Origin of the sequence: Flavobacterium akiainvivens (genome assembly GCF_001278115.1) — a bacterium.
Taxonomy (GTDB): Bacteria; Bacteroidota; Bacteroidia; order Flavobacteriales; family Flavobacteriaceae; genus Flavobacterium; species Flavobacterium akiainvivens.
In genome coordinates this window covers 1,291,236-1,406,578 of sequence record NZ_LIYD01000005.1, presented here as the reverse complement: position 1 = coordinate 1,406,578, position 115,343 = coordinate 1,291,236, and the positions used below count along the sequence as shown (strand labels likewise).

At 45.0% G+C, this 115,343-nt stretch carries 72 protein-coding genes and 1 tRNA gene (2 of these 73 cut by a window edge); 55 read left to right on the top strand and 18 right to left on the bottom strand.

All coding sequences use genetic code 11. The features are described from left to right. On the bottom strand, nt 1-355 hold the 5' portion of the coding sequence (locus AM279_RS06210) for a ring-cleaving dioxygenase (RefSeq protein WP_054406880.1). 581 nt of this gene lie to the left of the window's left edge; the window shows 355 of its 936 coding nt (coding positions 1-355); the start codon lies at nt 353-355; its stop codon lies off the left edge, out of view. A 204-nt stretch (nt 356-559) separates the two neighbouring features. Here AM279_RS06210 and AM279_RS06205 point away from each other — a divergent pair, with 204 nt between their 5' ends. The 3 genes from AM279_RS06205 to AM279_RS06195 all read left to right on the top strand — a co-directional run bounded on the left by AM279_RS06205 (nt 560) and on the right by AM279_RS06195 (nt 1,371). Next, complete coding sequence (locus AM279_RS06205) at nt 560-808, top strand: hypothetical protein (RefSeq protein ID WP_054406879.1); 249 nt, start codon at nt 560-562, stop codon at nt 806-808. A gap of 81 nt (nt 809-889) precedes the next feature. After that, a complete protein-coding gene (locus AM279_RS06200) occupies nt 890-1,096 on the top strand; it encodes a hypothetical protein (protein ID WP_054406878.1) in 207 nt (68 codons plus the stop codon). Between the two features lie 20 nt (nt 1,097-1,116). Further along, nucleotides 1,117-1,371, top strand: coding sequence for a hypothetical protein (locus AM279_RS06195; protein WP_054406877.1), 255 nt, complete (start codon nt 1,117-1,119; stop codon nt 1,369-1,371). A gap of 107 nt (nt 1,372-1,478) precedes the next feature. Here the strand turns inward: AM279_RS06195 and AM279_RS06190 are convergent, their stop codons facing one another. The 4 genes from AM279_RS06190 to AM279_RS06175 all read right to left on the bottom strand — a co-directional run bounded on the left by AM279_RS06190 (nt 1,479) and on the right by AM279_RS06175 (nt 16,970). After that, nucleotides 1,479-8,480, bottom strand: coding sequence for a YDG domain-containing protein (locus AM279_RS06190; protein WP_054406876.1), 7,002 nt, complete (start codon nt 8,478-8,480; stop codon nt 1,479-1,481). 460 nt (nt 8,481-8,940) lie between these two features. Next, a complete protein-coding gene (gene xylA, locus AM279_RS06185; RefSeq protein ID WP_054406875.1) occupies nt 8,941-10,263 on the bottom strand; it encodes a xylose isomerase in 1,323 nt (440 codons plus the stop codon). A gap of 18 nt (nt 10,264-10,281) precedes the next feature. Further along, entirely contained in the window at nt 10,282-11,814 is a 1,533-nt protein-coding gene (locus AM279_RS06180) for a xylulokinase (protein ID WP_316948649.1), read from the bottom strand. A gap of 314 nt (nt 11,815-12,128) precedes the next feature. After that, nucleotides 12,129-16,970, bottom strand: coding sequence for a RecQ family ATP-dependent DNA helicase (locus tag AM279_RS06175; RefSeq protein WP_054406874.1), 4,842 nt, complete (start codon nt 16,968-16,970; stop codon nt 12,129-12,131). Between the two features lie 616 nt (nt 16,971-17,586). On the opposite strand from AM279_RS06175, the gene AM279_RS06170 reads away from it, so the two are divergent. The 7 genes from AM279_RS06170 to AM279_RS06140 all read left to right on the top strand — a co-directional run bounded on the left by AM279_RS06170 (nt 17,587) and on the right by AM279_RS06140 (nt 26,849). Then, the gene (locus tag AM279_RS06170) at nt 17,587-18,681 is read left to right on the top strand and encodes a sensor histidine kinase (RefSeq protein ID WP_054406873.1); all 1,095 of its coding nucleotides are present in this window, start codon (nt 17,587-17,589) and stop codon (nt 18,679-18,681) included. Nucleotides 18,682-18,684: 3 nt separating this feature from the next. Beyond that, nucleotides 18,685-19,434: a LytR/AlgR family response regulator transcription factor gene (locus tag AM279_RS06165; RefSeq protein ID WP_054406872.1), complete on the top strand. Its 750-nt coding sequence runs from the start codon at nt 18,685-18,687 to the stop codon at nt 19,432-19,434. Nucleotides 19,435-19,587: 153 nt separating this feature from the next. Continuing rightward, complete coding sequence (locus AM279_RS06160; RefSeq protein WP_054406871.1) at nt 19,588-20,721, top strand: efflux RND transporter periplasmic adaptor subunit; 1,134 nt, start codon at nt 19,588-19,590, stop codon at nt 20,719-20,721. Between the two features lie 30 nt (nt 20,722-20,751). Further along, the gene (locus tag AM279_RS06155) at nt 20,752-23,907 is read left to right on the top strand and encodes an efflux RND transporter permease subunit (RefSeq protein WP_054406870.1); all 3,156 of its coding nucleotides are present in this window, start codon (nt 20,752-20,754) and stop codon (nt 23,905-23,907) included. Further along, nucleotides 23,907-25,313, top strand: coding sequence for an efflux transporter outer membrane subunit (locus tag AM279_RS06150; RefSeq protein WP_054406869.1), 1,407 nt, complete (start codon nt 23,907-23,909; stop codon nt 25,311-25,313). The genes AM279_RS06155 and AM279_RS06150 overlap by 1 nt, the downstream gene beginning before the upstream one ends. 61 nt (nt 25,314-25,374) lie before the next feature. Then, nucleotides 25,375-25,752, top strand: coding sequence for a hypothetical protein (locus AM279_RS06145; protein WP_143090336.1), 378 nt, complete (start codon nt 25,375-25,377; stop codon nt 25,750-25,752). Between the two features lie 11 nt (nt 25,753-25,763). Further along, the gene (locus AM279_RS06140; protein ID WP_054406867.1) at nt 25,764-26,849 is read left to right on the top strand and encodes an adenylate/guanylate cyclase domain-containing protein; all 1,086 of its coding nucleotides are present in this window, start codon (nt 25,764-25,766) and stop codon (nt 26,847-26,849) included. A gap of 140 nt (nt 26,850-26,989) precedes the next feature. On the opposite strand, the gene AM279_RS06135 is transcribed toward AM279_RS06140, so the two are convergent. The 5 genes from AM279_RS06135 to AM279_RS06115 all read right to left on the bottom strand — a co-directional run bounded on the left by AM279_RS06135 (nt 26,990) and on the right by AM279_RS06115 (nt 29,855). Beyond that, a tRNA-Val gene (locus AM279_RS06135) sits at nt 26,990-27,064 on the bottom strand. 87 nt (nt 27,065-27,151) lie between these two features. Next, nucleotides 27,152-27,529 (bottom strand): DUF4258 domain-containing protein, encoded by a 378-nt coding sequence (locus AM279_RS06130; RefSeq protein WP_054406866.1) that lies wholly within the window; start codon nt 27,527-27,529, stop codon nt 27,152-27,154. Nucleotides 27,530-27,564: 35 nt separating this feature from the next. Then, nucleotides 27,565-28,389: a sulfite exporter TauE/SafE family protein gene (locus tag AM279_RS06125; RefSeq protein ID WP_054406865.1), complete on the bottom strand. Its 825-nt coding sequence runs from the start codon at nt 28,387-28,389 to the stop codon at nt 27,565-27,567. A gap of 153 nt (nt 28,390-28,542) precedes the next feature. Continuing rightward, nucleotides 28,543-29,106: a pseudouridine synthase gene (locus tag AM279_RS06120; protein ID WP_054406864.1), complete on the bottom strand. Its 564-nt coding sequence runs from the start codon at nt 29,104-29,106 to the stop codon at nt 28,543-28,545. Next, nucleotides 29,106-29,855, bottom strand: a complete 750-nt coding sequence (locus AM279_RS06115) for a hypothetical protein (RefSeq protein WP_054406863.1) — start codon at nt 29,853-29,855, stop codon at nt 29,106-29,108. Before AM279_RS06115 ends, AM279_RS06120 begins: the two co-directional genes overlap by 1 nt. Nucleotides 29,856-29,963: 108 nt before the next feature. Between AM279_RS06115 and AM279_RS06110 the strand changes: the two genes are divergently transcribed. Beyond that, nucleotides 29,964-30,425 carry an SRPBCC domain-containing protein gene (locus AM279_RS06110; RefSeq protein ID WP_054406862.1) on the top strand — a complete coding sequence of 154 codons (462 nt, stop codon included), beginning with the start codon at nt 29,964-29,966 and terminating at the stop codon, nt 30,423-30,425. 394 nt (nt 30,426-30,819) lie between these two features. On the opposite strand, the gene AM279_RS06105 is transcribed toward AM279_RS06110, so the two are convergent. Both AM279_RS06105 and AM279_RS06100 read right to left on the bottom strand, forming a co-directional pair. Next, nucleotides 30,820-32,739, bottom strand: a complete 1,920-nt coding sequence (locus AM279_RS06105) for a glycoside hydrolase family 97 protein (protein ID WP_054406861.1) — start codon at nt 32,737-32,739, stop codon at nt 30,820-30,822. A gap of 332 nt (nt 32,740-33,071) precedes the next feature. Beyond that, nucleotides 33,072-34,118, bottom strand: a complete 1,047-nt coding sequence (locus AM279_RS06100) for a GntR family transcriptional regulator (RefSeq protein ID WP_054406860.1) — start codon at nt 34,116-34,118, stop codon at nt 33,072-33,074. Nucleotides 34,119-34,378: 260 nt separating this feature from the next. On the opposite strand from AM279_RS06100, the gene AM279_RS06095 reads away from it, so the two are divergent. The 9 genes from AM279_RS06095 to AM279_RS06055 all read left to right on the top strand — a co-directional run bounded on the left by AM279_RS06095 (nt 34,379) and on the right by AM279_RS06055 (nt 46,260). Next, the gene (locus AM279_RS06095) at nt 34,379-35,563 is read left to right on the top strand and encodes a DUF4861 family protein (RefSeq protein ID WP_054406859.1); all 1,185 of its coding nucleotides are present in this window, start codon (nt 34,379-34,381) and stop codon (nt 35,561-35,563) included. A 33-nt stretch (nt 35,564-35,596) separates the two neighbouring features. Next, nucleotides 35,597-36,433 (top strand): 5-dehydro-4-deoxy-D-glucuronate isomerase, encoded by an 837-nt coding sequence (kduI, locus tag AM279_RS06090; protein ID WP_054406858.1) that lies wholly within the window; start codon nt 35,597-35,599, stop codon nt 36,431-36,433. A gap of 65 nt (nt 36,434-36,498) precedes the next feature. Beyond that, the gene (locus tag AM279_RS06085; RefSeq protein ID WP_236688502.1) at nt 36,499-39,009 is read left to right on the top strand and encodes an alpha-L-arabinofuranosidase C-terminal domain-containing protein; all 2,511 of its coding nucleotides are present in this window, start codon (nt 36,499-36,501) and stop codon (nt 39,007-39,009) included. A 4-nt stretch (nt 39,010-39,013) separates the two neighbouring features. After that, complete coding sequence (locus AM279_RS06080; protein ID WP_054406856.1) at nt 39,014-40,945, top strand: family 43 glycosylhydrolase; 1,932 nt, start codon at nt 39,014-39,016, stop codon at nt 40,943-40,945. A gap of 20 nt (nt 40,946-40,965) precedes the next feature. Beyond that, on the top strand, nt 40,966-41,748 hold the full coding sequence (locus tag AM279_RS06075; protein WP_054406855.1) for a gluconate 5-dehydrogenase: 783 nt from the start codon (nt 40,966-40,968) through the stop codon (nt 41,746-41,748). Between the two features lie 3 nt (nt 41,749-41,751). Then, the gene (uxaC, locus tag AM279_RS06070; RefSeq protein WP_054406854.1) at nt 41,752-43,152 is read left to right on the top strand and encodes a glucuronate isomerase; all 1,401 of its coding nucleotides are present in this window, start codon (nt 41,752-41,754) and stop codon (nt 43,150-43,152) included. 4 nt (nt 43,153-43,156) lie between these two features. Beyond that, nucleotides 43,157-44,164: a sugar kinase gene (locus AM279_RS06065; RefSeq protein ID WP_054410162.1), complete on the top strand. Its 1,008-nt coding sequence runs from the start codon at nt 43,157-43,159 to the stop codon at nt 44,162-44,164. 39 nt (nt 44,165-44,203) lie between these two features. After that, nucleotides 44,204-44,869 carry a bifunctional 4-hydroxy-2-oxoglutarate aldolase/2-dehydro-3-deoxy-phosphogluconate aldolase gene (locus AM279_RS06060; protein ID WP_054406853.1) on the top strand — a complete coding sequence of 222 codons (666 nt, stop codon included), beginning with the start codon at nt 44,204-44,206 and terminating at the stop codon, nt 44,867-44,869. A gap of 11 nt (nt 44,870-44,880) precedes the next feature. Further along, a complete protein-coding gene (locus AM279_RS06055) occupies nt 44,881-46,260 on the top strand; it encodes an MFS transporter (protein WP_054406852.1) in 1,380 nt (459 codons plus the stop codon). A gap of 424 nt (nt 46,261-46,684) precedes the next feature. Here the strand turns inward: AM279_RS06055 and AM279_RS06050 are convergent, their stop codons facing one another. Both AM279_RS06050 and AM279_RS06045 read right to left on the bottom strand, forming a co-directional pair. Beyond that, nucleotides 46,685-48,676 (bottom strand): RagB/SusD family nutrient uptake outer membrane protein, encoded by a 1,992-nt coding sequence (locus tag AM279_RS06050; RefSeq protein ID WP_236688501.1) that lies wholly within the window; start codon nt 48,674-48,676, stop codon nt 46,685-46,687. 25 nt (nt 48,677-48,701) lie between these two features. Next, nucleotides 48,702-51,782, bottom strand: coding sequence for a SusC/RagA family TonB-linked outer membrane protein (locus tag AM279_RS06045; protein ID WP_054406850.1), 3,081 nt, complete (start codon nt 51,780-51,782; stop codon nt 48,702-48,704). A gap of 406 nt (nt 51,783-52,188) precedes the next feature. Between AM279_RS06045 and AM279_RS06040 the strand changes: the two genes are divergently transcribed. The 6 genes from AM279_RS06040 to AM279_RS06015 are packed head-to-tail and all read left to right on the top strand — an operon-like array spanning nt 52,189 to nt 62,091. Next, nucleotides 52,189-53,487 (top strand): rhamnogalacturonidase, encoded by a 1,299-nt coding sequence (locus AM279_RS06040; RefSeq protein WP_054406849.1) that lies wholly within the window; start codon nt 52,189-52,191, stop codon nt 53,485-53,487. A 20-nt stretch (nt 53,488-53,507) separates the two neighbouring features. Then, nucleotides 53,508-55,640 carry a hypothetical protein gene (locus AM279_RS06035; RefSeq protein ID WP_054406848.1) on the top strand — a complete coding sequence of 711 codons (2,133 nt, stop codon included), beginning with the start codon at nt 53,508-53,510 and terminating at the stop codon, nt 55,638-55,640. A gap of 2 nt (nt 55,641-55,642) precedes the next feature. Further along, entirely contained in the window at nt 55,643-56,797 is a 1,155-nt protein-coding gene (locus AM279_RS06030; protein ID WP_054406847.1) for a glycoside hydrolase family 88/105 protein, read from the top strand. Nucleotides 56,798-56,804: 7 nt separating this feature from the next. Further along, nucleotides 56,805-58,463, top strand: a complete 1,659-nt coding sequence (locus tag AM279_RS06025) for a glycoside hydrolase family 28 protein (protein ID WP_054406846.1) — start codon at nt 56,805-56,807, stop codon at nt 58,461-58,463. Between the two features lies 1 nt (nt 58,464). After that, complete coding sequence (locus AM279_RS06020; RefSeq protein WP_054406845.1) at nt 58,465-59,991, top strand: rhamnogalacturonidase; 1,527 nt, start codon at nt 58,465-58,467, stop codon at nt 59,989-59,991. Nucleotides 59,992-60,015: 24 nt separating this feature from the next. Next, entirely contained in the window at nt 60,016-62,091 is a 2,076-nt protein-coding gene (locus AM279_RS06015) for a beta-galactosidase (RefSeq protein WP_054406844.1), read from the top strand. Between the two features lie 199 nt (nt 62,092-62,290). Here the strand turns inward: AM279_RS06015 and AM279_RS06010 are convergent, their stop codons facing one another. Then, nucleotides 62,291-64,804: a glycosyl hydrolase 115 family protein gene (locus AM279_RS06010; RefSeq protein ID WP_054406843.1), complete on the bottom strand. Its 2,514-nt coding sequence runs from the start codon at nt 64,802-64,804 to the stop codon at nt 62,291-62,293. Nucleotides 64,805-64,993: 189 nt separating this feature from the next. Here AM279_RS06010 and AM279_RS06005 point away from each other — a divergent pair, with 189 nt between their 5' ends. The 20 genes from AM279_RS06005 to AM279_RS05910 all read left to right on the top strand — a co-directional run bounded on the left by AM279_RS06005 (nt 64,994) and on the right by AM279_RS05910 (nt 96,478). Next, nucleotides 64,994-67,855, top strand: a complete 2,862-nt coding sequence (locus AM279_RS06005; RefSeq protein ID WP_054406842.1) for a glycoside hydrolase family 2 protein — start codon at nt 64,994-64,996, stop codon at nt 67,853-67,855. A gap of 190 nt (nt 67,856-68,045) precedes the next feature. Further along, on the top strand, nt 68,046-69,407 hold the full coding sequence (locus AM279_RS06000) for a glycoside hydrolase family 88/105 protein (RefSeq protein WP_054406841.1): 1,362 nt from the start codon (nt 68,046-68,048) through the stop codon (nt 69,405-69,407). A 4-nt stretch (nt 69,408-69,411) separates the two neighbouring features. Further along, nucleotides 69,412-70,740, top strand: a complete 1,329-nt coding sequence (locus tag AM279_RS05995) for a rhamnogalacturonan acetylesterase (protein WP_054406840.1) — start codon at nt 69,412-69,414, stop codon at nt 70,738-70,740. Nucleotides 70,741-70,765: 25 nt separating this feature from the next. Further along, the gene (locus AM279_RS05990) at nt 70,766-73,537 is read left to right on the top strand and encodes a glycosyl hydrolase (RefSeq protein WP_054410160.1); all 2,772 of its coding nucleotides are present in this window, start codon (nt 70,766-70,768) and stop codon (nt 73,535-73,537) included. Beyond that, the gene (locus AM279_RS05985; protein WP_054406839.1) at nt 73,537-74,928 is read left to right on the top strand and encodes a family 43 glycosylhydrolase; all 1,392 of its coding nucleotides are present in this window, start codon (nt 73,537-73,539) and stop codon (nt 74,926-74,928) included. The genes AM279_RS05990 and AM279_RS05985 overlap by 1 nt, the downstream gene beginning before the upstream one ends. 30 nt (nt 74,929-74,958) lie before the next feature. Then, nucleotides 74,959-77,673 carry a glycoside hydrolase family 78 protein gene (locus tag AM279_RS05980; protein WP_054410158.1) on the top strand — a complete coding sequence of 905 codons (2,715 nt, stop codon included), beginning with the start codon at nt 74,959-74,961 and terminating at the stop codon, nt 77,671-77,673. Between the two features lie 6 nt (nt 77,674-77,679). Beyond that, entirely contained in the window at nt 77,680-78,522 is an 843-nt protein-coding gene (locus AM279_RS05975; protein WP_054406838.1) for a lacto-N-biose phosphorylase central domain-containing protein, read from the top strand. A 2-nt stretch (nt 78,523-78,524) separates the two neighbouring features. Then, entirely contained in the window at nt 78,525-80,018 is a 1,494-nt protein-coding gene (locus AM279_RS05970; protein ID WP_054410156.1) for a tagaturonate reductase, read from the top strand. Then, a complete protein-coding gene (locus AM279_RS05965) occupies nt 80,018-81,655 on the top strand; it encodes a UxaA family hydrolase (RefSeq protein WP_054406837.1) in 1,638 nt (545 codons plus the stop codon). Before AM279_RS05970 ends, AM279_RS05965 begins: the two co-directional genes overlap by 1 nt. Nucleotides 81,656-81,682: 27 nt before the next feature. Continuing rightward, complete coding sequence (locus AM279_RS05960) at nt 81,683-83,587, top strand: rhamnogalacturonan lyase (protein ID WP_082344188.1); 1,905 nt, start codon at nt 81,683-81,685, stop codon at nt 83,585-83,587. Continuing rightward, entirely contained in the window at nt 83,587-84,351 is a 765-nt protein-coding gene (locus AM279_RS05955) for a rhamnogalacturonan acetylesterase (protein ID WP_054406836.1), read from the top strand. Before AM279_RS05960 ends, AM279_RS05955 begins: the two co-directional genes overlap by 1 nt. A 78-nt stretch (nt 84,352-84,429) precedes the next feature. Then, nucleotides 84,430-85,857 carry an alpha-d-galacturonidase gene (locus tag AM279_RS05950; protein WP_054406835.1) on the top strand — a complete coding sequence of 476 codons (1,428 nt, stop codon included), beginning with the start codon at nt 84,430-84,432 and terminating at the stop codon, nt 85,855-85,857. 26 nt (nt 85,858-85,883) lie between these two features. Further along, nucleotides 85,884-87,038 carry a glycoside hydrolase family 88/105 protein gene (locus AM279_RS05945; protein ID WP_054406834.1) on the top strand — a complete coding sequence of 385 codons (1,155 nt, stop codon included), beginning with the start codon at nt 85,884-85,886 and terminating at the stop codon, nt 87,036-87,038. Between the two features lie 389 nt (nt 87,039-87,427). Then, nucleotides 87,428-88,516: an L-rhamnose/proton symporter RhaT gene (rhaT, locus tag AM279_RS05940; protein WP_054406833.1), complete on the top strand. Its 1,089-nt coding sequence runs from the start codon at nt 87,428-87,430 to the stop codon at nt 88,514-88,516. Nucleotides 88,517-88,589: 73 nt separating this feature from the next. Further along, nucleotides 88,590-88,904 (top strand): L-rhamnose mutarotase, encoded by a 315-nt coding sequence (gene rhaM / locus AM279_RS05935; RefSeq protein ID WP_054406832.1) that lies wholly within the window; start codon nt 88,590-88,592, stop codon nt 88,902-88,904. Between the two features lie 148 nt (nt 88,905-89,052). Beyond that, the gene (locus AM279_RS05930) at nt 89,053-91,149 is read left to right on the top strand and encodes a bifunctional rhamnulose-1-phosphate aldolase/short-chain dehydrogenase (protein ID WP_054406831.1); all 2,097 of its coding nucleotides are present in this window, start codon (nt 89,053-89,055) and stop codon (nt 91,147-91,149) included. A 182-nt stretch (nt 91,150-91,331) separates the two neighbouring features. Next, nucleotides 91,332-92,612 (top strand): sugar isomerase, encoded by a 1,281-nt coding sequence (locus AM279_RS05925; RefSeq protein ID WP_054406830.1) that lies wholly within the window; start codon nt 91,332-91,334, stop codon nt 92,610-92,612. A 242-nt stretch (nt 92,613-92,854) separates the two neighbouring features. Beyond that, nucleotides 92,855-94,228 (top strand): FGGY-family carbohydrate kinase, encoded by a 1,374-nt coding sequence (locus AM279_RS05920; RefSeq protein WP_054406829.1) that lies wholly within the window; start codon nt 92,855-92,857, stop codon nt 94,226-94,228. 36 nt (nt 94,229-94,264) lie between these two features. Further along, complete coding sequence (locus AM279_RS05915) at nt 94,265-95,413, top strand: alpha-hydroxy acid oxidase (protein WP_054406828.1); 1,149 nt, start codon at nt 94,265-94,267, stop codon at nt 95,411-95,413. 69 nt (nt 95,414-95,482) lie between these two features. Next, nucleotides 95,483-96,478, top strand: coding sequence for a glycoside hydrolase family 43 protein (locus tag AM279_RS05910; protein ID WP_054406827.1), 996 nt, complete (start codon nt 95,483-95,485; stop codon nt 96,476-96,478). A 97-nt stretch (nt 96,479-96,575) separates the two neighbouring features. On the opposite strand, the gene AM279_RS05905 is transcribed toward AM279_RS05910, so the two are convergent. The 3 genes from AM279_RS05905 to AM279_RS05895 all read right to left on the bottom strand — a co-directional run bounded on the left by AM279_RS05905 (nt 96,576) and on the right by AM279_RS05895 (nt 99,849). Continuing rightward, nucleotides 96,576-96,989: a hypothetical protein gene (locus tag AM279_RS05905; RefSeq protein ID WP_054406826.1), complete on the bottom strand. Its 414-nt coding sequence runs from the start codon at nt 96,987-96,989 to the stop codon at nt 96,576-96,578. Between the two features lie 30 nt (nt 96,990-97,019). Next, nucleotides 97,020-97,208, bottom strand: a complete 189-nt coding sequence (locus AM279_RS05900; RefSeq protein ID WP_054406825.1) for a type II toxin-antitoxin system HicA family toxin — start codon at nt 97,206-97,208, stop codon at nt 97,020-97,022. A gap of 199 nt (nt 97,209-97,407) precedes the next feature. Beyond that, nucleotides 97,408-99,849: a glycoside hydrolase family 3 C-terminal domain-containing protein gene (locus tag AM279_RS05895; protein WP_054406824.1), complete on the bottom strand. Its 2,442-nt coding sequence runs from the start codon at nt 99,847-99,849 to the stop codon at nt 97,408-97,410. Between the two features lie 469 nt (nt 99,850-100,318). Between AM279_RS05895 and AM279_RS05890 the strand changes: the two genes are divergently transcribed. The 9 genes from AM279_RS05890 to AM279_RS05850 all read left to right on the top strand — a co-directional run. Beyond that, nucleotides 100,319-101,377: a LacI family DNA-binding transcriptional regulator gene (locus AM279_RS05890; RefSeq protein WP_054406823.1), complete on the top strand. Its 1,059-nt coding sequence runs from the start codon at nt 100,319-100,321 to the stop codon at nt 101,375-101,377. 321 nt (nt 101,378-101,698) lie between these two features. Then, a complete protein-coding gene (locus tag AM279_RS05885; RefSeq protein ID WP_082344187.1) occupies nt 101,699-104,872 on the top strand; it encodes a SusC/RagA family TonB-linked outer membrane protein in 3,174 nt (1,057 codons plus the stop codon). Between the two features lie 27 nt (nt 104,873-104,899). Further along, on the top strand, nt 104,900-106,429 hold the full coding sequence (locus AM279_RS05880; RefSeq protein ID WP_054406822.1) for a SusD/RagB family nutrient-binding outer membrane lipoprotein: 1,530 nt from the start codon (nt 104,900-104,902) through the stop codon (nt 106,427-106,429). 58 nt (nt 106,430-106,487) lie between these two features. Beyond that, a complete protein-coding gene (locus tag AM279_RS05875) occupies nt 106,488-107,807 on the top strand; it encodes a gluconate:H+ symporter (RefSeq protein WP_054406821.1) in 1,320 nt (439 codons plus the stop codon). A 20-nt stretch (nt 107,808-107,827) separates the two neighbouring features. Beyond that, the gene (locus tag AM279_RS05870) at nt 107,828-110,488 is read left to right on the top strand and encodes a glycosyl hydrolase 2 galactose-binding domain-containing protein (RefSeq protein WP_236688500.1); all 2,661 of its coding nucleotides are present in this window, start codon (nt 107,828-107,830) and stop codon (nt 110,486-110,488) included. Nucleotides 110,489-110,529: 41 nt separating this feature from the next. After that, nucleotides 110,530-111,705 (top strand): mannonate dehydratase, encoded by a 1,176-nt coding sequence (gene uxuA, locus AM279_RS05865; protein ID WP_201782571.1) that lies wholly within the window; start codon nt 110,530-110,532, stop codon nt 111,703-111,705. Further along, complete coding sequence (locus AM279_RS05860) at nt 111,683-112,687, top strand: sugar kinase (RefSeq protein ID WP_236688499.1); 1,005 nt, start codon at nt 111,683-111,685, stop codon at nt 112,685-112,687. Before uxuA ends, AM279_RS05860 begins: the two co-directional genes overlap by 23 nt. Beyond that, the gene (locus AM279_RS05855) at nt 112,680-113,342 is read left to right on the top strand and encodes a bifunctional 4-hydroxy-2-oxoglutarate aldolase/2-dehydro-3-deoxy-phosphogluconate aldolase (protein WP_054406817.1); all 663 of its coding nucleotides are present in this window, start codon (nt 112,680-112,682) and stop codon (nt 113,340-113,342) included. The genes AM279_RS05860 and AM279_RS05855 overlap by 8 nt, the downstream gene beginning before the upstream one ends. A gap of 74 nt (nt 113,343-113,416) precedes the next feature. Next, nucleotides 113,417-115,343 carry the 5' portion of a glycoside hydrolase family 97 protein gene (locus AM279_RS05850; protein ID WP_054406816.1) on the top strand. It continues 59 nt past the right edge of the window, so the window shows 1,927 of its 1,986 coding nt (coding positions 1-1,927); it begins with the start codon at nt 113,417-113,419; its stop codon lies off the right edge, out of view.

The following is a 115,343-nucleotide window of genomic DNA, read 5'->3' as shown; positions in this document are numbered from 1 at the left end:
TAAGGTAGCGCTGGCCAAATTTTTCGGCAGGCTTGTTATAGATTACGTTGTATTTTTCAAAGCGTTCTATCCAGGCCTCAAGGCTGCCTTTTGGTACAGAGTAGCCAATTTCGGTTGCCATACCGCTGCCCCTGCGGCCTTGTGGTATGCCTTCGCCCCAAGGGAAAAAGGTAAGTATGGTACCGGCGCTGCCTACTTCGTCTCCAAAGTAAAAGTGGTAAGTGCCCGGGTCGTCAAAATTCACGGTTTTTTTAATAAAGCGTAAGCCTAAAATGTTGCTGTAAAAGTTGAAGTTGCGTTTGGCATCGCCTGCTATGGCAGTTATGTGGTGGATGCCTAAAATTCTATTTTTCATGGTGTTGTTGTTTTTAAAATTTGATATTGTAAAATTACTACACAATGGCACCCTGTTTCATTGAACTAAGACAAGATAGTATATTGAACCAGTTCAAGAAAAACGGGTACGGTTTTATGCTTTTTTTGGCTTCGATTTAATAAAACTATAATACTATGCCGCTTTTTTGCTACGTAACTTTGAGTAAACCAAATATTTAAAGCCATGAAGACCATAAACTCTGCCATATATCTTGCAGCCATTTTTGTATTGGGGTTAGCCCTGTCGTGCAGCGGCGGAAGCAGCGCAACCAATACTGATTACCTAACCACGCCGGTTTCGGCAGCGGGGCCCCAGACGTCGAGCGATATGAATATTTCTCCGGCTAACTCATCGGTATCGGACCCTATGTATGATGGGAACGACTCTATAAAGCGGGCTGACTCGCTTAAGCTGAATAAGCCTAATAATTAGTTTATGTATTTTTTAGTAAACCTATGGCAAAATTTTAATATTCAGGGACTTACTTTTGAAAGATAACAAATAGCCAACATTATGAAAAAGTTACTTTATACCACACTTTTTGCCCTTGGCCTTACAGTGGCCTCCTGCGGCAGCAATAAAACCGAGAATGAGGCTGAAGCTGACAGCATAGCTACCGATACGGTTGCCGATGCCCCTATGCCCATAAGTACTGATGTTACAGGCACAACAACCGATACTGTGCCAAATGATACTGTTTCACCACCGCCTGCTCCATAACGGGCTTAAAACAATAACCTATGAAAAAGACCATAAACACTATTAAGGTGGCTACTGCTGCGTTTGCATTGGTACTGAGCCTTGCTTCCTGTAAAGGGGAGGGGAAAGCCGGAAGCGGTAACGACACCATTAGCAATACTACCGATACTGTACCTGAAGAAGGTATGTCATCAAGGCCGCTGGGCGATACTATTGTTCAAAAAGACGGAGATACTATAATATCTACCAAAGCAGATGCGCCAAACCAAAACCCAACAGGGGAACAGGTTCCGTAAATATTTGGGAATATAAAAGCAGCCTGAAAAGACTGCTTGCTTATAATAACAAATGCCCCACGCAGCGCGTGGGGCATTTTAGTTAACTTTTATTTTAGGGGCAAAAATTAGTATACTATCTTTTTAGAAACGGTACCGTTTACGGTTTGTATTTCTGCTATTATTACCTGTTGCGCCACAGCAAGGTTGCTTACCGATGTTTGGGTAGCATTGATGCCGTTTTGCTCATACAGCTTCCTGCCGCGGATGTCATACAGGGTAACGCCTGTCATTTCAACCGAACCTGAAGTAATGTTTATGGCCCCGTTTTGCTGGTACACCAGTACCATGTTGGCAAGTTCAGGCTGGTTAGTGCCCAGTTCACCATCGGTTTGGTACAGTACCTCAAACCTTGTATCAAAGCTGCCTGCACCGCTTATAAAGGTGTAAGCGCCATCCTGCAGGTTGTGTACCGTGCCCAGCAGGTTGTCTTTTACAAAGATGTCCTGCCCTTGTGCAAACTGGCCGTCTACGTGGTCAAGTGTCAGGGTGTATTCACCCGCCGTGGTAATGTTAAAGCCCATTGGCACCACATCGGTCACTTCAAATGCCGGCCTGGCCTGTATGGCAAGGTTGTCCTCAGCTTCTTTAGAGTATAAGGCTATAGGGCCATCTGAAATAGCGCGGGCATCATAACCATAATCAAGGCCTGTGGTAGCCTGTGGCATGTAGCTTACCAGCGACTGGCTGAATACATCGGCGCCGGTAAGGTTTATCCACCACCTTGATACGGCAGGGGCATCGTTATTGTTTTGTGTCCTGAAGAACGGCTGGCCTATTGCCGGAACACCACGCCTCATGCTGTTGGTAAAGTTTACTTTTGAAGTTGCGCTAATACCATCCTTAAGTTTTACAAGGAAGCCCTGTGCCGGAGAAATGATCCAGTTTTCATTAAAGTTGGTGCTTCCGGTTGTATTGCCTCCATAATAATAAGCACCACCGTTTTCAATATTACCACCTGCAGCACTGTTAGCGGTAAAGCCTGCCATAGAAAGGTGGGCGTAGCTGGTAGCAAGGGCGTTGTTTTTCTTCCTCCAGAAGTAAATACCTTCACCGGCTTCAAGCACGCCGCTGTTTTGGGTAAAGAAGTCTACCACGCTTATTGGCGATGCATACGGGTTGGCCACAGCTATGTAATGGTTTACAAGGTTGCCTGCCTCAGCACCCACGGTACCGTTGTTTAGCGTACCTGTAAACACGCCGTGGTCTACATAAGTAGCATCTCCGGTGTTGTAACCTGTAACGTCCGGCAGGTTATTAGGCATACGGATAAGGTAGCCTGTTGCCGGTGCAAAGTTAATGGCAGCAGGATCCGGTACGGCAAGGTAGTTTTCTTCGCCATTGGTGTTTAGCCCATAGGTATAGAAACGGTTAACGGCTGTATCATCGCTAAAGGCAAACAGGTTCTGGCCTGCAACAGGTGAGCCCCAAAGGGTGTAATCAAGCCTGTATAGCGGGTTGCTGTCGCGGTTTACTGTTACCTGGCCAGTGTTGCTTACCTCGTTTACCTGTACAAGGGCTGCATTGTTTGCAATTACAAACTTATCGGCTGCAGCCTGGTTTATTACTTTATTCTTAACGGTAATTGTTTTGCCAGTAGTAACTGTAATTACAGGGTTTTCTGAAGCAATTGTAAAGTCATTATTTACGATAAGGCCATCAGAAAGTACTTTTCCGCCTGTACCTGAAATTTTTACATTTTGGTAGTTGGCACCTGCAATGTTGCCTACTGTTACATCTGTACTATTATTAGTATACTCAACCGTGCTGTTTGGCTGGAAGTCTTTAGTAGTATAGTTGGCCGGGAACTGTGCAGAACCACCCACTACATTTACCGTAGCACCTGTAGCAATTGTAAAGGTTCCGCCCTGTGCACTGCGGTTAAGGTTAAGGCTGTTAAGGTTAAGGGTACCTGCGCTAACAGCTACATCGCCCGATGGTGTAATAGTACCGTTAAGCGTTACATTAGCATTGGTAGTAATATTACGTGCCTTTGTAATAGTAGCAGGGAATGGTGTAGTGGTTATACCGTTAAAGATATAGTTTGTAGCATCGTTAAAGGTTTTTGATGAAGATGTTACAGAACCGCCTATACCTGCTGTATTGGCTGTAGCTATAGTTGAATTTGTAGCTGATGTAAATGTACCCGAGCCTGAAAGTTTGTAAACATCGGTATCAAAAGTACCTCCGGTTTCAATGGTAAATGTATTGTTGGCCGCTGTCTGGAAATCATTATTGGCTAACTTTACATAAGCACCACTCTTAATATTAAATACCAGGTTAGTATTAGCTGTTGAGGCAATATCAATAGTCTGCGTAGTTACATCTGTCAATCCGTTTCCTGTGCCTGTAAAGTTGATAGTGTTATTTACCGAACCGGCTGACGAAAGTTGATTGGTAACGGCAGCTCCACTTGCAATAGTTAGGTCTCCTTTTAAGTTAATTACAGAAGTTACAGTAGCCGAATTGGTAGCTTGTGGAATAATATTACCCTCATTAACAATCAAATCTCCATCAATTTTGAATGTTAGGGAAGCATTTGCAGTTGAAGCTGTTGTACCCCTAAAGGTTCCGGTTCCATTTTTAATAACATTTCCATTAACCGTAAATGTTTTTGCGCCTCCCTGCGACTGTATGTTAATTGAGCCGGTTGAGGTAGGGTTAACTATAAAATTACCACCTATAGTAAAGTCTGAAGCATTAAGGCCGATGTTACGAATTGTAGCATTAGTTATTGTTAAGTTACCATGAGTTAACTTAATTGAACCACTTGTATTAGGGAAAGCATAAGTATAGTTTCCAGCCAGAGTGGTTGGTGCTATTACAAGGTTACCAAATTTTGCACCTGTAGCAGAGTTGTTTGTAATATCTGTAAGTGTAAATAATTCGTTGTCATTATTAGCAGCTAAGAACGTAAATGTTGAGTTTCCTGCAAATGACTCAATACCCCTCCATAAGAAGTTAGTCATATTTGAAGATGTAGCATTTACCACTACTTCAGCATTATCTTCAACTGTAAAAGTGGCAGAAGTGCTGCTTAAATTAAACAGAGAACTGTTAATGTTTAATTTACCACCGTCTTTTACTAAAAGCGAAGAGCTTATAGGGTAAGTACTTGTAACAGTTAATTCTCCACCAGATAGTATTGTAAGATTAGTGGCACCTGTTGTAGCACCTGTTACAGCACCTTTAATGAACACAGTTTGTGCGGCGCTTGGTGTACCATTAACACCTACTGCACTCCAGCCACCCTGACCAGGTGTAGTACCTGTACAAGGAGAGTTAACAACGGTATTACATTTACACCATGAGCTGGCATTTGTATAAGCTCCGCCTGTAGAAAGGAAAGAGTTGTAAGGGTATATTACGTTAGCCACCGTTACCTGTACCGTATTGTTAGCAGTACCGGTAGTGCTTGCAAGGTAGTTTGTACCTTCGGCCTGGCTGATGTTTAAGGTAGCAGTACCGGCTGCAAGACCTGTAAGAGTATTGCCTGATACTGTAAATATTGAGTTGTTAGAGCTACCGTATGTATAAGCTCCGTTAGATGGCGCGTTTACATTAGTTGAAGTAATAGTAAACGGTGTGTTTAAGCTTGTGGTTATGGCGTTTACCGTAAAGCCCGGGTGTGCTGCTTTGTTAATAGATGCAGTAACAGGGGTTTGTTCTGATGAAATGCTGTAATTAGCTGCGGTAGTACCGCCAAGTGTAAGGTTAACGGTTTTGTTAGTACCGGCATCGGCGTTTGTAAATGCACCGGTTACAGTAAGCACCTCGCTGTTTACGGTGTTGTTTACCGTGTAGCCCGGGGTAATGGTAGCAGTTACTGTACCGTCGTAGGTTTTATCCTGGGCAGTAGCCGTAATAGTTACCGGCCTTGCTGTAATGTTAGCCGAACTTACAGGTTGTGTAAGTGTATAGTTAGCATTGGCAGGTGTAATGGTAAAGCCTGTAATGGTAACGTTTATGTTATTGCCCACTGTTGTAGTTGCAAAAGTACCGGCTGGGGTTCCGCTAAGGGCAACCTCGCTGTTTACTACACCATTAAGTACATAAGTACCTGTTATGGCAGCTGTATTAGTAGCATCATACACTTTGTTTGAAGCGCTGGCTCCTGTTACAGTAAGTGCCTTTGGTGTAACGGTAAGGGTTTGCGTTTTTTCGGGTGCGGCATTCCAGTTGGTATCGCCGGCCTGGCTTGCAGTTATGGTAGTTGTACCTACGCCTACAATAGTTATGGTAGCGCCGTTTGTAGTGGCTACAGCTTGGTTAGAACTTGTATACGTAACACCAAGGTTTGATGTAGCAGTAAGTGAAGGCGTGTAGCTGCCTGTACCGTAAACTTTAGTATCAGTAGTGGCGAAAGAGCCTAACGTTTGTGATGCCTTGCTACGGGTGTATACAAGGGTTTTGGTATCTGAACCATAGTTGTTTGTAGCCGTTATAGAAATGTTATACGGGGTTTCTGAAGCGGCAAACGTTGCAGGGAATGATATAGTGCCCGATGAGGCGGTAAACGTAGCGCCCGCAGGTACGTTTGAAGCTGAGAAAGTAACAGGTGCTGTACCTGTAGATGTAATGGTATAGGTATCTGCCGTGTTATATACAGAGCTGTCAGTAGTAGCGCTGGTTATAACCGGTATAATTATGCCTGTACCGCCCGCGGCCAATGCTTTTTCTGTTGCGCCGGCTGCGTTTAGGGTAACGGCTTCGGTGTGCGGGCCTGTTGCAGCAGGGCTGTACTTAACATATACAGTTTGTGTAGTTCCGGTAGCAGGGTTGGCAAAAGCAACCGAGTTACTAAACGTGGTGTTATCTAAACTTACCTGGAAAGGTGCAACGGTTGCGGCGGTAATGTTACCGCTTATGCCTGTACCGGCACTAACGGTAAAGCTTTGCACGCTGCTGCTGCCCACGTTTACATAGCCATAGTCAAGAAAATCAGGGGTAAGGGTGCCAATGGCTATTATGCCTGTACCACCTGCGGCAATGGTTTTTTCTGTTGCGCCGGTTGCGTTTACTATAACGGCTTCAGTATGAGGGCCGCTTGTAACCGGGCTGTATTTTACATATACGGTTTGTGTTACACCGGTGGCAGGGTTAGCAAATGCTACCGAGCTGCTAAACGTAACACCATCTAAACTTACTTGGAAAGGTGCAATGGTAGAGGCGGTAATGTTGCCGCTTATACCTGTGCCGTGGCCTACTGTAAATGTTTGTGTGCTTGTGCTGCCTACGGCAACGTTGCCATAATCAAGCATATCTGTAGAAACAGTACCAATGGCTGCCGAAGCTATACCTGTACCACCCACAATTACGTTTTGAGTTGTTGCGCCTGTTGTGCTTACTGCAACGCCTTCGGTGTGAGGGCCTTCAGTAAGGGGGCTGTATTTTACATATACCGTTTGTGTTGCGCCGGTAGCAGGGTTGGCAAAGCTTACTGAGTTGCTGAATGTAGTATTATCTAAACTTACCTGAAAAGGGGCTATAGTTGCTGCGGTTATGTTGCCAGTAATGCCGGTTCCGTGGCCTACGGTAAAGCTTAATGTGCTGTTTGTGTCGATGTTTACGTTTCCGTAATCAAGATGGTCCGGAGCAATGGTGCCAATAGTTGTTACACCTGTACCGCCTGCTGCCAGTTGCTTGGGCGTTGCGCCTGTAGATGTAAGCGTAACGGCTTCGGTATGGGGGCCGCTTGCAGTAGGGCTGTACCTAACATAAAGGGTTTGTGTGGTTCCGGTGGCAGGGTTGGCAAAACTTACCGAGTTGCCAAAGGTGCTGCCGTCTAAGCTTATCTGGAAAGGTGCTGTGGTTGTAGCCGTAATGTTACCGGTAATGCCGGTACCATGGCCCACAGTAAAGGTTTGTGTGCTTGTGGTGCCTACTGCTACGTTGCCATAATCAAGCATATCTGTAGAAAGGGTACCAATTGATGATATACCCGTACCGCCTACAATTACGGTTTTAGATACACTGCCCACACTAACAGTAACACCATCAGTATGCTGGCCTGCTGCTGCCGGGCTGTATTTTACGTATATAGTCCTTGGCGAGCCGCTGGCAGGGTTTGCAAAGCTTACCGAGCTGCTGAATGTTGTATTATCTAAACTTACCTGGAAAGGCGCTGTAGTTGCGGCTGTAATGTTGCCGGTTATGCCTGTGCCCTGTGCCACGGTAAATGTTTTAGTATCGGTACTGCCTACGGCAATATTGCCATAGTCAAGATGGTCTGGTGTAACAGTGCCAATGGCTACTGAAGGTAAAACACTTGAATATTCTATATCATCAATATATGTGAGTGCAGTGGCAGTAGAACTCTCGTTAAAAAATATAAAAGAATCAATCACAGCATTATTTACTAAAGCAGCTTTTGCTACATCATCTCCTACCAAAACGCCATTTATCCAAAAATCCCATTTGTTTTGTGCTATTGAATAAGTAGAGCCATTTCTTGTGTAAGTTTTGGCAGTCGTACTATTGGTATTATTAAAATATATTTCAATATCAGCTTTTACGTCTTTTTGTATTAAACCTGTGGTACTTGTTAATGTTGATTGTACCCAGGTTGATGCAGTGCTGCCTGTTTGTACCTGTGTGGTAATATTGTTTGAACCCCATGTCCATTTAACCGCTCCGAAAGTTACACCTGCTGCTGTATTATCGTAAGAGTTGTTGTCACTGTAAAATGAGCCGTTACCAAATGCAAAAACTGTATTACCTGAAGTTGCATTAGCTAAAACGACAGAGAATTTTATATATCCCTGGCTGTCACCGGCATAGTCATATATACTAACTTTTGATAATGAGGCTGAAGTTGTAGGCCTTATCCTTAGTTCCGCACCAGTTCCTAATGAGGATAATCCGGGATTATCAAGATAGATAGCAGATCCACCTGCAGCAGTACTGTTTCTAACCCTTGCTGTACCACCATCAGTAGATGGGGCAGGGAGGAAAGTGGTGTTTGCTGTACTTGCTGTTGTCCAGCTTGAACTTGGAGCGGTTCCAAAATCATAAGTCCAGGTTTGCCCCCAGCTCAGCTGAGCTGAAAAAACAAACAGAAATAAGGTCAAAAATCTGTTGATCCTGCCTTGTGTTAAGGGAGTGTTAACTAAACAGCTCCGAGATGTTAAAATTTGTAAAATTTTTCTCATAAAACAGCATTAAATCGTAGTTAGTCGTATTTTTTGGGACTTTATCGGGCAAATGTAGAATTATTCTGTTATAAAAATATATTATTTGAGTTATGTGTGTGATTTTTTACATTTTCTTAACATTAGGTGTAAAACGTTGATTTTAAAATAAAAAACCCTCTGCAATTTGTTAAAACTGCAAAGGGAGGGCCATTAAAACCACACCTTACTATAATCAAAATGGCCGTTTTTTTGTTTTTGGCAAGGCTGTAATTGTCATTTTCAGTCAGGTATACATACGAAGCTGTATTTGTTTTGGATTTATTTAGAAACGGGCATAAAAAAACCGGCTTAAAGCATTTGCTTTAAGCCGGTTACGTTTTGTAAGAAAATATTTATCTTAGTAAGCGTTGGCAATAATTTGCTCAAACAGCTCCTGCTTGCCGCTGTATGGCGTTGGTTCGCCTGATTTGCGTGCAATTTCGTTAAGGTTTTCAATAGTTAGCTGGCCTTTTTCAAACGCAGCACCGTTTCCACCATCAAAAGAGGCATAACGCTCTGTGCGCAGGCTGGTGTACTTAGTGTTTGTAAGAATATGCTCAGCAGCTATAAGTCCGCGTGCAAATACGTCCATACCGCTTATGTGTGCTACAAACTTATCTTCAATATCTATTGAGTTGCGGCGCACTTTAGCATCAAAGTTTACACCACCGCCCTGCAGGCCACCCGCCTGAAGGAATACAAGCATGGCCTGTGTAACTTCATAAATATCGATAGGGAACTGGTCTGTATCCCATCCGTTCTGGTAGTCGCCACGGTTAGCGTCTACACTGCCCAGCATGCCGGCATTGGCAGCCACCTGAAGCTCGTGCTCAAAGGTATGGCTGGCAAGGGTAGCGTGGTTTACTTCTATGTTTAGTTTAAAGTCGTCTTTAAGGCCATACTGGTTAAGGAAGCCTACACAGGTAGCAGCATCAAAATCATACTGGTGCTTCATTGGCTCCATAGGCTTAGGCTCAATAAAGAACGTACCTTTAAAGCCTTCTTTGCGTGCATAATCGCGGCACATGGCAAGGAACATGGCAAGGTGCTCCTGCTCGCGCTTCATATCTGTATTCAGCAGGCTCATGTAGCCTTCGCGGCCACCCCAGAAAACATAACCATCGCCGTTAAGGGCAATAGTAGCATCCATGGCAATTTTAGCCTGCGCGCCTGCATAAGCCACAACATCAAAGTTAGGGTTTGTGCTGGCACCGTTCATGTAGCGCTTGTTGCTAAACAGGTTGCTGGTACCCCAAAGTAGCTTAATACCGGTTTCTTTCTGCTTTTCTTTAGCATACTCTACCATAGCCTGCACACGCTCTTCAAACTCGGCAAGGGTTGGCGCTTCGTCTACCAAATCCACATCGTGGAAACAGTAGTATGGTATGCCCAGTTTTTCCATAAACTCAAAACCGGCGTCCATTTTGTCTTTAGCGCGGGCAACGGCGTTTTCTTTGCTGTCCCACGCATGGGTTTCGGTACCCGGGCCAAAAGGGTCGCTACCGGTGTTGCATAGTGTGTGCCACCATGCCATGGCAAACTTAAAGTGCTCTTTAAGGGTTTTACCGGCTACAACGCGGTTTTCGTCATACCATTTAAAGGCAAGCGGGTTATCGCTTTCACGGCCCTCAAATTTTATCTTGTCTACACTCTTAAAGTAAGCTTGTTTTGTAGTGCTCATAGTAGAATAGTATTTTGGTTACAGATTATTTTTCCAGTTTTGATAAATTTCGGCATACAGCTTAGTAAGCTCCGGGGTAGGGGTTATGGTTTGCAGGCGCTCCAGGTTGGCAAAGGCTTCCTGTGCCGTTTTAAAGTAGCCAAAACCATAGGCCGCACCACGTGCAGCGCCCTCTGCACCACCGGTGTTGTACAGCTCCAGGGTGGTTTGGGTGGTGTTTACAAATATTTCGCGGAACACCGGGCTCAAAAACAGGTTGGCATTACCGGCCTTAACCAGTGTGCCGCCTGCATTGATATCTTTCATAATGTCAAACCCGTAGTTCATAGCAAACACAATGCCCTCGCAGGCAGCGCGTACCAGCTCTGGCGACTGGTGAATGTTGAAGTTTAGGTTTTGTATGCCGCTAAAGGCAGGCTTGTTGCCAAAGATGCGCTCTACACCATTGCCAAACGGATAGAAACGCAGGCCTTTGCTGCCGGGTTCGGCTTTTGCGGCCTCGGCGTTAAGCAACTCATAAGATATGGGCGCGCTACTACCCAGTGAAAGGGTTTTGCGCAGCCACTGGTACAGTATGCCACTACCGTTTATACACAACAATACGCCGTTGCTGTGCTGCTCCGGGGTGTTGTTAACGTGCAGGAAGGTGTTTACACGGTTATCGGCATCAAAAGCGTTAGCCTGCGTAACCGAATAAATTACGGCTGATGTACCTGCCGTGGTGGCTATTTCGCCCGGGTTTAGCACGCTAAGCGAAAGGGCGTTATTGGGCTGGTCTCCGGCGCGGTAGGTAACCTCTGTACCTTCGGCAAGGCCAAGCTCGGCCGCAATAGCAGTGCTGATAACCGCCTGGTGGCCAAAGGTGGGTACTACTTCCGGAATAAAATCATGGGTAATTTGCATAGCATCAAGTACCTCGGTAGCAGGGCGGGCCTCTTTAAAGTTCCACAATGCCGCCTCAGAAAGCCCCGATGCAGTGGTTTGCGCCCTGCCGGTAAGCATGGCGGCTATATAATCGCCGGGCAGCATCATGTAGCGTGCTCGGGCATAGGTATCGGGTTCGTTATCTTTAACCCACTTTAGCTTGGCTGCGGTAAAGTTGCCCGGGCTGCCCAAAAGGGTTTGCTGGCACGCTTCGGTACCCATTTGCTGGTAAATGGCATCGCCGGTTTCGGCAGCGCGGCTGTCGCACCATATAATAGAGGGGCGCACAGGGTTAAGGTTTTCATCAGTCAGTACCAGGCCGTGCATTTGGTAGGCTATGCCAATACCTTTTATAGCTTTGACATCAACCCCCTTTGCAGGAAGTGCCTTAATACCATCTTTAATATATTCCCACCATTTTTCAGGTTCCTGTTCTGCCCAGCCGAAATACGGGGCATTAATAGCCATTTCGTTCTCCGGAACGGTAAGCGAGCACGCAATTTGGCCGGTAACGGCATTAAAAACAGATAGTTTTATAGATGAACTGCCTAAATCGATACCAAGGAATAACATATAAGCCTGAAAATTAGAGTAATGGTGTTTATTTATAGTAAAATTTCCTGCCAAAGCTATTATTTTAAATTCAATAAACCTAATCTTATGGTCAGAATTACCATAATTAATAGTCTAATGAACCATAAGAGTATTTTTGGCGAAAATTTTCGTGAAATTCACCTGATGGTTTTGGTTGAAACCGGATGGAATTTTTGATTGGGGAAGAGGCGAGCCGTTTTTAATATTTCACACCGCAAATCCAAAGTCCGAAAGTGAAATATTAAGCACTTTTTGACCCGAAATTTCAGAATTTTCGTGCCTTAAAAAAACCTGCCGGAATTTTACGGCAGGTTTTTTTGTAGGTTTTATTTGAGTAAAAAAACGGTTTAATTTACGGCTTTTTCGAAGTAGAGTTCAGGCAGTATTATTCTTATTTCCTGGGCAGAACCTTCTTTAAGCCAATACAATATGAAATTAACCCTCACACTTTTTAATTCGTAATGTTTTGATTTCATTTCTTCAATCTTTTCAAGAAAACTCTTTGAGAACTTCAATACGGACTGCCCGTTAGCATTAAGGCATTCATCTGCGTTAATACGCAGGTTATCACCACTTAACAACTGTGAAATTAGATGCTGCTTGTTGTTAAAATAGTCCAGCCACACGTCTTTTAGCGTTGTGTGTACCGCAATTTTATCAGGTGCAGGGTAATGCTCTAAGTTGTCAATACGCTCAAGATTTTCGGCACTTAAATGATTAAGATAGTTTCCATTTAAGTGTATATTTAAATTGACCTTAGCCCGGGTAATTGCCACATATAATTGCCGTTTGGTTTCATCTGAAGCCGGGTTAATGTTCTCAAGCAAAAGAAACACGTTATCAAACTCTTTCCCTTTTGCTTTGTGAATGGTAGATACAAAAATAGTGTCGCCATTGTGGTTGTAGAAATCCTCCAGTTTAGACTCCCGTATTAAAACTTCTAAATCTGATTTATACTTTTTATACGGATTTGTTGCTTCAAAATCCTTAATGATATTCAGGCAAATTTCCAATTTATTGCTGTTGCGAAATACAGTATTCAGCTCCCGTTTAGCATTATCCCAAACCTCATCGGTTATGGTATAAACATCAGCACCCACATCTATTTTATTCAATAAAAACCGGACTTCAACAAGATTGTACAAATTAAAGCTGTCATTAGATTGTATCAGTTTTGCCTGAATTCCGTTCTTTAAAAGTAGCCCTGTAACTTTTATGGCTTCTTCGTTAGTTTTTGTAATTATACAGGTAGTCCCGGAAAGGTATGAAGTAGCTATATTGGTTACAAGCGGGGTTATAAGATTATTACTTTGATACCTAACAACCTTTATTTTTCCATTATCAGATTGATTAGCAACAATTGGTGTTTCTTTTAGGCGGTGCTGAATTTGCTGCACAAATTGATTTGAGAATGCTACCAGATTGCTTTTACTACGATAATTTTCAACTAATTCATGCTTCACCGCCTTATTTTCATATATAAACTGCTCAAGATATTTAGCGCTCGCACCCCTGAACTCGTAGATATTCTGGTCGTCATCACCTACTGCAATAACCCTCATTTCTTCATTTTGTTCCATCAATGCTGTTATTAAAGCGAACTCTTCTGCATTCATATCCTGGGCCTCATCAATCACTAAAACAGTCTTAGTAATTTTACTTGCTTCAACATCACCATTCTTAATCCTCTCAACCGTGGTATTTAAAATATTAGCCGATTTTTCTAAAGTGCCTACTTTACCCAGCAAATCGAAACAATAGGAATGGAAGGTTTTAATTTCAATAAAGTTGGCCGCATTACCAATCAGCTTTAAAAGGCGTTTTTTAAATTCAGTAGCTGCCGCCCTGGAGAATGTAAGCATCAATAACTGCTCGTGCTTTACATCTTCCATCAGTAGTAAGGAAGCCAGCTTGTGAACTAATACTTTTGTTTTTCCACTGCCCGGACCGGCAGCCACAACTATATGTGGTGTTTCCTTATCGTTAATGATTTTCAATTGGGTAGGGGAGAGTTCACCAAAAAGTTGCCTGAATTTTGCAGGCGTTATGTTCCGCTTTATCTCATTTTGCCTGCTGCCCCTGAAATACTTGTTTAAGAAAGAACTGTAATTCAATTGGAAATAATCTTCCACAAACTGAAGCGCATTCCTGTAATCGGTAATCATTCGTTGGGCATATTCGCCCACAATATGTATTTGCTGCACCTTGCTTTCATAAAACTGGTTAAGTTTTTGATAATCGTCTTTAGTATAGCGTTTTTTATTGTCCTGTTCAGTTCGCTCAATAGTTAAGCGGTTATACACCACAAGAAAGCCTCCTTCTATCTTTATCGCCTCAATCCGAGACAGGTAGAACAAAGTATCCTCAACATCATCAATGTTTATTTCTTTTTTAAAAAGGCTAAAGCTATTATCATAGGCAGCCTTTACTTCATGTACTGAAAACTCCACCAAAACCTCATCTTTTCCTCCCTGGTTTTTGGAAGTTTCGTTAAGGGTTTTGTCGTAAAAGAACTCAACAATAAATGTTGCAAGCTCGTGGCGTTTTTCCAGTTTTTCTTTTAGTTGTGCTTTGTTTTGAAGGCAGAGTAATGCAATATGGTTTTTAGAAAATTCTAAGTTTTTTCTTTTAATCCAGTTTTTAATAGACCAAAAGTTAAGTATGGTTTTAATCCTGTTGACATTTACGCCATCACAACCATGTTTCTCAGCCGCCTCATTTAATTCTTTAAGATGAAAATTACTTTCGTCTTCTTTAAAAACCGGTAGTAGAAAGTTTTCAATTTTGCTGTAGGCTTCTACAATGGCAAGAGAACGGTTTTTATTATCTGTTTTCTTTATAAACGCAGTCAAATCCTTTGCATCTGCCAGAATGTTTTCTTCGCGCAACAGGTTTACAACATTAATAACTTCTCCTGTTACAATCCCCAAATGTTCACTAATATAGTCTACCCTTGATTCGGCAACGTCAGTGCTATTCTCTTTTCTGCTTTTACTGGAGAACAACTTCTTTATAATACGTACACCTTGTTCTTTCTGCTTTTCTTCAAATTTTTCAGAAGCATTTATTTTATCAATGGCTTCCTGCGCATTTTTAGATAAAATACTGTTGGCAAATACCCTCGGCATATTTTGCCCGCGTTTTAAGTATCCGGCATCTTCAAGGGCAGCTATAGCTGTAGTAACACGTGTTTCTATTTCAACCACATTATCATCCCAACCGGCCTTACGGGCAATCTCCAAGGCAGAATTAGATACTTTTGACCGGAATCTTGTAATATCCTTTATAGCCTTCCAAACCTGTTGTATTTCTTTTATAGAAAGTTTTGTTTGGTTCAGCAGAATAAAGTGCTTACTAAGGTCTTCTTCATTAAATAACACAAAACAATCAGCCGAAATATTTTCATCCCTGCCTGCGCGCCCTGCTTCCTGTACATAGTTTTCAAGTGAATCAGAGATTTCATAATGAATGACCAGCCCCACATCTTTCTTGTCTACGCCCATACCAAATGCAGAAGTAGCAACCATAATTTGCGTTTCGCCATTTAAAAAGGCATCCTGGTTCTCAGTCTTTTCCTGTTTATCCATTTTGCCGTGGTAGGGCCTTGCACTAAAGCCATCTTTTACTAACTGTTCCGCAAGCAAATAGGCTTTTCGGGTTCGGGATACATATATTATGGTGGGGCAGTTTTTCACCTCAATTAAATCCCGGACGGTTATATATTTGTCATCATTTTGCTTTTCAAAAACCTCATACTTAAGATTGGTTCTTGATGCTTTAGACGTAAACACTTCAAGATCAAGCGACAATTTTTCACTGAAGTAATAACAGATATCCTCAATTACCTTTTGTTTGGCCGTAGCAGTAAAGCACGACACAGGTATACCGTCTTCAAGGTTTTTCTTTTCCTGAATAAGTTTTATAAAATCGCCAATGTACAGATAGTCAACCCTAAAATCCTGTCCCCATGATGAAAAACAATGCGCCTCATCAATTACAAAACGGGCAACCTTACGGCCAAGGATAAGCTTTTCGATAGACTTTGAGCGTAGCGATTCCGGAGAAATATACAGGATAGAAGCAGAACCGTCTTCTATCCGTTCAAAAGATTTGGCTCTTTCAATAGGGTCTAATAACCCGTTAATAGTAACCGCCTCGGTTATTCCGTTCTTTTCGAGGTTATCCACCTGGTCTTTCATCAATGACTGAAGCGGAGAAATAACAACGGTTAGCCCTTTAGAATTTTCGGCGCTCATAAGTGCCGGTACCTGAAAAGTAATTGACTTTCCTCCTCCTGTAGGGAAAACAGCCAACACAGACTTGCAGTTTACTGCAGCCTTAACAGCCTTCTCCTGGAGCGGTTGTCCACCGTAAGTGCGGTATGAATTAAAGCCAAAGAATTTTTTTAGCCCTTTATATATGTCCAGAGCGCTATTGCAATAAGTGCAACCGGTTACACAAGGCTTGCTCCGTAGTAATAACATTATGCGCTCTACTTCGGGATAATTTTTTAGCACCCAGGCAGGCGTAATGGAATGAACCTTTTTATGGGTTATAAATGAGTTGATTAATGACAGGCAGTACGCTAATTCTATAGGATGTTCAGATATAATTTTAGGTAAGTCTGCCTGGCTACAAATAGTATCGCCAAACTTTAACCTGATTAATGATTCGGCATCATAGCTTGCATTCCTGTAATTTACAAACCTGAAAAAAGCCCCAAACTCTTTTGTATGAACTAAAAGCAGGTAAAAAATTTCTTTTAGCTTTTCATCTGTTTGATAAAAAGCTGCAACCTCATCATTAAATAAATCCCTTGCTTTTATAGAATCGTTTAAAGGGTTGTTGGTATCTTCGGTCTGTAGTTTATCATCTTTTAACAGCGCATGATACGGCTTTGTTGGAAACAATAGTGGAGACAGGTATAAAGTATCGATAATGTTTGAAGGATCAATGCCGGCATCATAAACAGCGTTCCCTACATATTTAATATCATGATTTAAAATGTTGTGACCGCACACATATTCACTGCCTCTCAGAAATTGGGTAAAATCTCCTAATGAGGGTTTATGAAAATGATTCCCGTCAGCCTTAATTGCACCTATGTCGAGGATTTTACCTTTATTTGATTCAATTTCAGTGTCTATAAATGTAATTGAACGGGTATTGTTTTGACCATTTATTAGCATTAAACTCAAGAAGATTATGGTTTGGTTTTACTATCAGGCCATAAATATTTAACAGCGAGGATGATAGGGTGCTAATTTAGGGTTTAATTTCTAAATTTGAAATATCTGTTAAAACAAGCTTCAAGAATTGGTACTCTCGAATAATTCAATTGTATTATTTAAGAATATTTTTGGAAGATCAAAATACAAGACAAAGAGGGCAAGTTATTTACAATCTCAAAAAGCATTGGAGAGAAAAAAACACCAGATTGCTAATAGGGTTTCGAATGACTGTTTAACTTCGGTTAAATACCTAAGTAGCATTTTTAGGCTGTTTATTTCAAACAGTTTAAAAATTCCTCTTGAAAAATCGAGCCATTTTAAGAATGATGCAGCTAAGTTAACTGTTCAATAATATAATATCTCTGCCAATCGGTAAACTTCGAAATATTTAGATAGACAGTTTACATTTTTATCAAAACTATCCAGGCAATATTTTGTACGCTTTAGTAAAGGATATTTACACTTTAGTTCATTAAACCATTAGCCAAAATTTTATTTTTTTTTAATTTGTAGATAATTAATCTTGGTAAGATTCAATTTTTCATTTTAAAATATTGTTGCTATAAATAATCTTATGATTGACGATGTAAATAAATATGTAGTAAAAAAATGGAGGCGTGTACTTTTTACACTATTGTCTCTGTTGCTGTATTATTTTATTTCGTTTTTGTTACATCCCACTTCACGTTATTGGCAGGTATTTTTTACACAGTCTATCCCCGAAATGCTTTTTGATATAAGCCTTACCCTTTTATTTTGCATTACAATATCGTGGTTTAGTATTATGATTAACACCAGGCTTAACAAACTGTTGCCATGGACCGAGAAAACATTTAAAAGGGCAATTGCGCAAAGCCTGTTGCAAATTACAGGAGTACTTGTTGTAATTTTTTTTCAGGTTATGATTGGTTCGCTTTTTTATGATACTGATTGCGAATCAGACCCGCTATGTAATTTTCAGGATGTGTGGAGCTGGATAACGGGCAGTATAGTTATAGGCCTTGTAATAAGCAGTATTAATACAGGTAGTTATGTTATTGAGAGCTGGAAAAAAGCTGCGTTTGAGGCCGCTGAAGAAAAGTTGAAGGCCGCCGATATGAAACGGGCGATTACCGAAGCAGAACTCAATGCCCTGAAATTGCAGATAGACCCGCATTTTGTATTCAATAATCTTAGTGTCCTGTCTGAACTGATACTGAAGGACCAGCAGCTGGGGTATGAGTTTTCAGAGAATTTTTCCAAGGTGTACCGCTACCTGCTTGTAAACTCTAAAAAAGACCTCACTGTACTTTCTGAAGAACTTAAATTTGTACAGGCATATATTTTCCTGCTGCAAAACAGGATAGGAGAGGGGGTATCATTTACGGTTGACATAAAAAATAATGCCCTGCTGCACAGCCTGCCACCACTTACCCTGCAACTACTTATAGAAAACGCCCTTAAACACAACCAGACTACCAAGGCTAACCCGCTTAAAATAAACGTGTATAGTAAAAGCGCAACCGAACTGGTTGTAGAAAATACCACAATACCCATACACGGCGATGTAAATTCATCGGGCACCGGTTTAAAGAATATTATAGGGCGGTATACGCTTTTAGGGCTACAGCCCCCACTTATTGTAAAAACAGATAAGATGTTTAAGGTAGTAATCACCCTAAAGCCATAAACAATGAATATTGTAATAATAGAAGACGAAAAACCGAATGCCGACAGGCTTACAAGGCTTATTATGGCTTTAAAACCCGATGCTGTTATTGTTGAGGTGTTAGAGAGTATTGCCGATAGTGTTGCCTGGCTTTCGGCTAACCCTATGCCCGGGCTGGTAATGATGGATGTAAGGCTTAGCGATGGCCTTAGTTTTGAGATATTTTCGAAAGTAAAAATTACCTGCCCCATAATTTTTACCACAGCCTATGATGAATATGCCGTAAGGGCCTTTAAGTTTAACAGTATAGATTACCTTCTTAAACCCATAGAACAGGATGAACTTGCAATATCCTTTTCTAAACTGAATAATACTGTAGAAGGTGACTTAAGTAAAAAACTTGAAAGCCTTTTGAGCTTTGTGTCTACAAAAGATTACCGTAGCCGTTTTTTACTGCCTTACAGAGATGGGTTTAAAACACTTTTAGTTTCTGATGTTAAGTACTTTTATTTAGAGCATAAAATTACACGTGCAAAGCTGCACAACGGTACAGAAGAGGTAATAGCCTTAAATATGGATGAGCTTGAGAGCCAGCTCGACCCAAAGTTATTTTTCAGGGCAAACCGCCAGTATATTATTCACATAGATGCCATAGACCAGATTTATAATCATTTTAACTCTAAACTGGTAGTGCTTATAAAAAACAACCCCGGCCTTGAAATTATAGTAAGCCGGGAAAAGGCCGCCCTCTTAAAATCATGGATTGATTATTAGTCGCCGGGTTTTAAAATTAAGGTTATGACTATTTTTTGAGTTTGCCAATTTTACGTTTCAAATACCAAAAAATACACTTCGGTTAAATATCTTTCCAACCTGCTTTTTTACACTGTTATTTTGCTGTATAAAACTATTAATCAGTAAATAACAATGAAATTTTCCCTAAGCTATTGCACTTTTAAAGCAGCATTGTTTTTGTTGGCAGCAGCCTCATTTGTCTCTTGCGGGCAAAGTGGTGGCGATGCCGCGCAGCAAATGCCAAAGCCTGAAGTAGACTTTTTAACCGTACAATCGGGTACCGGTGAGGTTGATAAAAAATATCCGGGCATTATAGAAGGCAGCGTTAATGTAGATATAAAAGCGCAGGTATCGGGCTATCTTGAAGCCATTTATATAAAAGAGGGCGATTATGTACAAAAAGGCCAGTCGCTGTTTAAAATTAAAGGCGATGTATATGAAGAGCAGGTGCACAACAGTGAGGCTGCCTACAAAAATGCCGAGGCTAACCTTGCCAATGCCCGCCTTGAGGTAGAAAAAATAAAGCCGCTTGTAGAAGGTAAGGTTTTTTCGCCCATGCAGCTAAAAACGGCCGAAGCGAACCTTGAGGCTGCAAAAGCACAACTTGCTCAGGCAAAAGCTTCTTTGGGTTCATCGCGCCTTAATGCCGATTTCTCACTTATTAAAGCCCCGGTAAGTGGCTACATAAGCCGAATCCCTAACCGGATAGGCAACCTGGTAACACCTACTGATGCCGCACCGCTTACAACACTATCGGATATTAACACTGTATTTGTCTACTTCTCATTAAGTGAAGCTGATTACCTGGCCTATCAAAAAGATACAGCCCAGAACAAAGGTGTAGAGCTTATCCTTGCCGATGGTAGCATTTATGAACATAAAGGTACGGTAGAGGTAGCCAGTGGTAATATAGACCGTACTACCGGAAGTATTTCTTTAAAGGCCATTTTCCCGAACCCTAAAAAATACCTGCGTTCGGGTGGTTCGGCAAGGGTAATACTTAACGGAAGCCTTTCATCTGTAGTAAGTATACCTATGGCCAGCGTAAAAGACATACAGGACAAGTTTTTTGTGTTTACCCTAAATGGCGGTAAAGTAGCCATGACACCTATAGAAATTGCCGGTAGCGCAGATAACAATTATTTTGTAGGCAAAGGCCTCAAATCAGGCGATAAAGTGGCGCTTAATAATATAGATGCCCTTGCCGATGGTATGGAGGTTACTGCAAAAGAAGGCGCGGCCCAGGCACCTGTAGCCAAAAAATAATCCCACAAGATTTACTAATAAAACATATCTATGTTAAAGAATATAATAGACAGGCCTGTACTGGCCACAGTAATATCTACTGTACTGGTTATACTGGGTATCCTTGGTTTAACAAGGCTATCGGTAACCAGGTTTCCGGACATTTCGCCGCCTACGGTTATGGTTAGCGGCTCATATCCGGGTGGTAACAGCGAAACGGTTATACGTTCAGTAGTAACGCCACTCGAAGAGCAGATAAATGGTGTAGAGAATATGCAATACATAAAATCTACAGCCAGTAACGATGGTTCGTTTTCTATTAGCGTAATATTTAAACAGGGTGTAGACCCTGACCAAGCCGCGGTAAACGTGCAAAACCGTGTGCAGCAGGCCACGCCAAAGTTGCCGCAGGAGGTTGTACGTATGGGGCTTACCACCAGTAAGCAGCAAAACAGTATGATTGTTATCTTCAACCTGTACACCGAAGATAATGAGAAGTATGACGAGCTTTTCCTGCAAAATTATGCCAATATAAACCTTGTTCCGCAAATAAAGCGCGTGCCGGGCGTAGGGCAGGCGCAGATTTTTGGTGCTAAAGACTACTCAATGCGCATTTGGCTCGACCCAAGAAAAATGGCCAATGCCGGACTTGTGCCGTCAGACATTACCAATGCCATTGCCGACCAAAGCCTTGAATCGGCTCCCGGCAAGTTGGGCGAGGAGTCTGATGCCGCGCTGGAATATGTAATCCGCTACAAAGGTAAAAAGAACAAGCCCGAACAGTATTCAGATATTGTAGTTAAGAATGATGGAAGTAACCTGCTGCGCCTTAAAGATGTAGCCCGTGTAGAATTTGGTTCTATATCGTATAGCGGCGATAACAAATCGAACGGAAAAAATGCCGTTACCATAGCTATACTGCAAACATCAGGTTCTAATGCAAATGATATAGAAATTGGTGTAAACCAGGAAATTGAAAGGCTTTCAAAATCTTTCCCTCCGGGTATTAAATATACGGGTGTAATGAGCACCAAAGAACGCCTTGACGAAGCTACAGGCCAGGTAAAATCTACCCTTATTGAAGCGTTTTTACTTGTATTTATTGTTGTGTACCTGTTCCTTCAGGACTGGCGTTCTACCATAATCCCGGCTATTGCTGTACCGGTTGCTATTGTGGGTACGTTTTTCTTCCTGCTTGTATTTGGGTTTACCATCAACATACTTACACTGTTTGCATTGGTACTCGCTATTGGTATCGTAGTAGATGATGCCATTGTTGTGGTAGAAGCCGTACACAGTAAAATGGAGGAAGATGCGGGCCTTACGCCAAAAGAAGCCACCCACAGTGCCATGTCAGAAATCACGGGGGCAGTAATATCCATAACTCTTGTAATGTCGGCTGTGTTTATCCCAATTGGTTTTATGACGGGTTCATCGGGTATATTCTACAAACAGTTTGCCTATACGCTTGCCATAGCCATTGTAATTTCAGCGGTGAATGCGCTTACGCTAACACCTGCGCTTTGTGCCATTTTGCTTAAAAATACCCATGCTCACGGGCATGACAATAGTCATACTAAAACAAGCTTTAAACAGCGTTTCTTTACCGGATTCAATTCCTCATTCAACAACCTTACGGGCAGGTATATAAACGGTGTACGTTTCCTTATAAACAGGAAATGGATAGCCACTGGTTTTGTTTTGGGCATTACAGCGCTTGCGGTGTTCAGTATGGCGTCTACGCCAAAAAGCTTTGTACCGCTGGAAGATGACGGCTTTATGATTTATAGCCTTTCTATGCCGCCGGGCACCGCGCTTGACAGGACTACACAGGTTGTAAAAAAAATACAACAACAACTTGAGGGTGTGGAGGCCATAGATAACAATACCAGCATTACAGGTTTCAACATTTTGAGCAATAGTGCCAGCCCAGCTTATGCTATGGGCTTTATAAAACTGAAGCCAAAGAAAGAGCGCGGCGCAGTAAAAGATATTGAACAAATATTAGGCATAGTGAGCGGTAAACTGGCTACCATTAAAGAAGGCCAGATTATGGCGCTGCGCATGCCCCCTGTAGAGGGTTTTGGTGTAACCAGCGGTGCAGAGATTGTATTGCAGGACAGGACATCTAAAGACCCGGCTGTACTAAAAGCAATGGCAGACAGGGTTATAGGGCAAATTATGCAGCAGCCTGGTGTGCAGTATGCCTACACCACCTTCAGGGCAGATTACCCGCAGCTGGAACTTGAGGTAGATGAAGACAAGGCCAAACAAATGGGGGTGAGCATACGCGAATTGCTAAACAACATACAAACCTATTTTGCCGGAGACCAGTCGTCAGACTTTACACGCTTTGGCAAATTTTATAGGGTAAATGTGAAGGCCGATGGTGTTTTCAGGACCGATGAAGATGCCTTTAACGAAATTTTTGTGCGCAATGCCGATATGCAAATGGTTCCGGTACGCTCTTTAGTTACGCTTAAAAAAGTATACGGGCCGGAATCTGTAAACCGTTACAACCTGTACAACTCGGTTAGTATTACCGCAGTGGCCCTGCCGGGTTACAGCAGTGGCGATATTATGGAAAGCATTGAAACAGTTATGAATAATCTCCCATCTGACTATAGTTATGAGTGGACAGGGCTTAGCCTTGAAGAAAAAGCTGCCGGCAACCAGACTGTAGCCATCTTTGGCCTTTGCCTGTTATTTGTGTTCTTCTTGCTGGCAGCGCAGTATGAAAGCTACCTGTTGCCACTTGCTGTACTGCTTAGTATACCAACAGGAGTGTTAGGTGCCTTTTTAGGTATAAAAGCAGTAGTCTTAGATAATAACATATACGTTCAGGTGGGATTGATTATGCTTGTGGGGCTATTGGCTAAAAATGCCATACTTATTGTAGAGTTTGCCGTACAGCGAAGAAAATCAGGACTGTCACTTATAGACTCAGCTATTGATGGCGCACGTTCAAGGTTAAGGCCTATTATCATGACCTCGCTGGCCTTTATAGTAGGTATGTTGCCGCTAATGTTTGCATCGGGTGGTACGGCAATAGGTAACAGATCCATAAGTGTAAGTGCCGCCGTGGGTATGTTTAGCGGTGTAGTACTGGGCATATTTGTTATCCCTATACTGTACATACTGTTCCAGTACCTCCAGGAGAAAATATCCGGACAGCCTAAAACGGTTAATTCAACAATACAAGAATAATGAAAGCAACATATTATATAGCATTTGCTCTTACAACAATAAGCCTGTCATCTTGTGTGGTAGGTAAAAAATACCAGCGGGAGGAACTGAATGCTCCCGCTGCTTTCAGGGAAGATTTTAGGCTTACCGGAGACAGTATTGCAATGCCGTGGAAGGAGTTTTATAAAGACACTAAATTACAGGAGCTTATAGATAAAGCCCTGACAAAAAACTTTGAGGTAGCTACAGCGCTTAAAACTATGGAGCAGCTGGACCTGAACTATAAACAGGCTAAGTTGTCTATATTACCTTCGTTAGACCTAAATGTTAGTGCTAACAGGCAATATTTATCTAAAACATCACTTAACGGTTCTTTAAGCGAGCAGTTTACAGGGCAGGAATATCTTGACGATTATAATGCCAGCCTTTCACTTTCGTGGGAGGCAGATGTGTGGGGCAAGGCGGCTTTGCGCAAACGCGATACCCGTGCAGCCTATTTTGCCCAGAAAGAAAACCTTCAGGCATTAAAAACCAGGATTATTGTACAGGTGGCACAGGCATACTACAACCTGCTGGGTTTAGACGAGCAGCTTAAAATAGCCGAAAAAAATATTGAGCTTACAGACAGCACCTTAAAAATGATGCGCCTGCAATACAATTCGGGCACTATAAGCTCGCTTGCGTTAGACCAGACTGAGGCACAAAAGAAAACTGCCGAACTACTGTTGCCACAGGCTAAAGCCAGCATTGCAGTGCAGGAAAATGCATTACAGATTTTGTGCGGTGCATTTCCCGACAGGGTAGAGAGGGCCGGAAGCCTTGACAGTAATACCATAGAGGCTAAATTTCCGGCAGGGGTACCAGCCTCATTACTAAGCCGCAGGCCCGATGTAAAAGCTTCAGAATACCTTGTAATGTCGGCTGCGGCAAAGGCAGGGCTGGCTAAAGCGGCTATGTATCCGTCGTTAACTCTAACGCCATCTGTGGGGGCTAATACTTTTGAGTTTGAAAAATGGTTTGATTTTCCGGGGTCTATAACTAAAACCATTGCTGCCGGGTTAGTACAGCCGTTATTCAGGAAAAAGGAACTGAGTACCGCTTATAAAGTAGCGCAAATAGAGCAGGAAAAAGCGGTTATAGCCTTTAAACAATCATACACCACTGCTGTGGGCGAGGTTTCAGATGCCATGTCTAAACTAAAATATGCACAGGAAAGGCAGGGGCTGGTTGTACAAAAAACGGCTTCGCTTGATAAAGCGGTTAAAGATGCTAATTTATTGTATGGTAATGGTATGGCTGATTATCTTGAAGTAATTACAGCACAAAACAGTGCCCTGCAAAACGACCTTGAAGCTATAAATATTAAGCTTGAACAGGTTAATGCCATGATAGAGTTATATCGCGCCCTTGGTGGGGGTGTAGATTAGTTGTTGTTTATTATTCCCGTTCCTGATAAATATTTTCGGGAACGGGATTTACATGAATTATATGGTTAACGATACAAACCGCGAAAAGATTAAAGATGCTTTTGAAATATCTTTAACCTATCCATTTCTGGATGTTTTCATAGTAAGAGAAGCAAAATTAAATAGCGCTTTACAGTCTTTTTTAAAAAGTAAAGAATTAAAGTTAACACATTTTACTAAAGAGCTTGATATACATTTAAAAACGTCGGAGATAAAGAACGCCAGTGCTAAAGACATTTTAATTCAGCTTTTCTTTGTAACCCAATTACCTCCATCTACATTTTTGCAGAATGAATATTTAAAGCTTCAAGACGATAGGCATCCGGGTTTTGAAAACCATTATAGAACATTTTTAAGAGGTTTTATATTAGATACACTACTCAAATACCAAATTTTTTAAACTACCGGCAATTGATAGAAAACAAACATTTTTTTTACATAAAAGAGTTTTTACTGTCTGTAGGGCTTTGGGTTAGCGGATATGTATTTTATGTAATAATGACGTATAGCGTAATAGAGAGTGAGTATCTTTTGTCTTTTGGCATAGATAAAAACAGTTATAATATCTGGCTGTTTAGCCTTGCAATGTTAACCGGCCTTTTTATAGGCATAGTAGTAAACCTTTTACAGCTTTTTGTTTATAAGTATATATTATTAAACAAATCAATGTTGTTTTCGCTATTTGTACATGTTGTGGTTTTTATCTGTGTGTGTATTTTTTCAATTTATATTATTGGAGACAGCTTTTTGGGTAAATATTTTGAAGAGCATCATCTAATACCCGGAAGTGATAATTCTGCGGGTTGGGTATCGTCCTTTATATTGTATTCTGTTGTTTTACATGTTATCATCGATTTTTTTCTGATGTTCAGGAAAAAAGTAGGCAAAAGCTTTTTTAAGCAAATTTTTAATGGGCTTTACATTAACCCAATAGAAGAGTACAGGATTTTTATGTTTTTAGACATGACATCATCTACAATATTGGCAGAGCGATCTGGACACATATTATACAGCCGGCTTATTCAGGATTGTTTTGCAGACCTTAATGATGTAATGCTAAACCATGATGCAGAAGTGTACCAATATGTGGGCGATGAAGCCGTAATTACCTGGAAAGTAGATGAAAAATTTGACCGTCAAAACTGTTTGAAGCTCTACTTTGATTTTAGCGCCGTGTTAATAAATAAAAAAGAATACTATTTAAAGAATTATGGTGTGGTTCCGCAATTTAAGGCATCTATAAATGAGGGAAAAGTTGTTGTGGCAGAGATGGGCCTTACCAAAACAGAAATAGCATATCATGGCGAAGCTTTACATATTTGCTCAAGGGTTTTAGATTTATGCAACAGTCTTAAGGCTGAGTTACTTGTAACAGGATTTTTTTTTAAAAGCCTAAATTCTTTACATAATTATAAGTATACACTAATAAAAAATATAGATTTACGTGGTATAGAAAATAGTACTGATTTGTACAAGATACATTACAGGAATTCTTGAAAAAATAATTTCTGTTATTTTTATTAGTCAATACACACTAAATCAGTACGATAATTGCGTAGGGTCTCAATCCCGTTTTAGTTTCGTATACTTGAATAAAACAACGCCATTGGATTTCAATGGCGTTGTTTGTCTTTCTGTGGGCGATGAGGGATTCGAACCCCCGACCCTCTCGGTGTAAACGAGATGCTCTGAACCAACTGAGCTAATCGCCCTATTTTGCAATGCAGTGGTTAATTCCGTATTGCGAGTGCAAAGATAGCACAGTTTTTTATATTTGCAAGGCTTTTGTTATAAAAAAATTATGGTTTGGTTATATCTTCCAGTACCGCCTTGTGCTCGTAGTTTGTAATATTGATTATAATGTCTTCATTATTAAAGTTCCGGCCTTCTATAATGTATGTTTTGCCACCACCTTTATGGGGTGTATTACTTTTGCCAAAATCTACATCGCCATACTGCAGGCTCTTTTTAATATCGTCTTTAGTGGCTATTTTTTGGTCAATTTTGCCAAGGGCTTCCTTAGAATAGGTAATTCCTTTACTGCGGATGTTTTTTAAAACCCTGCAATTGGGCAGGTAGCAAAATTCCTGCCCGCGTTTGTTAAAGATCATTGCAACTAAAAAACCTCCCATGCAAAGGCCAAAAAGATAGTAAGCAAGACGGTGCTTAAATTTCATTTCAAAAAAATTTTGGCAAAGGTAAGCAATAATACTTAATGGGTATTAAAAAGTATGCGTATGCCCACCAAAACCATACATGCACTAAGCACCTGAAGTATAACGCTGCTTTTAAGCCTGTGTGAAAAAAATGCTCCAAGCTGTGCACCCGGCACAACACCCAGCGAAAGATAGAGTACCATATTAAGCGTGTCGGTTTGCTCATAAGTGCCCATAACGGCGTGTGTAACCACTGTAACCGTTGCCATTATGGCCAGTATAAAATGTGAGGTAGCCGTAGCCACATGCACGGGGAATTTAAGCCAGTTAACCATAGCGGGTACATGAATAATACCTCCGCCAATGCCCAGCAGGGGAGAAATATAGCCCACAATAAGGCTTATAAGGTTGCCTGTTGTGTTGTTGTAACAATACGTATAGGTAGTGCCGCTGCGGTCGGTTAGGGTGTGGCTGGTGTGGCCCTTTCCGGGAACAAACAGTGCAAGCTGCCTTTGTGATATGCTATTTTTATAAAAGAGGTATACTGCGAGCAATACCAGCATGATTCCGAAGATGATATTAAAAACCCCTTGTGGAATGTACTTTACCGTTAGCGCACCCAGTATAGACCCGGGTATGGTAAACAATGCAAATACAACCCCCGCCTTATAATCTATCCTGCCGGAACGGGCATAAGCCATAGTGCCCGATATGGCGTTTACACTTACCACCGCCATAGAAATGGCAACGGTAACTTCCGGGCCAAGATCCGGGTAAAAAATAAGCAGGAACGGAACCAGTATAAAACCGCCGCCTGCGCCAATGAGCGTGCCGAAAGAGCCTATTATAAAGCCTATGAGTATTAGGGTTATTACTTCCAATCAGATGGTTTTTTAGCGTGAGAACTTTTACAAACTTCTTAAATATTATAAGAATTTCATAGTGTTTGCTGAAATATTTTTCCTGAAACTATCTGATAATGAGTAATATGGTAAGAATATAGATTTGGTAGACTAATTTAGAAACCAGCGCATTTACACGTCAAAACCATCAACTTCGTGCACCTGGCCAGGCTGTAAATTATTTAAAAAAGTATTGCCTACACGCACCCTTACCAGCCTTAGTGTGGGGAAACCTACTGCTGATGTCATTTTGCGCACCTGGCGGAACTTGCCTTCGGTAACGGTAATGCTAATCCATGAGGTGGGGCCATGGCGCTCATCGCGAATTTTTTTGCTGCGCTGGGGCAGGTCAGGGGCAGGTATAGCTGTTGCTTTGCAGGGCAGGGTAGTATATTTTGTCCCTTTAAAGCCTATCTCCACGCCGTTTTGAAGCTGTTCTATAGCCAGGGGAGTTACAAGGCCGTCTACCTGGGCATAATATTCTTTTTCTACCTTTTTGCTGCGCACAATTTCGCTCATCATGCCATCGGTAGTAAGCAGCAGCAGGCCCTCGCTGTCTTCGTCAAGGCGGCCTATGGCCATTGTGCCTTCAGGAAAATCATGCAATTCGCCTAACAGCTTTTTGTTGCGCTTAAGGTTGTAGGTAAACTGGCTCAGGTAGCCCCAGGGCTTGTAAATTATAAAATGGCGGTGCATTAATGGTCTTCTTTTTTATCCAGGTGCCAGGTGGCATCAACCTGCTTTAACAGTTCTAAAAGCCCGCTTTCGTGGGCGGCGCCATACAGTATGGCAATTTTGTTGTGCTTATCGGCTATAATGGCATCGGCAAGGTTTTTATTACGGTGCCTTAAAATTAAATCGTTGGCCTGAGAGCGCTTTTCACGCCCGCAGTCATACTTATCCTCAAGCGGGGTGGTATAATCGCACACGTCGAGCTGTATGGTGCCGTACTGCTTTTCATATTGCTTTATCAGTACGTTTAACGGAACATCTACAATGCGCCCGCTAAGAGTGTCAACCCCCAGCTTGCTGTATACAGGCTGGTTTATAAGCTCTTTTTTATTGCTGAATTTCCGGCCCATGAGCCTGCCGTTTATGGTATCGAGGTAGCCGCCCTTGCCCAGTGTAACCCCCATAAGCCTGCGTACCTTTAGCTTAAGCGTATCCCGCTGTTGCGGTGTGAGGCTGTCGGTTACGCGCACGCTTTCCATATACACGGTATAGCCTTGTTTTTGCAGCGAGTCTACCCGTCGGGCTACATTGGCATAAAACTCCTTTGGGCCTATGTGCTTCATGGGAATATAGGCTATTGACTTAGTGCCGTTAGTGTACACACTCATGGGCGACTCTTTTTTGTTGATGCCCAAAACACTAAGTGCCAACGACATGCACGAGGTGGTAAGCAGGGCAAAGCACGCTATTAATAACAGGTTGCGAAATTTCATGGCTATTGGTTAACTGATGCTAAGATAGCATAACTTATTGCCAAAACAAAAGCGGGTTAGGGCAGGGTTTGCTATATTTGGTACAACCAACTTCAAAAAAAACAGCGTATGAGCAACAACCTTTTAACCGCAACGGCTTCCATACAGGTTTTAAAACCTGTGGCCGAAGTATTTGAAATGATACAAAACCCGCAAAAGGGCATGGTTAACTTCTGGATAAACAAGAGTAGCGGCCCGTTTACTGAGGGGGCGATGCTGCAATGGGGTTTCCCGGAGTTTGATGAACAATTCCCCGTAAGGGTAGGGAAGGTGATTGATGATGAGCTTATCACTTTTTACTGGGAAGCTGAGAATGGCAAGGAGCATGAGGTGAAAATGGCCTTTGCCGATTACAAGGGGAGTACCGTGGTAACCATTACCGAAAGCGGCGAACCCAATACACCCGAGGGGCTTAAATGGGCCATAGGTAATACCGAAGGCTGGGCTAACTTTTGCGCCTGCCTTAAAGCCTGGGCTGAGCATGGCATTAATTTGAGGAAAGGCGCTTTTGATTATCGATTTGAGGGGTAATTTTCAGTCGACATTTTTAATAGATGGAACGCGGATGACACGGATTAGGCGGATTTACACGGATTTTAAATTTTAGATATTGAGGTTTAATTACCGAAATTGATTGCCTACGGCAAAGGGGCACGTTACAATTTGATATCTACCGAAATTGATTGCTTACGGCAAAGGGGGCAATGCTACAACTTCATTACATACCCAAATTAATTGCCTACGGCAAAAGCGGGTGGAGTAATATATACTATGCGGTATTTATTTGCCGTTAGGCAATGAATTTTGGTAGCAAATGATAGTATGGGGTGTTTTCCCGTTAGGGAATACATTTCGGTAAAGGATAAAAATAAAAGCCGGTGCAATCAACGTGAGTGCACCGGCTTTTTAATTATGTATCAAAAACTTACTTTATAAACTGTATGATAAAGCCGCCTTTTGGCGCCATGCTGTGCTTAAAGCCTGAAGCAATAGTATGGGTTTCTACCTTAAAGCCCATAAGCGGGTCGGCCCCTTCAGATATTATAAGGTATTTAGAATAGCCTTTGCCGTATTTTGCAAGGTCTATACTAACCTCATTTGCAGCGTTTGTGCCATTTATGCCCACAATGTAAGACAGGTTGCCTTTTTGGCGTGCCAGTACCAGTGCTTTGCCGGGTTCGGCAACAATGCATTCGGTTTTATCCCAGGTGGCAGGCAGGTCTTTCAGCAGGGTTTTTACTTCCGCCGGAAGCGACTCAAATACCTCTTTAGAATCGGCAAAGTGTATAATGCCCGATGTATAGGTCATGGCCGTTGCCAGCTCGTGTATGGCGGTGTTAAGGCGTGGGTACAGCCTCATGGTAAGGGCAAGCGGCGTGTAGTCTGCCGGGCCGGCTACGTTGCGTGTAAACGGCAGTATGGTGTTTTGTGATGCAGCCAGTTCCGGGAAACGCGGCTCATAAAAATAGCTTTCGGTACCTAAAATACCCTCGGCCGTAACAAAGTTAGGCCAGGTGCGGTGCCAGCCGCGCGGCATGGTGGTGCCGTGCAGGTTAACCAGCAGGTGCTCTTTTGCAGCGTCTTCAAAAACCTGTGGCAGAGTGGCCAAAACCTCCTGCCTGTCTGAACACCAAAAGTCTATCTTAACCCCCTTAACGCCCATAGCGGCAAGTTCCTTAAACCTTTTTTGCCTCCTTACAGGGTCATAATATTCAGATGAATAGCCCCATACCAGTGGCTGAATGCCTTTGGCAAGTGCATGGTCTATAATTTTGCCCTCCTGGTTGGCTTTTTCCCAACCGGCATCAAACAGGGTATACTTAAAGCCAAAAGCGGCAGAAACATCTGTAAACTCCTTGTATATCTCCGGCGAATGGTCGTCAGGGTGCGACCACCACGACCATGCTGCCTTGCCTGATTCAATCCACGAAGTATCTTCAATTTTAGAAGCAGGGGCAAGGTCGGTTATCAGGGTAGACAGCAGGATATCCCCGGCGTTGTCTCCCACTACAATAACCCTCCACGGCATTGTCCACGGCAGGTTAGCCTCGGGGTAGGCAATTTGCTTTTCGGGCAGGGGTAGCGTAAACTTCTCATCAGCCTCGGCAAACGCAATTTTGTAGGTGCCGCCTTTGCTGTCGGGGCTCAGGTGGCTGCCGGGAAACGTACCCTCACCGCCTGATTCGGCAATAAGCACCCAGCTCTTGCTGTCGTTAACGTTAAACAGTGCAGGCATACACCAACCCACAGAAGCATTGCGCGCACCACTTATAGGGGCGCCCGGCTTGGTATTTACATAAAAATCTTCATAACCGGGGGTGTAGTCTCCGGCCTTGTTGTAGGGCTGTAGCCATCCGCTGGCGTTTTCAGCAATATGGAAACCGGTGGTTTCGGCTTTTAGTGTCCTCTTGCCGGTGCCTTCCGGAAAACGGTAGCGGAACGCCACGCCTTCTTCGGTAGCCACCAGGTCGAGTATTACGGTAGCGCCTTCGGCATTTTTAAAGGTAATGCTCTTAGTTGTAAGGATGTGGTCGGCCGTTTTGTTGTTGGCCACCTTAAGCTCATAGGTTTCGCGACGCTCTTCGGTTTTAGAAACATCGGCCACGGTAAGGCCCGTCAGGAAATTGAGGTCGGCACACTCAAGGCCCAGGGGAGAGTCTAAAATAACCGTGTTGTTTTTTCGGGTAACGTTGTAATGAAGCTGGCCGGCATCATTAAGGGTAAGTGTGATTTTGTTTAATCCGTCTTTAGATTTTACCGAAAGGGCATCGCGTTCGGCTGAGCAGCCGGTGAGCAAAATCCCCAGCGATAAAACCGCTGTGTGTAGCAGGATGTTTTTTTTCATGATTGTTTTTAGAATGAGATTTGTGTTTGGTTGTACTATACTATTCTATTTTTTTACGAAGATATACATTTTTTTTAAATGTCGTAAAAATAGGAGCGATAAAGTAGTAAGTCAAAAAAATAGGGGAGGAAAAAATGAATAAATGAACAATTTTATATTATCCATTTTTTGAAAGAGGTAAAGCAATCACAAATTTGATATTTCACACCGTGAAAACAAACTCCAAAAGTGAAATATTAAGCACTTTTTGGCCTTAAATTTCAGAATTTTCATGCAAAAAAAAAACCTGGCGGAATTTTGCGGCAGGTTTTTTTTGTACGTTTTATATTACTCTATAATGAGTTTCGCTCAATATATTTAAAGACGTTTTTAACGTGTTCTTTCTTGTTTTTCATAACCATATACGCAGCAGATTCGCCCATGGCTACAAAATCAGTACTGATAACGGTAATGCCAAGTAGCTCTTTTAGAGGCGTTTCGTTGTAAGAAATGATGCCAATATCAGTGCCCAGCTGTAGTTTGTTGTTCCTAACCTGGCGCATAAGGTTAACGAGGTCGCGCTCCTGGATGGTAATATATACGTCTCGGCCTTCAAACTCCATATCGTCATAAATTTCCTCAAGTATCTCAAAATCAATGTTAAACTCAGAGCAAAACTTCTGAAAACCGTGCACAATGCGGCGCGGGTAGGGGTTAACGGCCTTAGTGGGATACACTAAAATTACCTTGTCATAGCGCTGTATTTTCTCCAGTCCTTCCTTAAGGGCGCTGTAAATATCGTTCTTAAAATCCTGATATATAGTACCATAGTCGCCACGTATGCCGGGTTTTGTGTTGTCCATCATAATCAGCTTGTCCTTGGGTATCTGCTCTATAACGCTGATAACCTTATCGGTATAGCTTACATGGGTAGAGTTTTCATCCCTAAAGTGTGACATGATAACATAGTAGTCATAAGCGCCTATGTTTCGTTCTAATGCATTGATAAACAGTGTTTCATCGCAGTGATACAGGTACATTTCCACATGGCCCGATGCGCCAATGGCGTTAACAAAGCTGTCGTAAATAAGCATTTTGTAGGTACTTGCCTTATTTACAAGGAAGAAGATATTGAGCTTATCTACCTTTTCGGTACGGGTTATGTAGTAGCCTTTTCCTTTAACGGAAACTATTGTTTTCCTGTCCCTCAGTATCTTATAGGCTTTTTCAACGGTATCGCGGGAGAGGTAGCACATTTCGCTAAGCTCGTTAATAGAGGGTATTTTCTCGCCTACTTTTATATTGCCCTTAGCAATATCGCCCAGAATAGAATCAACAATCTGCTTATACTTAGGTATACGGGAGTTTTCATTGATATTTAATTCAAACGTTTGCGTCATGGCTCAAAAAATTTTGTTAAAATGTAAATGTATTAAAATATTGGTAGACAGGTGCTATTTTTCCGGGCTTTTTTAGCAGGACACTACAGGACATTACACGATATGCTAACCCCTATTTTTGGAAATTACAAGTGTGCGGTAACGTTACAAACAAATAATGCCGGTTTTTCGTACAAAGCAGAAAAATGGCTTATTTTAGCGGATAGTATAATTAAAAGCCTAAGCTTTTTAGCTGTAAAAAGGCTCACAAAATAACACTAATGAAGATAGTAAATAACAGGCAATTTGCTGTGGCTGTTGCTCTTATGGCAGCAATGCCGCTTTTTGCCCAGAAATCATTAAACGTAACTGTTAAAAACACCCTGGGTTTTGAACGTAATGAGGTTGTAGCTATTAAGTATAAGGATTTGGCAGAAGTGCTTAAAGGCCGCCAGGAGCAGGAAATAGGTGTAAAAAATAAGTCGACTGGTAAATGGCAAACCCTGCAATGGGTTGATTATGATGGAGATGGAAAAAATGATGAACTGCTGTTTATGGCAGTTATAAAAGCCAATGCCTCAACAGAATATATAATTGAAAATGCCGATGGTAACAAAGCGCCTGAGAGTAATATTGTGGCATATTCCCGCTTTGTACCTGAACGTACAGATGATTATACCTGGGAAAATGATAAAGTAGCTTTTCGTACTTACGGGCCTGATGCCCAGCAGCGTACTGAACAAAAACGTGAAAACGGCACCCTGAGCAGCGGTATAGACATCTGGCTGAAACGAACGCCTGAGTCTGTTATAAACAGTTGGTATAAAGGCTACCAGACAGACCCAATGTATTATCATAAAGACCGAGGAGAGGGGTATGACCCGTATCATGTTGGGGCAAGCCGTGGCACAGGCGGCACAGGTGTTTGGGAAAAAGACAGCCTATTGGTTTCCAAGAACTTTATAAGCTATAAAACCATTGCACAAGGCCCGCTGCGTACTGTATTTGAGCTACAATATGCGCCTTACAGTGGCTATGATGTAAAGGAGACCAAGCGCATTTCGCTTGACCTGGGCAGTAATTTTTCAAAGTTTGAAGTACGCTACAAGTCAGTAAACGTGTTGCCAAACTATGCAGTGGGCATTACACTGCACGATAATAAAGGCAAAACCGTGATAAGTACCAATAAGGGGATTTTTGCCCATCATGAAGCCATTGATGGTCTCTATGTGGGTGAAGGCCTGGTATTTCCGGCGGGAATAGTAGAAAAAGCCTTTGATAATAAGAGTAAAACCAAAGACCAGAGCAACCTGATAGTGCTTACTAAGCCATCTGGTGAGGTAACTTACTATGCCGGTTTTGCCTGGGAAAAGGGTGGTCAGGCTAAAAATGCGGCTGAATGGGAAGCCCTGCTTAAAAAACAGGCCGAGATAATAGCAAGCCCGCTTGCCGTAACTATCAAATAATTAAGATAATAACCAAACACTACAAACATAAAAATGACTAAGTCTGAATTTCGCTACGCGCACCACCCTGAAGATGTAAAATACTACACTACCGAAGAGCTACGCGAGCATTTCCTTATACCCACTGTTTTTGAAGAAGATACCATTAGTTTAGTATATACCATGTATGACCGCTACATTGTGGGTGGCGCCATGCCGGTAACCAAACCTCTTGTGCTGGAAACTATTGATGAACTTAAGGCAGAATACTTTTTAGAACGCCGTGAGCTGGGCATAGTTAACGTGGGCGGTAAAGGCCGCGTTACGGTAGACGGTACTGTGTACGAGCTTAATAAAAAAGAAGCCCTGTATGTGGGCAAAGGAAATAAAGAAGTAATTTTTGAGGCCGTAGATGGCGAACAACCTTATTTCTATATCAATTCGGCGCCGGCGCACCATGCTTACCCTAACAAGAAAGTAGGCAAGGAAGATGCCGAGGTTATTGAACTTGGCGACCAGAAAACGGCTAACCGCCGTACACTTAATAAGCTTATTGTTAACAGTATAGTGCCTACCTGTCAGTTGCAAATGGGCTTGACAGAGCTTCATGAAGGCAATGTATGGAACACCATGCCATCGCACACGCACACCCGCAGGATGGAGGCTTATTTTTATTTTGATCTTGCTAAAGGCCAGACTGTAAGCCACTTTATGGGCCAGCCCGATGAAACCCGCCATATTTTTATGCAGGGCCACCAGGCAGTTATAAGTCCTGAATGGAGCATTCACTCAGGGTGCGGTACCAGCAATTACTCATTTATTTGGGGTATGGCAGGCGAAAACCTTGACTATGGCGATATGGACGGTGTGCCTACCGATGAGCTTAAATAATCACGGTAAGCAGTATAGTCATGAACCAAACCAAACCGACCATCTGTAAAATAATATTTTGCCTGTTGGCAATAGTATTTTTTGTGCCGTTTGCTAAAGCAGGAGATCCTAGAAAAGTGTACCTGCTGGCTTATAGTACAGAGAAAGATAAAGGCCACAACGGGCTGCATTTTGCATGGAGCCAGGACAAGCTGAACTGGAATGCCATTGGGCCTGAATATCCGTTCCTTAAGTGCGATTACGGTGCCTGGGGCAGCCAGAAACGCATGCTGGAGCCTTTTCTTTTTAAAGATACCAAAGGTGTTTTTCACTGCCTTTGGACGGTAAACGAGCAGGATAATGTACTGGCGCATGCAGAGAGTACCGACCTGGTTAACTGGGGTCGCCAAAGCTATGTGCCTGTAATGAAAACAGCCGGGCTTAACCCTGATATTGCAGCTACAGTAAGGCAAATTGAGGTTTCGGGTAGTGGCACTTATACTGTAAACTGGCTCAACGATTTAGCATCAGGTGTGGTGTTTACTGCAACTACTCCTGATTTTAAAAACTATTCTGAAACGCAGGTTGGCCTTGTTGAAAAAAGAAAAGACATTCGCCAAAGGTTTACCATTTCAGGCGAAACCGTAGAAGGTACTGTTACCGAGGTAGACTGGAGTATGGTTGATAACCTTATAAAAAATATGGAGGTTGCCAAATTCAGGCAAAAGCAAAACAGCGCATCACCTGAAACCGATAAAGCCCTGTTTGCAGGTCTAAAGCCCTTAACTGCAGAGATTACCATTAATGCAACCCAAAAGAAACCCATAAGCGATGTGTTGATGGGCGTATTTTTTGAAGATATAAACTATGCGGCTGATGGTGGCCTGTATGCCGAACTTATCCAGAACAACAGCTTTGAATACAGCCCTGCCGATAAAAAGGGCCGTGACGACAGTTGGAATGCCCGTAGCTTTTGGAATGGCAATTTTACCGTTGATACCCTTAACGGCATACACTCTAATAATCCGCATTATGCCGTACTTAAAAACGGCAGCATTACCAATACCGGTTTTGATGGAATACCCGTAATTACAGGCGATAAGTATGATTTTAGCATTTTTGCCAAAGGCGCTGCCTGTACTGTAAAACTTGTAGATGCTAACGGTACCGTATTGGCGCAGGCAACGATAAAGCCAGGAAAAACCTGGAAGAAACATTCGGCGGTATTAAAGCCTTCTAAAACAGTGGCCGATGCCCGCCTTGAAATAAGTACAAGTGGCGAGGTAGCGGTAGATATGGTATCGCTCTTCCCGCAAAAAACATTTAAGGGCAGGAAAAATGGATTGCGTGCTGATCTTGCCCAAACCGTAGCCGACCTTCACCCTAAGTTTGTGCGTTTCCCGGGCGGTTGTGTGGCGCATGGCGACGGTATAGACAATATTTACAGATGGAAAAACACAGTTGGACCGCTTGAAAACCGTAAGTCAGACCGCAATATATGGCACTACCACCAAAGCATGGGGCTGGGTTATTTTGAATACTTTCAGTTTTGCGAAGATATTGGTGCAGAGCCCGTTCCGGTGCTGGCTGCCGGTGTGCCATGCCAAAACTCGTCAACCGGCGGAGCGGGGCAGCAGTTTGGCATCCCTATGGAGCACATGGATGAATATGTGCAGGATGTGCTCGACCTGATTGAATATGCAAATGGCAGCGCTTCAACCAAATGGGGTAAAGTGCGTGCCGAGGCTGGGCATCCTAAGCCGTTCAACCTTAAATACATTGGCATAGGTAACGAAGACCTGATAACCGATGTGTTTGAAGAGCGCTATACCATGATAGTTGAGGCCGTACGTAAAAAATACCCGGATATTATTATCATTGGCACAGTAGGGCCGTTTTTTCAAGGCACTGATTATGTAGAGGGATGGGCTATTGCCGATAAGCTACAATTACCTCTGGTAGACGAGCATTATTATGAGCAGCCGGGCTGGTTTATTAACAACCAATCGTTTTATGATGCTTACAGCCGCAAGGCTACAAAAGTATACTTGGGCGAATATGCATCGCGTGGTAACACATTTTATAATGCATTGGCCGAAGCCATTTACCTTACCGGTATTGAACGCAATGGCGATGTGGTAAGCATGGCATCTTATGCGCCGCTTTTAGCCCGTGAAGGGCACACACAATGGAACCCAGACCTGATTTACTTTAATGGTACAGAGGTAAAACCTACGGTAAACTACTTTGTCCAGAAGCTGTATGGCGAAAACCCCGGCGATGAATACCTTCAAAGCGTTGTATCACTTTCTGAAAATAATGATGAAGCCGTAAAACGAGTGGGCATCTCGGCTACGACCGATACTGCTACGGAAGATGTAATTATAAAACTGGTTAATATACTGCCGGTTACGGTTACACCGGCCATAGAACTTCAGGATATAAAAACTAAAGGTAACGCGGTATATACAACACTTACTGATGTTCCCGAGGGTAAAACAGGCAGGCCTGTAACTATACAGTTGCCGGTTCAGGAAGCGCTTAAAAAAGCCTTGCCGCCGTATTCATTTACCATAATCAGGATAAAAACCAGGTAAACCAATGAAAAAACTACAATCTATACTGCTTTCAGCCTTGTTCTCGCTATCGTTTGCGCATGCACAGCAAGCTCCGGAGGCAGTACCTGATAAAGACCTTAAAGCCTATCTGTTTGTGTACTTTGGGGGTAAAGACTCCAAAGGTAATCATGAGGCCGTTCGTTATGCTATAAGCCCTGATGGCTATCATTATTATACACTGAATAATAACAATGAAGTGCTGGACAGCAAGAATATAAGCACTACAGGCGGCGTGCGAGACCCGCACATACTGCGTGGCCCTGATGGAAAAACATTCTATATGGCGTGTACCGATATGGTAGCAGCAAACGGCTGGGACAGTAACCGTGCTATGGTGCTGCTTAAGAGTACCGACCTGGTTAACTGGACCAGTAGCGTGGTAAACATACAAACCACCTATCCTAAAAACCAGGATTTAAAGCGTGTATGGGCACCTCAGACTATTTATGATGCCAAAGCAAGTAAGTTTATGGTGTATTTCAGTATGAAGCACGGCAACGGACCCGATATTATTTATTATGCTTATGCCAATAAAGATTTTACAGCCCTTGAGGCAGCACCAAAGCCCCTTTTTATCCCAAAAGATGGCAAGGCCTGTATAGATGGCGATATTATTGAAAGAGATGGTGTTTTTAACCTGTTTTACAAAACCGAGACTGATACGCCTGGGATTAAAGTCGCCACTACTACCGATTTAACATCGGGCAAATGGAAAGAGTTTCCGGATTATTTACAGCAAACGCCCGATGCCGTAGAAGGTGCAGGTGTGTTTAAGCTGAGCCATAGCGATGAGTACATCCTGATGTATGATGTGTATAAAAGTGGCAAATATCAGTTTACCAAAAGTACCTGCCTGCAGCATTTTAAGGCTATTGATAATGAAGTAACCATGGATTTTCATCCACGCCACGGTACCATTTTACCCATTACGCGCAGCGAACTCAACGGGCTTATTGCCAAATGGGGCAAGCCGGCCAATTATTCTGAAATTGACCAAAACCCTGTACTTGAAGGCTTTTATGCCGACCCCGAAATATTATACAGCAACAAAACAGGCAAGTATTACATATACCCAACCAGCGATGGTTTTGACAACTGGGGCGGGTACTATTTCAAGGTGTTTTCGTCAGACAACCTTACCAACTGGAAAGACGAAGGCGTTATCCTCGACCTGAAAAAAGATGTGAGCTGGGCACACCAAAACGCCTGGGCACCCTGTATAGTTGAGAAGAAAATAAAAGGGCAGTACAAATACTTCTACTATTTTACCGCCAATAAGCAGATAGGTGTAGCGGTGTCTGATAACCCCACGGGGCCGTTTACAGATAGCGGTAAGGCACTGATAAACTTTAAGCCTGAAGGTATAACCAAAGGACAGGAAATAGACCCCGATGTGTTTATCGACCCAAAATCGGGTAAAACGTACCTGTATTGGGGCAACAGCTATATGGCTGTAGCCGAGCTAAACGATGATATGGTCTCGCTTAAACAGCACACCCAAAAAACAATTAGTATTGATAAAACCTTCCGGGAAGGCACTTATGTGATTTACCGCAAAGGCACATACTACTTTATGTGGAGCGAAGACGATACCCGAAGCCCTAACTATAAAGTACGCTACGGCACGGCTAAATCGCCACTTGGGCCAATTACAATACCTGAAAATAACATTGTAATTCAGGCAGATAAACAACAGGGTATTTACGGTACAGGCCACCACTCGGTAGTGCAGGTGCCGGGCAAAGATGAGTGGTATATTGTGTACCACCGCTTTCCGTACCCTAACAGGCAGGATATAGGGCCTTCAGCCGGTTACCACCGCGAGATATGTATAGACAGGATGGAGTTTGACAAACAAGGCAATATTATAGAAGTAAAACCTACTTTAAAAGGCATTTCGCTGCCTAAGAAGTAGTAAATCATAAACCCAATAAAATGGAATTATTCAGTTTAAAAGGAAAAAGGGCGGTTATAACCGGTGGCACACACGGGCTGGGCATGGCTATGGCCGAAGGGCTTGCAAAAGCAGGTGCTGAGTTAATTATTACCGGTACAACCCCGCAAAAGCTTGAAGAAGCGCTGGAGTATTACAAAAGCTTTGGCTTTGCTGCCAGTGGCTATATTTTTGATGTTACCGATGAAACCGCCGCTATAGATAATGTAGCCCGAATGGAGGAGGAGCATGGCCCTATTGATATTTTGGTTAACAACGCAGGCATTATAAAGCGCGTGCTGGCGGTAGATATGCCTATTGAGGACTTTCGACGTGTGATAGAAGTGGACCTTGTAGGTGCTTTCATTATGAGCCGTCAGGTAGCAAAACGCATGATTGAGCGCCGCAGTGGCAAAATCATAAACATTTGTTCTATGATGAGCGAACTGGGGCGCACAAACGTTTCAGCCTATGCATCTGCCAAGGGCGGGCTTAAAATGCTTACCAAAAACCTTGCGACTGAATGGGCTCCCTACAACATCCAGGTAAACGGCATTGGCCCCGGCTATTTTGCCACCAGCCAGACAGAACCCATCCGCGTAGACGGAAACCCTTTTAATGAATTTATTATAAGCCGCACACCTGCCGGTAAATGGGGCGACCCCGAAGACCTTGCCGGTACTGCAGTGTTCCTGTCATCTAAGGCCAGCGATTTTGTAAACGGCCAGATTATTTATGTAGACGGCGGCATACTGGCCACCATTGGCAAACCCTCAAACGAATAAACCATGGCAAAACCTTTTATAACCGAAACCTTCTTACTGCAAAACAAATTTGCTGAAGAGCTATATTTTAAATATGCTGAAAAGCAGCCTATTATAGACTACCACAACCACCTGCCACCTGCCGAGATTGCAGCCGACAGGAAGTTTGAAAACATATCGCAGCTGTGGATTTCGGGCGACCACTACAAGTGGCGCGCTATGCGTACGCTGGGCATTAACGAAAAATACATAACCGGTAATGCGCCAGATGAGGAAAAGTTTGCCGCGTGGGCCAAAACAGTGCCACATACGCTGCGTAACCCATTGTTCCACTGGACACAATTGGAGCTAAAGCGCTATTTTGATGTAGACGATTACCTTAACGAAGCCTCAGCTAAAGATATTTATGCGAATATCAACAGCAAACTACAACAGTCGGGATATAGCGTTCAGGGGCTTCTTACTAAAATGAATGTAGAAATGCTGTGTACAACAGAAGACCCCATTGATACCTTAGAACATCATAAAACGCTGGGCAATGGCAATTTTGGTACTAAAGTAAATACGGCGTTCAGGCCTGATAAGGCGGTACTGATTGAAAACGATACGTATAACGATTACCTGGCCCAGCTTGAAAAGGCTTCAGGCACAGTAATCAATACTTATAATGATTTAAAAGATGCGTTGCTGAAACGCCTGGATTTCTTCCATGAAAATGGATGCAGGATAAGCGACCTGGGCTTTAACCAGTTGCCTTTTGAAACCTTTACAGATGCAGAAGTTACTGCCATTTTTGAAAAAAGGCGTCACGGTGGTGCACTAACCGTAGTTGAGGCCGATAAGTTTAAAACAGCGTTGTTACTGTTTTTATGTGAAGAGTATGCCACACGCGGCTGGGTGCAGCAGTTTCACCTTGGAGCCATGCGTAACAATAATGCCCGTATGCACCGCATACTGGGGCCTGACACCGGTTGGGACAGCATAGGCGACTATATGCAGGCTACTACATTAAGCCGTTTTCTTGATGCGCTGGATAGTAAAGACAAGTTAGCCAAAACCATTTTATACAATCTTAACCCGGCCGATAATGAGCTTTTTGCTACCATGGTGGGTAATTTTAACGATGGTTCGCATCGTGGCAAGGTACAATATGGTTCGGGCTGGTGGTTTTTAGACCAAAAGGATGGCATGATTAAGCAGCTTAATGCGCTTAGCAATATGGGGCTGCTAAGCTGTTTTGTGGGTATGCTTACCGATTCACGCAGCTTTATGTCATTCCCAAGGCACGAGTATTTCAGGCGTGTATTGTGCAACCTGTTAGGCCAGGAAATGCAAACCGGCGAACTGCCGCAGGATATAGAATGGGTGGGCAATATGGTAGCCGATATTTGCTACCGTAATGCCAGTCAATATTTTGAATATTAAGTATATGGGTAAGGTAGTAACCTTTGGCGAGGTTATCATGAGGCTTTCGCCACCGGGATATAATAAAATGAAACAGAGTCACTCGCTGGAGTTTTTCTTTGGCGGAACAGAGATGAACGTGGCGGCATCGCTGGCGCAGTTTGGTCTCAACGTGCAGCATATAAGTAATGTTAGTGATGATTTTGTGGGCCAGGCTGCCCTTGCCTGTATGCAGGGTTATGGCATAGACATTTCGCACATTAAAAAAGTAAATCATCCCCTGGGGCTTTACTTTATGGAGGTAGGCTCCGGCCTGCGTGCCAGCCAGATAACCTACAACAGGCTTCACGGGGCTTTTGCAAATATAAAACCGGAGCAGGTTGACTGGGAAACAATACTGGATGGCTGCACACTGCTGCACTGGACAGGTATTTCCCCCGCAATAAGCGAAGGCGCTTACCAAACGCTGAAACAGGGTTTGGAATTGGCTTTAAGTAAAGGCATTACTATTACGGCCGACCCGGCTTACCGCAGTAACCTGTGGCAATATGGCCGTAACGGGCATGAGGTACTGGCTGAATTGTGCAGGCTCAGTACTGTTTTTATTGGTGGCGTTAATGAAGTGAATGAAATACTCGGCACACAGTTTACCCAGGATGAAGAAGGCTTTAAAGCCGCTGCCCAAAAGCTGATACAGGATATGCCCAACATTGCTAAAGTATACGATAAGGTGCGTACAGGCCTGAGCGCTACACACCAAAAAATATTTGCACAGGCGTGGGATGGCAAAACATATTTTAAAACCTCGGAAATTGAAATTACCGATGTGGTAGACCGTATTGGTACCGGCGATGCCTATGCAGCAGGGCTTGTTTATGGCCTTGAAACAGGTATGGCCGTAGCCGAAACAATTGCCTTTGCTAATGCTGCCTGTGCACTAAAACATACTATAGCAGGCGATGTAAACCTGACTTCTGTGGCTGAAATAAGTGAGGTGGCCCAAGGAAATGTAAGCGGAAGACTCAAGAGGTAGTTTAAAAAATTTGAACAAAATTTCAATCGATATAGTAAAATGAAAGAAAAAAAAGACATTGTTGCTGCTATTAAAAAACAAGGTGTATTACCGCTTTATTTTAATGCTGATGAACGTGTAAGCATAGAAATACTCCGTGCACTTTACCGTGCCGGTATAAGGGCCATTGAGTATACAAACAGGGGGGCAGCTGCTTTTAGCAACTTTAAAGCGCTGCTGGCAGTGCGTAATACTGAAATGACTGATTTATATCTGGGTATAGGTACCCTTAAAAAAATTGAGGAGGCTAAAGAATATGCAGCAGCCGGCGCTGATTTTTTTATAAGTCCGGGTTATGTACCTGAAATTGCCGTTTTTGCTAAAGAGCACAATTTGCTATATGCCCCCGGCTGTATGACACCCACCGAGATTATTGAAGCCGAAAACAATGGTGTAACGTTTATAAAACTGTTTCCGGGCAATGTATTGGGGCCTGGTTTTATGAATAGTATAGGCAGTGTATTCCCTAATCTTGATTTTATGCCTACAGGTGGGGTTGAACCTACCCATGAAAGTGTAAAAGCATGGTTTAATGCCGGGGTTTGCGCTGTAGGTATGGGAAGTAATCTTGTTACCAAAGATTTTTTACAAAATAATGACTACAAAGGTATTGAGGCAAAGACAGCAGAAGTATTACAGCTCATAAAAGAATTTATTAACCCTTAAAACACGGTATTATGGGGCAAAATTATATTAAATCGGTTGGGCGCTACAGGTGGACAATTTGTGCACTGCTTTTTGTTGCCACAACCATTAATTACCTGGATCGCCAGGTGTTGAGCTTACTGGCGCCCACACTGTCTAAAGAATTTGGATGGAGCGAAACCGACTATGCTAACATTACGGCAATCTTTCAGTTTGTATATGCACTTTCAATGCTTTTTGCAGGCCGTTTTATAGATAAGATAGGCACCAAGTGGGGCTATGGTATTGCCATAATTATATGGAGTTTAGGAGCCATTTTACATGCCGCTTCTGTACCTGTTGGCGAAGGGGCTACAGCTGTTTTACAGGCTTTTGGCATTGTGGCAGTGCCGTCTATAGCCGGTTTTATGATAAGCCGTGCCGTATTAGGTTTTGGCGAAGCAGGCAACTTTCCTGCTGCTATAAAAGCAACGGCCGAATATTTTCCTAAAAAAGAGCGTGCCCTTGCAACCGGTATTTTTAACTCTGGGGCTAATGTTGGGGCTATACTGGCGCCTATTACAGTGCCACTAATTGCTGAAATTTGGGGCTGGGGTATGGCTTTTATACTGGTGGGGGCAGCAGGCTTTCTATGGTTGTTTTTCTGGGTTATTTTTTATGAAAAACCTCAAAAGCAAAAATGGCTCTCTGAAGCCGAACTGGCTTATATTAATAGTGACAATGCTGTTGAGCAGGCTGTCGAACCTGTTCATGAACCTGCCGAAACGAAGGTTTCCTGGTTCAGGCTTTTGGGTTACAGGCAAACATGGGCTTTTGTAACCGGTAAGTTTATGACCGATGGTGTGTGGTGGTTTTTCCTTTTCTGGCTGCCAAAATACTTATCGGCACAATACGGGCTTGAGTCTACCCAAATGCAGTTTCCGCTGGCGGTGCTGTACACCATGACCATGTTTGGCAGTATAGGTGGGGGCTGGTTCCCTATGTATTTTATAAACAAAGGCTACCAGGCTTATGATGGGCGTATGCGCGCCATGATGATTATAGCCTTATTTCCGTTGATTGTACTACTTGCACAGCCACTTGGCAGTATAAGCTTTTGGATGCCGGTACTGCTAATAGGCATAGGTGCCAGTGCACACCAGGCCTGGAGCGCCAATATTTTTACTACCGTTAGCGATATGTTTCCTAAAAAGGCCATAGGCAGTGTTACCGGCATAGGCGGTATGGCCGGGGGTATAGGCGGTGTGGTAATAACTAAATCAGGTGGTGCCCTGTTTGACCATTATAAGGCACTGGGCAGCCTTGAAACGGGTTATACCATAATGTTTAGCTTTTGTGCAGTATCTTATATTATAGCCTGGTTTATTATGAAAACATTAGTGCCAAAATATAAACCTATTACCGATTTGTAAACCAATACTTCAGGAACAAATTGAAAAGCCCACCTGCTTATGGCAAGGTGGGCTTTGTGTTTATAGATATTCAGGATTTAAACAATTATGTATATCAGGATTTGCTGAATGACGGATTATGTTGATTTAATGATATAAATAGTGTTTGTAGTTTGGATAAAATCAGTTTGTAACGGGTATATGTATTAATATTTTTAGGCTCATTAAATATATTCAGCAATTAGAATTACTGTAATTATATTGCCTGTCATGATATTCAGCAAAGCGAAAACCTGTTGCAACTACAAACTTGTAAACGGTTTTCTTCTAATCTTATTTACAAACGTATATAAAAAACAATACACAGGCATTGCCTGTGTATTGCGTGTAAAATAAAACAAACCCAAATTTATTAAACTTAACCCTAATAAATTTTATTTTAATATTAGTAACCAGGATTTTGCATAGCCTGTTTTTGTTCCGGTGTTAGTGGGCTTCCATTGCTAAAGTTAAGGTCAAGGAAAGATTGCGGAATAGGCCTCAGGTTATGGTGGTCCTGTATAAATGGCGCTGCCGAAGCATTATAAGCCCTTGTGCGCGATACAAGTGTTTTAGTCCTGGCAAGGTCTTCCCAACGGTGATATTCGCCACAAAGCTCCCTTGTGCGCTCGTTTAGCAGGAAGCACAGCATCCTGTTATATTCGCCTGATATGCCAAGGGTACTAATGATGTCTTCATCTTCCTGCGGCAATGTTCCTGTGCTTGAAACCGTTAAGGTTGTTGCAGCAGTAGTTTCGGCAATGTGGGTAGACTCATAGTATGAGTTCTCGGTCATAAACGAGTTGTTGTTAGGGTCTGGTGCAAAAGCAGATACTGTATAAGCCGCACCACCATCAGTATAATAACTGCGGTCTTCACCGGCCTTAAAGGCAGCACGCTCCCTAACGGCATTAATGTAGGTTAGTGCATTAGCATAAGAGCCAGAGCCCATTGCTGCCAGCCTTATCTCGGCTTCGGCTGCCATAAGGTATGTATCTGCCGAACGGGCCAGTATTTCATCACGGAAACCACGTGTTTCGTTTATGTTAAGGCGTGAACCATCAAAATGCTTAGAAAGAGACGGCCAGCGTGGCTCAGCCAGTAGCGTTTCTCCGCCGGTTGAGTGGGCTACATAAACACTTGGTATTGTTTTAGTGGTGGTAACAGGGTTGCCTTCAGCATCTTCATACGTACGGGTGTTAAGTATACCCGGATCGTTATTATACTTTCTTTGTGCGAAAGTGTTATCACTCTTATGGTTTATGATGTACAAAATACCAAGGTCGCCATTGATATAAGTGCTTCCAGAGGCGTTGTTAACACGGTGCTTGGTGCGGAAACTTTTCCATATACGCGAGTCATTTACAAGGTCATACGCTTCATACACAAAATAAGTAGGGGCAAGCCTGCTGTATGGGCGCATACCGGTAAGGTCCCTTTTCATCATAGGAAGGTCATCATATTTAGAAGTAAACATCATGTGGTTGATGTTTATAGAAGACGATGAAAGGTTGCTGGTAAACTGTGCCGAAAGTATAATTTCAGACAGGTTTTCGCTGGCATCGTCAGGAGCTGTAAAATCCCAAAGGTCCTGGTAATTTGTAGCAAGCGGGTGGGCTGCAATAACCTCGTCGCACAGTTGTTTACATTGTGTAAGGTCTGCCTGTTTAGTACCGCTGTTCCATGAATCGTTAATTTCGCTGGCGCGTGAAAGCAGGGTTTTGGCAAGATAGTGCTTAGCCGCATCTTTTGTTAACCTTGCCGGTGCACCACCCGCGGGAAGCAAATTGATAGCCTCTTGAAAATCAGCAACAATCTGGTCATATACTTCTTGTGCTGTGGCACGTACAAACTCATTTTCTACTGTTGAAGATGGTACTAATTTTAGTGGCACACCACCATATTGCCTAACAAGGCGTAGGTAGGTAAACGCCCTGAAAAAGTGCCCTTCGCCCATAGCTACTTCTTTAACAGCCGGGTTTTGAGAATCTATAGCAGTAGCATACTGTATAATCAGGTTAGCAATGTTTATACCGGCATAAGCATAGTTAAACTGCCAGTCAGAACCTACAGTATTTGAGTTAATGATAGGTATTATAGACTGAAAGTTAGCATTATACCTGTTCCAAGTGCCGTTAGAGTCGTCTCCGCCTATCGTAAACTCATCTGTACCATAGTTTGTGGTGGTATACTGAAGCTCATTTGCAAACGGCTGAGCCAGTATGCGCTGGTAGCCACCTATAGCAAGTGATATTATACCTTCTTCGGTTTGGTAGTAATCATTGTTCCTTGCTGTTGTAAGTGTTTCATCAAGAAAATCATCATGGCAGGATTGTACAGTACCCATAGCCAGTACTATAGCCGCAAGCCTTATACTTATATATCGTGTTTTATTCATTTTCATCATAACTAATTTTTAAGCATTATAAGTCAAAGTTAATACCGGTTACAAAAGCCCTGTTAAAGTACTGGGCGTTTACATCAAGGTCTACCCAGTCTACTTTAGAATAGATTGTACCTACGTTTTGAGCCTGTACATATATCCTCAGGCCGCTTATTTTAAGCCTGTCGGTAACTGTTTTAGGGAATGTGTAGCCAAGAGATATGTTCCTGATTTTTATAAATGAGCCATCTTTGTAACCAAGAGATTCAAAGTAAGGGTCTGCAGTACCGGCTGTAAACTCCGGCCTTTGCCAGTCAGAATTTGTATTGGTTTCGGTATAGTAGTTAATTTGCCTTTGATTAAAGCGGCCACCCTGCCACTCACCACCGGTGCTGTATTTGTAGCCAAGCCTTCCGTAAAGGAAGATATCAAGGTCAAAGTTGCCCAGTTTAAAGCTGTTTGTAAGGCCCACTACATATTTAGGCATTGTGCTGCCTATTACCTTACGGTCGTTATTTGCATCAATTTTATAGTCGCCGTTAAGGTCAGCAGGCCTGGTTTGTCCTGCTTCAAAAGTGTGGCCGTTTGCATTAAACAGTGCCATTTCTTCAGCATCTTCAGGTTTCCAGATACCGGCCGACTCATAGCCATAAATTACACCCAGAGACTGGCCTACAAACCAGTTGTTTGTAAGGTTTTCTTCTACGCCATTTGCAAGCTCTGTAATTTCATTTTTTTGTAGCTGGCCGTTAAAGGTAGACGTCCACATAAATTTGCCTGTATCTATATTTACAGTATTAAGGCTAAGTTCTATACCGTTACTTTTTGTTGCGCCTACGTTAGCCCATGTATCAGGATATCCGTTAACAGGGTTAATTTGCTGTAGCATTAACAGGTCGGTAGTTTTAGAAGTATACACGTCAAGTGCACCGTTAATTCTTGAATTAAGTACGCTAAAGTCTACACCTAGGTTGTACTGTGTTGTTTTTTCCCAGGTTAGGTCCTGGTTTGCAAGTGTTGCCGGTGCTGTACCTGCGGTAAGCGCCGAACCATCGGGATAAAAGATAGACGTAAGGCCGCCTTTTGTTGCGTAGTTGCTAATGGCTGAGTTACCTACCACACCCGCACCTACACGAAGCTTAAGCTGGTTAAGCCATGTGGCTTCTGAAAGGAAATCTTCGCTTGACATAACCCAGTGTGCCTGTGCACTTGGGAAGAACGACCACTTGTTGCCTTCAGCAAGCTGTGAAGCACCGTCATAACGGCCGGCAACAGTAAGTGAATATTTGTCATCATACGTATAGCTGGCTTTACCAAGGTAAGAAAGCAGCTGGTTTTCTGTTAACGATGCACCCCATGAAGCAAGGGTTACGTTAGCAGAGTTAAGGGCATCCCAAAGCTGGTCTGAATACGGAATGTTGTTGGCAGCAAGGCTGTTAGATTCTGCACGGTACTTGGTTTCAGTCTGGCCGAATACAAAATCAAGGTTGCTTTTACCCAATTGCTTGTTGTAGAATAAAAGGTGCTCCAGTGTGTAAGACATAACCTGGTCCCTGTATACCGATGCATAGCTTGAACCGCTGCGGATAACCGATTCTCCGTCAAGGTACATACCATTTCGGTTGAAAGACAGGTCAGGACCAAAGTTAACCCTGTACTTAAGCCCGTCTAACGCCGACCAAATACCGCCAAAGTTTACCTGGCCGTAGAAGCTACCAAAGATACGGCTGTTAACACGGTCGTCTTTAGAGTATTTAGTTTCATCAATTACAGAACGAACGGCATCATCTCCACCCGGGAAAAGAATCCTTTCGCCGTTTTCATCATAAGGAACAGCATAAGAGTATACTGCCTTTGCCGACTCATAAAGGCCGTTTGTGTTTACAAGGCCACTGCGGCCTGCTGTAGACTGGCCAAAGTTTATTAAAGAGTAGCTTGCGTTTAGCGTTGCACCAAATGAGAACCAGTCAGTAGGGTTAATATCTACCGTTACTTTACCGGTATAGCGCTTAAACTGCTGGCCTACAACGGTACCTTTATTATCAAGGTAACCAAATGAACCAAAAGCCCTTGCTTTTTCGGTACCACCACCCACATTAAGAGAGTATTGGTTGGTTATACCCGTTTGGGTTACATAGTCTGTCCAGTCACGAGATACTACTTTAGATCCATCCCATGTGCCACCTTCCCAGCCGCGCTCTATATTAGCCCATGCAGAAGGGTCTTGCGAACCTAAGAAAATAGCATAGTCATTATCATAGTTAGGTTGGTCGCCACGCGGGTATACTGTAGGGTCCTGGTAGTAACGCGCCCAACGCCTGAAGGTAATATAGTCGCTTGCATTCATCATAGGTGCAAGGTCATGTATTTTTTCTATTGTGGTAGAGTAGTTTAAGCTGATTGTAAACTTACCTGCTTTACCTTTTTTAGTAGTTACCATAACCACACCGTTTGCACCCCTTGAACCATAAATAGCTGTGGATGAAGCATCTTTAAGGATATCGATAGACTCAATATCAAGCGGGTTGATGTTTTCTATACCACCCGAAATAAGCGGGATACCATCTACTACATAAAGAGGTGTATTAGAGGCACTCAGTGAACGTGTACCACGAATGGTAATAGCACCCAGTGTACCCGGGCGCTGGCTTGATGTAATGTCTACACCCGCCGCTTTACCCTGAATGGCTTCAAGCGCGTTATTTACCGGCCTTGATTTAAGTTCTTTAGAGCTAACACTTACAATAGCACCGGTTACATTAGATCTTTTTCGCTGGCCGTAACCTACAACAACTACTTCGTCAAGCTGTTCGGTATCAGATGCCAGGGTTACATTATAGTTTGCCTCGTCTGTTACTGTAATTTCCTGGGTAGTAAGCCCAACAAAAGATATTTGTAAAACATCGCCGGATGTGGCTTCAATAGAAAATTTACCGTCTGCATCGGCCATGGTGCTCTTGTTAGTACCTTTTACCACAACGCTGGCCCCGGCTACGGCCTCGTTATTAGCATCAAGTACTGTACCCTGTACAATGTTGCCCTGTGCAAACACCACAGAAGGGAGGAGCACTACAAGCAGCAGCAGTAATTTTAAAAACAAGTGACTCGTAGTTTTTTTCATAAATACATAATTTTTTGCTGTTTAATTTTCATATTTCACAGTAAAATTAGTCTTTGCATATAGCCAGTTATCCTGTACTATCCTGCCATCTTAAAAAATTATCCTGCTTTAAATAAAACGTTATAGTTAATTTTTGAATTAAGAAATCAATAAAAGTTCAGTAAATACTAAGCTTTTGCAATATAACGTTTTCGTGATTTAAATGTTAAGTAAAGTGTAAATGCTGCTTTAAAATTTCTTTAACATTTTTTCAGATGCAGATTAAAAAGTGTTTTTTACACACAAATCCTTATGATTGCTTCGTTTTGAGTAATTGTGAGGCAAGAAAGTACAGGACACCCCATCATACTTTGATTTCTATATTTGTAAGTCATGGCTTTTAAATACAGCTGATATTCAACTAATAATGAAAAAAGCAATACTATTTATATTACTGTTACAATTTACTGTGCTTGCTGCGCAGGACAAATTTCCTGATGGAACAGCTGTGCCGGATTGGTTCAGGAAAACAGATGCCGTAAACCTTACATCTCTCGGCAAGCAATACAAGGTTACTGATTATGGTGTGGGGAGTGACAGTACTCTTTTGCAAACCCAAAAGCTGCAGGCAGTTATTGATAAAGCAGCCCAGGATGGCGGAGTGGTAGTACTGCCTAAAGGTACTTATCTTACAGGGGCATTATTCTTTAAACCCAGAACCCATTTGTATCTTGAAGAAGGTGCAGTGCTTAAAGGCAGTGATGATATAAGCGATTTCCCGGTTGTAATGACAAGGATAGAAGGCGAAACCTGCAAGTATTTCCCGGCGCTTATAAATGCCGATAGTGTAGACGGGTTTACCATTTCGGGCAAGGGTACTATAGATGGTAATGGCCTGCGCTACTGGAAAGCCTTCTGGCTGCGCCGTGAGTGGAATCCTAAATGCACCAATAAAGACGAAATGCGTCCGCGCCTTATTTATGTGTCTAACAGCAAAAACATACAGGTATCGGGCTTAAAACTTAAGAATTCTCCGTTTTGGACTACACACTTCTATAAATGCGAATATGTAAAGCTGTTCAATCTTACTATAACATCGCCCAAAGCGCCTGTAAAAGCCCCAAGTACCGATGCGGTAGACCTTGACGTGTGTAGTAACGTACTGATTAAAAACTGCTATATGTCGGTTAATGATGATGCCGTGGCGCTAAAGGGTGGCAAAGGCCCTCAATCTGACAAAGACCCCAACAATGGCGAGAACCGTAATATTATTATAGAAGACAATACCTACGGTTTCTGCCACAGTGCACTTACCTGTGGAAGCGAGTCTATACACAATTACAATATAATATTCAGGCGCTGCACGCTGCACGAAGCCCAGAAAACCCTGCACCTTAAAATGCGCCCTGATACCCCACAACGCTATGAATATATTACTGTTGAAGATATTACCGGAGATGCCGGAAGTTTAGTGAGTATTAAGCCCTGGACACAGTTTTTTGACCTCAAAGGCGAAAAAGATATTAAGTTATCGTATGCCAGTACTATTGTAATGAAAAACATTAAGCTGCAATGCAGCACCGGTTTTGATATAGAAAAATCTGAACAGTATATATTATCAGATTTCACATTTCAGGATATCGAACTTAAATCGGCTAAAGGCGCCATAGAAAATACAGCAGCCATTAAAGATGCAGTGCTTAAAAATGTAAACGTTAAGCCATAGCCAAAACAAACATCCAATCGATGATTAAAATTTCCTTTATAAAATATAGTGCAGTTATTGGTTTTGCCTTGCTATCGTGTAATGCTGTGGGGCAGGCCATAAACCGAAAGGTACTTACTGAACGCAACAATCCGCATATCACGCAATTTGATTCGCTGGCATCATTATCAGTGGGCAACGGCAATTTTGCCTATACCGTAGATGCCACCGGCCTGCAAACCTTCCCTGAGTTGTATGCAAAGGGTGTACCGCTGGGCACGCAGTCGCAATGGGGGTGGCACAGCTTTCCTAATACAGAACATTGCAAACATGAGGAAGCACTTAAAAATTACAATTTCCGCGGTAAGGAAGAGCCGTATTCAGTTCAGTTTAAAGAGCCAGGCCGCCAGCAGGATGCTGCTAATTACTTAAGAGCCAACGCGCACAGGCTGCACCTGGGCTATGTTGGGCTTGAACTTACTAAAAAAGACGGCAGTAAGGTTAATCCACAAGATATTAAAGATATAAACCAAACCCTGAATCTTTGGGATGGGCTGATTAGCAGCAATTACATTATTGAAGGCAATCCCGTAGCAGTACAAACCGCGGTACATCCTGATAAAGACCAGATTGCGGTAGCTCTGAGTTCAGCACTCATTAAAACCGGGCAGCTAAAAATCAACTTCCGGTTTCCATATCCTACCGGAAACCATACCGATGACGCTACCAACTGGTCTAAACCCGGTAAACATAAAACGGAGGTTGTACGCCAGGACGGTCATTCCTTTGTGTTGAAACGCACGCTTGATGATACTGTTTATTATGTAACCGTGCAGTATACCGGTAAGGCAAAATTATCTCAAAAAGAACCGCATTACTTTATCCTTTCCCCGCAAAGCGCTGATTTTTCGTTTACGTGCACTTTTACCGAAAAAACAGTAAAAGATAAAGAAGATGCTCAATCAACCCTTAAAGCTTCAGCAACATACTGGAACAGTTTTTGGAAAAATGGTGCAGCTATAGACTTCTCTAAATGTACCAACCCCCGTGCTAAAGAGCTGGAACGCCGCGTAGTGCTTTCGCAATACCTCATGGCTATACAGAGTGCAGGTAAGTACCCGCCACAGGAAACCGGGCTAACGTACAACAGCTGGTTTGGAAAATTCCATCTTGAAATGCACTGGTGGCATGCCGTTCACTTTGCGTTGTGGAACCGTACCGATTTGCTGGAGCGCAGCATGGACTGGTATTCACAAGCCTATCCGGTAGCTAAAGAAATTGCACAACGGCAGGGTTTTAAAGGTATCCGCTGGATGAAAATGACCGATCCATCGGCACAGGAGGCACCTTCGGGGGTAGGGTCGTTCCTTATCTGGCAGCAGCCGCATTTTATTTATATGTCAGAGCTTATTTACCGCAATAATCCTGATAAGAAAGTACTCGAAAAATACAACAGCCTGGTTCAGGAAACGGCAGCATTTATGGCTTCGTTTGCTGATTATGACAAGGCTAAAGACCGCTATATACTACAGGGCATTATAGCTGCACAGGAAACCCTTAGGGCATCAGAAACCGTTAACCCACCCTTTGAGTTATCGTACTGGCATTATGCCCTTACAACGGCTCAAAAATGGCGCGAACGTATGGGGCAGACACGCAAGCCTGAATGGGATGTGATTATTGCAAAATTATCTCAGCTTACGGCTAAAGACGGCCTGTACCTGGCATCGGAAGACGCGGTTACTAACTATACTGATGTACGCTTTACGTCAGACCACCCTGCTGTTTTGGGGGCTGTGGGCATACTGCCGCAAACCCGCCTTTTGCAGCCTGAAATTATGAAAAATACGCTTAACTGGATTTGGGATAACTGGAACTGGGATGAAACCTGGGGCTGGGATTACCCCATGGTAGCTATGAATGCTGCCCGCCTTGGCGAACCTGAAAAGGCCGTGGGTGCACTATTGATGGATAAACGCACAAATACCTACCTTGTTAACGGCCATAACTATCAGGATGAACGCCTGCGCGTATACCTGCCGGGCAACGGAGGCCTGCTAACGGCTGTGGCAATGATGTGTGCCGGTTGGGATGGAAGTACAGGTACAAACCCGGGTTTTCCTCAGGATGGCACCTGGAATGTAGTGTGGGAAGGACTAAAACCAATGCCTTAATTATGAAGAAACACATATATATTCTTGTCATACTATTGGCAACATTTTCTGCCTCAGCGCAAAAGACGGCTATACAGTTTGCCGATTCAGAGATGAAACGTTTTCCGCAGGCATGGCAGATTGACCACGGCAGCAGGCTGTATTTTGGCTATTCGCAGGGGCTGGGCTGCCTGTCTATGCTTAAGGTATGGAAGCAAACCAATAACCCTAAATACCTGGATTATGTTGTAAAATGGGCTGATACAGTTATTAACTATAAAGGCGACATACACCTGTACAAGCCTGAAACCTACAATATTGATTACATAAACTCCGGCAAGGTGCTGTTTGATGTGTACAAACAAACGGGTAACGAAAAATACAGGCTGGCTATGGACAGGCTGGTGGAGCAAATGAAAAACCACCCCCGTACGCTGGAGGGAGGCTACTGGCACAAGCTTATTTACCAGCACCAGATATGGCTCGATGGGCTGTATATGGGGGCACCATTCCTGGCACAATATGCGGTAACTTTTAATAAGCCAGAACTTATAGACGATGTTGTAAATCAGTTTCTTATCTGCGCTAAGCATACGTATGATGCCAAAACCGGGTTGTATTACCACGCCTGGGACGAGAGCAAGTCGCAAAAATGGGCAAACCCGGCCACAGGTCAGTCGCCCAATTTTTGGGGCAGGAGTATAGGCTGGTGGTATATGGCGCTGGTAGACGTGCTGGACTACATCCCCAATGAACACCCTAAACGGCAGGAACTTATAAAAATAATACAGGGCCTCGCGGCAAGCCTTGAAAAATACCAGGATAAAACCGGCCTTTGGTACCAGGTGGTAGATAAGGGCACACAATCAGGCAATTACCTCGAGGCTTCGGCTTCCTCTATGTTTATGTACGGTTATGCAAAAGCAGTAAACAAAGGCTATATAGATGCCAGATACAAAAAAGTGGCCGAAAAGGCATATAACGGCTTGATGGATAACCTGATAGTGAAAAATGCTGACGATACACTCACGCTCACAAAATGCTGTGCCGTAGCCGGTTTGGGCGGTTCGCCATACCGCGATGGCAGCTTTGAATATTATGTAAACGAACGCATTCGCGATAACGATGCCAAGGCAACGGCCCCTTTTATTATGGGCTGCCTTGAGCTGGGAAAATAAATTAGATATGAAAAAATTACTGTTGTTACTTGCTTGTTTTACAGTCTGTTTAGGGTTCTCCCAAACAGATTATAGTTACCTGTACAAAAACCTGCCGTTTAAAATGCCGGAGCTAACACAGCCGGTTTTCCCTGATTATCAGGTTAACCTGAAAGATTTTGGCGGCGTGGGCGATGGCGTAACCCTTAATACACAGCCGTTTGCTAAAGCCATTGAGGCACTTAAGGCTAAAGGCGGCGGCAAACTTATAGTGCCGCCCGGGGTGTGGTTTACAGGCCCCATAGTGCTTAAAAGTAACATAAACCTGCACCTTGAGGCCGGTGCTGTTATCCTTTTTTCACCGGATAAAGACCTGTATCCCATCATAAAAACCTCGTTTGAGGGGTTAGACAGCCGCCGCTGCCAGTCGCCCATCTGGGCTAAGGGGCAAACCAATATAGCCATAACAGGCAATGGAGCCATAGACGGCAACGGCCAGTATTGGAGGCCTTTAAAGAAGGACAAGGTGTCAGATAAGTTTTGGAAACAGGCTACGTCTAACGGCGGTGTGTTTAAGCGTGCCGATTACTGGATGCCCTCAAAACAGTATTTCAGGGGCGATTCGCTTAGCGATATGAACGTACCGCGCAACCTTACCACAGATGCCGAATGGGCCTCTATACGCGACTTTCTGCGCCCGGTAATGGTTAGCCTCCAGGAGTGTAAAAACGTGTACCTACAGGGCGTTATTTTCCAGAATTCGCCTGCCTGGAACATACACCCACTAATGTGCGAAAATGTTATTATAGACGGTATTAAGGCGCGCAACCCGGCCTATGCCCAAAACGGCGATGCCCTTGATTTAGAGTCGTGTAAAAACGCAATTATAGTAAACAGCACCTTTGATGCCGGTGATGACGGTATTTGTATAAAGTCAGGTAAGGATGAAGACGGCCGCCGCCGCGCTATGGCTTGTGAGAACGTAATTGTAAACAACTGCACGGTGTTTAAAGGGCATGGCGGCTTTGTGGTAGGCAGCGAAATGTCCGGAGGGGTGCGCAATATCTCGGTGTCAAACTGCCAGTTTCTGGGTACTGATGTGGGCCTGCGCTTTAAGAGCAAACGGGGCAGGGGCGGCGTAGTTGAAAACATCTATATATCTGATATCAGCATGTTTGACATTACCACCGAACCCTTTTTATTCGACCTGTATTATGGGGGGAAATCAGCGGTTGAAACCCTTGAGGATGGCGATGTTACCCCTAAAACCGAAGTTTTGCCAAAGGTTGACGAAACCACGCCGGTATTCCGCAACATATATGTAAAAAACCTGGTGTGCAGTGGTGCCAATAAGGCGATGTTCTTTAACGGTCTTCCCGAAAAAAATATAGAAAATATTAATATTGAGAGTATTACGGTACACTCAAAGCTTGGGGCCGAACTGGTGGAATCTGAAAAAATAACGCTTAAAAACGTTACTGTTTTTGCACAGCAGGGCCCTGCGCTTATCCTTAAAAATGTAAAGAATGTATTGGTAACCGGTTTTAAATCAGGAGATAATGCTACTGTTTTTGAAGTGTCGGGCACTAAGTCGTCCAATATAAGTTTACAGTCGGCTTATGGTAAAGAAAAGCTGAAAGTAGGGCAGGAGGTTAACAATAAGGCAGTTACACTTAAAAAACAATAGTATGAGAGCCTTATACGTACTGCTATTGGTTTCATTTACAGTTTTTTCATTTCCAAATACACACTTTAATGTACGGGATTTTGGGGCCAAAGGCGATGGCAAAACCCTTGATACAGAGGCTGTAAACGCAGCCATTAGTAAAGCTTCCCAGGCAGGCGGTGGTACGGTCTATTTCCCTGCCGGTAAATACCTTAGCTTCTCAATCAGGCTTAAGAGCAATATAACCCTCTACCTTGATGCAGGCTGCACCATCATCGCCGCAAATATGCAGGAACATAGTGGTAAGTATGACGACCCCGAGCCAAATATATGGGGCGATTCGCTTCATTATCAGGATTTTGGGCATAGCCATTTTCGCAACAGCCTTATTTGGGGTGAGGATTTAGATGGTGTTTCCATCATTGGCCCCGGCCGCATTTATGGCAAAGGCCTTCAAAAATGGGGCGACCCAAAGCCGGGGCTGGGCAACAAGGCAATTTCCCTCAAAAAGTGCCGAAATGTGCTGCTCCGCGACTTTACCGTACTCCACGGCGGGCACTTTGCTATACTGGCTACGGGTGTGGATAACCTGACCATCAATAACTTAAAGATAGACACCAACCGCGATGCCATAGATATCGACTGCTGCCGCCATGTGCGGGTAAGCGACTGCTCGCTCAATTCGCCAAATGATGACGCACTGGTGCTAAAAGCTTCGTATGCATTGGGTTATGCAGCGCCAACCGAAAATGTTACCATAACCAACTGTGCTGTATACGGTTATGATGAGGGTACGTTTCTTGATGGTACTTACCAAACCACGCAACTGCAAGCGCCTGATAAAGGGGTAGTTACAGGCCGCATTAAACTGGGTACCGAATCTAACGGGGCATTCAGAAACATTACTATATCAAACTGTACCTTTCAGCATTGCCGCGGATTGGCTCTTGAAACAGTGGATGGTGCTGTGCTTGAGAATATTACAGTCAGCAACATAGTGATGGATGACATCCTTAATGCGCCGTTCTTCCTTCGTCTGGGCAGCCGTATGCGCGGCCCAAAGGATGCCAAACCCGGTAGTTGTAAACGGATATTGGTTGATAACGTGGTAGTTACAGCTAATAACCCACAATATGCCTCAATGATTATGGGTATACCCGGTTATGATGTTGAAGATGTGGTGTTTAGCAATGTTTACATCCGTATAAAGGGCGGTGGCACCAAAGAGCAGGGTGCGGTGGTAGTACCCGAAAAAGAAACCGTTTATCCTGACCCTCAAGAGTTTGGGAAAATACCTGCATGGGGATTTTACATCCGTCATGCAAAAAATATCAGTATGCGCCACATAACCCTCGAGTTTGAAAACCGGGATTACCGCCCCGCATTTGTTATTGAAGATGTAAAAGGTGTTCATCTGTCTGATATTCAGGTTGAAACAATGCCCGGTATACCCGTTTTTGACCTTAAGGATGTTACCAACCTTAGCATTTTCAGGATAAATAACCTGAAAGATAAAGAGTACAAAAGCATAAAAACCTTAAAATTGTAACCGCAAACCAAACGCTGTTAAAACATGAAAAAACTGCTTAATATTTCACTTTTGGTCTTCGTTTTCGCAAACTGTGTGGCACAAAAGGCAACTGATTTTTTTCCCGAAAAAGAACTTACCACGGTGGGGGCTTATTATTACCCCGAACACTGGGATGAAACCCAATGGGATCGTGATTTTAAAAAAATGGCCGATATGGGTTTTGAGTTTACCCATTTTGCCGAATTTGCCTGGACACAGTTGGAACCTGAAGAGGGCAAATATGACTTTGCCTGGCTCGACCGTGCCGTTGCCCTGGCCGCCAAGTACAAGCTTAAGGTAATTATGTGTACGTCTACCGCCACGCCGCCCGTTTGGCTTACGCGTAAGCACCCTGAGATACTCAAAATGAGGGAAGACGGCACTTATATGGACCACGGTTCGCGTCAGCATGCCTCGTTTAGTAATGAGTTTTACAGGTCTTATTCGATGAAAATGATTACCGAACAGGCCAAACACTACGGTAACGACTCCCGCATTATTGGCTGGCAGCTTGATAATGAACCCGCAAGCAATGTAGATTACGGCCCGGATGCCCAAAAACGTTTCCGTCTGTGGCTGAAGGATAAGTATAAGACCATAGATGCCCTTAATAAATCGTGGGGTACCAACTTTTGGAGCAATACCTATACCACGTTCGACCAGATAAACATACCGCAGCACAGCCAGTGGGGCATGAACCTGTACCAGCGCCTTGACCACAGCCGTTTTTGCGATAACGAAACCGCCACTTTTCTTGACGAACAGGCCAAAACCATTGCTAAAATTGCTTCTAAACAATGGATTACATCTAATTACATACCCAATTATGATGCGCGCTACATTGGCAACAGCAAAGCCCTTGATTTTGTTACCTATACCCGCTATATGGTGTATGGAGAGCACAACGGTACGGGCCTAAAGGGCTACCGCACAGGCGAATACTCGCGCATTGCCATGGCTAACGATTATTTCAGGCCACTGTCGCCACTGTATGGCGTTATGGAACTGCAGCCCGGCCAGGTTAACTGGGGCAGTATCAACTCACAACCCCTGCCCGGTGCGGTGCGCCTGTGGCTGTGGCACGTGTTTGCAGGGGGCAGCAAACTAACCTGTACCTACCGTTTCCGTGCGCCTATTTATGGCTATGAGCAGTATCACGCCGGTATTTTAGGGACAGATGGCGTTACCCCAACCCGCGGCGGACTTGAATTTGAGGAGTTTATTAAGGAAATTAAAGTGCTGCGCAAAAACTATGCTAAGGGCACGGTTCCCGCCGAATATCAAAAGCGTAAAACAGCCATTTTATATGACCCTGATAACACCGTGGCCATCAACCAGAACAAGCAAACCAACCTGTGGGATACCGAAGCCCACGTGCTGAAATATTACAAAACCCTGAAAGGCTTTGGCGCACCGGTTGACTTTATTCGCGATAGTATGGATTTTGCCCAATATCCTGTGATTGTGGTACCTGCCTACCAGCAAATGAGCAGGCAGCTGATTAAAAAGTTTACGGATTATGCCAGTAATGGCGGTAACCTGGTGCTGTCTACCCGTAGTGGCCACCAGGATGAGCAGGGGCACCTGTGGCAGGCAAAACACGCTGAGCCTATTTACCCGCTTATTGGCGCTGAGATTGAGTTTTATGACCTGCTGAAGCCCCACGCGCCCGACAATGTGAGTATGGACGGCAAACAATATACCTGGACCAGCTGGGGCGATGTGCTGAAGCCAACAGGCAGCACCAAAACCTGGGCTACCTACCAGGGCGATTTTTATGCCGGTAAACCTGCCGTAACGTTCCGTACGCTGGGTAAGGGTACGGTGACCTATGTGGGGCCGGATAGTAATACGGGCGACCTTGAGCAGGCCGTATTGACTAAGCTATACAACCAGCTTAATATACCGGTTGAAAACTACCCGCCGGGCGTGATTGTAGAGTACCGCGATGGTTTTGGCATTGCCATGAACTATGCTGACACCCCGTATGAGGTTAAGATACCCGCCGGTGCCGAAGTGCTTATAGGCAAACCCACATTGCCCGCTGCCGGGGTTGTGGTGTGGAAAATCAAGAAGTAATATTTTTTGGGATATTAGAAAGGGTAGCCAGTGGCTACCCTTTTTAGCTTCGTTAGAAGCGGCATATTTATAGAAACAGCATTCCGGTTGTCATTGAGTCCTGTAGGGACGGTATATGATCATAATTCTATTCCGTCCCTCCGGGACTCTGAATAATGATTTCTTAATTTTCTGTAAATATGCCACCCCCTACACGGTTTTATTTCCTCTCAACCGGGAACATATAAAACATTCGCTCGTGCTCAAAGTCCAGCATCCACTGGTCTATTACCACGTGGTCGTCAAAGGCAGTAATGGTTAGCGTGTGTTTGCCTTTGGTCAGGTTGTGTTTGGTTTGCCTTATGGCCTGTCCGCGCAATACGTTTTCTTTCCACGGGTCGGTCCTGAAGCCTTCTTTAAACGAACACACCTGCGGGGTTTCGTTGTCAATCTGCACACTAAACCGAATATCGCCCTTGTTGTTGGGATGCGTAGGTATTACGGCAGTGCGCAGCAGCGCTTCGCCTTCGGCCTGGATTTCAAACTCAAACGTAACCGAAGCGCCTTTGGCCACGCTAACCGCATTGGCACTATGCCCCAGCAGCTGTATGGGCTGTACGGTTCCGGCAGATTTGGTAAAATCAGCAGCGTTTTGGGCAATCACTTCTTTAGGGTTTACCACGGCTTTTTGCCCGGCGGTATATGGTGTCGGTGTTGCCTTTTCAATAATACCTTGTGGCAGTTGCGGCAGTTTGGGTGCGTCAAACACATACAGGCCACGCGGATTAGGGCTCATAGCATGCTGCCATTTTCCGCCGCTCATGGTATTGTTGTAATAGTCGGTAAGGCTAATAATCTCGTTATAGGCATTCCGGCTTTTGGCGCAGGCATCAATTAACTCTTTGCTTGTGACCCATTTATCCTGCGGCAGGTTAGCGGCAATGGTATTGGCACGCTGGTTTTCAAGCCATTTTACCGCCATGGCCGATGCGCCAAACACCGGGTATTTTATAATCGCGAAAAACGCATCTTTGCGCAATGGGTCAATGTCTTTTTCGGCATCAATTACTATGTTCTTTATAGCTTGGTAGTTGGCAAGGTAACGGTCAAGCTCACCGCCAAATTCTGTCAGGCTCAGGTCGCTGTCCACAACAGGGGTAAAGCCCCTTGGGTAGCTCTTTTTATCTTCCTCAACCTTGCTCCAGCCCATAAACTCAGGCCTTCTTATAGCGCTTTGGTTGTACAGCCCCTGCATGGCAGGCAGCAGTTTTTTGCCGGCTTTAGCGCCAAATTCGCGCACCAGCCAGTTTTCCAGGTGCTTATTAATATCCTGCGGCCCAATAAACTCAATATTCCATGCCAGGTCTAAAAAGAACTCCATGTCATAAGCTGCAATCTTGGGGTCGTGCACGTTTACAATCCACTGGCGTTTTGCATTGTGTTTGTAAGCCTCATTCATCTCATTATAAATAAGCCCGGGAGGTGTTGTGGTAAGCCACAGGTAGTCGTGCGGGCGGCCCCAGTAGCTCAGGTGGTAGTAAACGCCCGCACCACCGCTGCGTTTTTGCTCTTCGGCATTGCTAAGGCGGGTAATATAGCCGTAGTTATCATCGCACCAGGTTAGCATAATGTCTTCGGGCACGTTAACGCCGTTTTCATAAATGTCAAGCACCTCTTTATAGGGTACAAACTGTTGAGGTATAGAATTTACATCTTTATCAATGTATTTAGCCAGCAGGTCGCGCTGTTCATAAATTACCTTTTGCAGGGCATCAGTACGTTCCTGCAGGGTGGTAACGCCCTCCATATAGCTGTCGTGCTTGCCGCGCATACCCATGGTAAACACGGTGGCCGAACTCTTAACCTGCTTAAGGCGGTCTGCCCAGTAGTTCATTACCACATCGTGGTTGTTTATAAAGTTGTAGTGGCCCAGTTTATCGTCATCCCACTCGCTGGCGCTGTTGCGCATAAGGGGTTCGCAGTGCGATGTGCCCACCACAATACCACAGGCTTCGGCCGCTTCCTTTGCACCCGGCACAAAGTAAAACGGAATTGTTTTTTCGTGCATGGCCGGCCATATGGTGTTGGCACGAAGCCTTAGCAGCAGCTTAAAAATTTCGGTATACGTCTTGGCCGATATCAGGCCTTCTTCGCCTTTGTCAAACGTTTTTGAACTCCACGGGCGGGTAGACCAGTCTTCATCATTAATAAAAATACCACGGTATTCCACCGATGGTGCCTGAAAAGTAGCATAGTTGCCCGCCACGGTAAGCTTTTTTTGCTTAAGCGGAGTTGCATCGCCCCACCATAACCACGGCGATACCCCCGCCAGGCGCGACAGCTCTAAAATACCGTAGGCTGTGCCACGGGCGTCGCTGCCCACAATCAGCAGCTGGTTGTGTAGTGCTTTTATATAAAAGGCATCCTGTTTTGTGGCAAGGCTGTCTACCGGCACGCCTTCTTTTCTAAGTTTTTGGGCAAGTTTGGCATCATATTGCACAATGCATACGGTTGCCTTGTTAGGATTTTGCTGTAGGGGGGTAAAACCGGTTACCTGTTTAAGGTCTTCGGTAAACATGGCGGTGGCGGTTTTAATAACGGGGGCATCGGTTACCTGAAGCGAGTAGGTAACGGCGTCTTTCCCATTAAACCAGGTCAGCGGTTTGTGCTGTGCACTAAGGCTCCCAATCAGCCCCAGGCAAAGGGTAAACGCGATAAAAATATTCTTAATCATTGTGATAGTAAATCTAATGTTGGTGGGTGTAAAACGCAATTATAACGTTTTTTTCGGGGTTGGGTGTCCCGTACCAACCCGTTAAAGAGGCTATGGGGTATGCTTTTTCATCATTTTAAAATTAACAGGACAGTTCATGACACTCATATCGCTCAAACGTTTTAGATTAGCAGGCATAAAACTAATTTTATGATATTGCCAAAATCTGTACGCCTGTTTTTATGCCTTGTTATTTGTACCATCAGCCCACTTACTTTTGGGCAAACCAAGCAGGTGCAATACCTCTCGGGTACTGATAACGAGCATACCGTAGCGTGGGATTTTTGGGTAACCGGAGGCCGCAACAGTGGTAAGTGGAGTAAAATTCAGGTGCCCGGCCACTGGGAGCAGCAGGGTTTCGGCGCTTATAACTACGGGCGCGACTATGTAACCTATGGCAAAAACTTCAGGTTTAACGATGAAAAGGGCATTTACAGGCACACTTTTACCGTGCCCGATGCCTGGAAAGGCCAAAAGATACAGATTGTTTTTGAAGGTTCTATGACCGATACCGAGGTTAAGATAAATGGCAGGGTGGCAGGAGCCATACACCAGGGATCTTTTTACCGCTTTAAATATGATATTACCGATAAGGTACAGTTTGGAAAGGAAAACAAGCTGGAGGTAACCGTATCTAAAATGAGCGCCGATGCATCGGTTAACAATGCCGAAAGGCTGGCGGATTACTGGATTTTCGGGGGAATTTTCCGTCCTGTATACCTTGAGGCGGTACCGCAATCGCATATCGACTGGACGGCCATAGATGCTAAAGCCGACGGCTCGTTTAAAAGCAATATTTACCTGCAGGGCATAAAAGATGCTTCTGAAGTTTTGGTTGAGATAAAAGACCGCCAGAATAAAGTGGTGGCATCATCTACTGTAAAGGTAAGCCCGGGCGATACGCTCAAACAGGTTAGCCTTTCGGTTAAGAAGCCAATGCTTTGGACAGCCGAAACCCCCAACCTGTACAGTGCGCATTTCACACTCAAAAAAGGCGGCCAGACGCTGTATAAACTTCGCGAAAGCTTTGGTTTCCGTACCATTGAGGTACGCCAGGGCGATGGTATTTACCTTAATGGCACCAAAATAAAAATGAAAGGCGTTAACCGCCACGTGTGGTGGCCCGAAACCGGGCGTACCATCAATAATAAAATCGACCTTGAAGATGTAAAAATCATTAAAGGCATGAATATGAATGCCGTGCGCTGCTCGCATTACCCCCCTGATAAGGCCTTCTTACACTACTGCGATTCGCTGGGGCTGTACGTGCTCGATGAGCTTGCAGGCTGGCAAAAAGCCTACAGTACAACCGCGGGCAGGCCTCTGGTCAAGGAAATGGTAATACGCGACTGCAACCACCCGTCTATCATTATATGGAGCAACGGCAACGAGGGCGGCCATAATTTTGACCTTGATGATGATTATGCCAGGTATGACCTTTCGGCGCGCCCTGTAATACACGCCCACCACAAGCCGGGCAACGATTTTAGGGGCATTGATTGTAACCACTACGAAAACTACTACAGCAGCAAAGACATACTGGCCGGTAAAAACATTTACATGGTTACCGAATTCCTGCACGCGCAGGACGATGGCGGCGGGGCGGCTTCACTGGCCGATTTCTGGGATTTGCACTGGGAATCTAAACTGGGCGCGGGTGGTTTTATCTGGGCATTGGTAGATGAAGGCCTGATGCGAACCGACCTTGATAACCGCTTAGACACAAACGGCATTAACGCCCCAGATGGCATCCTGGGCCCACACCGCGAAAAGGAGGGGAGCTACAACGCCATTAAGGAAATATACAGTCCGGTTAAGATTAACCTGGCCACACTGCCCGATAATTTTAACGGTACTATTCCCGTAGAAAACCGCTATCATTTTACCAACCTTAACCAGTGCCGTTTTGAGTGGGAACTCATAAGTTTCAATGCGCCCGATGCTGCACCGGGGTATTCGGTTAAAGAAAAAGGCACTGCCAAAGCGCCCGACATAAAGCCGGTTCAGAAAGGCGAACTGAAACTGAACCTTCCTAAAAACTGGAAAGAGGCAGATGCAGTATTGTTGCGTGCCTTTGACCCGAATGGAGATGAGCTGTATACCTGGAGCTTTAAGGTTATAAAGAACAAAGACCTTGTGGCACCGTTGCTTAAAATTCCCGCTAAGGAAACTGACGTAACCACTACTGAAACCGATACAAACATAGAACTTACTGCCGGCGATAAGGTAGTAGCCATCAATAAAAAAGACGGTACACTGGCTTTTGTTACACCTGAAAAAGGCAAGAAAAACTCGTTTAAAGACGGCCCATTCCTCGTTTCGGGTACAGCTGTGCTACAAAGCATCAAACATTTTAAAGACGGCAGCGCACAGGTGGTAGAATGCATCTACACCGGAGACATGAAAAAAGTAACCTGGAAGCTGCACGCTAACGGCTGGCTGGAATTATCGTATGAATATACGGCCAATGGCGAGTTTAAATATTCGGGCGTAAGCTTTAACTACCCTGAAAACTATGTGTTTTCGGCCAAATGGCTGGGCAAAGGCTCTTACCGTGTATGGAAAAACCGTATGCAGGGCGTTACCCACAACGTTTGGGAAAGCATTATGAACGATGCCGTAACCGGCCACTCATGGGGTTACCCCGAATTTAAGGGCTATTATGCCGATGTTAGCTGGATACAGATGGACACTGCCGAGGGCAAATTTCTTGTAGGCACGCCACAGGAAAACCTGTTTGTGCGCCTGTTTGAGTTCTACGGGCTTTCAGGCCCTGTGCCGCTGCCGGAGCTTCCTAAAGGCGATATATCGTTCCTGGAGGCCATACCACCCATTGGCGGCAAGCTCTCGTTTAGCCTTAATGATAACACGGCATCGCTGGGGCCGCTTGGCGAGCTCAACAAGCTTAACGGCACTAAAAGCCGCACACTGTATTTCTACTTCGGTACGCCGGAGCCTGAAGGGAAGGAGAAACAGTTTGTAATGCCATCTGAGAATATATTAACGGATTAGGCTGCAGATGGCAGGTAGCAGGTAGCAGTCTCAGTTTACAGGCTGTTTCATTTAGCAGGATAATTTGCCCCTGGCTTTAGCCAGGGGTTCAGTTGGCAGCCCCGACCCTGAAAGGGTCAGACCCCCCAAAGCCCACGGCAACGCCGTGGGGAAACGAATGAACATAGACAAACAATAAATCACCAGAATAATGAAAAAATATTACTTTATCCCCCTTATATGTGCCATGAGCCTTCCGGCTGCGGCGCAATATGTAGACGGCAAAGGCACCGATGCCACATCTCCGCTGCACCTTCAGAAACCGGATTATGAAACACCTTATGGCACGCCTAAACAGGAAGAGGTTAAGGCCGTGCTCGACCGTATATTTACCTATCTTGATGGTGAAACACCTGCAATGATGATAGACAAAAAAACGGGTAAGGAGTACACAAACACCAAGAGCTTTGACAGCAATGTGCAGCTTAAAATGGGCGCTTACCGCCTTAACAGCTACGAGTGGGGCGTTACCTATGGCGCCATGATGCGCGTGGCTGAGGTTACCGGCGATAAACGTTATTCAGACTATGTAACCAAGCGCTTTAACTTTATAGGTGCGTGGATGCCTGCCATTAAAAAAGCTAAGGAAGATGGTAAAATTACGGGTAGGGATGTGCCGTTTGGCGCGTTTATTACCCCGCATGCGCTTGATGACTGCGGCGCTATATGTGCTGCCATGATTAAGGCTGTGCGTACTAAAAATGCCGATGGCGCATCGCTTAAGCCGTGGATTGAGCATTTTGCCGATTTTATTACCAATAAAGAACACCGCCTTAGCGATGGCACACTGGCAAGGCATCGCCCGCTTGAAAATGCCATGTGGCTTGATGATTTATACATGGCTGTACCCGCGCTTGCCCAAATGGGCGTATATACGGGCGACCAGAAATACACTAACGATGCTATAAAGCAGTTCAAACAGTTTGTACCGCGCATGTTCAACACGCAAAAAGGCATTTATATGCACGGTTGGATAGAAGGTATGGACCCACACCCGCAGTTTCACTGGGCGCGTGCTAACGGCTGGGCGCTGCTAACGGCTACCGAACTGCTTGATGTGCTGCCTGCTAACCACCCTGACAGGCAGTTTGTGCTCGACCAGTACCGTGCACACGTTAAAGGATTGGCTTCATACCAGGCAGGTACGGGCTTTTGGCACCAGTTGTTAGACAGGGACGATTCGTACCTTGAAACTTCGGCTACAGCAATATATGCCTACTGTATAGCACGTGGTATTAACAACGGCTGGCTCGATGCACAGGCCTACAGCCCTATGGTTATGCTGGCGTGGAATGCTGTTACTACCAAGATTAACGCAAAAGGCGAAGTAGAAGGTACCTGTGTGGGCACCGGCATGGGCTTTGACCCTGCATTTTACTACTACCGCCCGGTAAACAATTATGCTGCACACGGTTATGGTCCGGTTATTATGGCAGGTGCAGAGGTTTTACAGCTTATAAAAACCAGCGATATAAAACTGAACGACAGCGCACTTCAGTACTATAAAAAGTAATAATATGAAGCCATTTTACATCATAGCGGCGCTTTTAACGGGCTTTTTGGGCTACAGCCAGATAGACAGCTATAAATTTGATTTTGGGTCGGGTCGCGCACCAAAGGGTTACCTTAACGTTACACCCCAAACCATTTATAGTGAGCAAACTGGCTATGGTTTTGAACCCGGTACTATGGTTGAGGCCGTTACCCACGAAGACAAAAACGTTACGTCTGATTTTATAACCGGCAAGCAACCGTTTTATTTTTCAGTACGGCTTCCCGAAGGTAATTATGATGTAAAGATAATTTTAGGAGATATAAGGGGTACATCGGCCACCACCGTGCGTGCAGAAAGCCGCAGGCTGATGCTGGAGAATGTAAAAACGACTTGGGGAAATATTACAGAACAAACCTTTACCGTGCACCTGCGCGACAGCCTTATACGTGAAAAGGGCAAGGTGGCAGACCAGGTGCGCTTAAAGAAAAACGAGAACCGTAACTTTCATTGGGATAATGTGCTTACCCTTGAATTTAACGATTCGCTGCCGAAAATCTGCGCTATAGAAATCACGCCCAATAAAAAGGCAACCACTATTTTCCTGGCAGGAGATTCAACCGTGTGCGACCAGCCCGGCGAGCCCTATGCCTCGTGGGGGCAAATGTTTCCGGTATTCCTCGTACCAGGCAAAGTGGCTTTGGCCAATTATGCCGAAAGTGGCGAAACCCTTAAGGCGTTTGAAAACGAGAAAAGGCTGGCCAAGATTTGGAGCATGGCTAAACCGGGCGACTACCTGTTTATTGAGTTTACGCACAACGACCAGAAAGACGGACCCAACCACCTTGATGCCAACACCACCTTTAAAGACAAGGTTAAGGAATGGATAGCCGAAGCCAAAAAACGCGGTATGGTTCCGGTGCTTGTAACCAGTACACACCGCAGGAAATTTGATGCTGAAGGACATATTGAAAACACGCTTCTGGATTATCCTGAAGCCCTGCGCCAGACTGCGAAAGAAACAGGTGTGGCCTTGATTGACCTTAATGCCTTTAGCAAAACATTTTATGAGGCACTGGGTGTTGAAGATTCTAAAAAATCGCTGGTGCATTACCCAGCCAATACTTATCCTAACCAGCCAAAAGCTTTAGAAGACAATACGCATTTTAACCCGTATGGGGCTTACCAGCTGGCGGGCTATGTCATGGAAAACATCCGTGCGCAAAAGCTGCCTCTGGCTAAATTTATAAAGAAAGAAGTGCCGGTTTTTAATCCGGCTAAACCCACACCGCCTGCCACTTTTTATTGGCCGCAAAGTGGTGCTAAAAATTCGCGTAAGCCCGATGGCAATTAGCCCGGCACGCAGAAAAAATAAACAAATGACCATTAAAACAACACTTGCCGCTTTAACCCTAAGCGTGGCGTTTGCCGCACAGGCACAGGTGCAATGGCCACAACCTACCCAAACCACCAAACCGTGGACACGCTGGTGGTGGATGGGCAGCGCCGTGAATGAAGCAGGTTTAAACCAACAGATAAACGCGCTTTCAACAGCCGGTTTCGGTGGGGTGCAGATAGTGCCCATTTATGGCGCCAAAGGCTATGAAAGCCAGTACATATCTTACCTTACCCCGAAGTGGATGGGTATGCTGGACTATACCGTGGCACAGAGCAAATCGCGCGGCATGGGGGTAGATATCTCGGTAGGTACGGGCTGGCCCATAGGTGGCCCGCAGGTTACTGTTGAAGATGCCGCAGCCAAAATGTTTGTGCAAACCTATACCATAAAGGCAGGAGAGAAATTACAGGAAAAAATTGTAGTTAACGATGAAAAACAAAAGGCTGCCGGCGCATTTTTAAGCGCTGTAACGGCTTATAGCCAAGACGGCAAAGCTGAAGTCCTGACCGATAAAATAACCGATGACGGGGCTTTAAACTGGTCGCCGCAAAGTGGCACGTGGCAGGTGTATGCGCTCTTTGTGGGCAAAACGGGCCAAAAGGTAAAACGTGCCGCACTGGGTGGCGAGGGCTACACGCTCGATCATTTTTCGTCTAAGGCATTGGGTAATTATTTTGAGAAGTTTGACAGCGCATTTGGTAATTCTAATCACGGGGTGCGTTCGTTTTTTAACGACAGCTATGAGGTGTATGGTGCCAACTGGACGGCTGATTTTTTTAATGAGTTCAAAAAAAGGCAGGGTTACGCCCTCGAGCCTTATATAAAATATCTTACTGAGCCTGTTGAAGATGAGGTTACCGCCCGTGTAAAATCAGATTACCGCGAAACCATGAGCGCCCTTATGCTCGAGAATTTTACCACTAAATTTACCGATTGGGCGCACAGCAAAAAATCCGTTAACACCAATCAGGCACACGGTTCGCCGGCTAATTTGCTCGACCTGTATGCCGCGGTAGATATCCCTGAAAGCGAAACCTTTGGCAGCACGCCGTTTTACATTCCCGGGTTGCGCAGCGCCGGTGCCGAAGCGCAGGAGGTAGGCCCTGATACGGCAATCCTCAAGTTTGCTTCGTCGGCAGCGCACGTTATGGGCAAGCCACTAACATCTAACGAAACCTTTACCTGGCTTACCGAACATTTTAAAACATCATGGAGCCAGTGCAAGCCTGAGGTAGAACAGGTATTCCTCAGCGGTATAAACCATGTGTTTTACCACGGCACTACCTACACGCCCGCCGATGCACCTTTCCCGGGATGGGTGTTTTATGCGTCTACCAATTTTGTATTGCAAAACAGCCTGTGGCCGCACCTTAAAGGTCTTAACGAATACATAACCCGCTGCCAGAGCATACTGCAAAGCGGCCAGCCTGATAATGAGGTGCTGGCTTATTGGCCGGTGTATGATTCCTGGCATAATGCCAAGGGGCTCGATATGCCTTTTGGCATCCACCAGATAGACCGCTGGCTGTGCCCCACAGTGTTTTATGAAAACGTATCGGCATTGCAGGCAAAAGGATATTCATTAGACTATTCATCCGATAAAATGCTTGCTGAAGCCAGGGTGGTAAATGGTGAAATAAAGGTTTCAGATAAAGGGGCTGCCTACAAAGTGCTGGTGGTTTCACAAACCGAATATATGCCGCTTGCTACGTTACAAAGCATTGTAAGGTTGGCCAATGAAGGCGGTACCATTGTACTGCAAAGGCTGCCAAAAGATGTGCCGGGCCTTAATGCAGATATTGACAGACAGAAATTCAACGCTATCATTAAAGGATTTAAGCCTGTTAAAAAGCAGGATGCTATTAGTGAAATAGTTATCGGAAAAGGAAAAATAATATTGGCTAATGAGCTTCAAAAAGCATTGGCTTACGCTAAAGTACAACGTGAGGTTTTGGCAGATACCGGCCTGAAATTCATAAAAAGGAAAATTGATGGTGGCAAATACTATTACATTGTAAATCATAATGAGAAGGCTTTTAATGGCAACGTAAACCTGGCATCAGGTGCTAAGAGTGTTGTGCTGCTTGACCCGCAAACAGGTGAGGTGGGTAGTGTTGGTTTTACTTCAGGTGCTACCACAACATTCAGGCTACAGCTGCAACCGGGAGAGTCGGTTTTTGTAAAGCTTTCAGATGCAAAAGATACTGCTACCCCAAAATGGCGTTATGTTGAAAAAGAAGAGCAGCCTATTGTTTTAAACAACAGCTGGAAACTCCATTTTACTGAAGGCGGTCCATCTCTTCCATCAGATAAAATTATGAAAGCCCCGCAGCCGTGGACAGGTTTTACAGATGATGCCGCTACACAATCATTCTCAGGTACAGGTATATACAGCACCACGTTCGATTTAAAAAGTAAATCAGCAGATGATTATATCTTGAAAATAAATGAATTGTATGAAAGCGCCCGTGTTATTGTAAACGGGCAGGATGCCGGTATTATATGGAGTGTGCCGTTTGAGCTGAACATAGGTAAGTATCTTAAGGCAGGCCAAAACACTATTGAAATTGAGGTGTGTAACCTTATGGCAAACCGCATCCGCTACATGGACCAGAAGAAAATGGAGTGGCGCAAATATCACGAAATTAACTTTGTAAACATACACTATAAAGATTTTGACGCTTCCGGATGGGAGGTAATGCCTTCGGGGTTAGAGAACGTGAGTGTAGTGCCGGTTAAACTCAGCAAGTAATGAATAATAAGCTTTACATATTGTTTTTGTTGGCCTGTTTGTCGCTTTCTGCACAAACAAAGGGCAAATACAGCGCTATTTATAGCGGCTCGCCCTGGTTTGACAACCGCGGGCAGGTAGTAAGTGCCCACGGTGCCTGTATAGTTAAAGACGGCAATACCTATTACCTGTTTGGCGAAAAGCACAAAGACAAAGACAATGCTTTTGACGGTTTTACCTGCTATTCATCTAAAGACCTATACAACTGGAAGTTTGAGAGCATAGCCCTGCCGGTGCAGCCTACAGGCAAGTTAGGCCCATCGCGCGTAGGCGAACGGGTAAAGGTTATGCAATGCCCTAAAACAAAAGAGTATGTAATGTATATGCATGCCGATTCGCTTAATTATAAAGACCAGTTTACAGGCTATGCCATGGCTAAAAAAATTACAGGGCCGTATGAGTTTAAAGGGCCGTTGCTTTTTAACGGACAGCCCATAAAAAAGTGGGATATGGGCACGTTTCAGGATAAAGACGGCAGCGGTTATGTACTACTGCATGGTGGCGATATTTACAGGCTGGCCGATGACTACAAAAGCATTACAGAACACGTAAATAAAGCCTTTGAAGCAGGTTTTGAGTCGCCGGCTATATTACGCAAGGGCGATATGTATTACTTTCTGGGTTCGCACCTTACCAGCTGGGAACGTAACGACAATTATTACTACACCGCCACATCATTACACGGGCCGTGGACGCACAGGGGGCTTTTCGCACCTGAAAATTCGCTTACCTGGAATTCGCAAACCACATTTGTACTGCCTGTAGAAGGCTCAAAAGGCACTACCTATATGTTTATGGGAGACAGGTGGGCCTACCCTAACCAGGCTTCGTCAGCTACCTATGTGTGGCAGCCGTTAACCGTTGAGGGCACGCAGCTGTCTATCCCGCAGTTTAAAGATGTGTGGCAGGTTGACCTGAAAACAGGACAGGTTACTGAGGTAAAAACGGGCAGGGAAATTGAAAATACCGATAAGCAGATAATGTACAAAGGCAATTGGCACAATACGGCTAAAAATGGGACGGAATCACGATCAGACGTAAAAGATGATTCGTTTACCTTTACGTTTACAGGAACCCGGGTAGGGTTTTACAGCCTTGCCGGCCCCGATGGCGGGCATGCAAGGGTACTATTGCAAAACCAAAAAGGAGAAACAGTATGTACAGCACTGTTAGACACCTATTCTAAATATGAAGTTTCGTCTTTAAAATTTATAAGCCCTGAACTGCCAAAAGGCCAATATACCTTAACCGTTACCGTAGTAGGCGAACGGGGCAACTGGAGCGATAAAAAGAAAAATAACTATGGCAGTACCGGCAATTTTGTCTCGGTAGATAAAGTAGTTGTACAATAATATATGCCTTTAAAACAAACCAACTTAATAATGAAAAAACTCTTACTTCTTGCCCTTATACTTAGTTCTGCACTGTTAACCGCCCAAAAGATTACAGGGCTTGTAACCGAAGGTTTAACCAACCCTTTAGGTATTGATACGCCACAACCGCACTTTAGCTGGAAACTGGAATCTGACAAGCGCAATGTAATGCAGTCGGCTTACGAAATAAAGGTAACGACCGATGAGGCCGGGCTTAAAAGCAAAGTACTGTGGACAAGTGGTAAAGTAACGTCAGATCAATCGCTTTATGTGCCTTATGGCGGTAGTGCACTTGCTTCCGGGCAGCGTTATTACTGGCAGGTGCGCGTGTGGGATAACAAAGGCAAAGCATCAGGGTGGAGTACCCCGGCCTACTGGCAAATGGGGTTGCTGAAAGAAGCCGACTGGAAAGCCCAATGGATATCGCCGGGTTATGAGGAAGACCCGTTGCGTGCGTGTCCTCTGATGCGAAAGGAATTCAGTATAGGTAAAAAAGTAAAATCGGCTACAGCCTATATAACCGCACACGGCCTTTATGAGGCGCAAATAAACGGTAAAAAAATAGGCGATGCTTATCTTACACCAGGCTGGACAAGCTACAGCAAGCGCCTGCAATACCAGGTGTATGATGTAACCGGTATGTTTAAGCAGGGCAGCAATGCCATTGGGGTAACACTGGGTAATGGTTGGTACCGCGGGCTTTTTTCGTTGGGAATCAGGAAAGATATTTATGGGTCGGATATTTCACTGCTTATGCAGGTAAATGTAGAATATACTGATGGTACAACCGAAACCCTTGTGAGTGATAACAGCTGGAAATCGTCTACGGGGTCGATTTTAAGCTCTGAGATTTACGGTGGCGAAACCATAGATGCCCGTAAGGAAAAAACAGGTTGGGCGTTGCCGGGCTATAACACTGCCGGCTGGGTAGGGGTTAAAACGCAGTCATTCCCTAAAAATACATTGATAGCTACTTATAATGAACCTATTACAAAACATGAAACATTTACTCCCGTAAAGATACTTACCACACCAAAAGGCGAGCAGGTAATAGACTTCGGGCAAAACCTTGTGGGGTGGGTTGTGGTTAAGGTAAACGGCAAGGCAGGCGATACATTTAGTATTTCACACTCTGAAGTGCTTGACAAAGAGGGTAACTTTTATACCGAAAGCCTTCGCGGGGCAAAAGCGCAGGACACCTACATTTTAAAAGGTGGTGCTACCGAAACTTTTGAGCCGCATTTTACATGGCATGGCTTCCGTTATATTAAGATTGAAGGTTATCCGGGTACACTGAAACCGGAAAATTTTACGGCAGTGGTGCTGTATTCAGATATGGAAATGACGGGCAGCTTTACCTCTTCAAACGAATTGATTAACCAGCTACAACACAATATAGAGTGGGGGTTAAGAGGTAACTTTCTTGATGTACCTACTGATTGTCCGCAGCGCGATGAGCGCCTGGGGTGGACGGGCGATGCACAGGTGTTTTTCCGCACGGCATCGTTTCTTAGGGGCGTAAACAACTTCTTTACCAAATGGATGAAAGATGTACAGGCAGACCAGTATCCAGATGGGGCTGTACCTTATGTAGTGCCCAACACCCTTATGGATTGGGATAAAGGCAGCGCCGGATGGGGCGATGTGGCAACCATTATTCCTTGGGATATGTATGTGGCGTATGGCGATAAGCGTATTCTTGAAAACCAGTACGGCAGCATGAAAGCCTGGGTAGGTTTTATACAAAGCCAGAGTACCAACGATTTATGGAACAAAGGCAACCATTTTGGTGACTGGCTGTTTTACAGCGTCAATGACGACAGGGATGGATCTTCGGCCATTACCAATAAATATTTTATAACCCAGTGCTTTTATGCCCATTCGGTGCAATTGCTTATTAATGCCGCACAGGTGTTGGGCAAAACCGATGACGTGGCTACGTATACCACGCTTTTGGGCAGGGTGAAAAACGCTTTCCTGAAAGAATATATTACCCCTAACGGCAGCACGGTTAGCGATACGCAAACATCTTATGTACTGGCATTGCAGTTTGATATGCTGCCCGAAAACCTACGTGCCCAGGCAGCAGAGAGGCTTGTGGCTAACATAAGGCGCTATAACAACCACCTTACCACCGGCTTTTTAGGAACACCTTATCTTTGCCATGTATTAAGCCGTTTTGGCCATGCAAATGTGGCGTATGACCTGCTCCTGCAAAAAACATATCCATCGTGGTTATACCCGGTTACCAAAGGTGCTACGACTATTTGGGAGCGTTGGGATGGTATTAAAACCGATGGCACATTTCAAACCCCGGATATGAACTCCTACAACCACTATGCTTATGGTGCCATAGGCGACTGGATGTACAGGGTTATGGTGGGTATAGATGTAGAAGGCGATGGCGTGGGCTATAAAAAAATACAGATAAAACCACTACCGGGTGGTGATTTTACGCATGCTTCGGCTGATTATGAAACACCTTATGGCAAGGTGGCTTCAGGCTGGAAAATTGAGGGTAATACGCTTACCCTAACAGCCGTGGTGCCGGCTAATACAACGGCCGTGGTGTGTGTCCCTGCAGCAGCTATAAACGGTATTACCGAAGGGGGTAAAGCCATTTCGACCTCAAAAGATGTAGAGGTGTTGGGTGTAGAAAACAAGTATGTAAAAGTTAAAGTGGGTTCGGGCAGTTATGTGTTTACCGCACCTTACCAAAAATAAAAGAATATGAAAATCAACTACAAAAAAGGCATTATGGCAGTGGCATCAGTCATTGCAATGGGCCCGCTGCCACAATGTATGTCTAAGAACAACGAAAAAACAGTAGCAGATGAAACACCTGTAAAAAAGGAACATACCGTACTGCTGGATTACTATTACAATAACGAATACCGCAAAAATGCCGCAGGCCAGCAGGAACGCTGGCACTACACGTGGGAAGACACCATTTACAGCGGCTATTCATGGTTTGGCAAAACCTTTACAGACCAGGGCGCTAAACTGGCATCATTAACCACGCAGCCTACTGCTAAAGATTTGGGCAAGGCATCTGTTTATATTATAGCCGACCCTGATACCGAAAAAGAAACGCCAACCCCCAATTTTATGGACGAAAAAGCCGCCACTGTTATTGCCGAATGGGTAAAACAGGGCGGGGTGCTGGTACTGTTAACCAACGATAGCGGCAATGCCGAATTGCAAAAATTCAACACGCTGAGCGATAAGTTTGGCATCCATTTTAATGAAGACAGCCACAACCGCGTTAAGAACGATGTGTATGAGCAGGGTGCGGTAATTACGCCTGCCGGGCATGAAATATTTGGTACACCTAAAAAGCTGTTTATAAAAGAATACAGTTCGCTAACGCTTACCGGCACTGCAAAAGCTACTGTTACACACAACAATAACAACCTTATGGCGGTGGCTAAATATGGCAAAGGCACTGTGTTTGCCCTGGGCGACCCGTGGGTGTATAATGAATATACCGATGGCAAAAAGCTGCCCAAAGATTTCCAGAATTATGAAGCCGCACAGGAACTGGCCAAATGGCTGCTAAAACAAGCAAAATAAAAATGCAACTATCTAAAGCTAACCTACAACACATTAAAAATACAGGAATACAGGTTCCTGATGAAAAACTATTTAACCTGCCTGAAAAGGTACTGCAATTTGGCACCGGTGTTTTACTGCGCGGCCTGCCCGATTATTTTATAGACAAGGCAAACAAGCAGGGCGTTTTTAACGGACGTGTGGTAATTGTAAAATCAACCGGCGGCAATAATGACGATTTTGTGCAGCAGGACAGCCTGTACACCGTGTGCGTACGTGGCCTTGAAAACGGCGCTGAGGTTAAAGAAGACATCATAAACGCATCGGTAAGCCGTGTGCTTACCGCCAAGACTGATTGGAATGCCATACTGCAATGTGCACACAACCCGGAAATGAAAATTGTACTTTCTAATACTACAGAGGTTGGCATTCAATATGTGGAAGAAAATGTGCTTACCGGAGTTCCGGAATCATTCCCCGGCAAGCTGCTGGCGTTTTTATATGAGCGCTACAAAGCCTTTGATGGTGGTGCTGATAGCGGCCTGGTTATCGTTCCTACAGAGCTGATTACCGATAATGGCGACAAGCTGAAAGCCATTGTGCTGCAACTGGCGCAATTCAACAAGCTGGAAGATGGTTTTATAAACTGGATTAATAGCAATAATACGTTCTGTAATTCACTTGTAGACAGGATTGTTCCCGGAAGGCCATCAGGGGCAGATTTAGAAGCCATTGAAAATGCGCTTGGTTATACCGACGCCGTGCTTACCATGAGCGAACCCTTTCGCCTGTGGGCAATAGAAGGCGATGAAAAAGTAAAGGAAACCCTGTCATTTTATAAGGTTGACGATGCTGTAAAAATTGAGCCGGACATTACCCTTTATAAAGAACTAAAGTTAAGGATACTTAACGGTACACATACCTTTAACTGTGGCCTGGCATTTTTGTGTGGCTTTGGCCTTACCCGTGAGGCCGTGGCTGATGCGCACTACAGTGTGTTTACCAAACAGCTTATGCAACAGATAAGCAATGCCATTCCGTTTGAAATTGATGAGGCGGTAAAAGCGGCGTTTGCCAAAAACACGTTCGAGCGTTTTTGCAACCCGTTCATCAACCATCAGTGGCTGAGCATTACCGTGCAGTACACCAGCAAAATGAAAATGCGCAACGTGCCGTTGCTGCTCAACCATTATAAAAAATACAACAATGTACCGCAATACATGGCATTGGGTTTTGCAGGCTACCTGCTGTATATGAAGCCGGTAAAGAAAGAAGGCAATGCCTATTTTGGCGAATATAACGGCCAGGTGTATGAAATAAAAGACGATTCGGCAGACTATTTCTACAACCTGTGGCAAAACCATACGGCTGAAGAAGTGGCTGATGCTGTGCTGAATGATACCACACTTTGGGAAACCAGCCTTGCTGCGCTACCGGGGTTTGCCCACGCCGTAAAAACATACATGAAAAATATAGAAAGCGGTGCACTTCGCGCCGTTGCCATGCTTGAGGAATAATGAAACACAGGGTTTTAAAGGTACATAACGCCGACAATGTAATCGTAGCCTTAACTGATTTGGTTAGGGGCGAAATAATTGCCTTTGAGGGGCAGGACTATGTTTTGCAGGAAGATATTCCCGCAAAGCACAAGTTTTATATGCAAGATATGCAGCCCGGCGATGCCGTAACTATGTATGGCGTTTTGGTTGGTAAAATTCAGTTGCCTGTAACCGCAGGCAGCCGCATGAGTACCGAAAACCTGAAACATGCCGCCGAGCCCTATGCCTACCGTAATGCGGCGTTTGAATGGCATGCACCCGATGTTTCACGATTTGAAGGCCATACTTTTAACGGCTACCACCGTGCAGATGGCAGGGTAGGCACGGCCAATTACTGGTTGTTTATCCCTACCGTATTCTGTGAAAACCGCAACCTTGATGTTATCCGCGAGGCTATGCATAACGAGTTGGGCTATGCGGTTACTGATAAGTACAAACAATTTACACACCAACTGCTGGAAGCCCATAACAAGGGTGAAACACTGGCTGATGTTGACCTGTCTCCATCGGCAAACAAGCAAAACAGGCCGTTTAAAAATGTAGACGGTATAAAATTCCTGAACCACCAGGGCGGTTGTGGAGGGATCCGTCAGGATGCTGCCGTGCTAAGTAAACTGCTGGCTGCCTATGCCGACCATCCTAATGTGGGCGGTGTAACGGTATTGAGCCTGGGCTGCCAGAACCTGCAAATGCAGGATTTTTTGGCTGACCTTAAAGCGCACAACCCTGAATTTAATAAGCCGTTGTTTTTGTTTGAACAGCAGCAGTCGCAAAGCGAAGAGCAAATGATTGCCGGTGCCATCCGCCAAACGTTTGAAGGCCTGGTGGAAATCAATAAGCTCGAACGGCAGCCTGCGCCAATCAGCAAACTAAGCCTGGGTGTAAAATGCGGTGGCAGCGATGGCTTTAGTGGTATATCGGCAAACCCATCCGTTGGTTATTGTGCAGATTTGCTTGTGGCGCTGGGCGGACAGGTGCTACTGGCAGAATTCCCTGAGCTGTGCGGCGTAGAGCAGGAGCTGGTAGACCGTTCGGTAAACCGGGAAACTGCCGAAAAATTTATGCACCTCATGAAAAGTTATGACAGGATTGTTACCAATGCCGGGTCGAGCTTTAGTATGAATCCTTCGCCGGGCAATATAAAAGACGGCCTGATTACCGATGCCATAAAGAGTGCCGGTGCAGCCAAAAAAGGAGGTACATCGCCCGTGGTAGCGGTACTTGATTATACCGAGCCTGCCACAAAACCCGGCCTTAACCTGGTGTGTACACCGGGTAACGATGTAGAAGCTACAACCGGTAAAGCCGCAAGCGGTGCAACGCTTATACTGTTTACAACAGGGTTAGGCACACCTACCGGCAACCCCGTGTGCCCCGTAATTAAGGTATCTACAAACAGCAGCCTTACAAAGCGTATGGGCGATATTATAGATGTAGATTGCGGCCCGGTGATTGAAGGTGAAAAGACTATTCAACAAATGGGTGAACAGATACTCGAATACTGTATTAAGGCAGCGAGTGGCGAAGTAATCCCCAAGGCTGTACAACTCAACCAGGACGATTTTATTCCGTGGAAACGGGGTGTTTCTCTATAAGACAATAAACGCTAAACCAACATAAAAATGACTACAACCTTTTACCATAAAGCGCGGTTTAGGGGCGCTTTTTGCACCCTTTTGCTACTTTTTAGTTTTGCTAACGTGCTGGCACAGCGCAATATGGAGTATTTAAAACGTGGCGTGGTGGCAGTACCGCAGCAGGATGGCATCTTTGTAAGCTGGAGGCTTTTAGGTACCGAAGACAAGGCCACGGCCTTTAACCTGTACCGCAAAACCGATGGTAAAGAAACAAAGCTTAACGCCAAACCACTTACCAAAGGCACTAACTTTTTAGATACCAAAGCCGATAAGGCAAAAGAAAATACCTACTATGTAAAAGCCCTTTCGGGGAAGAAAGAATTGGCAGATGACAGCCGTTTTACCCTGAAGGCAAATGCACCGGCTTACTTGTCAATCCCGCTAAAAACACCTGAGGGCTATGCCCCCGGCGATGCTTCGGTGGCCGACCTTGATGGCGATGGCGAATATGAAATTGTACTGCACCAAACCGGCAAGGCGCACGACAACAGCCACGATGGCCCTACCGACCCGCCTATTTTCCAGGCGTATAAGCTTGATGGCACCCTGATGTGGACCATTAACCTGGGCAAAAACATCCGCGAAGGCGCACACTACACGCAGTTTATTGTGTATGACCTTGACGGTGATGGCATTGCCGAAGTAGCCATGAAAACCGCCGATGGTTCGGTAGACGGCAAGGGTAAGGTAATAGGCGATGCAACTAAAAACTGGGTAAACGAAACCGGGCACATACTGCTGGGGCCGGAATACCTTACTGTTTTTGACGGGCGTACCGGCGCTGAAATTCATACCGTTAAGTATGAAGTACCCCGCCACCCTGATACCGAAAACCCTACGCCCGAACAGCTTAAGGAAATTTGGGGTGATGGGAACGGCAACCGCAGCGACCGTTTCCTGGCAGCAGCGGCTTATCTTGACGGTAAAAACGCCAGCCTGGTTATGTGCCGCGGCTATTACACCCGCACGGCCATTGCAGCCTATGATTTTAAGGACAAAAAGCTGAGCCTGCGCTGGTTGTTTGATTCAGACACATCGGAAGAAAACCGCAAGTACCGCGGGCAGGGTAACCACAACCTTTCGATTACCGATGTAGATGGCGATGGTAAGGATGAAATTGTGTATGGCGCCATGACCATTAATGATAACGGCAAGGGGCTGCACAGCACAGGCTTTGGCCACGGCGATGCCCTGCACGTGGGCGACCTTGACCCAACCCGTCCGGGCATTGAGATATTTGATATACAGGAGCGTTTTGACGATGCCGGTATGCACATGCGCGATGGCAAAACGGGAGAGGTATTATGGAAAATAGCCTCGGTAGAATCGCGTAAGGAAGATAAATTTCAGGGGCCGGGCAGGGGGCTTTCGCTTAATATAGACCCACGCTACCCGGGTAGTGAGTGCTGGGTTACAGGTGCCGGCATTACCGGCCTGTATGACAGCAAAGGCAACCGCATAGGCGAAAATATACCGGCCTGTAACTTTGGTATTTACTGGGACGGCGACCTGCTAAGCGAAATATTAAACGGCACCGTGATAGACAAGTGGGATTACATGAACGGAACTACAAAAGTGCTGCTGGACACCAAAGATTTTGACTGTGCTTCTAACAACGGTACTAAAAGTACACCTGTATTGTCGGTTGATTTGTTTGGTGACTGGCGCGAGGAGGTAATCTATCGCACAACTCATAATAAAGAACTGAGGATTTTCAGTACAAACATCCCAACAGAACACAGGCTGTATACCCTTATGCACGACCCGCAATACAGGTTAAGCATTGTGTGGCAAAACGTGGCTTACAACCAGCCTCCGCACGCAAGCTTTTATATAGATGAGAAAATGCCCGAACAGCCTAAACCCAACATTACTGTAAAGAAAAAATAATGAAGCTTAAACATATCATATTCGCCATGTTGTTCTTTACAGCTTTGGGACATGCACAAAAAACCACGCTGTATATTATTGGCGATTCTACCGTAAAGAACGGTAGTGGCAAGGGGTCTGACTCGCTGTGGGGGTGGGGCAGCTTTATGAATACCCATTTTGATACCCTAAAACTTGATATACAAAACCATGCCATGGGTGGGCGCAGCAGCCGCACCTTTATTAACGAAGGCCGTTGGGATGCCATTCTCAAAACGCTTAAAAAAGGCGATTTTGTAATGATACAATTTGGCCATAACGATGGCAGCCCTGTGAATGATACGCTCCGTGCACGTGGCACCCTGCCGGGTATTGGTAATGACAGTGTGCAGATTCACAATCTTATAACTAAGAAAGATGAAACGGTGTACAGCTATGGCCACTACATGCGCAAATTTGTAAACGAGGCCAAAGCCAAAGGTGCTACAGCCATTATTTGCAGCCCCGTGCCGCGCAATAACTTTCAGCCGGACGGGACTATAAACAAAGACAAATATGCCGCCTGGGCTAAGGATGTGGCTACAGAAACCGGGGCATATTTTATTCCGCTCAATGACCTTATTATTGAGGCTTACCAAAAAGCGGGGCCTGATGTGGTAAAAAATTATTTTCCTAAAGACCATACCCATACCGAGAAAAACGGCGCTATACTTAACGCTGAACAGGTTGTAAAAGGGCTAAAGAAGCTTAAGAAGTGCCCGTTAAACCGGTATGTAAAGAAGTAAAGTATAAAGTATCAGGACAGCACAGGATAAACAAACACTATGGGATGCATAATTTTCAACTTTAAACAATTATGTGTTGTGAAAAAAACAGTATTCTTAAAAATAGTAGCCTTTACCCTTATAAGTGTTTTTTATAGTGCCTGTAATTCTACGGCAGTACCACAGTATACATCGGTTGCCGTAAAAGCCCCGTTTGCCATGGACTCTGTCAGGCTGTTTGTGTATCCAGAAAAGGATTTCAACATTAAAGAGTATGGCGCTGTTGAAGGTGGAAAAGTTAAGAATACGCAGGCTATAGCCAAAGCCATTGCGGCCTGTAATAAAGCAGGCGGTGGAAGGGTAATAATACCAAACGGCACATGGCTTACAGGCCCAATTCATTTTAAAAGTAATGTAAACCTGCACCTTGAAGATAATGCCGTTATAACTTTTACTGATAATCCTAACGATTATCTGCCGGCTGTAATGACCTCTTGGGAAGGGTTTGAGTGTTATAATTATTCGCCCCTTTTGTATGCCTTTGAGTGCGAAAATATAGCCATTACGGGCAAAGGCAGCCTTAGCCCTGTTATGGATAACTGGCGAAAATGGTTTCCCAGGCCGGAGCCGCACATGGAGGCATTAAAATCGTTATACAAAATGGCGGCTGAAGGTGTGCCTGTAGAAAAAAGGCAAATGGCAGTAGGGCAAAACAACCTGCGTCCGCACCTTATACAGTTTAACAGGTGTAAAACAGTACTGCTTGACGGTTTTACCATAAAAAACAGCCCCTTTTGGACCATACACATGTATATGACAAATGGTGGTGTGGTGCGCAACCTTAATGTTGAAGCAAAAGGCCATAATAACGATGGTATTGACCTTGAAATGAGCCGTAATTTTCTTGTAGAAGACTGTCTGTTTAACCAGGGTGATGATGCCGTAGTTATAAAATCAGGTTCAAACCAGGACGGCTGGAGACTTGATACGCCATCTGAAAATATTGTAATACGCAACTGTAAAATTACTGCCGGGCATTTGCTTTTGGGTATTGGCAGCGAAATATCGGGTGGTATCCGCAATGTGTACATGCACGATTGTGTGGCGCCAAATACAGTGCACCGCCTGTTTTTTATAAAAACCAACCACCGCAGGGGCGCTTTTGTAGAAAACATTTACATGGAAAATATTAAGACCGGTGGCACGCTTCGTGTTCTTGAAATTGATACCGATGTGCTGTACCAGTGGCGCACGCTGGTGCCAACTTATGAAGAGCGCATTACCCGTATAGACGGCATACACATGAAAAACATTGAGTGTAAGTCGGCACACCTGATTTATGAGTTGAAAGGCGATAAGAAGCTGCCCGTTAAAAATGTAGAAATGGAGAATGTGCACGTTGCCACTGTTGGCGATACCATAAACCCGGTTCAGTTTGTTGAAAACCTGAAAACAGAGAATATAACGTATGATAAGGTTGATGCCGCTGCGGTATCTGAACTTGAAAAATACCTGAACAATAAATAACAGCTTAGCTGATTAAGAAATATCTAATGAAAAAAATACTATTAACGGGTGTTGTAGCCCTAAGCCTTGTGCTTTATTCGTGTAAAACGCAAAAGAGTGTTGCAGGCAATGAAATTCCGTCCAAAGCTTCGGTATTGGAAGTAATGCAGCGTTCTAACAATTACTTTATGCAAAAGTGGCCGGATCCGGGTGCGCCTACCTTTGGCGGTGGCAAAGAACGCAGCAGCAACCTGTGGACAAGGGCTGTATACTATGAAGGCCTTATGGCAATGTATGAGATAGATAAAGATAAAAAATACTATGATTATGCCGTGCTGTGGGGCGAAAGGCACAAATGGGGGCTGCGCGGCGGTATGGAAACCCGCCATGCCGATAACCACTGTGCAGGGCAAACCTATATAGACCTGTATAACCTTGATGGAGGTAAGCATCCGGAGAGGGTTAAGGATATAAAAGCCTCTATAGACCGCATGATGGCTACCGATAAGATAGACGATTGGGACTGGATAGATGCGCTGCAAATGGCTATGCCGGTGTATGCAAAGCTGGGTAAGCTGTATAACGACAACAGGTATTTTGAGCGTAATTACCAAATGTATGCCTACACTAAAAACAAACATGGCGGAAACGGCCTTTACAATCGTGAAGACAAGCTGTGGTGGAGGGATAAGGATTTTGTTCCGCCGTATGCTGAGCCTAACGGGGAAGATTGCTACTGGAGCCGTGGCGATGGCTGGGTAGTAGCTGCCCTGGTGCGCACACTGGATATTACCCCTAAGACAGACCCGCATTATGCCGAGTACCTGCAGGATTATAAAGACCTGCTTTCGGCATTGCCGGCCATACAAAGGGCAGACGGGCTTTGGAATGTAAGCCTGCACGACCCAACACATTTTGGCGGTAAAGAAATGACAGGCAGCGCCCTGTTTGTATACGGTATGGCGTATGGCATAAACAAAGGTATTATAGACCGTGATACCTATCTGCCCGTATTGCTAAAAGCGTGGAATGCCATGGTGGCCGACTGCGTGCAGCCAACCGGGTTTTTAGGCTGGGTGCAGGGCACGGGCAAAGAGCCTAAAGACGGGCAGCCGTTAGCCGTAAACAAAGAACCTGATTTTGAAGATTACGGGCTTGGGTGTTTCCTTCTTGCGGGCAGCGAAGTGTACAAGCTTAAGTAATAGTTTAACAAGGTTAGGATATATTTTTTTTAAACACAAAGTGCACCAGGTTTTTTCACAAAGTGCACTATAGAAAACCGCCTGTTGGCGGAAGAACACAAAGCTTTGTGTTCTTTAAAATGGTGTTTATCCTGACAGCTTCGTGTTCTTCGTGAAAGCTTGATGGCCTTTGCGTTTAAAATTCTTTACTCAGGATTTATAAAATTAAAATAAGGTTATATATTTATGTAGTAGCGGGTAAAATTACAGTATGTAAAATTTTACCTGCTTTTTTTTGCCCTTTCGGCAGAAATACATGACACTACATGATGGTGGTTTTTTAAGTAAACCTTACTTTTCGGCAACCAAATCAACAGGCTTTTAGCCGATAATAAAACAACCAATTTGTTATGAGTGCACTCTTAGGTGTTATATTCCATTTTATAGGAGGGTTTGCCTCCGGAAGTTTTTATATACCCTTTAAAAAAGTAAAAGGCTGGTCGTGGGAAACCTACTGGCTTGTAGGCGGAATTTTTTCGTGGCTTATAGTGCCACCACTTGCTGCCTGGCTTACCATACCTGATTTTTGGAATATAATTGCCGAGGCTAAAGGCTCTGTAATAGTGCTGGCGTTTTTGTTTGGCGTGCTGTGGGGCATAGGTGGTTTTACTTATGGGCTGGGTGTGCGCTATTTGGGTGTGGCGTTGGGCAGTAGTGTAATACTTGGGCTGTGCATGGTGTTTGGCTCGTTGCTGCCATCTATTTATTATGAAATATATCCTGAACCCGGTAAAGACAGTATTAGCGCCATAGCGGGCTCCGCGTGGGGGCAAATGGTGCTGCTTGGGCTGTTTATATGTATTATAGCTATTGTTATTTGTGGCAAGGCCGGTGTAATGAAAGAAAAACAGCTTAAGGTTGTGGGTACTGACCCGCACGGGGCATCGGTGGCAACCGAATATAAATTTGGCTTAGGATTACTGGTATCCATCATATCAGGTGTACTGAGCGCCTGCTTTAATTTTGGCCTTGAAGCCGGAAAACCCATGGCCGATGTGGCTAACGAGCTTTGGAAAGCCGCAAACCCCGGCCATGGCGAATTCTTGTTCCAAAATAACGTAACGTACATAGTAGTGCTGTGGGGCGGTTTGCTGAGCAACCTTGTGGGCTGCCTGTTCCTGGCTATTAAAAATAAAACCCTAAGCGATTATCGCAAACCAAATGTGCCGGTGCTGGCAAATATTATTTTTTGTGCGCTGGCGGGTACTACATGGTTTTTGCAATTTTTCTTCTATGGTATGGGCGAAAGCCGCATGGGCAACGGCCCAAGTTCGTGGATACTGCATATGGCATTTATCATCTTTATTGCCAACCTGTGGGGCATTATCCTAAAAGAATGGAAAGGCGTAAACCGGAAAACAGTAATAACCATAACGCTGGGCATTTTAGCCATACTGCTATCGGTAATGGTGGTAGGTTATGGTAATTCGCTTAAGTAGATTTTAGCTGTCAGCTTTCAGCTCTTAGCCATTTTTAAAACACTGAACCCTGAACATTAAACATTGAACATACATGAAACGACTCGCATTTAAAATGCAGCTGTATAGAGGCTATGAAGACGAATATAAAAAGCGCCATGATGAAATTTGGCCTGAACTGCACAGCCTTTTAAAACAAACCGGCGTAAGCGATTACAGTATTTTTCTGGATGAAAGCACTAATGCGCTTTTCGGTACACTGCTGGTTGAAGATGAGGCTGCATTTGCCGATTTGCCTTCGCACCCCGTAATGCAAAAATGGTGGGCCTACATGAAAGATATTATGGAAAGCAACCCTGATAACTCACCGGTAAGCACGCCGCTTGCTGAGGTGTTTTATATGTCGTAAGCCTCTCTTAAGTGTTTGATAATTATTCTTATAACCGCCATACAAATTTTTTGCTGCCTGACAGCATGGTACAGGATACTGCCTTTAGCTGATTAAGGTATTTTTGACCCAATTCTTTAAGACATTCACTAATTATCGTGATAATAAAATGGTAAAAAATTTTCAGTACGTAGACTATTTATGGGACGAGCAAAAAGCTGCATCGTTTGGCGATGACCAAGTGGCTTTGTTCCTGTACCGCTCAAATATTTTGGGCGCAGATTTAAGGATAACCAACTATGGCGGTGGCAACACTTCCTGCAAAACAATAGAAAAAGACCCCCTTACCAACGAAGAAGTTGAGGTAATGTGGGTAAAAGGCTCCGGTGGCGATATAGGCACACTTACCCGCAGCGGTATTGCCGGGCTGTACACCGGGCGTCTGCGCGACCTTAAAAACGTTTACGGCGGCCTGGCCGACGAAGACCGTATGGTGGGCCTTTTTAACCACTGTATTTACGACCTTGACAGCAAGGCACCGTCTATCGACACCCCGCTGCACGGCCTGCTGCCGTTTAAGCACATAGACCACCTGCACCCCGATGCCCTTATTGCCGTTGCCGCCGCTAAAGACAGCGAGCAGGTAACTAAAGAAATATGGGGCGATACCATGGGCTGGGTACCATGGCAGCGCCCCGGTTTTGACCTGGGCCTTCAGTTGGAAAAATGCCTTAACGATAACCCGGGTATCCGCGGTATAGTGCTGGGCAGCCATGGCCTGTTTACATGGGGCGACACCTCTTATGAGTGCTACATGAACAGCCTTGAGGTTATTGAAATGGCATCAGAATACATTGCCAAAAAAATAAAGGAAAAAGGCAGCGTTTTTGGCGGGCAGAAAATAGAAAGCCTGGGCAAAGAAGCACGCCTTGACAAAGCCGCGGTTATTATGCCGCTATTGCGCGGATTGGCATCGAGCGAAAACCGTATGGTGGGCCATTTTACCGATAGCGATGTGGTACTGGAGTTCATTAACAGTAACGACCTCGACCGCCTTGCACCGCTGGGTACCAGCTGCCCAGACCACTTTTTGCGTACCAAGATTCAGCCATTGGTATTGAATCTTTCTACCGGTGAAAATGTAGAAGATACCGCAGCTGTATTAGAGAAGCTAAAACCGGCTTTTGCACAGTACCGCGAAGAATACAAGCAGTACTATGAAACCTGCAAGCACCCTAACAGCCCCGCCATGCGCGACCCTAACCCAGTGATTATCATTTATCCGGGAGTGGGTATGTTCAGCTTTGCGAAAGACAAGCAAACCGCACGTGTGGCGAGTGAGTTTTACGTTAACGCCATAAACGTTATGCGTGGTGCTGAGGCCATTACAGAATATACATCACTACCAAGGCAGGAAGCCTTTGATATAGAATACTGGCTGCTTGAAGAAGCCAAGCTGCAGCGCATGCCTGCCGAGAAACCGCTGAGCCGTAAGGTGGCTATTGTTACCGGTGGCGGTGGGGGTATAGGTAAGGCTATTGCCGATAAGCTTGTGGCCGAAGGCGCTGTTGTGGTGCTTACCGACCTGAGCAAAGATGCGCTTGATGCCGCCCTTAAAACCTATAAAAAAGACCAGGCCGAAGTAGTGGTGTGCGATGTAACAAACGAAGCCGCTATTGCCGAAGCCTATAAAAAAGCCAGCCTTGCCTTTGGTGGGGTAGACATTATAGTGCACTCAGCCGGGCTTGCCATATCTAAATCGCTGGAAGATACTACGCTTAAGGATTGGGATTTACTGCAAAACGTACTGGTTAAAGGCCAGTTTATGATGGCGCAGCAGGGCGTTGCCATTATGCGCAAACAGGGCCTTGGCGGCGATATTGTAAACATTGCCAGCAAAAACGGCCTTGTGGCCGGGCCTAACAACGTGGGCTATGGCACTGCCAAAGCTGCACAGCAGCACATGACGCGCCTGCTTGCCGCAGAGCTTGCGGCAGATAAAATACGTGTAAATACAGTAAACCCGGATGGTGTTATTGTAGGCAGCAAAATATGGGAAGGCGAGTGGGCCGAGGGCCGCGCCAAAGCATACGGCATTAGCGTTGAGGAGCTACCGGCGCACTATGCCAAGCGCAACCTGCTTAACGAGATTATTTTACCCGATGATATTGCAAACGGTGTATTTGCCTGCGTAAGCGTACTGAACAAAAGCACCGGCAACACCATAAATGTAGACGGCGGCATGGCAAATGCCTTCGTTAGATAAAAGTTTAAAAAGCCAGCCACTAATTTCACGAATCAGCACAAATAAATTATTGGGAATTTGTGAAATTAGTGGCAAAAAATACATAAAAGCTACGAATTAGACGGATTTAATTTTAGCTATTCAGATAAAAATGATTAGTATAAATTAGTGTAATTAGTGGCAAACAATAAAACCAAACCACAATGAAGATTACCCAACAGCATATTGCTGACTTAAATAAAGTACAGGATGCCACCTACCAGGCAGAGCTTGGCCTGCTTGAGGCAAAGCTGGGCCGTAAGGGCATTAACCTGCAGGATGTTATTAACAAAGTAGCCCAATTCCAGGTGGCCATACCCAGCTGGGCATTGGGCGCAGGCGGCACACGCTTCGGGCGTTTTTCTTATGGGGGAGAGCCTTCTACCTTAGAACAAAAGCTTGACGATATAGGGCTTATCCACGCATTAACCAAGTCGGCGGGTGCGGTATCGCTGCACATTCCGTGGGATATCCCGCAGGATTACAAGGCCATTAAAGAATTGGCACAAAGCCACGACATCCTTTTTGATGCCGTAAACAGCAACACGTTCCAGGACCAGGCCGGTGCCAAAAACAGCTACAAATTCGGTTCGCTATGCAGTTCTGTAGATGCTTCGCGCGAACAGGCTGTACAACACAACCTTGAGGTAATAAAAATAGGCGACCAGCTGGGCTCAAAAAGCCTTACTGTTTGGCTTGCAGATGGCAGTAATTTCCCGGGGCAGCGCAATTTCCAGACAGGCTTAATTCATACCGAAGACAGCCTTAAAAAAATCTACGCCGGTATGCCCGATGACTGGAAACTGTTTATAGAATACAAACCGTATGAACCTAACTTCTACAGTACTGTAATTCAGGACTGGGGTACATCGTTCATGCTGGCAAATGCCTGTGGTGAAAGGGCCTATACACTGGTAGACCTTGGGCACCACCTGCCCAATACCAACATAGAGCAGATTGTAGCTACATTAATGTACAAGGGCAAGCTGGGCGGTTTCCACTTTAACGACAGCAAGTATGGCGATGACGATCTTACTGTGGGTTCGATAAAACCTTATGCCCTGTTCCTGATATTTAACGAACTGGTGTATGGTATGCAGAACAACCCGCAAAATCCATACCCGGCCTGGATGATAGATGCCAGCCACAACATAAAAGACCCGTTGGAAGACCTTATACAATCGCTTGAGGCCATCCGCATTGCCTATGCCACAGCGCTTTTGGTAGACCAGGATGCACTTAAGGCTGCACAGCTTGATAACGATGTGGCATTGTGCCAGGAACTGCTCCAGGATGCGTACCGTACTGATGTAAGGGCCATACTAAAAGCCGCCCGTATACAAAGCGGCGCTGTTGCCGACCCGATTGCCGCTTACAGGAGCCTTGCCGTGCGCAGTGCGCTTATAAACGAAAGGGGAACAGCGAGTAAGGCAACAGGGTTGTAATAATATTAGAATTTAAAGTTTTTGAGATACAGTATAGCACCCCTACGGGGTGCTATATTTATAGCATTTACAGTTTTGGGAAGGCAGGAGCTCCGTAGGAGCGGCATGTAAACGGTTATATGCCGTCCCTACGGGACTCGGTTACCAGCCGGTTAAACTTTGCTATATATATGACGCTCCTATGGAGCTGAACAAAATATTGATTCCGCACGCTTCTCATAGTGTTAAGAATATAAATAGTTATGACAAGAGTAAACGCCGTTTTTGACATAGGCAAGACCAATAAAAAATTCTTCCTTTTTGACGAAGAATACCGCGAGGTGTTCCGTGAATACACGCGCCTGCCCGAAACGGCAGACGAAGACGGCTACCCAACCGAAGACCTTGAGCTGCTGCGCAAATGGATAAAAGACACCTTTGATGCCGCGCTTGCCAAAACGGAATTTAACATACATACCGTAAATTTTTCGTCTTACGGTGCCAGCCTGGTGCACCTTGATTACAAAGGCCAGCCGCTAACGCCGTTGTACAACTATACCAAGGATTTTGATCCTGAAACTGCCGCTGCCTTCTACGCAAAATACGGCGGGGAAATGGCCATTGCCAAAGAAACGGCATCGCCACAGGCTGGGTTTTTAAATTCGGGATTACAACTGTATTGGTTAAAGGAACGTAAGCCTGAGATTTTCAGTAAAATAAAATACAGCCTGCACCTGCCGCAATACCTATCTTATTTGTTTACAGGTATACCGGTTAGCGAATACACCAGCATAGGCTGCCATACCAACCTTTGGGATTACGACAGGGAAGACTATCACCGCTGGGTATATGCCGAGGGTATAGACCGCATTTTGCCCCCCATTGTGCCTACATCAGCGAGCATTAATACAACCTACCAGGACCATAAGCTAAAGATAGGCGTGGGCATACACGACAGTTCGTCGGCACTATTGCCTTACATCTTAAGCAAGAAAAAGCCGTTTTTGCTGCTGTCTACCGGCACGTGGAGCATTGCGCTAAACCCGTACAGCACCGAGAGCCTTACCGAAAAGGATATTGAAGACAACTGCCTTAATTACCTGCGTATAGACGGTAAACGTGTAAAGGCATCGCGCTTTTTTATGGGTAACGAATACCGCCTGCAGGTAGAAAAACTAAGCGAATACTTTGGTAAGGAATATGGCTACCACCACGACATTACTTTTGATGCTGATATTTATCTGAAACGGGTTAAAGACCCTGCGGTGTACTTCGAGTTTGGCGGAGTCCTGCAAAAACAGGAAGTGGAGGCCGGCCTTACAGCCTTCGGCAGCTTTGAGGAGGCCTACCACCAACTGATGATTGAGCTTATGAACCAGCAAATCAGCGTGATTACAAACGCCATTGGCGACAGCGATATCAAAACCATTTACATAGATGGCGGCTTTACTGATAACGATGTGTTTATGAAACTCATGTCGCACCATTTCAGTAGCTTTAAGGTGCTCAGCACGCAGTCGCCACTGGGCTCTGCGCTTGGTGCTGCCATGGTTATATCAGACAAAAAGGTAACCAATAAGTTTTTAAAGGAAAATTATGCCATGAAAAAACTGGTGCCCTTGTTTTTTGATGTATAGGACTATCCGTACATTTACGGCAAACTAAACCATAAAATGCAATTAAAATACAACAGCAATTATCCTTCGGTAGAAGACCTTATAAAACGCGCCAAACAAAAAGTGCCGCGCTTTGCCTTTGAATACCTTGACGGTGGCTGTAATGAGGACGTAAACCTTATTAAAAACACCGCTGAAATTCGCGATGTAGAGCTTAAGCCATACTACCTGAGCAAACACATAGCGTCAACCCAAAAGACAGAACTTTTTGGGCATACCTATGATGCGCCTTTTGGTATTGCGCCCGTGGGCTTACAGGGGCTTATGTGGCCCAACGCGCCCGAAATCCTGGCGAAAGCCGCTTATGAACATAATATTCCGTTTATTTTAAGCACGGTTACTACGGCCAGTATAGAACGTATTGCCGAAATTACGCACGGGCGCGCCTGGTACCAGCTGTACCATCCGGCGGAAGCCAGTGTAAGGGACAGCATTATTAAGCGCGCTGAGGCGGCTGAATACCCTGTACTTGTGGTATTGTGCGACGTGCCAACCTTTGGTGTAAGGCCAAGGGACATCCGTAACGGGCTTGCCATGCCTCCGCGTATGACCCTGCGTAATATCATGCAGATTTTAGGCAGGCCGGAGTGGGCCATGAAAACCCTGATACACGGCCAGCCAAGTTTTAAAACGCTGGAACCGTATATGGAAAAAGGGCTGAGCATGAAGCAGCTGGGCCAGTTTATGAACCGCACCTTTAGCGGCAGGGTAAATGAGGAGCGTATAGCGCCCATCCGCGATATGTGGAAAGGCAAGCTGGTACTAAAAGGTGTTGCCAGCGCCGAGGATACCGAAATGGCTATCCGCCTGGGGTTTGATGGCGTTATTGTAAGCAACCACGGCGGCAGGCAGCTTGATGCCGGGCAGAGTGCCATTGCATCTATGCAGCCTATTGTAGAAAATTATAAAGACAAGATTAAGATAATGATGGACAGCGGCATTCGCAGTGGGGTAGATGTGGCCCGAACGCTTGCCAGCGGCGCCGACTTTACCTTTATGGGGCGCACCTTTATGTACAGCGTGGCAGCATTGGGTAACGAGGGTGGCAACCACGCCATTAGTATGCTTAAGGTACAGCTGCAACAGGTTATGGAGCAGGTGTGCTGCGAAAGGGTGCAGGATTTCCCGAACCACCTTATAAAATAACGGTCTTAAATAAAAGAAACTAAATCCGGAGTACTGTAATGGCGTTCCGGATTTTTAATATACAGAGATATGAAAAATATTACTTTGCTTGGGTTGCTGTTGCTTACGGTAACTGTTTCGGCGCAGCGCAGGGAACGTAAGCCACGTACAAATGTGCCGGTGGATTCTATTGTGATGAGCGACCCGTTTATCCTGGCCGATAAAAAGACCAATATGTACTACATGACGGGCACGGGCGGGCAGCTGTGGAAAAGCAAAGACCTGAAGCTTTGGGACGGCCCCTATAACGTAGCCCAGACCGACAGCACCTCCTGGATGGGGCCTAAGCCTATGATTTGGGCAGCGGAAATCCATCAGTACAAAAACAAATACTACTACTTTGCCACGTTTACCAACCGCGATGTTAAGATTGATACCGTTAACGGCAACGTGATTGAACGCCGTGCCAGCCATGTGCTGGTAAGCGACAAACCCGATGGCCCGTATGTACCCATGAAAGATAAAACGTACCTGCTGGCGGATAAACCTACGCTCGACGGTACATTCTGGATTGATAAAGACGGCAAGCCGTACATGGTATACTGCTACGAATGGCTTCAGGCGATTGACGGTACTATGGAAAAAATCGAGCTCAAGCCCGACCTGAGTGGGTCGGTAGGGGAAGGGAAGCTGATGTTTAAAGCAAGCGATTCGCCGTGGAGCCGGGAGAAGGACCCTAACGGAAAAGATATACCTAACCGCGTTACCGATGGGCCTTACCTGTTTAAAACCGGCACAGGCCGCCTGGGCATGATATGGACAAGCTGGGTGTATGATGTGTACACGCAGGGTGTGGCTTATTCTAAAAGCGGAACGCTAAACGGGCCGTGGGTGCAGGAAAAAGAACCTATTACCCCGCCTAACTTTGGGCACGGCATGCTGTTTATTACCCTTAACGGCAAGCTGCTTATGTGCCTGCACAGCCATAAGGAAGAAGCCAACGGGCACTACCACCGTGTGCCGCACTTTTTTGAGGTAGACCTTAAAGGCGATAAGCTTGTGGTGGGTAAGGCGTTTGTGCCGTGATTTTAGGTGGGTTTGTCATTTCGACGAAGGAGAAATCTCAGAGATTCTTCGACTCCGCTAAAGCTTCGCTCAGAATGACAAACCTGACCTATTGATATTAAGAACTAAGACTCAAATCGCTCAGCTCATCAGCTAATTTATGTAAGCCTTGAGATATTTTTTTAAGCTTATCGCCAGACAATGATGCCAGACCTTTTGTGTATTGCCTGAACAAGCTTGTATTCATATTTACATATTGTTCTGCGAAAGCAGATTTATTAATCACTGTAAAATATTCAAAAAATTGCTCAAGGTCAATTACATAATTAAGTTTAAAATCGTCAACTTTTAATGAAGAAGCCTTCATTTCGTTTTGATACTCAACGTATTCTTCTAATACTTCATTAAAATTTTCCTTCAATTCAGAAATAGAATCGCCAACGGTAATTAAACCATCTACTTCTTTTGCGTATGCAGAAAAACCAGTACCTGTTTTTTCTACAATTACTGTAAGTTCTTTAAATTCACTCATAAGTTTGGAACCATACCATAAGCGGCAGGACTATTTAAGCCCTGCTGCTTTAAGTATGCTGAAATAGGTTCCGTTTGCCATTTCCTTACCGGGATGCCTCGGAACCGTTAATTGATTTTCTTTTGTTGGATGCCGATACAAATCGTGTTTTTTACCATTTTTGTGCAAATACCAACCATCTGCCTTTAGCAGTTTTAAAAGTTCTGAAATCTTTGCCATGATTGCAAATTTTTATTTTTTTTTGATTTTTAACCGCTCTTTCCATCATACTTGGTTTTAAAATTCGACAGTGTAAATATATAACAAAAATGTTATATAACGAATTTGTTATAGTTTTTTTTAGAACAAAAAAAGACCATCTTTACAGATGGCCTTTTTCAAAAACAAAACCCAAATTTAAGATTTATGAACACTGCCGTTACGGCTTAATGTCTTTGTATTGTTTATCTGGTGCAAAGGCAGGTGTTACCTTTTCGGCAACAATTTCTTTGGCTACGATAAAGATGGCGGTTTTGCCCTTGTCGTTTGATGCTCCTGCTGCCTTTACGGTATATTTGCCGGGTTCTGCAACCCAGGCTACCTGCTGCTCACTAAACGAAGCCAGGTCTTTCGCGGTAAGCGTAAAGGTTAGCATTTGGCTTTCGCCCGGGGCAAGGGTTTTGGTCTTGCCAAAGGCTTTCAGCTCCTGTACGGGCTTATCCATTGTTTTTCCGGGCGCCGATACATACAGCTGTACCACTTCTTTACCGGCAGCTTTACCAGTATTTTTTACTATTACGGCGGCGGTTATACTGCCGTTAAAATTTTTGGCCGACAGCTTAACATCTTTATACTCAAATGTGGTGTAGGATTTACCATGCCCAAAAGCAAATGACGGCTTTACCTTAAATGAGTCGAAATAGCGGTAGCCCACATACACGCCCTCTTCATACGTAACATCATCAGGGTCGGCCCCTGCGGGTGTACCCGGCCAGTTCTTGGCAGACGGTGTATCTTCATACTTTATGGGGAAAGTCATGGTCAGCTTGCCCGACGGGTTAACCTTGCCGCCCAGCACATCGGCTACTGAGTTGCCGCCTTCCTGGCCCGGCTGCCATGCCAGCAGTATGGCATCAACCTTATCTTTCCAGCCAGCGGTTTCAATCACGCCGCCTATGTTTAGTATTACGACTACCTTTTTGCCTTTGGCGTGAAACGCTTTGCTCACACCGTCTATCAGCCTGTGCTCGTCTTCGCCCAGGTTAAAGTCGTTATCAATAACGCGGTCGCTGCCCTCGCCGCTGTTACGCCCTATGGTTATAAAGGCCACATCGTTTTTGGCGGCAAGCTGCTCCAGTTCCTGCTGGGTAAATTCCATTTCAATAAGCCTTAAGTGCCTTGCCAGCTTGTTCAGCTTTTTGCGGCGCTCCTCTTCGGCAGTTTTAACCTTATTGGTATACGGAATGTACTGTGCCTTAAGGGCTTCGTCTACCTTAAAGCCTGCGTTAGACATACCTTCCAACAGCGAAACGGTGTAGGCCTCGTTTACATCGCCGCTGCCCGTACCACCCGAAATAAAGGCGTAAGACGTAACGCCAAAGGCTGCAATACTTTTAGAAGTATCAGTAAACGGCAGTGCATTGCCCTCATTTTTAAGCAGAATCATGCCTTCTGCCGCCACATCGCGCGTTACCTGTGCGTGTGCCTTAAGGTTGGGCTTGCTGCTGTAGTTATACTTTTGCATAATGGGGCTTTGCAGTACCATTTGCAATATCCTTTTTACGCTGTTATCAACATCCTCACGGCTCAGGGTGCCATTTTGCATGGCCTGCAGTATGGCGGCGCGCTGTTCTTTCATGCCGGGCATAAGCAGGTCGTTTCCGGCGCCTACCTGGGCAGCCACATTGCTGCTGATGCCCACAAGCTCCTGCAGGGAATGATACCCCCCATACCAGTCGCTCATTACCACGCCGTTAAAACCCCACTCGTTGCGGAGGATGTTGGTAAGCAGCTCACGGCTTTCTGAGGTATACGTGCCGTTTATAAGGTTGTAGCTGCTCATTACCGTCCACGGCTTCGACTCCCTTATGGCAATTTCAAAATTGCGCAGGTAAATTTCGCGCATGGCACGGTGGCTTATGTGTTCGTTAACCGAAAATCGGTTGGTTTCCTGGTTGTTAGCGGCATAGTGCTTTAAAGAAGTGCCCACGCCGTTAGCCTGAATGCCGTTTATCATGGCAGCGGCTATTTTGCCTGCCACCACCGGGTCTTCAGAATAATATTCGTAGTTGCGCCCACACAGCGGGTTGCGGTGTATGTTTAGGGCAGGGGCAAGGAGTACATCTATGCCGTATTCTTTGGTTTCGCTGCCAATGGACCGGCCCACGCTTTCAATAAGGGCGGTGTTCCAGGTGCTGGCCAGCGATGTACCCACGGGGAAAGCCGTACAGTAATAAGTATTAGTGTCGTTTTCACGGATGGGCTTAATGCGCAGTCCGGCAGGGCCATCGGCCAGTAGTGCGGCGGGTATGCCCAGGCGCTCAATGGCAAGGGTGGTGCCCGCAGCGCCCGGCACGCGGCCTTCTACAGAGCCTACCACGTTGGTAAGCCCGTCGTTACCGGGTTTTCCGGTTCCGGTAAGATATGCGGCCTTTTCTTCGTCGGTCATCTGGTTTACCAGGTCGTTAACGCGCTCCTCAAGGCTCAGGCGGTAGTCTTCATACACGTCGAGCCTGCCGTTGTGGTTAAGGTCGGCAAACGGGAGGTCGTCAACCGTTATAACCGGCGGGTCTATAGGGTTAACCGATGGGGCAGGGGCGGCAGCAAGCAGCGCAGCCAGCACCGGGAGGATAGAAAAGGCAAAGCAGTATTTTTTTTTCATTTGTGAAAGGAAATTTTAGTGGCCAAATTAAGCGAAAACAAACTCCGAAAGTGAAATATTAAGCACTTAGTACTAAACTGTTTACTGTTAAAATTAGCAGCTATTGGCTGCTTTTACGGTAGTTATAACGTTATAGTTTATAATGGCAATATTACGGTTGATAAATCGATTTACCAAATAAATAATGTAATTTTATAGCACAATAATAAATATTTTTATAAATTCGAACCGAAATTTTAATCAAATCATCAGATACTATATAAGTATAGAGGCAGATTTTAAGTGTTAAAATGCCTTTTGCACCAAACTGGTAAACTTTACCTTAAAAAATACGCTGATTGCCGCAAACTGTGTGCTGATAACCATAAAAGGAATACCTTTGCAGCAGTAAAAGCCATATAAAGCGATTTTTGAATATATAAGAATTTAATTTTCAACACTATAGGTTTTTAATTTTCCCCGCCATTAAATGAGTAAGAAGAAGGATAAGATATCAATTAAAGATATAGCTGCTGCTGCGGGTACATCTACCACTACTGTATCGTTTATCCTGAACGGCAAGGCTGATCATAAGGTGAGCCCCGCGCTTATTGAAAAGGTGCTCAAGATAATAGAGGAGAAAAACTACCGTCCCAGTTCACTGGCACAGAGCCTGCGCACCGGTAAAACCAATACCATTGCACTGCTTGTAGAGGATATCTCTAACCCGTTTTTCTCTGGCATAGCGCGGCTTATAGGCGAACGCGCCGCCCGTGAAGGCTACCAGATTGTATACAGCAGTACCGAAAACGACCCTAAGAAAACCGCCACGCTGCTCGACTTTTTTACTGAAAAACAGGTAGATGGCTTTATAATATCGCCCCCGGCCGGTGCGCTGAACGATATACAGGCACTGCGTAAAAACAAGCCTGTAGTGTTGTTTGACCGGTATTTTCCGCAGGCCAGTATGAGCCATGTTGTGGTTGATAACCAAATGAGTGCGTTTCACGGTGTGCGCCACATGATAAACAATAAGTTTAAGAATGTGGGGTGTGTAACGCTGCACTCTGACCAGACGCAAATGACCGGAAGGTTACAGGGGTATAACGAGGCTATGGAGCAGTCAGGCCTGAAAAAATACACCTTAAGTGTTGATTATAAGGCTGATGAGCACGACCGTATAGTGCTTGAAATTGCGAAGTTCTATAAAGAGAACCCCGGTATGGATGCGCTTTTCTTTACCACTAACTACCTGGCTATCCTGGGGCTTGAGGCCATGCAGCGCAGCAACCTTAAGGTGGGTAAGGATTTTGCAGTGATGTGTTTTGACGAGCACGACCTGTTCAGGCTGTACTCGCCGCCTATAACGGTAATTTCGCAACCCCTGGCTGAAATTGCCGAAAACGCCTTTAACGTACTTATTAATGAGATGGAAACGCATTCATCGGCCATTAAGCGTGTGGAAATGATAGAGATACCGGCCACACTGGTAATAAGGCAGTCTACTTCAAACTTCTCAAACTTCAGCATAACCGGATCGGTATTTTAGTAGTAAAAAGTTTTACCTGGCAGGCGCTAAGTGTTAAAATTTTACCATCCTGAAATGCCCGGTTTTAAATTTTAGCGTTAAAAATCCTTAAAAAGTGATAATTACAACGTTTTAGTATTCGCAAAAATTAAGTGCTTAAATTACCCTTATTTAATATCTAAATGTTAATTAGGTGATTTATTTTTTGTTTTATTCTTCAAATCTTTCTTTTTTTTAAAAAATATAAAAAAATGTAAAAATATTTTTTCAGATATGGTATTCCGTTAACAAAAAGTAATATTTTTGGTAAATCGATTTACTAACCTCAATTAACTATAACGTATGAGTAAAACAGTATTCTCAGCAGCCACCCTGCTGCTATTGGCCCAGTTTGGATTTGCCAATAGCAGTTACCACCCCCTCCACGGTGTGAAAGGTATGCCTGCACGTGTTCATGGTAATATATTAGTATCAGAAGACCAACAAACCTTTACGGTATCGGGTGTTGTAACATCTGACCTGGGCGAACCCATAGTAGGTGCCTCTGTTGTGGCCGATGCTACAGGTGCAAGTGCCGTAACTAACGAAAGTGGTGCCTTTACTATTAAAGTACCCGCACAATCGCTTTTAACGGTAAGCTTTGTAGGCTATGCCGAAGTACAGCAGCTTATTACAAAAGACGAGCTGAACCTTTCAATTGTATTGACAGCTTCTGAAACCACGCTTGAAGAAGTGGTGGTTACCGCACTTGGTATCAAGAAAGAAAAGAAAGCACTTGCCTATTCGGTAGGTGAAATAAAAGGTAAAGACCTTACCGAAGCCCGAAGCCCCAACATTGCCAACCAGCTTGCCGGTAAGGTAGCGGGTTTAAATGTTACTACGCCGGCAACGGGTGCTAACGGTGCCAGCCGTATTGTTATCCGTGGTAACGGTTCAATATCAGGTAATAACCAGCCGCTTATTGTGGTAGATGGTATACCTATTAATAACGATAACACCCTTTTTGGTCCGCAGGTGGGTATTGCAAACGGCAACTGGGCCGGTAACGACAGGGGAGATGGTATTTCAAGCCTTAACCCTGACGAAATTGAAAGCGTAAGTGTACTTAAAGGTGCAACTGCTGCGGCGCTTTATGGTTCAAGGGCATCTAACGGTGCCATTCTTATTACTACTAAAGGCGCTAAGGCCGGCCAAAAAGACATGGGGGTTGAAGTAAACGTTAATACCGTAGTAGAAGACCTTCTTATCAATAAATTCAACTACCAGTATGAATACGGTAGCGGTACCGGTGGCGAAAAACCACTAACCGTAGCCCAGGCAAAAACCGGAAGGTTCAGCTGGGGTGGCAGGCTTGACGGTAGCGATGCCATGTTTTATGACGGCGTAATGAGGCCGTATGTAGCCCAGAAAAACAACCTGAAAGACTTTTACGAAACGGGTATTTCTACCACATCATCGGTAGGTATATCGGGCGCTTCAGATAAAACAAGGTATCGTTTTTCATTCAGCAACCTTGATTATAACGGTATCCAGCCCTCTAACACCCTAAACAGGAACAACTTTGCCATTAACCTGAGCAGCGACCTTAGCGATAAGCTTTCTATATTGGTTAACGCCAAGTACGTTACCGAAAAGAACCACAATCGCCCGCGCGTAAACGACTCGCCTGGTAACGCCAACTTTGCCATTACGGCATTGCCAACATCGCTCGGTGTGGGTGTGCTTAGGGATAATAAGTATGACGCTAACGGTTATGAACTTGCGTGGTCTGACAACGTGTATACCCAAAACCCATATTTTGCTGCCGAAGACTTTAAGCAGGACGACCGTAAAAACAGGGTAATAGGCGCTATTGAGCCAAAACTACAAATAACCGACTGGCTGTATGCCAAGGCGCGTTTTGGTATGGACTACTTCAACTATAAAAACCTGATGATAGAGCCTTACGGTACAGCTTATGAGCTTCGTGGTGCTTATATCTTTAGCCAGAGGAATTTCAGGGAATATAATACCGATGTAATGATTGGGCTTAATAAAGACCTTAACGAAAACTGGAGTGTAAGCGGCCTTATTGGTGCCAACAACATGAAACAGGTTACCGAAGCGCTTGACATTAACGCTTATAACTCATTCAACATTCCGTTTTTCTATGATGTGTCTAACATAGACCCAAGTGCGCGCAACACGTTTGAATCGTACATCCAAAAGAAAATAAGCTCAGTTTACGGTAGTGCAGAGGTATCTTATAAAGGCTACCTGTACCTTAATGCCACAGCAAGGAACGACTGGTTTTCAACGCTTTCGCAGGAAAACAACAGTATTTTATATCCGGCAGTGGGTGCAAGCTTTGTAGCAAGTGAGGCATTTACACTTCCGCAATCTATCAACTACCTTAAATTCAGGGGTTCATGGGCGCAGGCCGGTGGGGATACCGACCCGTATAACCTTTCACTACGCTATGCCCTTAACGGTTCTAACCTGGGTGCCCCGCTGGGCTGGATAAGCGGTAACAACGTACCAAACGCTAAACTTAAGCCGTTAACCTCTACCACTTTTGAATTTGGTTTTGAAACCAGGATGTTTGACAGCAGGTTTAATGTAGACTTTACCTACTACAACCGCAAAACAACTAACGACATTGTGGCGGCAACCATATCATCTACATCGGGCTTTAACACGGCGCTGTTTAATGTAGGCGAAATATCTAACAAAGGTGTGGAAGTGCTTGTGGGTGGTACGCCAATCAAGACAGACAATTTCTCTTGGGAAACATCGGTTAATATGGGCTACAACCTGAGTGAAGTGGTAAGCCTTTATGGCGATGCCGATAGGCTGCGTGTAGACCAGGGCAGGTATGGTACTGCGTTTGTAGACCATATTGTAGGCCAGCCTTACGGGCAGATAACCGGTTTTGACTACAAAAGGGACGATGCAGGTAACATTGTGCACGATGCCAATGGTGCGCCAATGCAGGGTAACCTTAAAGATTTTGGAACGGGAGTATCGCCATACACAGTAGGTTTCAGCAATACATTTACGTATAAGAAACTATCATTAAGCACACTTATAGACGGTAAGTTTGGTGGTGTTATGTACAGCGGTACAGAGTCTTACGCCTATCGTTTTGGCCTTTCGCCGGAAACCCTTGTGGGCCGTGAAGGCGGCATAGTGGGCGAGGGTGTTAACCAGGCAGGTGAGCCAAACACGGTAAACACTACTGCCCAGGCATATTGGGGCAACCTGTTTAACAAAGTGGCTACACCTCACATTTATAAGTCAGACTTTATAAAACTAAGGCAGGTAATATTGAGCTACACGTTTGATTCTTTTAACGTTAAGTCATACCCGGTTAAGCTTTCGGTAGGTATTGTGGGCCGCAACCTGGCCATACTTAAAAAGTACACGCCAAATATTGACCCTGAATCAAGCTACAACAACGGCAACGCACAGGGCCTTGAATATGCCGGTACGCCTGCTACCAGGACTGTGGGTGTAAACCTGAACATTAAGTTTTAATATCCTAACATCTTAAAACACTAAGCCATGCTTAAAAAAATATTTTTCCCAATAGTATTGTCTGCGGTAGCGGTATCGTGTACTTCAGATTATGAAAGAATAAACATAGACCCTAACAGGCCTACATCGCTTCCGCTGGATTACCTGCTGAGCGAGTGCGAAATACTGGTGCCTGCATCGCCCGATGCCGGTAGTAAAACCCAGCGTGTAAACTTTGCCAATGCCGGTTGCCTTATGCAACACATGTCCAGCACCGATGCCGGTTTTTATGCAGGCAGCTTTTACAGTTCGGCAAGTAATACCTACACTTTTTTCTTTGATTATACTTACCCTAACACGGTTAAGAACATTGTAAACCTTATTGCCCTGAGCAGCGAAGACCCTAACCAGGTTAATATTAACTCAATGGCCAGGATTCTTAAGGTTATGGAGTTTGTAAGGATAACCGACCTGTATGGCGATGTGCCGTATTTTGAGGCAGGCAGGGGCTTTTTAGACAACAATTTTACGCCAAGGTATGACGAGCAGCAGGACATTTACATGGATATGCTGAACGAACTTCAGGAAGCGGGAGATGCCTTTAACTCTGGCGCTTACATTCCGCCAACAGCAGATTTTATTTATGATGGCGACCTTGAAAAATGGAAAAGGGCGGCAAACAGCATTATGCTAAGGCTGGCGCTGCGCTTACAGAACGTTGACCCTGCATCGGCGCAAAGCTGGGCGCAAACGGCCATATCGCGCGGGTTGATAACTTCTGAGGCAGAAAACATTACCTTCCATTTTGACGGGCAGTCGGGTTCGCAGATAAACACCAACCCTAACTCATACACACTAAGCCCTATAGGTGCTAACGTGGCCAACCTTAACGGCCTGCTTTGGGGTAAAACGTTTATAGATATGATGCACAACAGGCAAGACCCAAGGCTTAGCGTTGTGGCGGCATTAAAAGATGGCAACAACGACCCTGATGTTCAGGTAGGCCTGCCAAATGGTGTTACAGCAAATGAGCTGGCAACACTACCGGTAACTAACCTTGATTTGTATTCAAGGCCTGCGCCGAATATGATTACCGGCAGCGCCCCGTGGATATACATGACCTATGCCGAGTCTCAGCTATTACTTGCCGAAGCCATTGAAAGGGGCTATACAAGCGGTTCTGCCGATGCGGCTTTTGCATCGGGCCAGGCCAGTGCCATTACCCTTGTGGGTGTGTATGGCACAACACCAACTGCCGGCGAAGTAGCTGATTATGCTACGGCAAACCCGTATCCTGCAACCGGGCTTGAGGCTAAGCTAAATGCAATACATACTGAAATTTACCTTATACACGCCGTTACCTTTAACCACATAGAGGCATGGGCAAACTGGAGGCGCACGGGCTACCCGGTGCTGGTGCCGGTAAACCCTGTGGGTAACGAAACAAACGGCACAATACCACGCCGCCTTAAATATTCGCCTACGGAATATGGTGTAAACGGCGAAAACCTGGGCGAGGCCATAACGCGCCAGGGGCCAGATTTGTTTACAACAAGAGTTTGGTGGGATAACAATTAATAACACAGGGGCATTTATATTTGTATAAGTGCCCCTTATCTACAAAAAAAGAAGAAAGATGTCATTACTTATTGTAATAGTTAGTGTGGTAGCGCTGTTGATACTGCTTATAACTAAATTAAAAATAAACCCTTTTATCTCTTTTTTACTGATATCTATTGCGGCGGGGTTTGCCCTTGGCATGCCGGCACAGGCGGTATCAGAATCGGTACAAAAGGGCATAGGGGGTATGCTGGGGTCTATCCTGGTAATTATTTGTATAGGTGCCATGATAGGCAAGCTGGTAGCCGAAAGCGGTGCCGCCCAGGTAATATCAGATGCTATAATGAAGGTATTTGGCCGCAAATACATACAATGGGGCCTGCTGAGCACGGGGTTTATTATTGGTATACCGTTGTTTTATAATGTGGGCTTTGTACTTACGGTGCCCATTATTTTTGCATTGGTATACAAATACAAGCTTCCGGCGGTTTATATAGGGCTGCCCATGCTTGCGGCGCTATCGGTAGCGCATGGTTTTTTGCCGCCGCACCCGTCTCCTGCGGCGCTGGTTACTATTTTTCAGGCCAGTATGGGCAAAACGCTTTTTTATGGCATTATCATAGCCATACCCACCATTATTATTGCCGGGCCGCTGTTTTCGCAAACGGTTAAAAACATAAGGCCTATAGGCGGGCTTACCACTTTTGACAGCGTTGTGCGCCTTTCGGTACTGCCCAGTACGTTCAACAGTTTTTTCTCGGCGCTATTACCTGTATTTTTATTGGCGGCTACATCAACATTATTATTAATTTTACCCGAAGAATCAACCGTAACGGCCGTTTGCCATTTTGTAAGCGACCCTTCTATACTTATGCTTATAGCACTTATTGTGGCTACCTATACCATAGGCCTGCGCATGGGCAGGAGCATTAAGGAAATAATGCGCATTTATGAAGAGGCTATTAAAGAAATAGCTATTATATTGCTTATCATTGGCAGCTCAGGAGCACTAAAGCAGGTGCTTGTAGACAGCGGCGCCAGCGAGCAGATAGGTATGTTCTTTAGCGATTTGCACATACACCCGCTGGTTTTGGCATGGCTTATTTCGGCGTCAATACGTGTGTGTTTGGGTTCGGCTACCGTGGCGGGGTTAACCACCGCCGGTATTATAGCCCCGCTAATGAGCACCTTTAATGTAGACCCGGCGCTTATGGTACTGGCCATAGGTTCGGGCAGCCTTATGTTCTCACACGTAAACGACCCCGGTTTCTGGATGTTTAAAGAATATTTCAACATATCCTTAAAAGACACGTTCCGTTCGTGGTCGCTTATGGAAACCATAGTATCAGTAGCCGGCCTTGTGGGCGTGCTGCTGCTGCACTCTATTATTGGCTAATTATGACTAAACAAACTACTATGCACAAATCATTTGCAGGGCTGCTGCTGGCATTTTTACTGCCGCTTGCAGGCCTGGCTCAAAACGTTCCGCAACAGGTTGAAATCTCCTCAGGATGGCAATTACAGGACATAGCTAAAGTAACCGACGGTGGCGAGAAAATTGCCACCACAGGCTACAACCCCGCAGGGTGGTATACCGCCACAGTACCCGGCACGGTGCTAACAAGCCTTGTAAACAACAAGGTGTATGCAGAGCCATTGTATGGCGAAAACAACCGCCCCGAAATAATATCAGAATACCTGTGCCGCACCTCATACTGGTATAAAACTACGGTTACCGTGCCGCAAAACTATTCGGGTAAAAAAATATGGCTCAATTTTGACGGTATTAACTATGAGGCTAACGTGTGGGTTAACGGCAAAAAAGCCGGTAATGTAAAAGGCGCTTTTGCAAGGGGTGTGTTTGATATTACCAACCTGGTTACCCCGGGTCAGCCGGCAGCTATTGCCGTACTTATTGCCCCGCAGCCCAATCCCGGTATTGCGCACGAACACTGCATTGCCACCGGTATGGGCAAAAACGGGCTGTACAGCTCTTATGACGGACCTACGTTTTTATGCTCAATAGGGTGGGATTGGATTCCTGCAATACGCGACCGCAATTCGGGCATCTGGCAAAAGGTATTCCTTTCGGCTACCGATGCCGTTACCGTTAAAGACCCGTTTGTAGTGACCGACCTGCCGCTTCCGGCAACCGATAAGGCTGCCATAACCGTGCAGGCTACCCTTAAAAACGTTACGCCGCAAAAACAAACCGGCGTGCTTAAAGGCAGCATAGGCAACGTTACCTTCCAGAAAAATATAACCCTTGAGCCAAACAGCGAGGTTATTGCACAGTTTACCCCGCAGGATTTTAAGCAGCTTAACTTTAAAAACCCAAAGCTGTGGTGGCCCAATGGCTACGGCCCGCAAAACCTGCACAACCTGAAGCTGAGTTTTGAACTTAACGGAAAAGTGTCAGACGAAGCGTCTATAAAATTCGGCATACGCGAATATTCTTATGAAGTGCCTACATCTGAGTTTCTTACCATATCGGTAAACGGTGTACAGGTTATCTGCAAAGGCGGTAACTGGGGTATGGATGAGGCCATGAAGCGCGTTACGCCCGAAAGGCTTGAGGCACAGATAAAAATGCACCAGCAGGCCAACTACACCATGATTCGCAACTGGGTGGGGCAAAGCACTAACGAGCTGCTGTATGAAATGTGCGATAAGTATGGACTTATGATTTGGGATGAGTTTTTTCAGGCCAATCCCGGCGATGGCCCTAACCCTAAAGATGTACAATTGTACCTTGACAACGTTCAGGAAAAAATACTGCGCTACCGCCACCATGCCAGCATAGCTGTGTGGTGTGCTCGTAACGAGGGCTTCCCACCAAAGGAAATAGACGATGCGCTTAAGGTAATGCTGGGCAAAACCGATACCAGCCGCCTGTATCAGGCCAGCTCTACCGATGGTAAGGGCGTGCGCTCTCACGGGCCGTACTCGTGGAGGAAACCGGAAGAGTTTTACACTATAGAAGAAGCCTTTAAGACCGAAACCGGCACCATGTCTATACCAACCATAGAGTCGGTTCAGGGTATGATGCCGCAAAAAGACTGGGAAGAAATAAACGACGACTGGGCACAGCACGATTTTGCCAAGGGCGCACAAAAAGGGCATTTATTCCCCGGTATTGTAAGCGACCGCTATGGCAAAATAAAAAACATGGCCGATTTTGTACGCAAGTCGCAACTAGCTAATTATGAGTCTTACCGCGCTATGTATGAAGGCCGTTTTGCCAAGCTGTTTGACCCCGTAACGGGCGTTATTACCTGGATGAGCCACCCGGCACAACCCAGCTTTGTATGGCAGCTGTATCACTATGACCTTGAGCCTAATGCATCGTTATTTGCCGTGCGCAAAGCCTGCGAGCCCGTGCACATTATGTATAACGAAAAAGAAGGCTACATACAGGTGGTAAACAGTACGCCAAATGCCGTTAAAAAGGCTAAGGCGGTGATAACTGTGTACAGCCTTACCGGCGAAAAGCTGCAATCTAACACCCTGGCTGTAGAAGCCGTGCAAAATAAGGCGACTAAAATAGAGGGCTTTACACTGCCGCAAAACCTTTCGGCCACATATTTTATTAAAGCAGAGTTGTTTGATGCCAAAGGCAAACTAATTTCTGATAACTTTTACTGGAAAGGCGCACAGGCCGATAATATGCAGGCGCTTGACACCATGCCGGTTGCCGTGCTTACTGCCACCGCCACAAAACATACCGAAAACGGAAAGCTGTATATAGACGTTACTCTTAAAAACCCGGGCCAAACCCCGGCCGTGCTGGCGCACTTACAACTGCGCACGGCATCGGGTGCAAGGGTTTTACCGGTGTATTATTCTGATAACTATGTATCTTTGGTGGGCGGGGAATCTAAAAAGATAACCATTGAGGCTGCACAGGCACACCTTAACGGCGAAAACCCGCTGATTGTGGTAGATGGCCTTAACGTGGGCATTACCCCAACACAGGCTAACGGAATAGAAGTTAAACTAAACATGAACGCACAGGTAAGCAACTGGCCCGAAACCGGCCTGCCTTTCAGTCCGTTTCACGTAGAAGAGAAAAAATAATATAAATGGAACCAACTAAAAACAACGGCGCCTACCTGAACATGGAACAAACCATGCGCTGGTATGGCCCTAAAGACCCTGTAAGCCTGGCCGACATTCGCCAGGCAGGGTGCACCGGCGTGGTAAGCGCCCTGCACCATATACCTAACGGGCAGGTGTGGACAATTGAAGAAATTAACAAGCGTAAAGATGAGGTGGCTGCCGCCGGGCTGGTATGGAACGTGGTAGAGAGCGTGCCTGTACACGAGGGCATTAAAACCCAAAGCGGCGAGTATCTTACGTATATAGAAAACTACAAACAATCGTTGCGCAACCTTGCGGCGTGCGGCATTTATGTGGTTACCTACAACTTTATGCCGGTGCTGGACTGGACGCGAACCGACCTTGAGTATGAGGTGGAAGACGGCAGTAAGGCACTGCGTTTTGAAAAGGCTGCTTTTGTGGCCTTTGACCTTTTTATGCTGAAGCGCCCCAATGCCGAAGCCGATTATACCGCTGAGGATATTGCCCGTGCCCAAGAGCGCTTTGCCGGTATGGATGATGCGCAGAAACAGCAACTGCAACGCAATATTATTGCAGGCCTGCCGGGCAGCGAGGAAAGCTTTACGCTACAGCAGTTTCAGCAGGCGCTGGATACCTACAAGGGTATTGATGCCCCTAAGCTGAGGCAAAACCTGATTTACTTTTTATCTGAAATTATGCCTGTGGCCGATGAATGCGGGGTTAAGATGGTTATTCACCCTGATGACCCGCCGTATGCCATACTGGGGCTGCCGCGCGTGGTAAGCACGGCAAGTGATATTGAGGCGCTTATAGCAGCCGTACCATCGCTTAATAACGGGCTGTGTTTTTGCACGGGTTCGTTTGGCGTAAGGGCCGATAACAACCTGCCGGAAATGGTAAGGCAGTTTGGCAGCAGGATAAACTTTGTACACCTGCGCAGTACCCGCCGCAATGCCCACGGCGATTTTTATGAAGACAACCACCTGGAGGGCGATGTAGATATGTATGGCGTGGTAAAGGCGCTTGTAGAGGTTATGCACCAAAGGCAAACCCCAATAGCTATGCGCCCTGACCACGGCCACCAGATGCTGGACGACCTTACCAAAAAAACAAACCCCGGCTATTCGGCTATAGGGCGCCTGCGCGGCCTGGCAGAACTTAGGGGGCTTGAACTGGGTATTATAAAAAGCCTTGAAGAACAATATGCAGGGTAAAATACTATGCTTTGGCGAACTGCTGCTGCGCATGTCTCCCCAGGATGACTGGGCGGCACAGGGCGCATTGCCGTTTTACATAGGCGGGGCAGAGCTTAATGTGGCTACTGCATTGGCCAACTGGCAGTTGCCTGTGGGGTATGTAACGGCACTGCCGGATAATTACCTTTCGGATAGCCTATTACAGTATGTGTCATCTAAAAATATAGATGCCGCGCATATATTAAAAACCAATGGCCGGCTGGGTATGTATTACCTTGGCGAAGGCCATGAAATAAAAAGCAGCGGCGTGGTGTATGACCGCGAAAACTCGGCTTTTGCCGGGTTAAAGCCCGGCGATATTGATTGGGATGCTGCTCTAAAAGGCTGTTCGTGGCTGCACCTTAGCGCCATTACCCCTGCACTTAACGCCACAGTGGCAGCTGTGTGTGTTGAGGCGGCTAAAGCGGCGGCGGCGAGGGGCATTACGGTATCGATCGACCTTAATTACAGGCAAAAGCTGTGGCAGTATGGCGTTCAGCCACCGGTAATTATGAATGATATTTTGCCGTATTGCAATGTGGTAATGGGCAATATATGGTCGGCCAACAGCCTACTGGACGTACCCTGCGCTGCCGATGGTACCGAACCGCCGTCTGAACTATTAGAACTTGCCAAACAAAGCATGGCCGGTATTATGCAGCAATACCTCGGTGTACACACGTGCGCGTATACCTTCAGGATGCAGGCTAATTACTGGGCTGTGGCATTGCAGGGTGGCGAAGTGAGTGTATCGGGCGTGTATGATACCGTAAACGCTACCGGCAGGGTAGGCAGTGGCGACTGTTTTATGGCGGGGCTTGTTTATGGGCTGTATACCCAAAACGATGCGCAGTATGCCGTAAGCTTTGCAACCGCAGCCGCTACAGGCAAGCTGTATGAACAGGGCGATGCCACCACACAAACCGTAGATGACGTTACTAAAAGAATGACAAATGGATAAAAACGCGATAATTACCACCATAAAAGAACAGGGGCTTTTGCCACTGTATTACAATGACAACCCTGAAGTTTGCGTGCAGGTTGCCCGCGCGCTGTACAGGGCAGGGGTGCGGTGCATTGAGTTTACCAACCGAGGCCCACAGGCATTGCCAAATTTTGAGGCATTGGTAAACGAACGTGCTAACATGCCCGGGCTGTTACTGGGTGTGGGTACTATTGCCATTGCTGAAGAGGCAGAAGCCTTTACCAAAGCCGGTGCCGATTTTTTGGTCAGCCCGTTTTTTGATGAGGGTGTGAGCCGTTTTGCCAGCGATAACAACATACTGTGGATGCCGGGCTGCATGACCCCGACGGAGATACACACCGCGCGCCTGGCAGGGTGCTCGGCCATAAAGCTGTTTCCCGGCAATGTGCTGCAACCGGGCTTTTTACAGGCCATAAAGCCGTTGTTTAAAGGCCTCGACTTTATGGTTACCGGCGGCGTGCAGGCTACCGAAGAAAGCCTTGCCGCATGGCTGGGCAGTGGTGCAGCTGCCGTGGGTATGGGCAGTAACCTTATTACGGCTGCCGTTACCACAACCGGCGATTATGTCACTCTTGAGGCCAATACCACAACCGTGCTGGGCCTCATCAATACCATTAAAAGTAAAAATTAAGTTTAGGTTATTAAGGTTCCCGACACGTGACGCAGGGAACCTTTTTAGTATAGCCAAACCATAAACCAAACCAAATGAAGAAAATACTACTGTTGCTGTGCCTGGCGTTCGGCTGGGCGGCATTTGCACAAAAATCAAACGACTACAAACTGGCCTCGCCCGATGGTAAACTACAGGTGGGCATTTCGGTTACCGATAAAATTACGTGGACTGTTTCTCACGGAAGTGATGTGGTACTGGCGCAGTCGCCCATGTCGCTTACGCTGGAAGGCGGTGAGGTACTGGGTAAGTCGGCTACGGTTAAAAGCGCCAAAACGGCACAGGTTAACACCACGTTTGCCACACCGCTGTATAAAAAGAAACAGGTACAGGATTACTACAACAGCCTGGTGCTTACGTTTAAAAATAACTTCAGTATAGAGTACCGTGCCTATAACGATGGTGTGGCGTACCGTTTTATCACCGCAAGGAAAAAAGATATTACCGTAAAAAGCGAGGAAGCTGTGTTTAACTTTACGGCCGACCACAACACGTTTGTGCCTTATGTGCGCGATTTACGCAACCCGAAGGATATGCTTATCTCATCGTTTGAGGCGCTGTATGAAAACCAGAAGGTATCTGCATTTAAGAAAGACACGCTGGCGTTTTTACCGTTTCTGGTAGAAGTTTCGCCTAAGAAAAAAGCGGTGTTTCTTGAGGCGGGGCTTGAGCATTACCCGGGCCTGTTTGTATCGCAAAACGGCGGTAACAGCTTTAAAGGCGTGTTTGCAGGCTATCCGCTGGAGGAAGTGAATGGCGGTTTTCATGATATTAACATGCTTGTTACCAAACGTGCCGACTATTTGGTGAAAACCAAAGGCACGCGCAGCTTCCCCTGGAGGATAGTGGTGGTGGCCGAAAACGACAAAGACCTGGCCAATAACGATATGGTGCAGAAGCTTTCTGACCCATCAAAAATTAAAGATGTAAGCTGGATTAAGCCCGGCAAGGTAGCATGGGACTGGTGGAACGACTGGAATATCTACGGTGTTGATTTTAAGGCGGGTATTAACACGGCTACCTACAAATACTATATTGATTTTGCATCGGCAAACAAGGTGGAATATGTGGTGCTGGATGAAGGCTGGAGTATTGAGAATAACATTATGGAGCACAACCCCGATGTGAACCTTACCGAACTTATTGCCTATGCAAAGCAACGCAACGTGGGCATTATACTGTGGGCCTCATGGATGGCCGTACACGAAAAAACCGACGAAATATTTAAGCATTATGCCGATATGGGCGTTAAGGGCTTTAAGGTGGATTTTATAGACCGAGACGATGCCAAGATGGTACAGTCTATTTACACCATTGCAGAGAAAGCCGCCAATCACAAGCTATTGATAGACTACCACGGCATGTACAAGCCTACGGGTATTCAGCGTACGTGGCCTAACATCCTGAATTTTGAAGGCGTTAAGGGTATGGAAAACAACAAATGGACACCGGATGACGATGTACCAACGTATGATTGTACCATTCCGTTCATCCGTATGATGGCGGGGCCTATGGACTACACCCCGGGCGCTATGGACAACACCACTAAGAAACAGTTCAGGTCGGTTGGCAGTAAGCCAAAAAGCCAGGGCACGCGTTGCCACCAGCTGGCACTGTACACCATTTTTGAGGCACCACTGCAAATGATGGCAGACAGCCCTACGGCTTACAAAAAAGAGCAGGAAAGCACTGATTTTATTGCCAAAATACCAACCGTGTTTGATGAAACTGTAGCGCTTGACGGCAGCGTGGGCAACTATGTATCTGTCGCACGAAAAAAAGGCAGCAACTGGTACCTGGGCGCTATAACCAACTGGACGGCAAGGGATATTACCATAGATTTCTCGTTCCTTGAAAAAGGCAAGACCTACAAGGCCGAGATTTTTAAAGACGGCGTAAATGCCGATAAGGCTGCGGTTGACTACAGGCGCGAAACGGTTACGGTAACATCGTCTACAAAAC

What these genes read in the sequence shown, in the direction of transcription:
- AM279_RS05930 (WP_054406831.1), top strand. Translation starts at nt 89,053, where the DNA reads ATGGTAAAAAATTTTCAGTACGTAGACTATTTATGGGACGAGCAAAAA.
- AM279_RS06075 (WP_054406855.1), top strand. Translation starts at nt 40,966, where the DNA reads ATGGAATTATTCAGTTTAAAAGGAAAAAGGGCGGTTATAACCGGTGGC.
- AM279_RS06170 (WP_054406873.1), top strand. Translation starts at nt 17,587, where the DNA reads ATGATTGACGATGTAAATAAATATGTAGTAAAAAAATGGAGGCGTGTA.
- AM279_RS06015 (WP_054406844.1), top strand. Translation starts at nt 60,016, where the DNA reads ATGAAAAAACTGCTTAATATTTCACTTTTGGTCTTCGTTTTCGCAAAC.
- AM279_RS06095 (WP_054406859.1), top strand. Translation starts at nt 34,379, where the DNA reads ATGAAGATAGTAAATAACAGGCAATTTGCTGTGGCTGTTGCTCTTATG.
- AM279_RS06045 (WP_054406850.1), bottom strand. Translation starts at nt 51,782, where the DNA reads ATGAAAAAAACTACGAGTCACTTGTTTTTAAAATTACTGCTGCTGCTT.
- AM279_RS05925 (WP_054406830.1), top strand. Translation starts at nt 91,332, where the DNA reads ATGAAGATTACCCAACAGCATATTGCTGACTTAAATAAAGTACAGGAT.
- AM279_RS06145 (WP_143090336.1), top strand. Translation starts at nt 25,375, where the DNA reads ATGGTTAACGATACAAACCGCGAAAAGATTAAAGATGCTTTTGAAATA.
- rhaT (WP_054406833.1), top strand. Translation starts at nt 87,428, where the DNA reads ATGAGTGCACTCTTAGGTGTTATATTCCATTTTATAGGAGGGTTTGCC.
- AM279_RS05870 (WP_236688500.1), top strand. Translation starts at nt 107,828, where the DNA reads ATGCACAAATCATTTGCAGGGCTGCTGCTGGCATTTTTACTGCCGCTT.
- AM279_RS06010 (WP_054406843.1), bottom strand. Translation starts at nt 64,804, where the DNA reads ATGATTAAGAATATTTTTATCGCGTTTACCCTTTGCCTGGGGCTGATT.
- AM279_RS05910 (WP_054406827.1), top strand. Translation starts at nt 95,483, where the DNA reads ATGAAAAATATTACTTTGCTTGGGTTGCTGTTGCTTACGGTAACTGTT.
- AM279_RS06005 (WP_054406842.1), top strand. Translation starts at nt 64,994, where the DNA reads ATGATATTGCCAAAATCTGTACGCCTGTTTTTATGCCTTGTTATTTGT.
- AM279_RS05880 (WP_054406822.1), top strand. Translation starts at nt 104,900, where the DNA reads ATGCTTAAAAAAATATTTTTCCCAATAGTATTGTCTGCGGTAGCGGTA.
- AM279_RS06100 (WP_054406860.1), bottom strand. Translation starts at nt 34,118, where the DNA reads ATGACGCAAACGTTTGAATTAAATATCAATGAAAACTCCCGTATACCT.
- AM279_RS06060 (WP_054406853.1), top strand. Translation starts at nt 44,204, where the DNA reads ATGAAAGAAAAAAAAGACATTGTTGCTGCTATTAAAAAACAAGGTGTA.
- AM279_RS06150 (WP_054406869.1), top strand. Translation starts at nt 23,907, where the DNA reads ATGAAAGCAACATATTATATAGCATTTGCTCTTACAACAATAAGCCTG.
- AM279_RS05990 (WP_054410160.1), top strand. Translation starts at nt 70,766, where the DNA reads ATGACCATTAAAACAACACTTGCCGCTTTAACCCTAAGCGTGGCGTTT.
- AM279_RS06110 (WP_054406862.1), top strand. Translation starts at nt 29,964, where the DNA reads ATGAGCAACAACCTTTTAACCGCAACGGCTTCCATACAGGTTTTAAAA.
- rhaM (WP_054406832.1), top strand. Translation starts at nt 88,590, where the DNA reads ATGAAACGACTCGCATTTAAAATGCAGCTGTATAGAGGCTATGAAGAC.
- AM279_RS06115 (WP_054406863.1), bottom strand. Translation starts at nt 29,855, where the DNA reads ATGAAATTTCGCAACCTGTTATTAATAGCGTGCTTTGCCCTGCTTACC.
- AM279_RS05915 (WP_054406828.1), top strand. Translation starts at nt 94,265, where the DNA reads ATGCAATTAAAATACAACAGCAATTATCCTTCGGTAGAAGACCTTATA.
- AM279_RS05960 (WP_082344188.1), top strand. Translation starts at nt 81,683, where the DNA reads ATGACTACAACCTTTTACCATAAAGCGCGGTTTAGGGGCGCTTTTTGC.
- AM279_RS06200 (WP_054406878.1), top strand. Translation starts at nt 890, where the DNA reads ATGAAAAAGTTACTTTATACCACACTTTTTGCCCTTGGCCTTACAGTG.
- AM279_RS05980 (WP_054410158.1), top strand. Translation starts at nt 74,959, where the DNA reads ATGAAAAAACTCTTACTTCTTGCCCTTATACTTAGTTCTGCACTGTTA.
- AM279_RS05995 (WP_054406840.1), top strand. Translation starts at nt 69,412, where the DNA reads ATGAAGCCATTTTACATCATAGCGGCGCTTTTAACGGGCTTTTTGGGC.
- kduI (WP_054406858.1), top strand. Translation starts at nt 35,597, where the DNA reads ATGACTAAGTCTGAATTTCGCTACGCGCACCACCCTGAAGATGTAAAA.
- AM279_RS06160 (WP_054406871.1), top strand. Translation starts at nt 19,588, where the DNA reads ATGAAATTTTCCCTAAGCTATTGCACTTTTAAAGCAGCATTGTTTTTG.
- uxaC (WP_054406854.1), top strand. Translation starts at nt 41,752, where the DNA reads ATGGCAAAACCTTTTATAACCGAAACCTTCTTACTGCAAAACAAATTT.
- AM279_RS05895 (WP_054406824.1), bottom strand. Translation starts at nt 99,849, where the DNA reads ATGAAAAAAAAATACTGCTTTGCCTTTTCTATCCTCCCGGTGCTGGCT.
- AM279_RS06055 (WP_054406852.1), top strand. Translation starts at nt 44,881, where the DNA reads ATGGGGCAAAATTATATTAAATCGGTTGGGCGCTACAGGTGGACAATT.
- AM279_RS05945 (WP_054406834.1), top strand. Translation starts at nt 85,884, where the DNA reads ATGAAAAAAATACTATTAACGGGTGTTGTAGCCCTAAGCCTTGTGCTT.
- AM279_RS05875 (WP_054406821.1), top strand. Translation starts at nt 106,488, where the DNA reads ATGTCATTACTTATTGTAATAGTTAGTGTGGTAGCGCTGTTGATACTG.
- AM279_RS06175 (WP_054406874.1), bottom strand. Translation starts at nt 16,970, where the DNA reads ATGCTAATAAATGGTCAAAACAATACCCGTTCAATTACATTTATAGAC.
- AM279_RS06120 (WP_054406864.1), bottom strand. Translation starts at nt 29,106, where the DNA reads ATGCACCGCCATTTTATAATTTACAAGCCCTGGGGCTACCTGAGCCAG.
- AM279_RS06195 (WP_054406877.1), top strand. Translation starts at nt 1,117, where the DNA reads ATGAAAAAGACCATAAACACTATTAAGGTGGCTACTGCTGCGTTTGCA.
- AM279_RS05970 (WP_054410156.1), top strand. Translation starts at nt 78,525, where the DNA reads ATGCAACTATCTAAAGCTAACCTACAACACATTAAAAATACAGGAATA.
- AM279_RS06065 (WP_054410162.1), top strand. Translation starts at nt 43,157, where the DNA reads ATGGGTAAGGTAGTAACCTTTGGCGAGGTTATCATGAGGCTTTCGCCA.
- AM279_RS06050 (WP_236688501.1), bottom strand. Translation starts at nt 48,676, where the DNA reads ATGAATAAAACACGATATATAAGTATAAGGCTTGCGGCTATAGTACTG.
- AM279_RS05955 (WP_054406836.1), top strand. Translation starts at nt 83,587, where the DNA reads ATGAAGCTTAAACATATCATATTCGCCATGTTGTTCTTTACAGCTTTG.
- AM279_RS06020 (WP_054406845.1), top strand. Translation starts at nt 58,465, where the DNA reads ATGAGAGCCTTATACGTACTGCTATTGGTTTCATTTACAGTTTTTTCA.
- AM279_RS06035 (WP_054406848.1), top strand. Translation starts at nt 53,508, where the DNA reads ATGATTAAAATTTCCTTTATAAAATATAGTGCAGTTATTGGTTTTGCC.
- AM279_RS05855 (WP_054406817.1), top strand. Translation starts at nt 112,680, where the DNA reads ATGGATAAAAACGCGATAATTACCACCATAAAAGAACAGGGGCTTTTG.
- AM279_RS05965 (WP_054406837.1), top strand. Translation starts at nt 80,018, where the DNA reads ATGAAACACAGGGTTTTAAAGGTACATAACGCCGACAATGTAATCGTA.
- xylA (WP_054406875.1), bottom strand. Translation starts at nt 10,263, where the DNA reads ATGAGCACTACAAAACAAGCTTACTTTAAGAGTGTAGACAAGATAAAA.
- AM279_RS05920 (WP_054406829.1), top strand. Translation starts at nt 92,855, where the DNA reads ATGACAAGAGTAAACGCCGTTTTTGACATAGGCAAGACCAATAAAAAA.
- AM279_RS05975 (WP_054406838.1), top strand. Translation starts at nt 77,680, where the DNA reads ATGAAAATCAACTACAAAAAAGGCATTATGGCAGTGGCATCAGTCATT.
- AM279_RS06130 (WP_054406866.1), bottom strand. Translation starts at nt 27,529, where the DNA reads ATGAAATTTAAGCACCGTCTTGCTTACTATCTTTTTGGCCTTTGCATG.
- AM279_RS06040 (WP_054406849.1), top strand. Translation starts at nt 52,189, where the DNA reads ATGAAAAAAGCAATACTATTTATATTACTGTTACAATTTACTGTGCTT.
- AM279_RS06165 (WP_054406872.1), top strand. Translation starts at nt 18,685, where the DNA reads ATGAATATTGTAATAATAGAAGACGAAAAACCGAATGCCGACAGGCTT.
- AM279_RS06030 (WP_054406847.1), top strand. Translation starts at nt 55,643, where the DNA reads ATGAAGAAACACATATATATTCTTGTCATACTATTGGCAACATTTTCT.
- uxuA (WP_201782571.1), top strand. Translation starts at nt 110,530, where the DNA reads ATGGAACAAACCATGCGCTGGTATGGCCCTAAAGACCCTGTAAGCCTG.
- AM279_RS05900 (WP_054406825.1), bottom strand. Translation starts at nt 97,208, where the DNA reads ATGGCAAAGATTTCAGAACTTTTAAAACTGCTAAAGGCAGATGGTTGG.
- AM279_RS05885 (WP_082344187.1), top strand. Translation starts at nt 101,699, where the DNA reads ATGAGTAAAACAGTATTCTCAGCAGCCACCCTGCTGCTATTGGCCCAG.
- AM279_RS06105 (WP_054406861.1), bottom strand. Translation starts at nt 32,739, where the DNA reads ATGAAAAAAAACATCCTGCTACACACAGCGGTTTTATCGCTGGGGATT.
- AM279_RS05905 (WP_054406826.1), bottom strand. Translation starts at nt 96,989, where the DNA reads ATGAGTGAATTTAAAGAACTTACAGTAATTGTAGAAAAAACAGGTACT.
- AM279_RS06205 (WP_054406879.1), top strand. Translation starts at nt 560, where the DNA reads ATGAAGACCATAAACTCTGCCATATATCTTGCAGCCATTTTTGTATTG.
- AM279_RS06155 (WP_054406870.1), top strand. Translation starts at nt 20,752, where the DNA reads ATGTTAAAGAATATAATAGACAGGCCTGTACTGGCCACAGTAATATCT.
- AM279_RS06000 (WP_054406841.1), top strand. Translation starts at nt 68,046, where the DNA reads ATGAAAAAATATTACTTTATCCCCCTTATATGTGCCATGAGCCTTCCG.
- AM279_RS05985 (WP_054406839.1), top strand. Translation starts at nt 73,537, where the DNA reads ATGAATAATAAGCTTTACATATTGTTTTTGTTGGCCTGTTTGTCGCTT.
- AM279_RS06025 (WP_054406846.1), top strand. Translation starts at nt 56,805, where the DNA reads ATGAAAAAATTACTGTTGTTACTTGCTTGTTTTACAGTCTGTTTAGGG.
- AM279_RS06080 (WP_054406856.1), top strand. Translation starts at nt 39,014, where the DNA reads ATGAAAAAACTACAATCTATACTGCTTTCAGCCTTGTTCTCGCTATCG.
- AM279_RS05890 (WP_054406823.1), top strand. Translation starts at nt 100,319, where the DNA reads ATGAGTAAGAAGAAGGATAAGATATCAATTAAAGATATAGCTGCTGCT.